Here is a 111,377-nt window from a genome sequence, read left to right as displayed (position 1 = left end):
CAGCGTTGGCCGGTGTGCTGATGGGTGTTTCGGTGCTGGCCAGTGCGGCGACGCCGGCGCCGAAGGATGCTGAAGTGTTCATCGTTTCTCCCGAGGACGGCGCCACCGTCTCGCAGGAATTCAAGGTCAAGTTCGGCGTCAAGAACATCGCGCTGGCCCCGGCGGGTGACGTCACCAAAAACACTGGCCACCATCATTTGCTGATCGACGTCGATGATTTGCCGGCCGAAGGCGCGCCGATCCCGACTGACGCCCACCACATGCATTTCGGCAAGGCGCAGACCGAAGCCACGATCAAACTGGCCCCGGGCAAGCACACCTTGCAACTGATCCTCGGCGACAGCGGCCACATGCCGTTCGCCCCGTCGATCGTTTCCGAAAAAATCACGGTAAACGTGAAATAAAAAAAGGGAGCCCTGTGGGGCTCCCTTTTTCTTGCGCTACGAACGCTGTGCTTAGAACAGCACGCGACTACGGATAGTGCCGTTGACGTGTTGCAGCTTCTCTTGCGCCAGCTCCGAGTATTCGGCGTCTACGTCGATCACCACGTAGCCGACCTTCTCGTTGGTCTGCAGGAACTGACCTGAGATGTTGATGCCGTTTTCGGCGAAGACCTTGTTGATCTCGCTCATCACACCCGGGATGTTCTCGTGGATGTGCAGCAGGCGGTGTTTGCCAGGGTGAGCCGGCAGTGCCACTTCCGGGAAGTTGACTGACGACACCGACGTACCGTTGTCGCTGTACTTGACCAGTTTTTCCGCCACTTCCAGACCGATGTTGGCTTGCGCTTCGGCGGTCGAGCCACCGATGTGCGGGGTCAGGATCACGTTGTCGAGGCCACGCAGCGGGCTTTCGAACTCTTCGTCGTTAGAGCGTGGTTCGACCGGGAACACGTCGATGGCTGCGCCGATCAGGTGCTTGTCCTTGATCGCAGCTGCCAGGTGATCCAGCTCGACCACGGTGCCGCGCGCGGCGTTGATCAGGATGCCGCCCTTCTTGATTGCACGGATCTCCTTCTCGCCGATCATCCACTGAGTGGCGGCGGTTTCCGGAACGTGCAGGGTGACGATGTCGGACATGCCCAGCAGCTCGTGCAGGTTGTTGACCTGCGTGGCGTTGCCCAGCGGCAGCTTGGTCACGGTGTCATAGAAGAACACCTGCATCCCCAGGCCTTCGGCCAGAACCGACAACTGCGTGCCGATCGAGCCGTAGCCGACGATGCCCAGCTTCTTGCCACGGATCTCGAAGGAGTTGGCTGCGGACTTGATCCAGCCGCCACGGTGGCAGGAAGCGTTTTTCTCCGGGATGCCGCGCAGCAGCAGGATCGCTTCGGCCAATACCAGCTCGGCGACCGAGCGGGTGTTGGAGTACGGCGCGTTGAACACGGCGATGCCGCGCTCGCGGGCTGCGCCCAGGTCAACCTGGTTGGTGCCGATGCAGAAACAGCCGACCGCGACCAGCTTCTTGGCGTGATCGAAGATCTCTTCGGTCAGTTGCGTGCGCGAGCGAATGCCGATGAAGTGAGCGTCAGCGATCTTTTCCTTGAGCTGGGCATCCGGCAGAGAACTGGTGTGGTACTCGATGCTGGTGTAGCCCGCCGCCTTGAGGACGTCGACAGCCGATTGGTGGACGCCTTCGAGAAGAAGGAACTTGATCTTGCTCTTATCGAGAGAAGTCTTGCTCATCTGCGTAAACCTGTATCCCGGAGAAAAATGGCAGGGAGGGAGCAGCCTGGAGCTGACCCGCACGGCAACAAAGCCGTCACCGCGGATCTGGCCTTGGGCACTGTCCTGCGGGGTCGGTATGCTAGCATAGCCACCCCGCTAAACACTCATTCCTGCGACGTGAAGCGTTCTCAGGATGACCATGAATTGTTCGAGAGTTCTGTCGATGACCAATCCTGCGCTGATTGATGAACTGAAGACCCTGGTCGAGCCCGGCAAGGTCCTGACCGACGCCGACTCCCTGAATGCTTACGGCAAGGATTGGACCAAGCACTTCGCTCCGGCGCCGAGCGCCATCGTGTTTCCCAAGACCATCGAGCAAGTGCAGGCCGTGGTGCATTGGGCCAACAGGCACAAGGTCGCGCTGGTACCGTCCGGCGGGCGCACCGGGTTGTCCGCCGCTGCGGTGGCGGCCAATGGCGAAGTGGTCGTCTCGTTCGATTACATGAACCAGATTCTCGACATCAACCTCACCGACCGTACCGCCGTGTGCCAGCCAGGCGTGGTCACCGAGCATTTGCAGAACGTCGCTGAAGAAAACGGCCTGTACTATCCGGTCGACTTTGCCTCGGCGGGTTCCAGCCAGATTGGCGGCAACATCGGCACCAATGCCGGCGGGATCAAAGTGATTCGCTACGGCATGACCCGTAACTGGGTCGCCGGCATGAAAGTCGTCACCGGCAAGGGCGACGTGCTCGAGCTAAACAAGGACCTGATCAAGAACGCCACCGGTTACGACCTGCGGCAGCTGTTTATCGGCGCCGAAGGCACCCTCGGTTTCGTCGTCGAAGCGACCATGCGCCTGGATCGCGCACCGAAAAACCTCACTGCCATGGTCCTCGGCACCGCCGATTTCGATTCGATCATGCCGGTGTTGCACGCCTTCCAGGGCAAGCTCGACCTGACCGCCTTCGAATTCTTCTCCGACAAGGCCCTGGCCAAAGTCATGGGCCGCGGCGATGTGCCGGCGCCGTTCGACACCGACTGCCCGTTCTACGCCCTGCTGGAATTCGAAGCGACCACCGAAGAAGTGGCCAACAGCGCGCTGGAGACCTTCGAACACTGCGTAGAACAGGGCTGGGTGCTCGACGGCGTGATGAGCCAGAGCGAAACCCAGTTGCACAATCTGTGGAAGCTGCGCGAGTACATTTCCGAAACCATTTCCCACTGGACGCCGTACAAGAACGACATCTCGGTTACCGTCTCGAAAGTGCCGGCGTTCCTGCGCGAAATCGACGCGATCGTCGGCGAGCACTACCCGGATTTCGAGATTGTCTGGTTCGGCCACATCGGCGACGGCAATCTGCACCTGAACATCCTCAAGCCGGAAAATCTGAGCAAGGACGAGTTCTTCGCCAAGTGCGCCACCGTCAACAAGTGGGTGTTCGAAACCGTCGAGAAGTACAACGGCTCGATCTCGGCCGAACATGGCGTGGGCATGACCAAGCGTGATTACCTGACCTACAGCCGCTCGCCGGCCGAGATCGAGTACATGAAAGCGGTCAAGGCAGTGTTCGACCCGAACGGCATCATGAACCCGGGCAAGATTTTCCCGGTTTGATCAGCAATCTCTGATGAATCAATGAAGGCAGGAGTCGGTAAATGAGCTATCAGCACCAGTATGTCGACGGCACGCGCATCCACTTCCCGATCGGGAAAGTCGTGTGCATTGGCCGCAATTACGCCGAACACGCGAAGGAGCTGGACAACCCGGTGCCGACCGAGCCGCTGCTGTTCATCAAGCCGGGCAGTTGCGTGGTACCGCTGGAAGACGGCTTCAGCATCCCAACCGAGCGCGGTTCGGTGCATTACGAGGCGGAAATCGCGGTGCTGATCGGCAAGCCGCTGTCGACCAGACCAAGCCGCGAAGAAGTGCTCGATGCGATCTCCGGCTTCGCCCCGGCGCTGGACCTGACCCTGCGTGACAAGCAGGCCGAGCTCAAAGCCAAGGGCCTGCCGTGGGAAATCGCCAAGTCGTTCGACGGCGCGGCAGTGATCGCCCCGTTCGTGGTCGGCAGCACTTTCGCTGACCTGACCGACATCGGCATCCGCTTGACCATCAACGGGCAAGTGCGCCAGGACGGCAACAGCAGCGCAATGCTCAACCCGATCGTGCCGATGATCCAGCACATGGCCGGCTGCTTCTCGCTGCAGGCCGGTGACGTGATCCTGACCGGCACGCCGGTGGGTGTCGGCCCGCTGAACGTCGGCGATGAGATCGTCCTCGAGCTGCCAGGGGCGAGCAGCTTCAACAGCAGCGTGCGCTAAGTTCTTCACCGCAACACCCTCCCTGTGGGAGCGGGCTTGCTCGTGAAAGCGTAGTGTCAGTCGGCAACGATGTCGCTGACCCACCGCATTCGCGAGCAAGCTCGCTCCCACAGGGGCTTTGTGATCGCTCGGAAATCGGGCAATCCCGCCATTTCCTGTTTTTTTCACATCCTGTCTGGATAATTCCCGCGATTCTGGCGTCTCAGCCGGCCTCTTTGTGCTATTACCCTTGGCCTGAACTCACGGAACGCATCCCTCGATGGCATCTCGAACTCAGCAGAAATCCTCCTCCCGTTCGCGCTTTGTCCTGCGCTGGTATGCCTGGCTGTTGCTGGCCATCGCTGCGGCTTATGGACTGGCCTTCGCCATGCATTGGGATGATCGCGGCGTGCTGTGGGTGCTGGAGCGCTTCGAGAGCAAGGCCGAGCGCAAGGAGAGCGTATGGCTGCCGGATTATCAGGTGGTGATCGACGCCAAACCGTTGCCGGGCATGGAGAAGGACGAAGCCTCGGACCTGGCCTACAACCGGCAGACCAAGACCCTGTTTGCAGTCATGGGCAAGAATGCCTTCCTCGTCGAGCTGACGCTGCAGGGCGACGTGTTGCGCAAGATGCCGCTGGTGGGCTGGAGCAATCCCGAAGGCCTGACCGTCATGGAAAACGGGTTGTTGGCGATTGTTGATGAACGTGAGCATACGTTGTCGATCGTCAAAGTCGATGCCGCGACTCGTGAGCTGAACATCGCCGACTTCCCGAAATACGACCTCGGGCCCTCGAAGGATCAGAACAAGGCCTTCGAGGCCATCACGTGGGATCCGCACAATCAGCAGCTGGTGCTGGGTGAAGAGCGCCCGCCGGCCCTGTTCACCTGGAAAAGCGACGGCGGCCAGACCCTTCTGGGCGACAAGCAGAAGCTGGCCAGCAATCAGTTGGACCTGCGCAACCTGTCGGCGCTGGCCGTCGATCCGCGCACTGGCCATCTGCTGGTGCTGTCGGCCGATTCGCATCTGTTGCTGGAGCTGGACGAGGCCGGCAAGCAAGTCAGCTTCATGACGCTGCTGGGGAATTTCAATGGTCTGAAAGACACCATTCCCCGCGCCGAGGGTATGACCATGGATGAGGACGGCACGCTGTACATGGTCAGCGAACCGAACCTGTTCTACCGCTTCGAAAAACATCAGTAAGTTTTCCTACAGCTATTGCGGAATCGTGCAGTTGTCGTGGGCGGCAAGTGGCCATTAAGCTTCAGTTCAGACGGGCGTGATATTTCATCGGCCTGTCTTGAATCCGAGCCTGCCTGAATGCGTCGACTTGCCCGTCCCAAACCGTTGATTCTCCTGCTGTTGATGATTGTCCTGGTCGCGTTGATCGCGATCGGTCAATACCTGCGCCTGTTCGAGCGCGCCTGGTTCAACCTGCACACGCTGTGGCAGCCGCTGAGCAGCGAGGCGATCGGCCTCGACCAATATCGGGTGACGATCGAGGCGCGGCCGATCGAGGGGCTCGACGATGATGTCTCGGCGCTGACCTACGATCCGGTGCGCAAAAGCCTGTTCACCGTGACCAACAAGAATTCCGAACTGATCGAACTGTCGCTGGAAGGCAAGGTCCTGCGACGCATCGCGCTGGTCGGTTTCGGCGACCCGGAAGCCGTCGAATACATCAGCGCCGACACCTACGTGATCACCGATGAGCGCCAGCAACGCCTGATCAAAATCCACCTCGAGGCAGACACCACTTTTCTCGATGCCGAGGATGCCGAGCAAATGACCCTCGGCGTGCACATGTCCAGCAACAAGGGTTTCGAAGGGTTGGCTTACGATTCGGTGGGCAAACGGCTGTTTGTAGCGAAGGAGCGCGACCCGATGCTGATCTATGAAGTTCACGGTTTTCCGCACTTCAAACCGGACAAGACCTACGCCGTACACGTGATCAACAACCCCAAGCGCGATGCCGGGATGTTTGTGCGTGATCTTTCGAGTCTGCAATACGACGAGCGCAGCGGGCACTTGCTGGCGCTGTCGGATGAATCGCGGCTGATCATTGAGCTGGATGTCGACGGCCGCCCGTTGAGCACCATGTCGATCAGCGGCGGACGCCAGGGTTTGCAGAAAACCGTGCCGCAGGCCGAGGGGATTGCGATGGATGATGACGGCACGCTGTATCTGGTGAGCGAGCCGAATCTGTTTTACGTCTTCAAAAAGCCCACACCAAACTAACTGACATCACAAAACACTGTGGGAGCGGGCTTGCTCGCGAAAGCGGTCGATCAGTCACCCTAAGTGTTGACTGATCCGGCGCATTCGCGAGCAAGCCCGCTCCCACAGGTTCGATATCTGTCCGCAAAAAATCGGGCAGTCTGTTACTCAGCCTTCAGGGTTTTCACGCCTTCACTGGTGCCCAGAAGCAACAGATCCGCCGGGCGCGCGGCGAACAGGCCGTTGGTGACCACGCCGACGACGGCGTTGATCTGCGCTTCCAGCTCCACCGGGTTGGTGATCTGCAGGTTGAACACGTCGAGGATGATGTTGCCGTTGTCGGTCAGCACGCCTTCGCGGTACACCGGGTCGCCGCCGAGTTTCACCAGTTGGCGCGCCACGTGGCTGCGGGCCATCGGGATCACTTCCACCGGCAGCGGAAACTCGCCGAGCACCGGCACCAGTTTGCTGGCGTCGGCGATGCAGATGAAGGTCTTGGCCACGGCGGCGACAATCTTCTCGCGGGTCAGGGCCGCACCGCCGCCCTTGATCAGGTTCAGGTGCGCGTCGCTTTCATCGGCGCCGTCAACGTAGAACTCCAGGTCGCTGACCGTGTTCAGCTCGTACACCGGAATGCCGTGGCCCTTGAGGCGCGCGGCGGTGGCTTCGGAGCTGGCGACCGCGCCATCGAACGCGCCCTTGTGCTGGGCCAGGGCGTCGATGAAGCAGTTGGCGGTGGAGCCGGTGCCGACGCCGACGATGCTCTTGTCGTCGAGTTTCGGCAGGATGAAGTCGACGGCGGCCTGGGCCACGGCCTGTTTGAGTTGATCCTGGGTCATGCGGGCTCCGAAAGCGGGCAAGGGTTGGGCAGAAAGGCCGGCATTATAGCCGCAAGCGCGGCTAAAACCTCTGGATTCGTGTGGTCGCATCGGCAAAAGCCGGGTTAGACTCCCGGGTCCCGCCCAACCGCTCAGTGATGCTTTCCGATGCTTGAACAGTACGTCAAAAAGATCCTCACCTCGCGCGTTTATGACGTTGCCGTAGAAACCCCGCTGCACAACGCCCGTCAGCTCTCCGAGCGGCTGGGCAATGACATCTGGCTCAAGCGCGAAGACTTGCAACCAGTGTTCTCCTTCAAGATTCGCGGGGCCTACAACAAGCTGACGCAACTGAGCGACGAAGAGCGCGCCCGTGGCGTGGTCACCGCCTCGGCGGGCAACCATGCGCAGGGCCTGGCGCTGGCGGCGAAAGTGCTGGGTGTCAAAGCCACCATCGTCATGCCCAAGACCACCCCGGAAATCAAGGTCGAAGGCGTGCGTTCGCGCGGCGGTAAAGTCGTGCTGCACGGTGACTCGTTCCCGGAAGCGCTGGCCTACTCGCTGAAACTGGTCGATGAGAAAGGCTACGTCTACATTCATCCCTACGACGACCCGCACACCATCGCCGGGCAAGGCACCGTGGCGATGGAAATCCTGCGTCAGCACCCACAGCCACTGGACGCGATTTTCGTCCCGGTCGGTGGCGGCGGCCTGATCGCCGGGATCGCCGCGTACGTGAAATACCTGCGCCCGGACATCAAGGTCATCGGTGTCGAGCCAGACGATTCCAATTGCCTGCAAGCGGCAATGGCGGCGGGCGAGCGTGTCGTTCTGCCGACCGTAGGCATCTTTGCCGACGGCGTGGCGGTGGCGCAGATTGGCCAGTACACCTTTGAAATCTGCAAGGATCATGTCGATGAAGTGATCACCGTCAGCACCGATGAGATTTGTGCGGCGATCAAGGATATCTACGACGATACCCGCTCGATCACCGAACCTGCCGGCGCCCTGGGCGTGGCCGGGATCAAGAAATACGTTGAGCAGCGCGGTGTCAGCGGCCAGACTTTCGTCGCCATCGACTCCGGCGCCAACGTCAATTTCGACCGCTTGCGCCATGTCGCCGAACGCGCCGAGCTTGGCGAAGGTCGCGAAGCGATCATCGCCGTGACCATCCCCGAGCAGGCCGGCAGCTTCAAGGCCTTCTGCGAAGCCATCGGCAAGCGCCAGATCACCGAATTCAATTACCGCTACAACACCGGCAGCGAAGCGCACATTTTCGTTGGCGTGCAGACCCACCCGGACAACGACCCGCGCAGCGCACTGCTGGCGAGCCTGACCGAGCAAGGTTTTCCGGTGGTCGACCTGACCGACAACGAACTGGCCAAGTTGCACATTCGCCACATGGTCGGCGGCCGCGCCGCGCAAGTGGTCGATGAAGTGGTGCTGCGTTTCGAATTTCCGGAACGGCCGGGCGCGCTGTTCAACTTCCTCAGCAAGCTGGGGGGGCGCTGGAACATCTCGATGTTCCACTATCGTAACCATGGCGCGGCGGACGGCCGTGTAGTCGCCGGCCTGCAAGTGCCCCACGACGAGCGCCACCTGGTGCCGGCTGCGCTGGCGCAAATCGGCTACCCGTACTGGGATGAAAGCGACAACCCGGCCTATCAGCTGTTTCTCGGCTGAGCGACTACGCTGATGTGCATGGAATTACGAATGGGAACGACATGGAAACCCTGACCACCCTGAAAGTCCTTCACGTCGCGGCGACCGTGGTCATCCTCGCGAGCGGGCTGGGGCTCGCCGCCCTGACCTGGCGTAACCGCAGCGAAGGGCCTGCCAGTACGATGCGGCGGCCCTGGCTGTTCATCTGGTGTCTGATGCTGATCGGCATACTCAGCATGCCGTTCACCGGCTGGTGGCTGGTGCACCTGATCGGCTGGCCATTGGGGCAATTGTGGATTCTGGGCTCCAGCGTGATCTATGCCGTGGCCACGTTCAGTGCAGTCTGGCTGCTGGTTCGGCTGGATCGGCTATGGACTACCGGAGTGGGTAGCCGCACATTCAGTCTGGCACTGGCGATAGTCAGCGGTGTTGGATTTCTGGCCATTGCGGCGTTGATGGGGGCCAAGCCTGTTTAGGGCTTGAGACCGGGTCGCCCCTATCGCTGGCAGGTCCCACAAGGATTTTCAGTGAACACAGATTGTGTGACCACCCGAAAAACCTGTGGGAGCTGGCTTGCCAGCGATGGCCATTTCAGCCGCGAAGACTGATCACCGGCCAACCACGCTTCTCGGCCTCGGCGCGCAGATTCGGGTCCGGATCAACCGCCACCGGATTCGCCACCTGCTCCAGCAACGGCAAATCATTCATCGAATCGCTATAGAAATAGCTGCCCTCAAGCGAATACCCGGTCTCTTCCAGCCAGCGATTCAGGCGCGTCACCTTGCCTTCACGGAAACACGGAATGTCGGTGCTGCGCCCGCTGTAGCGGCCATCGACCATTTCGCACTCGGTGGCGATCAGGGTTTCCACGCCCAGGCGCACGGCGATCGGCGCGGTGACGAAGCGGTTGGTGGCGGTGATGATCACCAGTTTGTCGCCGGCGTCGCGGTGTTTTTTCAGAAGCTCAAGTGCCTTGGGCAGCATGATCGGCTCGATGCAGTCGCGCATGTAATCGCTGTGCCAGGCGTCGAGCACGGCCATTTCGGTGCGGCCGAGGATCTCCAGGCAGAAATTCAGGTAGGCAGCGTTGTCCAGCTTGCCGGCCAGGTAATCCTGATAGAACTCGTCGTTGCGCGCCTTGTAGGCGATCGGGTCGAGGAAGCCGCGCTCGCACAGATAGTCGCCCCAAGCGTGATCGCTGTCGCCGCCCAGAAGGGTGTTGTCCAAATCGAATAGAGCCAGGCGCATTGCAGTTACCCGCTGAAAAGTCAGTAAAAAGGCGACAAGAATACGGTCTTTTCACAAGAGTGCACATAAGGTAGGAACCTTCGTTGCCGCCTGCTCAAGCTTTGTGGAACAATGCGGCGACATGCGTTTGCGAGGTTGTTGCCGTGATCGACCCCGATGGTTTCCGCCCCAATGTCGGGATCATTCTGACGAATGACGCCGGCCAGGTGCTATGGGCTCGCCGTATCAATCAGGACGCCTGGCAGTTTCCGCAAGGGGGAATCAACCCCGAGGAGACGCCGGAAGACGCCTTGTACCGCGAGCTGAACGAAGAAGTTGGCCTGGAACGTGAAGATGTTGAAATACTGGCCTGTACCCGAGGCTGGTTGCGCTATCGTTTGCCGCAACGCCTGGTGCGTACCCACAGCCAACCGCTGTGCATCGGCCAGAAACAGAAATGGTTTCTCCTGCGCCTGATCTCCAACGAGCAGAGGGTGCGGATGGATTTGACCGGTAAACCGGAGTTCGATGGCTGGCGCTGGGTCAGTTATTGGTATCCGTTGGGCCAGGTGGTGACATTCAAGCGCGAGGTGTATCGACGCGCTCTCAAAGAGCTTGCCCCGCGCCTTTTAGCGCGCGACTGACGACGGAGTTCGACCCCGAGCCATGCTCAATACGCTGCGCAAGATCGTCCAGGAAGTTAACTCCGCCAAGGATCTCAAGGCGGCGTTGGGGATTATTGTGTTGCGCGTCAAAGAGGCCATGGGCAGCCAGGTCTGCTCGGTCTACCTGCTTGATCCGGAAACCAATCGCTTCGTCCTGATGGCCACCGAGGGCTTGAACAAGCGCTCGATCGGCAAGGTCAGCATGGCCCCCAACGAGGGTCTGGTCGGTCTGGTCGGCACGCGTGAAGAACCCCTGAACCTGGAAAACGCTTCGGTTCACCCTCGTTACCGCTACTTCGCTGAAACCGGTGAAGAGCGTTACGCCTCGTTCCTCGGTGCACCGATCATTCACCACCGCCGCGTCGTCGGCGTGTTGGTCATTCAGCAAAAAGAACGTCGTCAGTTTGACGAAGGCGAAGAAGCCTTCCTCGTGACCATGAGCGCGCAGCTCGCCGGCGTTATCGCCCACGCCGAGGCCACCGGCTCGATCCGTGGCCTGGGCCGGCAGGGCAAGGGCATTCAGGAAGCCAAATTCGTCGGCGTGCCGGGTTCGCCCGGTGCTGCCGTCGGTACCGCCGTGGTCATGCTGCCACCGGCGGATCTGGACGTGGTGCCGGACAAGACCATCACTGACATCGACGCTGAACTGGCGCTGTTCAAGACCGCCATCGAAGGCGTGCGCGCCGACATGCGCGCGTTGTCCGCCAAACTGGCGACCCAACTGCGCCCGGAAGAGCGCGCGTTGTTCGACGTTTACTTGATGATGCTCGACGATGCCTCGCTGGGCAGCGAAATCACCACCGTGATCAAGACCGGCCAGTGGGCTCAGGGCGCGCTGCGCCAGGTGGTCACTGAGCACGTGAACCGTTTCGAACTGATGGACGATGCCTACCTGCGCGAGCGCGCCTCGGACGTCAAAGACCTTGGCCGCCGTCTGCTCGCCTATCTGCAGGAAGAGCGCCAGCAGAATCTGGTCTACCCGGAAAAAACCATTCTGGTCAGCGAAGAGCTGACGCCGGCGATGCTCGGCGAGGTGCCGGAAGGCACGCTGGTCGGTCTGGTTTCGGTGCTCGGTTCGGGTAACTCCCACGTCGCGATTCTCGCCCGGGCCATGGGCATTCCGACCGTGATGGGTCTGGTCGACCTGCCGTACGCCAAGGTCGACGGTATCGAAATGATCGTCGACGGCACCCGCGGCGAGGTCTACACCAACCCGAGCGAAGTGCTGCGCAAGCAGTTCGCTGAAGTCGTCGAAGAAGAGAAGCAACTGGCGCTGGGCCTCGATACCCTGCGCGACCTGCCGTGCGTGACCCTTGATGGCCACCGCATGCCGCTGTGGGTCAACACCGGTCTGCTCGCCGATGTGGCGCGGGCGCAGAAGCGTGGCGCCGAAGGGGTCGGCCTGTACCGCACCGAAGTGCCGTTCATGATCAACCAGCGCTTCCCGAGCGAGAAGGAACAACTGGCGATCTACCGCGAACAGCTCGCCGCGTTCCACCCGCAACCGGTGACCATGCGCAGCCTCGACATCGGCGGTGACAAGTCGCTGTCGTACTTCCCGATCAAGGAAGACAACCCGTTCCTCGGCTGGCGCGGTATTCGCGTCACCCTCGACCACCCGGAAATCTTCCTGGTGCAGACCCGTGCGATGCTCAAGGCCAGCGAAGGCCTGAACAACCTGCGGATTCTGCTGCCGATGATCTCCGGCACCCACGAACTCGAAGAAGCCCTGCACCTGATCCACCGCGCCTGGGGCGAGGTGCGCGACGAAGGCACCGACGTGCCGATGCCGCCGATCGGCGTGATGATTGAAATCCCGGCCGCGGTGTACCAGACCAAAGAGCTGGCGCGGATGGTCGACTTCCTCTCGGTCGGCTCCAACGACCTGACTCAGTATCTGCTGGCGGTAGACCGCAACAACCCGCGTGTGGCCGATCTCTACGACTATCTGCACCCGGCGGTGCTGCAAGCCCTGCAAACCGTGGTCACCGATGCGCACGCCGAAGGCAAACCGGTGAGCATCTGCGGCGAAATGGCCGGTGATCCGGCGGCGGCAGTGCTGTTGATGGCGATGGGTTTCGACAGCCTGTCGATGAACGCCACCAACCTGCCGAAGGTGAAGTGGATGCTGCGCCAGGTGAACCTGAGCAAGGCGCAGGAGATGCTGGCGGAACTGATGAAGATCGATAACCCGCAAGTTATCCACAGCTCGCTGCAACTGGCGCTGAAGAATCTTGGCCTGGCGAAGATGAATTCCCCGGTCGTCACCAAGGCTTTCTAGAACCTTGAGGGCCTCTTCGTCGGAACGCCGCCCGGAGCAAGCCCGCTCCCACATTTGACCGAGTTCTACAACGCGGTCGAATGTGGGAGGCGGGCTTGCTCGCGAATACGTCAGTTCAAACGCCGCTAAAGGGTAACTTCCACCTCGCCCAAATGCCCGCCATACGGCCCAAAGCTGCGCTCTACCATTCGCCGCGTCCCGTCTGCCTGCACGATCAACGCTGTACTCGCCCGCGTGCCATAACTCTGGCTGGCAATGAACACACTCGACAACAACGCTTCCGTTGCCAGGCCCACCCCGGTATCCGGCAACTCGGCCTCGGGTGCGGTCTGCGCATCGCTCAGCAAGGCCAGCAACCGCTCAGGCTGCGGATCATCCAGTACCGCATTCAACGCAGCCTTGGCCTTGAGCAGTTTCGGCCACGGCGTATCAAGCCCCGCGTTGGATAATCCATAGATCCCCGGTTGCAGCATCACCGCCTCCGACGCTCTCGCATTGAAATGCCACAACTCATGGGCATTGCCCAGCAGAAGATTGAACCCGGCATATTCCGCTGCACGGCCCACCACATCGCTCAAATAATCATCAATCGACAGATTACCCGTGAGAAAACGCGCCACCAGTTCGCCACGGGATTTGGTTGCGGGCAGCTGCTGCGGATCGCGGATATTGGTCAGCGCAGCGAAGCGCGCGTTGGCGCCGATCCCCAGCCAGGTGCCGCCGGCTTCAAGATCGCGCCCGGCATGCACATGCGGCGCCTCGGGCCATGGCGCCAATGGCAGGCTGGGGCGGGCGTAGAACTCGTCGCGGTTGGCCGCGACGATCAGCGGCTGGGCATGGCCCGGGCGCCAGGCGAAAACGATCAGGCACATAAGGTGGTCCTTGTGTGTTTTTTGCCCACTCTACGCATCCGGCGTCCGTGCATCCATCGCCAGTGGAGCAGAAGGCTGCGCATCCGTTAACATGCCGCTCCTGTTTTGCCGACGCGTGCTGGAGACGGTCATGGAATTTCTGCTCTACCTGGCGCTCGGCGCCTGTGCGGGCGTGCTCGCCGGGCTGTTTGGCGTTGGCGGCGGGATCATCATCGTCCCGGTGCTGGTGTTCAGTTTCACCCTGCAAGGTTTCGATCAGTCGATCCTCACGCATCTGGCGGTGGGGACGTCGCTGGCGACGATCATATTCACCTCGGTCAACGCCGTGCGTGAACATCACCGTCGCGGCGCAGTGCGCTGGGCGATTTTTCGCTGGATGACCTTGGGTATTCTGCTCGGCGCCGGTTTCGGCGCGCTGACGGCAGAGGCGATCTCCGGGCCGAACCTGCAAAAAATCATCGGCGTATTTGCTCTGGTGATTGCCGTGCAACTGGCGCTGGATGTCAAACCCAAGGCCAGTCGAACGGTACCGGGCAAGCTCGGTCTGACTGCCGCTGGCACGGTGATTGGCTGGGCCTCGGCGATCTTCGGCATTGGTGGCGGCTCGCTGACCGTGCCGTTTCTGACCTGGCGCAGCGTGCCAATGCAGCAGGCTGTGGCGACGTCGTCGGCGTGTGGTCTGCCGATCGCTTTGGCCAGTGCGGCAAGTTTCATGATTCTGGGGTGGCACGATCCGTTGTTGCCACCGCATAGTCTCGGTTTTGTGTATTTGCCGGCGTTGTTGGGCATTGCCCTGACCAGCATGGTTTTCGCCCGTCTCGGCGCGCGTCTGGCGCACAGGTTGTCGCCGCGTTTGCTGAAACGGCTGTTCGCCGCTTTGCTGTTCAGCGTCGGGTTGAGCTTCCTGCTGTAAAAATCCTGGCTTAATCCTGTGGTGGCAGTGTCGCCCGGGAATTCTGGTTTCACTCTTACGAGGAGTCGCAATGCTGCCTTACCCGCAGATCGACCCGGTGGCCCTGGCCATCGGTCCGCTGAAAATCCACTGGTACGGTCTGATGTACCTGATCGGCATCGGCGGCGCGTGGCTGTTGGCGTCGCGCCGGCTCAATCGTTTCGACCCGACCTGGACCAAGGAGAAACTCTCCGACCTGGTGTTCTGGCTATCGATGGGCGTGATCGTCGGCGGCCGTCTGGGTTACGTGCTGTTCTACGACCTGAGCGCTTATCTGGCCAACCCGACGCTGATTTTCGAAGTGTGGAAGGGCGGCATGTCGTTCCATGGCGGCTTCATCGGCGTGATGCTCGCGGCCCTGTGGTTCGGCAAGCGCAATGGCAAGTCGTTCTTCCAGTTGATGGACTTTGTCGCGCCGATGGTGCCGATCGGCCTGGGCGCCGGGCGCATCGGCAACTTCATCAACGCCGAGCTGTGGGGCAAGGCCACCGACGTGCCATGGGCCATGGTGTTCCCGCCTTTCAGCGATCCGGCGCAGTTGCCGCGCCACCCGTCGCAGCTGTATCAGTTCGCCCTCGAAGGCGTGGCACTGTTCCTGATCCTGTGGATCTTCTCGCGCAAACCGCGGCCAACCATGGCAGTGTCGGGCATGTTCGCGCTGTTCTACGGCATCTTCCGTTTCATCGTCGAGTTCGTCCGCGTGCCTGATGCCCAGTTGGGTTATCTGGCGTGGAACTGGCTGACCATGGGCCAGGTGCTCTGCGTGCCGATGATCGTCGGCGGGCTGTTCCTGATCTGGCTGGCCTATCGTCGCGCCCCGGCAGCGCCGCTCGCACCGACGGCATAAACTACGAACCCCGGCGCGCAACGCCGGGGCTCAAAGGACACAGGTAACTCATGAAGCAATATCTCGAACTGGTCTCGCACGTCATTCAGAACGGCACCAAGCAGGCCAACCGCACCGGCATCAACACCATCAGTTTCCCGGGGGCGATGCTGCGTTTCGATCTGCAGGAAGGCTTCCCGGCGATCACCACGCGCAAAATGGCCTTCAAATCGGCCATCGGCGAGATGTGCGGCTTTCTGCGTGGCGTGAACAACGCCGCTGAATTCCGCGCGCTGGGCTGCAAGGTCTGGGACCAGAACGCCAACGAAAACGCGCAGTGGCTGGCCAACCCGTTCCGTCAGGGCGACGACGACCTCGGCGAAATCTACGGCGTGCAGTGGCGTAAATGGCCGGCGTACAAGCAGATCCCGCTGAGCAATACGGCCGCCATCGAACAAACCCTGAGCAATGGCTACAAGCAGATCGCTCAGGGCGAAGAAGACGGCCAGGCCTACGTCGTGCTGTACAAGGCGATCGATCAGGTGCGCCAGTGCGTCGACACGATCATCAAGGATCCGGGCAGCCGCCGCATTCTGTTCCACGGCTGGAACTGCGCCCAACTCGATGAAATGGCCCTGCCGCCGTGCCACCTGCTGTATCAGTTCCACCCGAATGTCGAGACCAAAGAAATCTCCCTGACTCTCTACATCCGCTCCAACGATCTGGGCCTTTTATACCCCCTCGAAGAACCTGCACATTACGCAATGGCTGCGTAGTAAGGCTTTACCTTCCAAGCTCATTATTGTGCCCCAGTACGAAATGCACATTGTGTATAGTACGGGCCGCTTTGAAGAGAGAGGAAGCCGTGAAGGTCATCGCAGTTAGGGGCACCCCCCTAGATTTCAGAGAGTCCCCAACCAGGCGGGACGACCCATCCGAAGAATCCCCAATTCAGGAAGCCGTGAACGTCACAGGGACAGCCGTCTTTGATGATGATGAGCGCCTAATGCCTTTGATTTCGGGTTATCTGTCCCACGCGCTCCGGAAAGCCTATATATCCCAGCAGACGGCCATCACCTATGGTCGCAACCTTGGGTACACCTGCGAGTACCTGATGAATCGCCGTGAGTTTCGTGACTGCGAGCGTGACTCAGCGTTCTTGGAAATCCGCACCCACGTGATCGAGGAGTACTTCGCTCACCTGCGCGAGGAAGAGGAGCTTTCTAAGAAGACGGTGCGCAACCGGGATTCATCCTTGATGGCGTTTTTCAATGATTCTCTGTGCCGGGGAGTGGACGACTCGCCCGCGCCTCGTACCGCGCCTAACCCCTACACTGCCGGGTACCTATCTCCCCGTCCTAATAAGAACCTGGTGGTGGCCTGTTCCCTGAATGATCTCAGAGAGCTCATCCTGGGTACGCAGAGTGAGCGAGAGCGCTGCTTGCTCCAGTTCATGTACGACGCAGGCGTGCGCCGCTCTGAAGTCCCGCGAGTGACCCTCAAGGCCATCGATGATGCCCTTCGATTCCAGGACACGTTGTTCATCTCGCCTGGTGTCGCAGAACCGGTGAACGCGGACTACTGCCCGCTGGACATTGATGGAAGCAAAGGCCCTGCGGACTCCTTCAAGCCCCGCCAGACATTGGTCAGCCGCGCCACGCTCCTGCGTATCAAGAAGTACCATGCTTCGCCGCTGTACAAAATGACTAAGCGTCAATTCAAGGGGGCTGAGAACACCCCTGCTTTCCTGAATGCGGAGGGGGGTGAGTACACCCCTCGCTCTATCTCCAAGCTCTTGGAGCGCACATCCGAGCGAGCGCTGAACCTGCTGAAAATCGACAGGATGATCTCTCCCCACAAGTTGAGGCACGGTAACGCCTATGCCCTGTTGAGGACGCCAGACATTGGTAGTGATTACCTTGACCGGCTAGTGACCGTGCAAAAGACGCTGGGTCACTCGCGCCTCAGCACTTCGGAAACCTATACCCAGATCCCCTACGACCTCTACCAGAAGCTCGTACGCCCCGGAACTGGAACCAAGACGAAAGCAGGCGAGATGGCTGAGCTATCCCAACAGACGCGCCTGAGAATTGATGCGGGAGATATGAAATGAGTCGGCTGACTAGCGCTCAGGTAGACGCTGTCATTGAGTCATTTGTGGCACGCGTCACTGATGATCGTGAGTCTTTGCTGGAGGTCTGTCTCAGTGTGGGGGAAGTTTTGGCGGTGGCCCCTTATTACGTAGCCGAACAAACCAGTTTAAATCTAAGGACTATCTCAAAGCGTGTCTCAAGCTTTGAACCGATTCTTGATGCGATGCGTGCTGAGGAAATCATCGTCGCTGGTCATTCATCTACCGCCTGCGATTGGCGTCGCCGGCTGCTCAACTGGTATGAAGGAATGCCCACAGAACAGAAACTTGCCATTCCTACCTTTGGCAATGGAATCAAGGAACGCGGTTTTTTTAGCGAGATCCCTGCGTTGGCCAGCCTCAGTGCGGCCAGGACAAAATTTGAACTGGTGCGGATCACGTATGAAGAGATCCTCAATGACCTTCGTGAGCTTGGTGTTCTCAAGTCAAACTACCAAACCGTCGAGCAGCGTATTGCCTCAAAAGTGGCAGTCGAAAAGACTGAATCATTGCGAGACACCTTCCAGGCCTTGCGCTCCGTCCGCATCCATCGCCTATCCGACCTCACAAGCTCGGAAGCGGAGCGTCCGTTCCAGCACCTGCTGCACCTCTTCAGCGCTTCATCAATGAAGAGCAGTAGCGCGTCAGGGCAGTCGAATTTCATTGAGGCTTTCAGATATTACCGAACGTATCTCAAGGAGGCCAATTACACAGGCTTGGAGGATATTCGGGAGCTCGTAACTCCCTACAGCCTTCCAAAGTTCAGGGTATATCTCCAAGACAAGATTCTTGAGCGTTCGCTGTCGACCGGCTACAGCAATTCGATGATGAGCGCTGCTCGGAAAATGATGGCGCGCGCAGTCCAAATCGAGGGCCTGGGGCTGACCAGTTTCGTCGGTGCTGCGGGATTCGATGCTGAACGTGAAACTGACCAGTACAAGCCCTATCCCCAGGCTGTGCGCACCCGAATTTCTCAGGTCATTGAGCAAGCGATTGAGGAAAACAATCGCTTGGCCCAGCCTTACGTTCCAAGCTATGAAGGGGAAGACCCATTAAACTCTGACGGTAGGGTGCGCCGAGGTTTTAATACGCTCGAAAACGCTCGTTGGATTTTTGAAAACAAACTCGACTGTAAACCTTTGGGTTTCGAATCTGTACGTCGAAATGACCCATATCAACGAGCGTTTATGTCGATTGTTTCGACTTCGTCAATTTCAATATTTGACATTTATAAAAACTGGGGTGTGCATTATCAGGTTAATAGTCGAGCTATTACACCTTACATAGCTCGGCTTGCCCAAGTTACCGGCATGAACACTGACTCGCTGCTGGGATTGGAGCTAGATGACTTCATGGAGCGCCATGATTTAACCGATCGCCCTTGCTTGCTGTACTGGAAAGAGCGTTCTGAAGGCGCGAAGGTGCTTCATCTCGATATTTTTCATGCGGAGATCTCTTGGCTGACCACCTCTCAAGGCCGTGCGGTCAAGCAGATCTTTGACGATGTGAAGTTTCTGACCCGTGAGATTCGCTTGGATGCTCCCGTCGAAGTCCAGAACAAGCTCTTCATCTACCGGTCGAGTGCTTCCAGGATGTATGGCGTGGTGAAGTCTTTTGAAAGTTCTGGCGAAAACATGTTGCACAACACTTTACAGAAGCTCTCTGAGGAGCATGGTCTGCTTGATGAAGACGGCAATCCTCTCAAGCTCTCACCATCACGTTTCCGACCAAGCTTCGTGAGTGAACTGATCGAGCGCGGCGTCTCCCCACGCGAGATTCAAGTGCTCCTGGGCCATAAAAGCCTCAGTACCACCATGGCCTATCTGGATCAGATGGACTTCAACCCCATGGCGCGGCGGATGCTGAATAAGGTTCTTCACCAAATGCAGCAAGACACGTTGGAGGAGGCTTCGAAGCTCATCCCGACCAAGACTATCGAGTCCGCGCCAGAAGCGATGCCGCTGCGGTCTGGCCTGGCAACCTGCATGAACGTCTTTGACCCACCGGCTTTCATTAAAGCGTTGGCAAGCTATGACCCCAGCAAGCCATGTACGCTGTTCAACAAGTGCCTTTCGTGCAGCAACAGCATCATCACGGTCTCGCACCTGCCGGAGCTCTTCGCCATGCGGCGCGACTACCAAAGGATGATTGAGGTCAACCGGGTGCTCGATACGCCCTACGGAGCCGTCATCCTGGACAACCTTGATGTGCTCAACAACCTTCTAGATTCTGAGACATCGGACTTTTCCGCAGAAGAGCTGACCAACGCTGAGCGCCTCTCTGAAAACCTGCAGGTCAGTATTTTGACCGAGGGAGTAACGCTGTGAACTACGCTCTGATCCCTGAACTCGCGGCGTACAAACAGTGGCGTATAGCTGCTCACACCCTGCTGCTTGAGTTGCGCAGAAACATCGCCGATCCGATTCCTGTGTCGCTGGAAGCACTCTCTTGGTACCAGGCGCTGATGGCGTTGCCTGTCAGCAAGACATCGGTCTTGGGCGACGCCGTCTGGGACTTCAATGACGATCATCCGAACGCCGCCAGGAACGTCAAAGGAGCCAAGCTACGGCTCAATTTTGAATCGTACCCATTGCTCAATCAGTCGGCAGTCTTGGAGGTCAAGGTGGCCCTGTATTGCTGGCTGAAGATGCCGGCGGCAATGCGCTCGTTTGCCTCGCCAAGGAACATCAAGGCCAACACCGCCATTTCATGCATGAAGGCTGGATTGAGCTTCCTGGATACGATGTCAGGGCAAGCGCGTCAGTTGATGACGGATGAGTTCTTTGAGGTTGGACACCATGGTCTGACGTACTTCGACGCGGGCATGTATCGGGAGGCAGCGCTCATTCATCCCTACGCCTTTGGCCCTGATCTCAAGAAGTTCTTTACCTTGGTCAGGTCGCCATTTTTCGAGGAGCAGATTTTCGAAGAGCCACTGCCTTACGTTCAGCTGGAGTCGCTGGCCTGGGCCAAGGTAATCAAGCACGTCCCTGAATCCGAGCGCACATACCGTATTCTGCCGAACGATGTGTTCGAGAAGGCTTCTCGCGAGGCGTCGTTCGCAGTCGTCGATTTCCTTAGCACTCTAGGGGAGCCTGTAGCTGACTTGGTAGCCCTGACCCGCCAAAACGCCAGCGGTTACTCGCTGGCCAACGCTCAAGAGCTGTCGCGTTACAATTTCGAGTTGTACGTAGCGCTGAGGCTACGGAGAACAGGCTACGACTCCGGTGCGATGGCGGATGCACTGTCCGCAGCTTTTGGCTGCGTTTCACCTACATTCCAATCTGGCTCTGGTCGGCATGATTTTAAGGCGATCGAAACATTACTCAAACTCACAGATTCAAGGCTGGACGATGATTTCCGCAGGTACATCAATTTCGTCTCGTACAGTGCCTGCTATCTCGTGGCGCAGTACACCGGCATGCGGCCCTCAGAGCTCTCTGAGATCCTGGTCGAGTCGTGCTTGGAGCAAGAGAGCGAATTTTGGCTCCTTATCAGCAATGTGATCAAACACCGCCAAGGCTTGGCCAAACTGTTCGACGACAAGTGGGTCGCGATTCCTATCGTTCGTGATGCTATTCGTGCTGCTTGTTTCATCGCTAAGGTGAAGCAGAACCCTTACTTGTTCTCCAATGTGGATACCGTCGCTCAGGGAGCCGAAGCTAGGTCAATGACCTCTCTTGGTATCTCTCACCAGTTCAAAGCTTTTTTTGAGGAGATTTTGACGGACGAGGAGTTTGAAGCTCTGGAGTTCTCGCCATACACGTTGCGGCACACGCTGGCATACCAGATGGCTAGGGCTGAGCTTGGACTCCCGTTCATCTCACATCAGCTGAAGCATTTCGGTGACCTCATCGGTGGGGCGGGTCAGAACAAGGCCTTCAGTGCGGTGACGCTTGGGTATGGTGCGATCGCCGAAATCTTATCCAAGGGTGGGCGCTCCTCGGGCAAGACCCCGACGCAACTGGCAGGCGAGGAGTACATCCAGAGCTACTGCGATCCTGACGGAAACTACGCTGGCCCCAATGCTGAGAGCCATAAGGCGAGGATGAAGAAGGTGTTCAGCGGGTACATGGCGGCTGGCTACACCAAAGAGCAAATTATCGCCCAGATGGCCAAGAAGCGCATGGCGATCATCAATGTGGGACAAGGCTTCTGCTACGGCGGTCAGCGGGAGGTATTCGATGAGTCTCTTCCCTGCATCGGATCGCTGCGTTGCAATCCGAACCGGTGCAAAAACGCCGTGGTCACCAAGGCTCATGCCCCTAAATGGCGGGAGATCTATGTGCAAAACAGCTTGGCCTTGAGCTCTCCAAATTCTGCAGGTGCGGAGGAAGAGTTGAGGGCGGCGATGGAAGAGGCCAAGGGTGTTTTGGAGCATCTGGGTGAGGAGGTTGAGGTATGACAGGCCAGGCGTTTGATGCCAAAAATAAGCTCGATTACGACCGGAACACTGAGCTGCTGGCTCAGGGGCTTATGCAGATTGCCTCTGATCCGAATTTGAAGCCGACGATGGCGGAGCTGAGCCGCATCACAGGCATTCATCGCAACACTATTCGGCAGCGTGACTTCCCGGCGCAGCGGCTTGAGGCGATCAAGGACAACCGCCGCATTGCAGTGCTCGCTCAGAGGGTCAAGGCTGAGAAGAAACAGGATCCCAAGACGATTCTGATGCAACGCCTTGAAAAGAGTCGATTGGAAGTGCTTTATTGGTTCAATAGGTATCAGGATTCTGAGAACTCTTGTGCCACGCTCGACAAGAGATTGGACACTGTCCGCGAGTCCAGGGACTACTACGTCCAGCTCGCAGATGGGCTGCGTCAGAAGATCAAAGAGCAAGATACTGAAATTTTGAAATTGCGTGACGCACTGGATTTGGTCAGCGCGAACCTTGAGGAACCGAAATGAAGATGTACCACGATTTGCTGGCCGACGTGCTAGAGAATGGCGTCGAGAAAGGCGATCGCACCGGCACCGGCACGCTGAGTGTCTTTGGTCGCCAATTCCGCCATAACCTGGAGGATGGCTTCCCGCTCCTCACCACCAAGAAGTTGCATTTCAAGAGCATCATCAACGAGATGATCTGGTTCCTGAATGGTGACACGAATACCAAATGGCTGAAGGAGCATGGTGTCAGCATCTGGGATGAGTGGGCAACCGAAGACGGTGACCTCGGCCCGATCTACGGCAAGCAGTGGACGGCCTGGCCTACCCAGGACGGCAAGACCATCAATCAGATCGACTACGTCGTCAACACGCTCAAGACGAACCCGAACAGCCGTCGCATCCTCTTCCACGGGTGGAACGTCGAGTACCTTCCCGATGAGTCGGTGAGCCCACAAGAGAATGCTCGGAACGGGAAAATGGCATTGCCACCATGCCATTTGCTCTATCAATTCTATGTGGCCAACAATAAGTTGTCGGCGCATCTATATATTCGGTCGTCAGATCTACTGCTTGGCAATCCCTACAACTTGGCTGGGGTTAGTTTTTTAACTCATATGCTCGCACAGCAGTGCGATTTGGGAGTTGGCGAAGTTGTAGTTACCATGGGTGATGCGCATATTTACTTGAATCATATCGAGCAAGTTAAGCTGCAGCTGACTCGTGATCCGCGTCCTTTACCTAATTTGCAGTTCAAGCGTAAGCCAGACAGCATCTACGATTACAAGTTTGAAGACTTTGAGATTGTGGGCTATGACCCACATCCTCACATCCCCGCTCCTGTATCGATCTAACTGAGTGGATGCCTGGCTAGCCAATTTTGGTTGGCCAGGATGGGGATGTTGAATGCCAAGTCTAGGCCTCGCTTCATCGCTTTAGGCTTAAGGTTATGCAGGACGCAATCAGGCAACCGCCAAGGAGTTCACATGTACCTCACGATCATGAAGCCCCAAGCGCTTCAGCAAATCGCTGTCTTAGCCCGTGGATTATGGATCGTTGAGGGCCCTGAAGGCTTCGTGCTGGTAATCAAGGCCGGGAAAGAGCTGATCCTGGCCGCTCAGCAAAGGCGTGAATTGAAGCTTTACCTCGCGCCATACAAGGCAGACGAAACGACGGGGCTTACGCTTCTCACAGCCTGCTTTGATGACCCACAATGTCCGCTATTGATCAAAACCCCACTCATCCCTGGTGACCCTCTCACAGAAGCACTGCAGAGCTTCCCTGACAAATTCAGCGTGTGCTTTTTCGACGAGCACAACCGCGAGCTGTTCAGTTGTAAGGCCCAGGCGAAGCTTGGTCAGCTCCGCAAGGAGGTCGGTACACTCAGCCCCATTGGAGCAGATCACTGGCCCAAGATGTATGAGCAGGCGGACAGCTGGTTCAGCCTCACGACCTATGAGGCCGACGCTCGTGCCACAACGGTGTTCCTACAGGATGATCTGTTCCCCTCGGACTATTTGATCACCGACCTGACCCGCCAGGACTTTCGAGGCTCTAAAGGCTTCTCCAATACACAGTTGGAGCGCATTGAACCGGGCACGTTTCAGGAGTTGGACATCATCTATCTGCTCCAGCGCGCATACACCTCCGAGCGGATCATCCATGGCCCCTTGAAGGTCTCCGATGGCGAGGAGCTGGCTGACGTAGTGGTGATGGGCGATGAAGTGACTTTGCTGCTGCAGGCGAAGGACAGTCCCAATACGCCAGCAATGATGAACACAACGCTTGAGAGAAAGCGAAAGAAGGCCATAAGTCAGTTGAAGAACGGCCTGCAGCAACTACGTGGCGCCATCTCAACGATCAGGCGAGAAGGCAATCCAGCCTTAGCGCTTGTGGACGGCACGCCCTTGGACATTGATCTTGCTGCACGCCCCCTGGTGGGAGTTGTCGTGGTCAGAGAGCTTTTTATCGACAACTACGATGAATACAGCGCCATGATTTTGAAATTCATGGATGAGGTCGGAATTCGTGTCCTAGCCTTCGATTACAACGAGTTCGAGGTCATGACCCGCCACTGCCCTTCGGAAGATGCACTGCTGTCAGCGTTCTTGCAGATTTCCAAATGCGCTGAGGAAAGGCGTATCTATCCCCGGCTGCGCTTCACGGATCTGCCGCCGCGCTAAATCGAATTGGAAAAGTGGAGAGCTTCTCTGCTCTCACCCCACAACTCCCTTTCTAGCCAGGCAGTTCTTTGAGCCAGTAACGCCTGACAGTCGCTTCAGGCAACCCCAGCGCTCGACCCACCTCCGCCTTCGACATGCCACTGGCCTTGAGCTCTAGTACTGCCCGGATTCGATCTGGGCTGCTGGGTTTGCCTCGCGTGCGCTTCACCAGCCCTTCACCAGCGTCCCAATGCCTCTTCAGGCCCTGCAAGCCTCCCTGGGCTACGAAGCCTTCCAAGTCCTTTGAAGCCTTCGCCATGACATCGATAGGTGATGACCCATCCTGGAGGGCCTGACATAGCGCGACGAGAGCCACGAGGTCGAAATCCAGGGTGCGCGCGATCTTGCTCAGCTTGACCAAAGAGACCTGCGTTTTCCCTTGCTCCAATCGTGACAGATTGGCTTGGGAACTGATCTCGGCAAGCTCCTCCTGAGCTGATCCTCTCAGGTCGCGCAGAGCTCGGACTATTGCTGCTATCTCGTTCTGCATGCTGAGCGCTCAAAACGAAGAATAGGGCCACAGCGCCATTCGTCGATAAATATCGAAAGCTAGCAATAATGGCGATCATCGTTTATCGTGGGCCTACTGATGGCAGCTTCGCCGCGTCCGAGCGACCGGGCCAGGGAATGATCAATTTATTAGAAAGTCGACGTCAGCAGGCTTGGGATGAAGCTTCATATACTGTCTGATCTGCATTGTGAGTTCGCCGATTTCGTCCCCCCTGTGGTGGACTGTGACGTGGTCGTATTAGCCGGTGACATCCACGTGAAGTCCAGGGGGGCTAGATGGGCCAGCCTGACCTTCAGCACGCCTGTCATATATGCCATGGGCAATCATGAGCACTACAGCGGGAATATAGATCGAACCCACAGCAAGCTGCTTGACGCTGCTGAGGCGCACGTCCACGTCTTGGAAAATCAGGTTTTAGAACACCGTGACGTGCAGTTTCTCTGCGCTACGGGTTGGACGAGCCTGGCCGCGACCGGAGACCCAGTAGCTGCTTCTTGGTGCGCTCGTAACTCACTGAATGACTTTCGCGCAATCCGTGTCGGTGAACAGTATCGGCGTTTGCGCCCTGATGATCTGATCGCGAGAAATCGAGAGACGAAGGAGTGGTTGGAGGGCCAGCTGTCGGTGCCATTCAACGGTAAGCGTGTAGTTGTGACTCACCATCCGCCCCTTATGAAGTTCGTGAGCGACCAAGGAGCCGATCCTCACTTGCGAGCAGCGTATGGCAACAATTGGGATGGCCTGATGGATTTTAAGATCGATCTATGGATCTTTGGCCATACCCACGAAGCCGTGGATGAGGTGGTTAATGGCGTCCGGTTTGTGAGTAATCCTCGTGGTTACCCCTCTGAACAAACTGGATTTCGGCCAGACCTAGTTATCAGTGTATGAGGACTGATAAGGCTGCTGGTGTTTAGCTTTGTTCAGCAAGTGAGTAGGTTTCAAATTCGAACGTGATGGAGAGTCCATGAGTTGTCTGAATTTCCAGGACTGGACGGCTGAGGGCGGGATACGACTGCCCAGTCTGGTGTCATCTAAGTTGGCGATTGCGCAGGCTCATGATTGGGGCGCGCTAGTGGACGCGTACCTGGTAGATGCCGCTGAAGTTGGCAATCGTTTCGTTGCGTATGTGTATGGAGATCTTTCGGGGCAACTGGTCGATGGGATGACAATTGTCACGCCCCCTAGTGAGGTAATAGCGGAGGTCGAAGGCATGGCGTTATTGCGGACAGTGTCAGGCAACGATCATTACGTCATGGTCAGCCGATTGTCTGCCGCCGCTTGAGTGCCCCCGCGTCGTCGAGGCCGCTGTCTGAGCCTGCTTCATTCGGCCTCACCGTCATCTAATCCATTAATAGTTAATGTGTGTTTAAGGGAAGAAGCATGTCCAAGTTAAAGAAACTGACATTGACTGTTAAGAACTATGATGCTCAAGCGAGCGGTGATCTAGACGCTCTCTACCGACGTGTTAGATATGAAGACGAGCACGGCGCCACGCTCTATTTCAAAGAGGTTGTGATGCTGAAGTACCTTGCGAAGCATGGTGCTTTGGCGACTGATGTTCCGCGAACTTGGTACTATAAGCATGCCTCAAAGAAATCGATAATTGTTGTCGCTTTTGAGAAGGCTGGTGGGAAAGTTGAGTGCGACTTGGATGATCTGCGGCTTATTGCAAGGTCGACTTTGATAAAGGGTGTAGTTATTTCGCTAGCAGCGGTTCCAGCTGGAATTATTGCTGCAACGGCCACCTTTGGAGTTGGGCTTGTCATTATCCCTATGTTTTTGTGGTATGGGTACAGGAACGTCTTCAAGCTTCCGAAAATGCTTGGTCGAAAAACGCTGGTGGATGATTTTTCAAAATTTGGCGTTACTCTTCGATAGCTTAGTTTTTTGGTTGTTGAACTTGATTCTCGTTAGAGTTGCTGTCTTGCGGACGGTGACCAGCGAAGGAAACTCAGATGAAGACCAATGCCGTTATCTTTGACGCCTTCGGAACGCTGGTCGAGATTCAGCAGCCGACACGTCCGTTTCGACAGTTGCTTCGAGAGGGGCGACGCCAAGGCCGCTTGCCTCGCGCTGATGACATTCGAGCGATCATGACCCGTTGCCTTTCCCTAAGCGAGGCTGCGCTGTACTTTGGTATCAAAATCTCGCCCTCCCAGCTTGCATTTCTCGACCAATGCCTGGAGGAGGAACTGGCAAGCATTCGGCCTTATCCAGACGCGGTTGAGGCCGTTGGGCTACTGCAAGCTGCAGGGCTGAGATTGGCTGTGTGTTCAAACCTGGCCATGCCTTACGGCCCCGTAGTGGAAAGGATTTTCCCGCACCTTGGGGCCTATGGTTTCAGCTATCGCATTGGTGTTATGAAACCGCAAGCGACCATCTACCAGCACACCTGCGATCTACTTGATGTTCGGCCAGGAAATGAGCTCAGTAGTCAGAGGCGGATTGTCATGATTGGCGACTCAGAAAGGTGTGATCGGGATGGGCCTGGCCAGGTTGGTATCAAGGGTTATCTGTTGCGCAGGAATGGAGGCGGGGCTTCCAATCTTTCCCATTTTGCACAATCAGTGCTGAGTGATAGGTAGCTGGGAGCAGATCTTCAATTCGATGGAAGCGTTGCGTCTGAGCTAAAGGGCCGCGCCACGAGGTGGCCCTGTCGGGATGCCCCCTGCACAGAGTACGAGCGGCGACCAGACCAGTATCACCAGAGGGTGAAGCATGAATGAGCTTAGGATTGTCGGGCGATGCGTTCGCTCCCCGATCGGCTGCTGGAGTGCTAGGCATCGCTGTTTTGAAATGCGTTACGAGCAGGTCTTCTCAATCGCACTTGAAGTGTTTGGAAGCCGAAAGAAGGCGGAGCGATGGCTCGTAAGATCTGTAGTAGGTGTAGGCCGTCAGGCACCCTGCAGGGTGCTGTGCACACCTATGGGACTCACAATTATCCATGACGAGATTATACGGCTTGACCACGGCATACGAGCCTAATGCCATCTAGCCTGTCGTTGCGTTCTATCGAGTGAGGGCCGCCGCACCAGAGACTGTGCGATTCGTGGTCTTGTGTGCTGAGCTTCACTGCCAAATTTTTCCGATCTGGCTTTTCAGACTATCGGGTGGGCAGACTATAAGCCATTGACGAATGGTAACGCCTTGCACATGTAGCAAGCCGAGCCAGGGCAAAGCCCCCTGAACTGCTCCGTCTGTGAGATCAGATGCGTAATTGCATGGACTTGACCACCTGTTGCACTCGACTTGACCCGTTGTTTGCATCGAATTTGACCGGCGCACGGGTACGCCTTGACGGGCAGAAGTCGGCCAAAAGCGTACGTAGCTAATAGGCCACTGCTTTCGGTCAGTGTGCGGTCATGAAAGCAAGTAGCTGGTCGCAGGCACTCCGGTTAAGACCATCAGCGTCCTTCGATTAACTCGCCGAACAACTCCCTAACCTTCACCTTGGCATCTGCCAGCGCGGCTCGGCCTTCATCGGTAATCTCATACATGCGTCGCTCGCGGCGCCCAGTGCGTTCATGGTGCGAGCACAGATAACCCTTCTTCTCCAAACCGTGCAGCATCGGATACAGCGTGCCCGCGCTGAGCTTGTAACCGTGGTGGCTCAGCTCCTCGATGACGGCCAGCCCGAAGATGGGAGCCTCGGCAGCGTGGTGCAGGATATGCAGGCGGATCAACCCGCCGTAGAGGTCTTTGTCGGTCACTCGATGTATCTCACAGTGCAATGCTCAACAGCCCGCCCAGGACACCGCTGCCCAGCACGACCAGCCACGGCGGCAGCTTCCAGAACATCAACGCCACCAGTGCCACGAGGGCCAGGCCAAAGTCTTGCGGGCCATGAATCGCACTCGTCCATACCGGCTGGTAGAGAGCAGCAAGCAGCAGGCCGACCACGGCCGCATTGATGCCCAGCAGTGCGGCCTGCGTACGCAGGTTACGGCGCAGGTGCTCCCAGAATGGCAAGGCCCCCACCACCAGCAGGAAAGACGGCGCAAAGATCGCCAGCAGGCAAATCAGCCCGCCAAGCCAGCCAGTTGGTGCTTGGTTCATCGAGGCACCGAGAAATGCTGCAAAGGTGAATAGAGGCCCCGGCACGGCCTGCGCCGCACCATAGCCCGCGAGGAATGCTTCGTTGTCGACCCAGCCTGTTGGTACGACCTCAGCTTGCAACAGCGGCAGCACCACATGCCCGCCACCGAATACCAGCGAGCCGGCGCGGTAGAAGGCATCCATCATCGCCAGTGTCTGGCTCGGGAACACAGCTGTCAGCAACGGCAGCCCAAGCAGCAGGGCAAAGAACAGGGCCAGCCAGAACAAGCCAACGCGACGCCGCACGCTGATCGGTAGTGGATCATGGGCCTCGCCCTGCTGTGGTTTGAATAGCAGCAGGCCGACGATGGCTGCAAGGATGATGACACTCACTTGCCCCCAGGCAGAGGGTACGAGCAGCACGAAGCAGGTCGCCGCTGCCATGATGGAAATACGCGGCGCATCGGGACAAAGATTGCGCGCCATGCCCCAGACAGCCTGGGCGACCACCGCCACGGCCACCACCTTCAGACCGTGCAGCACGCCAGCAGGCATGGCATCACCATAACCGGCGATGCCGAGTGCGAAGAGGATCAAGGCGATTGCGGAGGGCAAGGTGAATCCCATCCACGCGGCTAGTGCCCCGGCGTAGCCGGATCGAGACAACCCGAGCGCAATCCCGACCTGGCTACTGGCTGGCCCCGGTAAGAACTGGCAAAGGGCGACAAGATCCGCATAGCTGCGCTCGCTCAACCATTGTCGACGCACCACGAACTCATCGCGGAAATAGCCCAGGTGTGCGATTGGGCCGCCGAAGGAGGTGAGCCCCAAGCGGAGGAAGATCAAAAAAACAGCCCAAGGGCTACGGTCAGTCTTGGTGATTTCAGTCATGGTCAATACCTGATCTCTGACAAGGCTGGATGAAATTATCGATATACGATAGCGTAAATCGATAATTGAGGTCGACCATCATGGAACTCGTTCTGATCGGCTTACGCCGTGCTTCAAGTGGTCAGATCCAATGCAATTGGCTGGTCAAGTCCGATGCAAACAGGTGGTCAAGTGCAATGCAAACGATTGGTCAAGTGAGGTGCAATTCCCAATCAGAGGCGGCTCAGAGTCTCGCTGGTTAGTGCGTATCCCTGCTGTTCAAAAAAGCCTGATGCAATTGTTGTCAGCAAATGAAATCGAGCGATTCCCTGCTTCGCAGCTATTGCTTCAACGACTCGAAGCATTTCACCTCCAACCCCTGTCGATCTGTATGCCGGCTCCACGACCAGGGAACGCAGCAATCCATCTGCCCCATGCGTTTCAAACCCTCCCCACCCAACAGTCTCACCATCCCGCGTGAATTCGAAAAAGGTTCGGTTCGGAAGATCCACATCGTCTGATGGAAGGTCAGCAGACTCCAAGGCGTCGCGAAAGCGCTGCCATTGCCCTCCGGCTATTTGCATTGTCTGGATCATCATCTCCGTCTCCACACTGTCATTCCCTATGCCTTGCTTTGCATGACCGCTATGGCTCAAGCCTGAGCAGCGGTCATCATATTCGCTTTACCGAATATCTGCCAAAGCGTATATTCGATTTTCCATATGCATCGAGTCCAGTCATGACCCCTGCTATCAAAGTTCTTTTCGTGTGCGTTGCCAACTCAGTCCGCTCCCAGCTTGCAGAGGCGTTACTGCGGCACACCGACCCGCGCTTCGAGGCCTTCAGCGCAGGATCCCAACCGTCTGAGATTGATCCGCGCACGATTCAGGCATTGGAGGCAGTTGGAGTCGATACAGCGGGCCTGCGAAGCAAGTCCATCAGCGAGTTTCAAGCTGATCGATTCGATTACGTCATCACTCTTTGCGATAAGTCCGCCAGCGAGTGCCTATCAATGCCCTGTGCAGGTGAAGTCATTGCCTGGGATTTTTCTGACCCAGTAACGAGCGATGATCCCGGCGCATTTCGCCACACGCTCCACGACATCCATGAGCGCATCAAGCTCTTCGTTTTGGTCAAGACCAAACACCTGGAGGATCTATGACAGAACCCATGAACCCCACCACGTTATTCAAGTGCTTGGCGGATGACACCCGAGCCAAAATTTCCCTGCTTGTCGTGAGCGAAGGCGAGCTGTGTGTCTGCGAGCTGACGGCGGCACTCGACCTGAGCCAGCCGAAGATTTCTCGTCATTTGGCCCTGCTGCGCTCTGCTGGTTTGTTGATGGATCGTCGGCAAGGTCAGTGGGTGTACTACCGCCTGAACCCCGACTTGCCTGCGTGGGTAACTGCGGTTTTGAAAGAAGTCGTAGACGCCAATCAGCATTGGCTGGAAACCGAGGCTAAACGCCTGTGCGGTATGAACGACCGCCCTATCAATCAGGGCGTGTGCAGCTGATTCACGCCCCAACCGGATTACTGAAATGCTGATTGCCGTATTGATCTTTATCGCCACTATCGTGCTCGTCATCTGGCAACCCAAGGGGCTCGGGGTAGGTTGGAGCGCGACGTTGGGTGCCATCGTGGCGCTGCTGGCAGGCGTCGTTACCCTGGCTGACATACCAGAGGTTTGGCGCATTGTCTGGAATGCCACCGGGACGTTTATCGCAGTCATCATCATTAGCCTGCTGCTTGATGAAGCAGGCTTTTTCAAGTGGGCTGCGTTGCATGTAGCGCGGTGGGGTGCTGGAAGCACTCGTAAGTTGTTTGCGTTCATCGTCTTGCTGGGCGCAGCTGTGTCGGCACTGTTCGCCAATGACGGAGCAGCGTTAATCCTCACACCCATTGTGATCGCGATGTTGCTGGCGTTGCGTTTTTCTCCTGCTGCTACGTTGGCATTCGTCATGGCAGCCGGTTTTATCGCCGATACGGCGAGCTTACCGCTGGTGGTTTCCAACCTGGTCAACATCGTTTCTGCCGACTACTTCGATATCGGCTTCAACGAATATGCTTCGATCATGGTGCCGGTAAACATCGTCAGCGTGGCAGCGACATTAGCCATGCTGCTGTGGTTTTTCCGCAAAGATTTACCAAAGACCTATGACCTCGACCAACTGGACAACCCGGACGAGGCAATTCACGACCGCGCCACTTTCGTAGCCGGCTGGTGGGTGCTGGCACTACTCCTGATCGGATTCTTTGTCATTGAGCCGCTGGGTGTGCCAATCAGCGCCATTGCTACGGTCTGCGCATTCGTCCTCTATGTCATCGCGGCTCGTGGTCATGCCATCAACACAAGCAAGGTGCTCAAAGAGGCTCCATGGCAAGTGGTGATTTTTTCCCTGGGTATGTATCTGGTCGTTTATGGCCTTAAGAACGCGGGCCTGACTGATCACATCGCCCAGATTCTGAAAGTATTCGCCGGTTATGGCGTCTGGGGGGCATCCCTGGGTACTGGGATGCTAACGGCATTGCTGTCGTCGATCATGAACAACATGCCCACGGTTCTGGTGGGTGCCTTATCCATTCATGCCGCCGAAGTAGATGGCGTCGTTCAGCAAGCGATGGTGTACGCCAACATCATTGGCTGCGACCTAGGCCCGAAGATCACCCCAATTGGCAGTTTGGCCACGCTGTTGTGGCTGCATGTGCTGGCCAAGAAGGACATCAAGATCAGTTGGGGTTACTACTTCAAGACTGGGATCGTGCTGACCTTGCCTATCCTCGTCGCCACCTTGTCTGCCCTGGCCTTGCGCCTCAGTTTCTGAATCAAGGAATCTTCTGATGAAAGTCTTGTTCATGTGCACCCACAACAGCTGCCGCAGCATCCTGTCCGAGGCGCTGTTCAATCACCTGGCGCCTGAAGGCGTAGAAGCGGTCAGCTCGGGGAGCTTTCCCAGTGGCCGGGTGAATCAAAGGGCACTGCAGACGCTTGAGGCGGCGGGTATCTCTACGGCGGGCTTAAGCAGCAAGGCTTCTGATGCTTTTGAAGGCTCGCCTCCAGACATCGTGATCACTGTCTGTGACCGGGCTGCAGGTGAGGCATGCCCAATCTTCTTTGGGCCAGCTTTGAAGGCGCATTGGGGGCTGGCTGACCCGTCTGAGGCTAGCGGGTCGGAAGCCGAGATCACCGCTGCGTTTGAAGCCACACTCGTGAAAATTCACGAGCGCGTGAGCGCATTTCTTGCGCTTCCACTGATGACCATAAGCGCTGAACAGTTGAAAGCTGAACTGAGTCGCATCGGTTCACTTTAGAGATCAACCGAGGCGGTGCCCAACCTGGCGTCGCCGTAGGAGTTTATATGCAAGACACATTGCCGAACGTCCACGCCGACCTGATCGACATTCCTTCGTTGGAGCAACTGGCACCTCGTACGCCTTCGCTTCATAAGCCTCGAATTCTGCTTTTGTACGGATCGACGCGAGAGCGCTCTTTCAGCCGGCTGGTGACTCAGGAAGCAGCGCGCTTGTTGGAAGAGTTTGGCGCCGAAACCAAGATCTTTGACCCGTCAGGTCTCCCGCTGCCGGATGACGCTCCCGATACACATCCCAAGGTCGCTGAGCTGCGCGAGCTGATGCAATGGTCTGAGGGACAGGTGTGGTGCTCCCCTGAGCGTCACGGCTCCATGAGTGCGGTATTCAAAGCCCAAATTGACTGGGTTCCGCTGGCGATGGGCGCTGTACGACCTACCCAAGGCAAAACCCTTGCTGTGATGCAGGTCTGTGGTGGTTCTCAATCCTTCAACGTGGTTAACCAACTACGGGTACTTGGCCGATGGATGCGGATGTTTACCATCCCTAACCAGTCTTCCGTGGCCAAGGCGTTCACCGAGTTCGATGAAGCAGGCCGTATGAAGCCGTCCTCGTACTACGACCGACTGGTGGACGTGATGGAGGAGTTGATGAAATTCACCCTGCTGTTGCGGGATCGCCAGGATTATCTGGTTGATCGGTACTCCGAGCGTAAAGAGTCCGCCGAAGACCTGTCCAAGCGCGTCAACCAGCGCTCCATCTAACGTCAGCACGAGGAAGCGATATGAGCCAGATCACGATCTACCACAACCCCGAATGCGGCACCTCTCGCAACACCTTGGAATTGATCCGCAATAGCGGGGAAGAACCGACAGTTACGGGCACTCACGCATCAGGCAATTTCTGGTAGGCAGCACGACCACGACGATGCTGCGAACATCCACTTTTCCCGTATTGCTGCTTCGCTGAGCCAGTGCCACTGGCCATAGTATTTCCAGAACTGCGGAAATGCCGTGGCCACCCTGGGCGATGACTAACTGATCTTGCCGTAACGAGAGCACATGCAACTCATAACTGAAATTGTTCACCCCGAGCTCACATCAAAGCAGGGCAGAGTATTCCGTCGACATGCAGCACGCGGCATCGTGATGCGGCATGAGCAGATCCTGTTGCTGTTTACCGAGCGCTATAACGACTTCAGCTTTCCTGGCGGCGGCCTTGACGGTGACGAGGACATTGTCACAGGCTTGAAGCGTGAGCTTGAGGAAGAGACTGGCGCCCGTGAAATACAGGTGCTCCAGCACTACGGTTACATTGAGGAGTACCGGCCCTACTGGAAGCCACAGTACGATCTGATGCACATGACCTCGCATTTTTATCAATGCGAAGTAGCGCCCCAGCTAGAGCCCGTGAGAATGGAAAGCCACGAAATCGCGAATGGTATGCGGCCTGTCTGGATCAACCTGCATGAGGCCATAACGCATAATGAAGCCGTGATGCAGCGTCAGGAGTCATCGATGGGGCAGTCAATTCAGCGCGAAACGTTCATGCTGAAAAAAGTTGTGTCCGAGTTGATGCCGCCAATCAGCCTTTGATGGGCTATCTCAGCAGCTTGTGGCGTAAAGCACGATGACCTCACTTCGCGAGACGATGTTCCAGCCACAGGATTTCTGTCAGGGAGAAACTCCGTGGCCGGCTCGCTTACGCTTATTTAGAGACCGTGGCGGCGACAATGGCGGGCCCAGCGCTGCGTCGCAAAATCAGGACTCCACCGATTGCAGCTAAGGTCGAACCGATCAACACACCGACTTTTACTTCGTCGATCAGGTGAGCTGATCCAGCAAACGCCAGGTTTCCGATGAACAGGCTCATGGTGAAGCCGATGCCACACAAGAGCGCAACGCCGTAAAGCTGTGCCCAATTGCTGCCTTCCGGCAGTTTGGCCAAGCCCATACGAATGGCCAGAGCAGCTAATAGGAAAATGCCAACTTGCTTGCCCACCAACAGACCGAGCGCTACACCCAGCGGAACCGGATCGACTAGGTTTTCCATCGAAATACCGGCCAATGAAACACCCGCATTGGCGAAGCCAAAAATCGGCACCACAGCGAACGCTACCCACATATGCAGCTTTTCTTCTAGGAACAGCAGTGGAGACCGGGCTTCTTCTTCAGGCTTACCCATTGGAACACACAGCGCTACAGCGACACCTGCAAGGGTGGCGTGCACTCCCGATTGCAGCACGAAGAACCACAGCACACCACCTACCAGCAGATACGGGAACAATCGTCTGACGCCCAATCGATTCATTGCGATCAGAATGGCCAGGGTTGCGAGCGATGCCAGCAACATCGGCATGGAAAGACCAGAGGTGTAGAAAAAGGCAATGATGACTACAGCACCCAGGTCGTCAATGATCGCCAAGGCGGCGAGGAAGACCTTCAGCGACGTAGGGACTCGCTTCCCCAGCAACGACAAGACGCCCAAGGCGAATGCGATGTCGGTAGCGGCTGGGATAGCCCACCCCTTCAAAGTCTCAGAATTACCCCAGTTGATTGCGATGTAGATCAGCGCAGGCACAACCATGCCACCTAAAGCACCAAACCCCGGCAGGGCGCGCTGGCCCCAAGTGGAAAGCCCACCTGCCAGAACCTCTCTTTTGATCTCTAGGCCGACCATCAGGAAGAAGATGGCCATGAGGCCATCATTGACCCAATGCTCCACAGACATGCCCAACCAGACACTGTGCAAGGCGGCAAAATAACCTTGCGAGAGAGGCGAGTTCGCCACGATTAGGGCCGCGAGTGCTGCGCCCATCAGTACAAGACCGCCAGCGGATTCCGACGATAGGAAGCGAGCCAGAATCGCGGCTGCTCTAGGGGTTTCTGCGGGAGCTCTACTATGAGTCATCAGTGTCCTTGCGCTTTGATCCAAAGCGATTATTTTAACATCCGAGGTTTACCAGCACGGCAGGGCACATAGCCTGTAACGATTTACACCGAGCCTTAATCAGCCGTCAGTGTGTTCCCCGGCACGGGCTCGCTCATGAAACGCAGGAGCGCGCTCCAAGCACATAGCCTCACTAGGCGAGCGAGCATCGATCCTTCTTTACAGGCGTGTGGCTCCTCGGATATTTGATGATTGAAGCAACTGAGGCCCAGCATAAATGCACGCACCTCAGCGCGATCCTACGACAGTGGCATTTGAATCTGGAGTAAGCCTATTTGGGGATATACGCCGCTACCGACTTGCGAATCTCTTCCCGCGCCTCATCCGCGCTCCCCCAACGCCCCATCTTCACCCACTTACCCGGCTCCAATGCTTTGTAGTTTTCGAAGAAGTGCTGGATCTGTGCGAGGAGTAACGCAGGTAGGTCTGAGCACTCTTTCACGTCGGTGTACAATGAGCTAAGTTTCTCGTGAGGCACTGCGATCACCTTGGCATCCGCTCCGGCTTCGTCAGTCATGTACATCACACCAACCGGGCGACTACGGATGACAACACCAGGTGAGACGGGATAAGGGCAAACCACCAGGACGTCCAGCGGATCACCATCGTCGCTCAGCGTGTTCGGGATAAACCCGTAGTTGGCCGGATAGAACATCGGTGTGCTGAGGAAGCGGTCGACAAAGATCTGCCCACTTGGCTTGTCCACCTCGTACTTGATCGGCGAGTGGTTTGCAGGAATCTCTATAACGGTGAAGAAGTCATCGGGGATGGCGTTGCCAGCTGGGATGTCCGCGTAGCTCATGTTCATAGCTCCGAAGTTGTGGAGGGTGTTGAGCTGGAGGGCATTTTTCCAAGGGTGCCCATCTCGACTGGCGTCTTCGTGAAAAACACCGATATTTCCTCAGAGTCCAATCGTTTGAACAATCGTTCTGCCTCATCTTCCGTGATGGCCAAGCGAATCTCCGTGGGTTGATCCGCCAGCTCAAAAAAGTGCGATGAATGCAGTTTTCCTGTGTGCCCAAACCCTTCGATTCCGGTGCAGAGCGTGGCGCCTCGCAACCCCATTTCTTTAGCCACGTCGACGATCCATTCGCCTAGCATCTTTCCCTGATAACGACGGTTTTGTTGGGTGAAGAAAACGACCATATAGCCTTTCATTTCTATCTCCTCAGCGAGTACCAATCATTTGGTAGGACAGAAGCCCCGCAGCGGTCATCGCTAACGAGCCTGCAACGTGCAACGAAATTGAGCCAAGCGCCCAGACCAGTCTTCCTTCCTGAATCAAGGCAACCGTTTCGGCTGAAAATGTAGAGAAGGTGGTAAGCCCACCACAGAAACCCGTGATGATCAGGAGACGCCACTCTGGACTGAGGGTAGGAGAAGCGGCCAAGAAGGCGATGGCCAGGCCGATGATGTAGCCCCCAACCATGTTCGCGACCACAGTACCTGGGGGAATCGTAGGAAACAGAGCATTCAGTTTCATGCCCAATATCCAGCGCAACCAGGCTCCAAGTGAAGCGCCAACGGCGATGACCATTAAAGACTTCAGCATGGCGAGCCCACCTCATCAGACCTGAGTGGACTAACTGGCAAGCGGCTCGCGCCGAAAGAAAAAGGAAACTCGGAGGATAAGATCATAGCCTGTCCTAAAATGGAGGACAGGGAGACGCACCTACGCACCCTGTCCAGGGTTCACGTAGGCATCATCAGCACGAAGGCGGTTAAAGGAGGAATGCCATCTCCTGATCTGATCCTATAGCATCAGCGCCAATGGTATCAATAGGCATCAAGAGCAGCTGCATGCAAGCGATCTGAAGGCCCTTTTGGCTAGGCAAGATGTTTGATTGTTGGCGCTGATTGAAAACTGACCCATCCTGCCGATTGAAAATTGACCCAGGGAGGATTGCTGATTTTTGTCCCAGCAATTGTGGATAGGAAGGTGAGTTGGCCGGACGGTTACAAATGATCGACATGGCCAATGTATCTGCTACTGGACGCGGTTGTAGGCGATCAAAATTCGCATTTGGTGAATCGAAACTCATAAATGTTAGCGTTTTCGCCTGCTTTAAAGCATTTTTTATAGGTTTTCGAGGATTTTTGAGTGAAAACTCAGATTGACAAATAGGCAATTTATTTACCGTTCGTCGGCAATGTCCATTTTATTTTCACCCCCCCCCTCTTGAAAATTTTTAAGCGAGACGGAGCTCTTATATTTGAGAGCAAGATAAAAGCGGCAGTGGCCCAGGCACCGCTTTTCTCACAGGATCCCACCGGCTTTAGGTCTGATATTTACGGCTTCTAGATCACACGGTTTGAGGGTCTGGTGTGAAGCTGAGGTTGGAATGGGTGGGCCGGGGGCCAAGGAGAAATCGCTTTCTTTTGCAGCCGCAGGCTGCTGCTGACGCTTTGACGTCAAACCAATAGGGCTTTTTTGCTGGGATCAGTTCGTCTGAAATTCCACCCGTCTCGTACAACAGGCGTCTGCAAACGTCCGCCCCCGTCATATTTCTAACGAAATGCATTTGCTGACCCTATACGCACGTTGAAAATTCTGGCCTGTAAACCAAATTTTTACACTGTAAACTCCTGTGATTAACACGTTAAAAAATTGGTTTACAGGGTGCACCTGAATTCTGGCCGCGCTTGGGTGCTATGTTGCCAATTTATGGATAATGCTAGCCCGACATCGGATCCTATGACCCCACTGTCTGATGGTCAGCTCTGGTCTCTTGCCTGCGAAGCCTATGGGGATGATCTCCCTGTAATCCTTCGATCGCTTTTAAGCGCCTACGAGCGTCGTCCTGGGCTGAATAATCCTATCCGTGTTCACAGGTCGGTCATCGGCGTTGATGGCTTTACAGCGCTTCGAGAGGCCCTTGTTACACAGCGCTCCAATAGTTTCCATCAGATCCAAGGTTGCTTGGAGATCCGCGAACCTCTGGCTTGGCATCTTGTACGCCATCTGCAGCAGAAGCTGATCATCGATGGGCATGCCCCTGCTTCAATCCGCGACCAGCGTTTTGCGGCAGACCTGAGGCTTTGATCTTGTCCAGTTGAGATACCTAGTCGTCCATTGGGTCGAGACGATCTTGCTCCTCTTCAGTTGTGTCGGCCTCTCTGCCCGACTTTGGTCGCAGCTGTGCGGACATCCACTCGCCCGCTTCGCTGAGTTCTTGCATCATCTCCGCGAATCGTCTCCGCGAACTCCATGGGTGTCGGGGGCGCTTTCTTGTACTGCAAATGACCTTCGATAGCTCAAGCAGTGGCGCACATTGCCATGGGTTAAGCTTCCACTGATCTCAAAACGGAATCGAGCTCGTGACTAGAAATCCAGTTGAACGGGCCCTCATGGCACGAGGGGTAGACAGTGGGTTGGCCAGGAGGCTGAGGGAGGAGAAATGGACACTCGCGAAGCTTCAATTGCAGTCTTGGCGATTCGCAGCGCTCATGAAAAGTTGAAGACGAGGATGTATGAGATTGGCCTCTATCAAAGCGGCCTGATAGGTCATGAGGTTGAAGACGAGGAGTTTGACGATTCCGAACCTGATTACGATGACGATGAATGACGATAGCAGAAACGATGACTCACTTTCAGGCGAGCCCATGTGTCGATGCGCTGTCCTATTCTGACCGCGAAATGTCAGGCATTATCGAGCGAAATCGAGGTGGCGATATGCCATTTTGGCTCGCTCGGCTGGAGGCTCAACATGAAGGCTTCATTCTCAAAGCGTCACGGTTTCTCCCAGGTCGATGAGGCCGAAATCGCTGTCCGGGAGGATGCACCGCAAGCGCTGCAGGAGTACCTGATTCAGCTGAGCTACGAATGTGGCCTCAAGCCTTCAGGGCTGCGCGAAATCATCTGCCAGACCTTAAAAGTTTTGCCTGACAAGCAGAACTGGAGCGAGACGCCCAACATCCATGAGGAGAACGTCCAGCGCCTTGAGCAATGCAAATGGTTCAAGGTGTATGACGTCATCGAGCGGCTTGATGACTACTTCTGCAACCGTAATTACGACGGGGACGTGCACGAGCACTTCACGACTGAGCTGAACGAGTTCTTCATCGAGCACGGCATAGGCTGGAAGCTGATCGATGGCCGCATCGAAATGCGTGGCTCTGAATCCTTCGAACAGGTTTTGAACTCGGCGAAAGAAACTGAGCATCAACACGGGCACATCACGGCCAGCAAAGAGTTGCACCAGGCGATTGCTGACCTCTCACGCCGGCCATCCCCAGACCCGACTGGAGCAATTCAGCACGCCATGGCCTCGCTGGAGTGCGTCGCTCGACAGGTCACTGGGGATCAACAGGCAACCTTGGGCAGGATCATGAACGATTGTCGAACGCTGATTCCAGCACATTGGATCAGGCGGTTATCAAAACTTGGGCGTACGCGTCGGAGTTCGGACGGCACATCCAGGAAGGGCGCGAACCGTCCTTCGAGGACGCTGAACTCGTTGTTGGCCTGTGCGCCTCGGTCAGCAGCTACCTGATCAAGAAATCGAAGTGACGGAAATCGGTGTTCGGCCCTCGGGCGGGGACTCGCGAGTATGTCGTGCGGATGTTGGATGACGGTGGCCGCGATTTTTGCCGTCGCAGCAAGACCAGCATCGGTTGCAAAGGCCGTGGTCAGGGCCCCAGGCGTTTCACTTGATCGAAGCCGGAGCGCGCTAGCCGCCAAGCTGGCCCGGCATTATGATGGCTGGCTTTGCCGTCATCATTTGTTCACTTGTTCGGGGTAGACCTTTGGGACTTGTCGTCACGCAGAACCTGGTCACGGTTGACCACGCCGTCAGAGAGCATTTGATCACCACTGTGGATGGCAACCCTAAAACGGACATCCGGGAGTGCGGGCTAAAGGTCACGTCCTTGTTCACACGGATCAAGTCCTCCGCTAAGCGGAGCCGGGATCGGAAGGCCAGTGTGATCGGCGATAACTGCCCGCTCCTGTACGCCCTTAAAGGCAAAGACGGCCTTAAGACCAATATCACCTCCATCAAACGCCTGGCACAGAGCGGTAGCGAGATCCTGGCGGTGATTGCCGCACAAACGCAAGCCGACACGGTGGTGTATATGCCGTCAAGCTACAGTTTGAGCCGCATCGTGGCGTCGCGATGCGCCTCCGTGCTCAACGCTGAATTGGCCCATGATGTCTTCGTAAAGTCGACCAAGCTGGAAGCCTTTGACATGATCCGAAGAGCAGAGGACAACGGCGAAATCACTGGCGATGAACGCAAAGGCCTCCAGTTCAGGCTAAAAAAAGCTGATGGCTTTCCCCTGAAGGTGATCCCGGTGGAGTATCGTCACCTGTTCACGCCTCTCCAGCGCAACCCAGCTTTTCGTGGTAACGTTACTGGACGCGTTGTGTTGGTTGACGACCTGCTGGCCACAGGGCGAACGCTCACGGTGGCCAAAGAGATCGTCCAGGCGATGAATGGCGTCACTTCGGTGGAAGCCGTGTGCCTGTTCAGCGACGTGTGATGCTTTACAAGGGATAGCCCCTTCGCTACTATTGATTACGAGTGTGCATGAGCCTCCCCGCTCGTTAAATCCAGATGAGGCCCGCGTAGCACCTCCCAGGGTCAGTCCGTAAAGGGCAAATAATGGGATGGTTAGGCAGCGGCTAACCCCTCAACCTTCTAGGTTGTTGAAGCGTCATAGGGCTCCGGCCCTACCTCTTTCAAAGCCGAGCTTATGCTCGGCTTTTTCTTTGGCGCTAGATATGTATCTTCAGACCCGCATCACACCCACGATGTGCATTTGCTAGCAGCCCGCTCGCGGCCAATCGCCCCCAGCCTTTTCGCTTTCAAGCGTTCGCTCCAAAAATGCTCGGCGGTGCTTGCGCTCTCAATGGCCTGGCATGGTGGCTATCCGGCTATGCCTGTATGATTCCCAGCTAACAACCGAGCCGAACGGACGAGTCAATGAAAATGGACAAAATGAGCCGGGATATCAGATCCATCCCGCTCGATCTCATCAAGCTTGACCAGGAAAATGTTCGGTTCGGCAACGACGTCGCGCAAAACCAGCGCGAGGCGATTGATCTCCTCATGGCTGACCCTGACGATGCCAGGAAGCTGTTAAAGCTTGCTCAGCACATCGCGGAAAATGGGTTCGATCCAACTGAGCTTCAATTAGTCACGCCAGACGGTGTTGGGAGCTTTATCGTTCTCGAAGGCAACCGGCGTCTTACCGCTGTGAAACTGTTGCAAAAGCCAGATTTGTGTCCCGTTGAAAAGCTCTTCAAGGGCTTCATGACAGCACACAACCAGCTCGGATTCGACTTGCCTCAGGAGCTTCAGTGCAGTGTCGTGAGCTCACGTGCTGAAGGCGATATGTGGATCGAGTTGAAACACACTGGTCAGAATAATGGTGTGGGCCGTGTTGGCTGGGACAGTGACATCCGAGACGAGCGGCGTGCGAGACAAACGGGTGTTGAATCGATTGGCCGGCAAGTAAGAAATTTGGTCAAAGATAACCCCCAGGTGTTCAGCCCGAAATCAATCGCGGACGTCTACCTAATTCCGGTCACCACTTTAACTCGTTTGTTTTCCTCCGCGCCGGCGCAGAAAACCTTCCAGCTCCGGGTTGAAAACAAAGAGCTTACGCCGCTCCTTCCTCTGGAATTCATTGCGCCTTCGGTCGAGTTCGCTCTCGATATGTTCGTGAGCGAGGGGTACAACGTTAACGATATCCGTAGCGATGATAATCGCATGAGGTTCGTGACCCATATACCGCCAGAACTCTTGCCTCAAAAGCTCTTCAGTGGAAGCTTGAGGCCGCCTTCTGCAGGGGCCCCGCAGTCTCCAAACGCGCCACTCGCTCCTATAGATCCAGAGGCGGGTTTGTCTACAGGCCTTCCTCAGTCTCCTGTACCACCAGTCGGCGGCGCAGCGGCGCCAAATCCTGCGGGGGGAGTTTCAGGGGCACCCGCGTCTCCAGCTCAACCAGCGGTTCCAGTGAAACCAGGCATTCGCGCAAAGCCACTGTCGCGCGCCCGGAAGTTTCTTGTGCCTTGGTCGCTTGATATCCCAAACAACCGGATCAATGCCATTTACCGTGACCTCCGAAAGACTTTGGTGGTCGACGATTGCCCTAACGCTGTGGCGGTGACGTTTCGAGTGTTCCTGGAGGTGAGCTGTGATGACTTTATCCTCCGGCAGACACAGCTCAACGACCCTGTGTTGAGGATCGACACCCAAAGGCCTGTCAAGGATGGGATGGGTGGTGATAAGCTCTCGATGAAGATTCAGTCTATTGCTAAGCACCTCGAATCGAGCGGTGGCCTAGCGACTCCCGCTTCCAAAGCTATTTTCAAACGCGCTACATCGTTTGACTCCGTAGGCTCTGTTGACCATTTCAACCTCTTCGTCCACAGCTCAGCTAGCGCTCCGGTGCCGTCCGAGCTCAAAGACATTGCAGATGAATACAGGCCTCTGCTTGAAGCGATCTGGAACTGAGCGCGATGAGACTTCAGATGTCGGCGCTGGCCTTGCGCCATAAGCCAACCCGGTAGGTAATGTTTAGATGGGCGTATCAAAAATTTTTTCCACCCCTTTGCGTTACCCAGGAGGTAAGGGAAAATTTTGCCATTTCATCAAGCAGGTATTCGAGTCGAACGACCTGCTTGATGGGCACTATGCCGAGCCCTATGCAGGTGGAGCGGGCGTAGCTCTAGAGCTGCTTTTCCACGAGTACGCGTCAACGATTCATATCAATGACTTCGATCCCGCTGTTTACGCGTTTTGGGATGCTGCCGTCAATCATACGGAAGAACTCTGTAAGATAATCGCCGATACTGATGTAAATATGGAGAACTGGCATCGATATAAGAAAGTCATGATAAACCCTAACGAGTTCTCTAGCCTGGAATTAGCCATGGCTACTTTTTTCCTTAATCGAACCAATCGTTCGGGAATACTGAAGGCTGGTGTCATTGGCGGTAAGGATCAAGCGGGGAAGTGGAAGCTGGACGTTAGGTTTAACAAAGCTGATTTGATCCGACGTATAGACCTGATTGGCAGGTTTAAGAATAGAATTAAAGTTTACAACAAGGACGCTAATCTTTTTTTGGAAGAGGTTCTACCAAACCTCCCCTTGAAATCACTGATCTACCTTGATCCGCCTTACTATGTGAAAGGTTCGGGCCTGTACAGAAACTTTTATAATCACCAAGATCACGTTCAAATCGCTGGTGCGCTCAGCGCTGTAAAACATCCATGGATTGTTTCATACGACAACGTACCTGAGATTAAGGAAATATACTCCGCTTATCGGCAGGATGAATATTTTCTAAGCTACACCGCTCAGCATAAGAAGAAGGGTTCTGAGGTTATGATTTATGGCCCGTCTATTGTTCCGCCTGCAAATGCGTTTGCTCGTGATGTAGGCTGAACGGGTACCTGTCTTAGAAGGTCTGGTGTGGGCAGGTTCTGTACCCGCCCATGCAGCCGTCGTTTTAGGCTTAGAATGCTTCGGGTACTCCCAGGCTCGTATTTATCTTGTTGATCGACTCAATAAAGCTAGACCTGAATTCTTCTCGCCCTTCAAGGTACTCGCAGTAGTAAGTCACATACTGATTAAATTTAGCACCTTGCTTGCTTGCCCAGGCTTTGCATTTCTTAATGTCTGTAAGTTTTTCGTCAAGCACTGTGGCGGGTTTGAGCGTGATACCAGAAGCTTTGAATGAGTCTAGATAAACAGTTCGTTCTGTCTTGAATTTTATGAAAAATTTGTCGGAGTTCTTAAGGTTCATTATAAAAGCGATAATCCTTCGCTCCAGGGCGACATTGTTTGGGTCGGGCAGGGTTAAGTATAGATCAGGCTGTTTGATTTTCTTTAAAGCAGAATCTGTGATGTCGGCGTCGAACACGACAATACAGTCTTTCAGCAGGAGCGGAAACTTAGCGCATACTGAAGCAAGGGCTGTAAAAGAAGTGCCGGGATTGTCAGATGAAGGATCCAGTGAGCAGTGGAACTCTACGGCACGTAAGACTTCTTGAGTGCGGATAATTTTTTTTATGAAATGAACTGCGACCTTGTCTTCACAGAAGACCTTGATCTTTCTCGCGGCAGCTGCTTCTATAGGGTCTTCAAATGTGAGCTCTTTGTATGCGACGCTGAACGGTGGGTTATGCAGGATTGGATAGTTGCCGTCATCAGCGCTTGAGCTGCTCACAAAGTTGACGACAACATTCTCATTTTTTTGATCTTTCAGGTGCGTCAGATAAACATGGGAAATCAAGTGTAAGGAGTGCGTGGTGATGACTACTTGGATCTTATTTCGCTTTGCCCATTTATAGAGATATTCGAACAGCCGCAGCTGCGCCACAGGGTGCAGAGTGCTTTCGAACTCATCGATGCAGAGTACGCCATTTCCTTCTTTGCTCTTTAAGTCGTGGAGCGACCGCTCAAATCCGATCAGTCTATTGTAGATAGAGCCAAGGTTATCCTCGCCTGAGGATATAGCTGACCAGTCATATTTAATGCTGCTGGTAGTTGGCCCGAAGGTGGTTTTTGTCGTCTTATTGTTCGCCGTGGCGACGATAGGAGTAAAGTCTTCATATTCAGTGCTCGGAAACACTGTTTCATAAAAGTCCTTTAGTCCAGCCGCCTCTGTCGCTGAGAGAGTCACTTTTCGGGAGGAGGACTCCTTTGCATCGGTATCGGCGAGTGGATAAAGCCGCTGCAGGTTAAGGAAGCTGGTATTGTAGTTAAACGTCCCGTCTCCTTTTGCAGAGCCCGATACCACCACACGATGTCGGTTCGTATCTTGGGCGACGTAATAAAAGTTAACTGGCTCCCGCATGATGGATTCGTCCTCTAATTTTAGGACTATATCGTAGCGATATTTTTCATTGTCATACTTGGGGGAAAGTTTGAAAACTTCGCTCAAGGTTGTTTTCAATGGTCGATCAAAAACGTCTTTGGCTTGACTGTCAAATAGTTGTGCGACCAGGCCCATCATAGAAGTTTTCATTGTTCCATTTCTTCCGGCGAGCAATGTCATGACACTTCCAAGCTGAAGTGATTGCTCTTTTATTGAACGGAAATGCTGAATGGATATGCCTAGTATGGAACTAATTTTTGTTTGTTTGTTGTCTAGAAGCTTCAGCGTTTTTTTGCTGTTCCCTGCCGGCAAGATATCCATAGGTGACCGCTATTTTTTTGGAAGAAAGATGTGTGTAATGTACCAAGGTTCACACATGGCGCGCCATCGTTGCGCCACTATATTGTTGCGTGATTCTGTCGATGGCTCAGACAGTATGGTGGTCAGCCGAACAAATACGTGCCTGCCTTGCGCACAAGGTGAGTTTCTGGTTGGGAGCTTATGATTGGGATTGGCGCCACGGCTCCAGAGGATGTCAGGACGCTCGGGTAGCCCCTGGAAACGTCCATGCTAGCTGGCCGGTTATTCGGTTCTTTACTCATAGTGAAGCTCACCAAACAGTCCGATCATAAGGTCACCATCCAGGATCTCGAAAGGGAGGGTGACGTACTGGTCAGGATGCCGAGGCAGCGCCTTTCCATCGTGCGGCGCGTTCTTCGTGTGACCTTGAACCTTCTCCCCGTTCTCCTTGATATAGGGAAGCACGACAATCCTGCCATGGTTTTTCGATAGGATTGTTCCTTCGTGCCACAAGCTGTTTCCTTCATCGCTGCTGGACTCGCCACCCGTGTTTTTCACCACCCACCGTGGTACCCCATCGTCCTCATACCAGAACACGAAGCCACCGCAGACCAACACCCTCTGGCCGCGCATCCTTGCCTCGGCGAGCATTTGTTTGACGCTCGCTAACTGCAGCAACTGGTTGGCTCGGGGGAGTAAGAGTGCGCGTATCTGCGCTTTGGTTCTTCCCCAGTGGTCAGCTCCCGAAAGACCAAACCCTTTGGCTGTCACTTCGCGCAGGCAAATCTGCGAGCGTTTGGGAGACAAGGCTCCGATCTGTTCCCATGTCTGGTCATCAACACGGCGAAGGCACATGTTGAATCTCGGTATGGCAACTATTTCCAGGTAAGGCGCACGCTCAAGTTCTTCGTGGAGCGGTTGCCGCAAGCTCTCCATCGTATTGTGCAATTTCAGCTCTTGCGCGGAGAGCCGGGGCAGATGGGCGTTCCGCTTGATCGACTCGCGCTCCATGAGCTCCTCTTCTCCCTGAATGCGGCGCGCCGCCGTCAGTGCTTTCTCGACTTTCAAGGTGGTTGAGCTCTGAAGCAGAGGATCTGGTACCGCCTGAGCCACCAGTTCACTGGTGCGGCTGTTGAATTCGTCTGCAGCTTCCATGGCCTCCTCGTAGGAGGTGAAAACAGCCGCCCTCGCATGGCCACTGCCGTTATCGTAGAAGTAGCGTTTCCAGGACAGCTGGGAGTCGGGGAAGAGCTTGAGTGCCCGCAGCTGCCACGTCCATCCGATCCCGAATTGTCGGAATGGAAGCACGGCCAGGGTGGGCATTGAGTGGTATGGCATCTGATCTAGGCGCATCAATTCTCCCTGCTGTTTGCGTCATAGCGGCTGCGGAAGCGCTGGAGTTGTTCCTAGGGCGATTGATTCCCCCGACACCATGGATAGCACATTGCCAGGATGAGTCAATTTCTTGGCTACAGGCCTCGTATTTCGGGGGCTTCAGGAAAAGGGGGCTGCGGGCGGGACTTTAAAAAAACTGATGGTTTATCCAGTGTCGGGGGTTGCACAGGTAATGTGCAAACGCTATAATGCACATATACCAAGTTGCTTGGAAGGCATTACAAGTCAGCGTAATGTGCAGTAAAGGTGGGGGGTGAATGAGATGGGCACGCCGTTCAACCTCACCGAAGGCGCCGCGCTGCTGAGCCTGATCGGTCGCCTGACCGGCTACACGCCGCGCTGGTTCACCTATTTCATCGGCGATGCGCACGTCTACGAGAACCACCTGGACATGCTCAACGAACAGCTCAAGCGCGAGCCGTTTGCCATGCCGAAACTGAAGATCTCCGATCGCGTGCCGGAGTTTGCCAAGACTGGCGTGTACCAGCCGGAATGGCTGGAACTGGTTGAACCGAGCGATTTCTCGCTGGAAGGCTACGAGCACCATCCACCGATGACCGCGCCGATGGCGGTCTGATAGTCCATACGCAAAACTCTGTGGGAGCGGGCTTGCTCGCGAAAGCGGTGTATCAGTTAACGATGATGTCGACTGACACGCAGCTTTCGCGAGCAAGCCCGCTCCCACATTGAATGCCGTGCCAGTTTAATGGCCGTGGCTACGGCCCACATGGGAATGCTCAACCTCGGTCGCCACAACCCCGCCACTCACTTCCAGGCGCTGCAAAATCCCGCATTGATCCGCCTCCGGCCCTTCGCCACAGCGTTGGCGCAGGTCGAGCAGTTGTGTCTGCAGCGCCATCAACCCATCAATCCGCGCCTTCACATGCTGGATGTGTTCGTCGATCAGCGCGTTGACGCTCTCGCACTGATCCTGCGGGCTGTCGCGCAGGGCGAGCAGGCTGCGTATTTCTTCGAGGGTCATGTCGAGGGTGCGGCAGTTGCGGATGAAAGTCAGCCGCTCGGCGTGGGTCTGGGTGTAGACGCGGTAGTTGCCGTCGCTGCGGGCCGGTTCCGGCAGCAGGTTTTCGCGCTCGTAGTAGCGGATGGTTTCCACGGCGCAGTCGGTGAGTTTCGCCAGTTCGCCGATCTTCATGACGGCCATCTCCAAAAGGGTGCTTGACCCTATAGTGGCTACAGGGTCTTTACTTGGCAACAGGCACCTTCATGGACGCGACCAATGAGCGATTCCCTGCACACCCACAAGCCCGGCGACGGCCACGATCACAGTCATAAATTGCAGCCGGTGCATAAACACTCCCACGGCGGCGATGCCTGCTGCTCGTCGAAAGCCGCAGCGCCGGCATTGGTGCAACTGAGTGACAAGACCAGCGCCGACGCGCGCCTGAGCAGCTTCCGCATCGAGGCAATGGACTGCCCGACCGAGCAGACGCTGATCCAGAACAAGCTCGGCAAACTGGCCGGCGTGCAGCAGCTGGAATTCAATCTGATCAATCGTGTGCTTGGCGTGACCCATAATCTGCCGGGCACCGAGCCGATCACCGAGGCGATCAAATCCCTCGGCATGCACGCCGAGCCGCTCGAGGCGGGCGTCGATGCGCCGGCTCCGGCTGCGGTGAAAAAACACTGGTGGCCACTGGCGCTGTCCGGCCTGACCGCGCTGGGCGCCGAAGTCATCCACTTCACCAGCGCCGCACCCGACTGGGTGGTGGCGATTGTTGCGCTGGTGTCGATCCTCAGCGGCGGCCTCGGCACCTACAAAAAGGGCTGGATTGCCCTGAAGAACTTCAACCTCAACATAAACGCACTGATGAGCATCGCCGTGACCGGCGCGATCCTCATCGGCCAGTGGCCGGAAGCGGCGATGGTGATGTTCCTCTTCACCGTTGCTGAACTGATCGAAGCACGCTCGCTGGACCGCGCGCGCAATGCGATCAGTGGCTTGATGCAAATGACTCCCGAGCAAGCCACGGTTTTGCAGGCCGACGGCAACTGGCGCGAACAAGAGGTCAAAAGCGTCGAACTGGGCGCCCGCGTGCGGGTGAAACCCGGCGAACGCATCGCCCTGGACGGCGCGGTGGTCAGCGGCAGCTCGACCATTGATCAGGCACCGATCACCGGTGAAAGCCTGCCGGTGGAAAAAACTGTCGGCGATAAAGTCTTCGCTGGCACCATCAATCAGGCCGGCTCGCTGGAATACACGGTCACCGCTGCGGCGAACAACTCGACGCTGGCGCGAATCATTCACGCCGTTGAACAGGCCCAGGGCGCGCGGGCACCCACGCAGCGCTTCGTTGATCAATTCTCGAAAATCTACACCCCGGCGGTGTTCGTCTTCGCCTTGGCCGTGGCGATCATCCCGCCGTTGTTCATGGGCGCGGCGTGGTTCGACTGGATCTACCGCGCGCTGGTGTTGCTGGTGGTTGCCTGCCCGTGCGCACTGGTGATTTCCACCCCGGTGACCATCGTCAGTGGCCTCGCGGCAGCCGCGCGCAAGGGCATTCTGGTCAAGGGCGGCGTGTACCTGGAAGGCGGCTTCAAGCTCGATTATCTGGCGCTGGACAAGACTGGCACGATCACCCACGGCAAACCGGTGCAGACCGATTACCTGTCACTCGACCCGACGGCCGATGCCAGTGCGCCGGCCATCGCTGCCGCGCTGGCCGGGCGCTCCGATCATCCAGTGTCGCTAGCGATTGCCAACGCCGCTGTGGATAAAAACTTCGCCGCGCCGACTGTGGATAACTTCGCCGCGTTGGGCGGGCGGGGCGTCAAAGGCGATATCAACGGCCAGACTTATCACTTGGGCAACCATCGTCTGGTTGAAGAATTGGGCCTTTGCTCGCCGCAACTGGAAGAGAAGCTGTTCGCGCTGGAACAACAGGGCAAATCCGTGGTGCTGCTGCTCGACAACTCAGGCCCGCTGGCGCTGTTCGCCGTGGCCGACACGGTCAAGGAAACCAGCCGCGAAGCGATTCGTCAGCTGCATGAACTCGGGGTGAAAACCCTGATGCTGACCGGCGACAACGTCCACACCGCGCAAGCGATTGCCGCCCAGGTCGGCATCGACGAGGCGCGCGGCGATTTGCTGCCGACCGACAAGCTGCAAGCCATTGAAGATTTGTACAAGCAGGGCCACCGGGTCGGCATGGTCGGCGATGGCATCAACGACGCCCCGGCACTGGCTCGCGCCGAGATCGGTTTCGCCATGGCCGCGGCTGGCACCGACACCGCGATCGAAACCGCCGATGTCGCCCTGATGGACGACGATCTGCGCAAGATTCCTGCGTTCATCAGCCTGTCGCGCAACACCGCGAGCATCCTCAAACAGAACATCGCACTGGCGCTGGTGATCAAGGCGATCTTTCTTGCGGTAACCTTTGCCGGGCTTGCCACCATGTGGATGGCGGTGTTTGCCGATATGGGCGTGAGCCTGCTGGTGGTGTTCAACGGTTTGCGCCTGTTGCGCAAATAACAAAGAGGGATGGTTGTGCTGAGTGCCGAGCTGAAAGCGTTTTACATGGTCGCCCGCCTGGGCAGCATCACGCTGGCGGCGAAAAAACTCGGCCTCAGCCAACCGACCGTGACCACGCAAATCCGCAATCTGGAAAGCCAGTATTCGGTGGAGCTGTTCTACCGCGGCGGCCGGCGTCTGAGTGTCAGCGACGAAGGCGCGCGGCTGCTGCCGATGGTCAAGACGCTGTTGCAGCAGGAGGCCGACATAGAGTTCTTTCTGCGCAACAGCGGCCAGGTGCAAGGCACGTTACGCATCGCCGCGACGGCGCCGTATTACATCCTCGATCTGGTGAAGACCTTTCGCGAACGCTTGCCGCAGGTGGAAGTGTCGGTGGAGATCGGCAACTCGCAGCAAGTCCTCGAAGCGCTGGAGGATTACCGGGTGGACATCGCCGCGTCATCGCAGCTGCTGGATGACGCGCGGCTGATTCGCCGCGTGCTGGGCACCGATCCGCTGGTGCTGGCGGTGCATCGCAACCACCCGTTGGCGACGCAGACGCATGTGGCGTTGACCGCGCTGGCCGGGCATACCTTGTTGATGCGTGAGTCCGGCTCGACCACGCGGAGGCTGACCGAAGAGTTGCTGGCCAGCGCCGGGGTCAGTTTCGGGCCGTTGCTGGAGATCGGCAGCCGCGAGTCGATCCGCGAGGCGGTGCTGCGCAACATCGGCATCAGCATCATCGCTCGCCAGGAAGTGCCGCACGATCCGCAGCTGCGCGTGCTGAGCATCGAGAATGCGCCGCAGATTCCCGAGTATCTGTATTGCCTGAAAGAGCGCAAAGGCGCGCGGTTGCCGGCGGCATTTCTTGGCCTGGCGCAGGAAATGTCCCCCGCATAATGATCGTTCCCACGCTCCGCATGGGAATGCAGCCCGGGACGCTCTGCGTCCCAAAAGCCGAACGCAGAGCGTCCGTTGAGGCATTCCCACGCGGAGCGTGGGAACGATCGGCGGTGAACCCAAATCCCCGAATGTCACTATCAGCCGTTTTTGCCTCGCTGCCATATGACCGACGCATTACAACCCTAGGATTGGCCTCATCCGTTTGATGAGGTCTGTCCATGAACCCTGCCATCGCAACTGTCCTGACCCACCCCGGTGCGCCGATGAAAGTGCGGAGCGTACAGAAGCGCTTCGGCGCGTTCACCGCGCTGGATAACGTCTCGCTCGATGTCGCCGCCGGTGAACTGGTCTGTCTGCTCGGCCCGTCGGGCTGTGGCAAGACCACGCTGCTACGCTGCATCGCCGGGCTGGAGAAGCAGGACAGCGGCGAGTTGTATCTGGGCGAGCGCGACGTCTCGCACCTTGCCCCGCAGGCCCGCGATTACGGGATTCTGTTCCAGTCCTACGCGCTGTTCCCCAATCTGACCGTTGAAGCGAACATTGCCTACGGCCTCGCCGGTAGTGGTCGCGATGAAGTGCGTCGCCGGGTCGGTCAAATGCTCGAACTGGTCGGCCTGACCGGCAGCGAGAAAAAGTACCCCGGCCAATTGTCCGGCGGCCAACAGCAGCGTGTAGCGCTGGCCCGCGCGCTGGCGCCGGCACCGTCGCTGTTGTTGCTTGATGAACCGATGTCAGCCCTGGACGCCCGCGTTCGTGAGCATCTGTGCACCGAGCTGCGCCAACTGCAGCGCAACCTTGGCATCACCACGCTGATGGTCACGCACAACCAGGACGAAGCCATGCTGATGGCCGACCGCATCGCCGTGATGAACAACGGCCGCGTCGAGCAATACGCCACCCCGCAGGAAATCTACAACCGCCCGGCCACGCCGTTTGTGGCTGAGTTCGTCGGCCAGGGCAACTGGCTGCCGTTCCAGCGCAGCGGCGACAGTCACGCCCAGGTCGGCGGGATGAATATGCGTCTGGCCGATGGCAGCGTGCAGAGCGCCTCGGGTCGACTGTTCTGCCGCCCGGAAGCGATCAACGTCAACCCGCCGGTGCACGAAGAAAACCTGTTCCCGGCCAAGGTCCGCGAGATCACCTTTCTCGGCAACCGCTGCCGCATGAGCTTCGAACTCGATCAATTGCCGGGCCATGCACTGCTCGCCGAACTCGCCCCGGAAGCGATGCCGCGCCTCGGTGCCCAGCAGATCATGGTCGCCTTGCCGCCGCGCAGCCTGCAGGTGTTTGCCTGATGAGCGCCGGGATTGCCTTGCCCTTGCCGACCAAGCAGGTACGGCAGACGTCCCGTGCCGAGGTGGGCGACCGGGTCTTCGTGGTCGGCGGCAAAATCCTTTTGCTGCTGTTGCTCGGTGTCGCGGTACTGCTGCCATTGCTGGCGATCTTCTGGCGCGGTTTCAGCAATGACGCCGGGCAGGGCGGCGGATGGCTCGCGGCGAAAGAACTAGTGACCAGCGCGAATTTCCACTGGCTGCTCGGCAACAGCCTGAAAGTTTCCCTCAGCGTCGCGGCCATCGTCGTACCGCTGGCCTACCTGTTTGCCTACGCGTTGCAGCGCACGCTGATTCCTGCGAAGGGCATCTGGCGTGGCATCTCGTTGCTGCCGCTGATGGCGCCGTCGATGCTGCCGGGCATTGCGCTGGTCTATCTGTTCGGCAACCAGGGCATGCTGCGTGGGTTGCTCTCGGACAATATCTACGGATTCTGGGGCATCGTGCTCGGCGAGGTGATTTACACCTTTCCGCATGCGCTGATGATTTTGCTCTCGGCGTTGTCGCTGGCCGATGCGCGGCTGTTCGATGCCGCATCGAGCATGGGCGCCAGCCCGGCCAAGGCGTTTCGCAGCATCACCTGGCCGGCGACCCGCCAAGCGGTGTTCGCCGCGTTCTGCCTGGTGTTCACCCTGACCATCACCGATTTCGGTGTGCCGGTGGTGGTCGGTGGCGATTACCAAGTGCTGGCGCTGGAAGCCTATAAGGCCGTGGTCGGCCAGCAGCAATTTGGTCGCGGCGCGTTGATCGGCATGGTGCTGTTGCTGCCGGCGCTGTTCAGTTTCGCGGTCGACGCTTGGCTGCGTCGGCGTCACGGCGACTCCATGAGCGGGCGCGCGCAAGTGTTCAAACCGCTGCCGTCGACAATGCGCGATGGCTGCTATCTGGCGATTGTGCTGTTGATCAGCGCGGCGTTGATTCTGGTGTTCGGCATGGCGGTGTTTTCGTCGCTGGTGAAGTTCTGGCCATACAACCTGTCGCTGTCGCTCAACCACTATCAGTTCAACGAGACCGCCGGCGGTGGCTGGCTCGCCTACAGCAACAGTCTGAAAATGGCGTTGGGCACCGCGCTGATCGGCAGCGTGCTGATCTTCACCGGCGCTTATCTGATGGAGAAGACCCGCACCCAGCGCGGCTTGAACCTGACGTTGCGCATGCTCAGTTTCATTCCGATGGCGGTGCCGGGACTGGTGCTTGGCCTGGGTTACGTTTTCTTCTTCAACCTCACCGGCAATCCGCTGCACGTGCTCTACGGGACGATGACGCTGCTGATCGTCTGCACCATCGCGCACTATCTGACCACCGCACAAATGACCGCCACCACCGCACTGCGCCAGCTCGACGCCGAGTTCGAAGCGGCGGCGCTGTCGCTGAAGGCGCCGCTGTACCGGCATTACCTGCGCGTCACCGTGCCGATCTGCCTGCCGGCGCTGCTGGACATCGTGCGATACCTGTTCGTCTCGGCGATGACCACGGTTTCCGCTGCGATCTTCCTCTACAGCCCCGACACCATCCTCGCGGCGGTGGCGGTGCTGAACATGGACGACGCCGGCAACGTCGGCGGTGCGGCGGCGATGTCGACCCTGATTCTGTTCACCTCGGCCGGCGTGTCGCTGCTGCTGGCATGGGCTTCACGCGGTTTGCTGCGCCGCTCCCAGGCCTGGCGGCAAACCGCGCCCGGTCACTGATTGCAAACCCGATCAACTCATCTACAGGAAAACGCTCATGTTCAAGCCTATGGCCCTGGCCGCTGCTGTGCTCGCGACTTTCAGCCTGAATGCCTTCGCGGCAAAAACCGAGTTGACGGTGTACACCGCCCTCGAAGCCGAACAACTGAAGTCCTACAAGGAGGCCTTTGAAAAGGCCAACCCGGACGTCGAGATCAAATGGGTGCGCGATTCCACCGGGATCATCACCGCCAAACTGCTCGCCGAAAAGGCTCGTCCGCAGGCTGACGCGGTGTGGGGACTGGCGGCGTCGAGCCTGGCGATCCTCGATCAGCAAGGCATGCTGCAAAGCTATGCGCCGAAGGATCTGGACAAGATCGGCGCGAATTACCGTGACGCCGCCAACCCGCCAGCGTGGGTCGGCATGGACGTGTGGGCCGCGACGATTTGCTTCAACACCGTCGAGGCCGAGAAACAGGGTTTGACCAAGCCAGTAAGCTGGCAGGACCTGACCAAGCCTGAATACAAAGGCAAGATCGTCATGCCTAACCCGGCGTCGTCCGGCACCGGTTTCCTCGACGTCAGCGCCTGGTTGCAGACTTTTGGCGAGAAGCAGGGTTGGGCCTATATGGACGGCCTGCACCAGAACATCGGCCAGTACGTTCACTCCGGCTCCAAGCCGTGCAAACTGGCTGCGGCCGGCGAATTCCCGATCGGCATTTCCTTTGAGTATCCGGCCGTTCAGTTGAAGCGCCAAGGCGCGCCGCTGGACATCATCCTGCCGAAAGAAGGCCTGGGCTGGGAGATCGAAGCGACGGCAGTGATCAAGGGCACGCCGCACGAAGAGGCAGCGCAGAAACTCGCTGATTTCTCCGCCAGCGCCGAGGCGATGGACCTGTACAAAGAGAACTTCGCCGTGCTCGCCCAGCCGGGGATCGCCAAACCGCAGACCGAACTGCCCGCCGATTACGAGCAGCGTCTGATCAAGAACGACTTTGCCTGGGCCTCGAAGAATCGCGACGAGATCCTGGCTGAATGGCGCAAGCGCTATGACGGCAAGTCCGAGAAAGTGGCTGCCAAGTAAGATTTCTATCGACTGACGAGGCCCCTTCGCGAGCAAGCCCGCTCCCACATTGGACCGTGTTCACAGCACAATTCCCTATGGGACTGGCGAACTCTCGCATTGGATCTTTAGTGAACACACATGTTGTGGGCACCAAAATCACCTGTGGGAGCGGGCTTGCTCGCGAAAGCGGTCTTTCATGCAGGACATTCCCATATGACACAACCCAAAGACCTGCTCATCGTCGGCGCCGGCATCCTCGGCCTGTCCCACGCCTACGCCGCCGCCAAACGCGGGCTGAAAGTCGCGGTATTCGAACGCACCGCCACCCCTCTCGGCGCTTCGGTGCGCAATTTCGGCCAGGCGCTGGTCACCGGCCAGCCGCCCGGCACCATGCTCGAACTGGCCAAGGCCAGCCGCGAGATCTGGGGCGACTGGGCGCAGCTCGCCGGTCTGCAGATCAAGCGCAATGGTTCTTACCTGTTCGCCCGCAGCGAAGCCGAAGAAGATTTGCTGGAAGCGTTCTGCGCCGCTCGTGCGCTGGAACACGGCTACAACGTTGAGCTGCTGCGCGGCGCTGCACTGCGCGATCTGTATGGCGGTCAATTCAGCCATCACCGCGCCGCGCTGCATGGCAGGGATGATCAACAGTTATATTCACGCGAAGCGATTCCGGCGCTGATCGACTACCTGCGCCGCGATCTCGGTGTCGAGTTTCATTTTTCCACGCTGGTGCGCGACGTTGAGCCGGGGCGACTGCGCAGCACTGTCGGTGACTTCACTGCAAAGCAGATCATCGTCTGCTCCGGTCACGATTATCAGACCCTGCTGGCCGAGCCGATTGCTGCGCTCAATCCGCAGGTGTGTCGTTTGCAAATGCTCCGCGCCAGACCAAGCATCGAGTTGCACCTGCAACACGCCGTGCTCACCGGTCTGAGCTGCGTGCACTACGGCGCCTTTGCCGATTTGCCGGAAGCCGCAGCGCTACAGGCGCAGATCATCCGCGAGCATCCACACCTGCACGCCAACGGCATTCATCTGCTGATCAGCCCGACACCGTATGGCGAACTGATCATCGGCGACTCGCACCATTACGGCCGCGATGCATCACCGTTCAACGCCGAGCAGATTGACGACTGGATGCTGCAACTGGCCGAGCAGACGTTGGGCTGCACGCTCCAAGTGGTCGAACGCTGGCAGGGCGTCTATGGTGCCCGTGGACCGGGGCCGTTTTCATTCCTGCGCCCGGCACCGGGGTTGAGCGTGGCGCTGATGCACACCGGCGTCGGTATGAGCGTCGGCCCGGCGATGGCCGAGCGCAACATTGCGCAGTTGCTGGAGGAGGCATGAATCCGGAGCAAGTGGTGGCGCGGGTGTTCGGCTTGTACGAACGCTTCGGCGCCAGTGATTACATCGGCGAACCGGTGTCGCAGCTCGAGCACATGTCGCAAGCGGCCGAGCTGGCCATGGCCGAGGGCTGTGACGATGAAGTGGTGCTGGCGGCGTTTTTCCATGACATCGGCCATTTGTGTGCCGAGGGCGCGGACAACATGGGCGGTTACGGCGTGGTCAGCCATGAACGGCTCGGTGCGGCTTATCTGCGTGAGGCCGGTTTCAGCGAGCGGCTGGCGCGGCTGGTCGAATATCACGTTCAGGCCAAGCGCTATCTGACGTTGCGTGAGCCGGGGTATTACGCGCGGTTGAGTGAGGCGAGTCGGCGCACGCTGGAATATCAGGGTGGGGTGATGAGTGAGGCTGAGGCGGATATGTTTGAGCGGGATCCGTTGTGTGCTGTCAGCCTGCGGATGCGCCAGTGGGATGAGTTGGCCAAGGAAATGGCGGTGCCGGTGATTGATTTGGTGATGCTGAAAGAGAAAGCGGCGCGGCTGCTGGCGGCGTAAACCCTTGGAACCGAGGTGCTGCATTCGCGAGCAAGCCCGCTCCCACATTTGACCGGGTACCCCTGAACGAATGCGATCAAACTGTGGGAGCGGGCTTGCTCGCGAAGAGGCCGGAACAGCCGCTACAACGCCTTGACCAACGCCTCAACCTGCTCCTGCCTTTGCGCCTGATTCAGCTTCGGATGGGGATTGAGCGACGACCACTGCGGATGCGCCCGGGCCTTGTTCAACACTTCCGGCAACTTGCCTTCGCGCCAGGTTTTATCCACCGGCGTTGCAACCTGAACCGCGTCCATCGCCGCATGCCCGCGCTGATCCAGCGCCAACACCAGTTGCCGCTGCCGCAACGCCAACAGCCGCAACACGCCATCATCCACGGTTAATTCCCGTTGGCCTTTGATCTTGCCGAGCAGGCGACTGCCGTAACTGCGCGCGGTTTGCAGGGCGCCGCCGGCGATCGCCCCGGCCAGCGCTGCTGCGCCGAGGGTAATGCCGCCGACCAGCAAATCCACGCCAGCCCCGGCCGCCGCACCGGCAGCAACGCCGCCGCCGACCCGTACGCCGAGCTGTTTCAGTGTTTCCGGGTTGAACAGGTCATCGCCCCAACGCCCGTCGAGCAACGGCAAATCATTGGCCGCCGCGTCCTGCGGGCGAAACGCGTAGAGCTTGAGCAACGCCTCAACGCACTTCTGCTCGCGCTGGCGTACGGCTTTGCGCAATTCACTGATCGCTTGCTGCTCCTGCTCGGCTTCGCTGACAACGCTGCGCCGGCACGCGGCGCAATCGATCAGCAATTCGGCAATCAAGCGCGCGGCACTTTGCTGACGGGCGATGCGCTGCGCCTGTTGATCGGCGATCAATCGCTCCAGTTGCGGCCGGGCATTTTCCAGCAGCAGTGCGAGGCTTTCGTACAAGCGCCGCTCGCCATCCTCGGGCGGCGCTACGCTGTCGAAACGCACCAGGGCGTGCAGCCCGAGCCGCGCCAGGGCTTCACGCCAGTCGGGTTCGCGATGGTTGGCGCTGCTCACGAAATTCAGCACTGGCAGCAGCGGTTTGCCACAACTGGCGAGCACTTGCAGCTCGTCGCGGTACTTGGCCAGCACCGGCTCGCGGGCATCGATCACATACAGACCGGCGTCGGAGGCGAGCAGCTGTCGCAGCACCTTGGCTTCCTGTTCGAAACGCTGGCGCGCCTCGCTGCCGTCGAGAAACCGCGCCAGCCGCGCCGGGCCGTCGAGGCGTTCGCCGGGGCGTTCCAGACGTTCGAGAAAATCGAGCAGGGCGATCGCATCTTCCAGCCCCGGCGTGTCGTACAGATCGAGCAACGGCTCGCCATCCACCGACAACCGCGCGCCTTCGACATGCCGTGTGGTACTCGGCCGATGCGAGACTTCGCCGAAGCCGACGTCACGGGTCAGCGTGCGCAGCAGCGAGGTCTTGCCGACGTTGGTGTGGCCAACCACCGCCAGTTTCAGCGGCGCCTTGCGTGCATCAGTCATGTCCGCTCTCCAGCCAGTTCATCGGCGCGCAATTGGCGAACGGCAATTCCAGTTGTTGCAGCGCCGCGTGCCAGTCGCCCAGACGTTGGCCATCCAGCGCTTCGCCGGGCGGCGCTTGCAGCAGCCAGACCCGAGTGGCGCCGGCGTTGCGCGCCAGCTCAGCGATCAGCGCGAGGCTGCCGCGATCCGGCGAACGCCGCGGATCACAAGCAATCGCAAGGCGCGCCGGCGGGAAGCGACTGAGTTGTTCGAGCAGTTTGTGCCGCGATTCGCGGCTGTCGAGGATGCCGGCGTTGCTGACGCTTTTTGGCAACGGGGGCGGCCACGGGCGTTGTTCGTCAAGTTCGATGGCGACCAGCAACGCGCCTTCGCTGGCGAGTTCGCCGACGTTGCTCTCGACACGATGCAGTTGCGCAGGCGCAGGGTCGTTGACGCCGAGGCGTTCGCTGGTTGGCATCAACCGTTCGCGCAGTTGCGCGTAGCCGGGCAGATTCAGGTCCAGGCGCAGCGCGGCTTTGCCGCTGTTCCAGCGCCACAGGCAGAACAGCGCGAGCAGCAGGCGCGGCAGCACGCCGTAGACCACCAGCACGCCGACCAGCCAGGTCGCCCAGGCCTGTCGTGCGCTTTCAATATCCAGTGCGCTGTCGCCGCTGGCGCGGATCATTTCCTCAGTCGGCACGTTGAAGCCAAGCAGCGACGGCAGATAGCCGAGGGCCTGGGTGACGTGGATGAAAGTGTCGGCGCCGAGGATCGTGGTTTCCCAAACGAAGCCGTAGCGCCGCGTGGCCATCAGCGTCAGCAGCAGGATCAACGCGCTGAGCATCGCCAGCAGCCACAGGCCATTGACCAACGCGCCGAGTGCCCAGCGGTTGAGCTTCTTGCGTTGCAGCAGCAACAGCAGGGCCGGCGCCAGTTGCGCGGCTTTGGCATCGCGGGCGAGTTTTTCGCTGAGCCACAGCCACAAACGCCCAAGCGTGGCGCCGTGTTCGCCAGCGAAAATCAAACCCAGCGCCCAGCTCAGCAGCAAAATCAGATTGATCCCCAGCAGACTGCCCAGCGCCCAGAACACATTCACCGGCGTCTGCCCGAGGGCGGCGAAAGCCAGGCCGGCGCCGCTCAGCACCGCGAAGATCATCAACAACACCAGCGCCAGGCGCGCGCCTTGCAGCCAGTGCTTGAGCGCGGCGGTCAGCCCGTCACGCTCGGCCAGCCATGACGCCCGGCGCGCAATACGGCTCGGCAGATCGCCGCCAGCGGCGCGGGCCAGACGATTGGCTTCCAGATCATCCAGCGGCCCCGCGTGTTCTTCGCGCAGGCGGATGGTTTCGGTGAGCCAGAGGTTTTGCAATGGAGTCAGTTCAGTCACGCGGCGTCCCGTCGCTAAATCGAGCGCTGAGCATAACCGCTGTGGCGCTTATCGGGGTAAGCGCGGCTCTGGTATCCTCGCCGGCATGACTAAATCACTTCCCCTCAGCCTGATCGCAGCCCTCGGTGAAAACCGCGTGATCGGCGTCGACAACAGCATGCCCTGGCACCTGCCGGGGGACTTCAAATACTTCAAGGCGACCACGCTCGGCAAGCCGATCATCATGGGCCGCAAGACCTGGGATTCGCTGGGTCGGCCGTTGCCGGGGCGTCTGAATATCGTGGTCAGCCGTCAGCCCGATTTAGTGCTGGAGGGCGCCGAGGTGTATGCATCGCTGGAAGCTGCCGTGATTCGCGCCGAGGAATGGGCGAAGGCGCAGGGCGTTGATGAATTGATGCTGATTGGCGGCGCGCAGTTGTATGCGCAGGGACTGGCGCAAGCTGATCGTCTGTACCTGACCCGCGTGGCGCTGAGCCCTGAGGGCGATGCGTGGTTTCCGGAGTTTGATGTGCACCAGTGGAAACTGGTGTCGAATGTTGAAAATCCGGCGGTTGAAGATAAACCCGCGTACAACTTCGAAGTCTGGGAAAAAGCCTAAAAGATCGCAGCCTTCGGCAGCTCCTACAGGATGTACGCATCTCTCCTGTAGGAGCTGCCGAAGGCTGCGTTCTTTTGATCTTGCTTTACATCACGCCTGAGCCAACTCGGCATGCTCATCAGCATCCAGCAATGCTTTATCAGTCTGCTGCATCACCTGACTGGTAATCGCGCCGGCGGTGATCGAGCCACTCACGTTCAGCGCGGTACGCCCCATATCAATCAACGGCTCGACCGAAATCAGCAACGCCACCAATGACACCGGCAAACCCATCGCCGGCAGCACGATCAGTGCCGCGAACGTCGCGCCACCGCCGACCCCGGCCACACCGGCCGAACTCAACGTGACAATCGCCACCAGCGTCGCGATCCACAGCGGATCCAGCGGATTGATACCCACCGTCGGCGCCACCATCACCGCCAGCATTGCCGGGTACAGGCCGGCGCATCCGTTCTGGCCAATGGTTGCGCCGAACGACGCAGCGAAACTGGCGACCGACGACGGAATCCCCAGACGCCGGGTCTGCGCCTCGATGCTCAGCGGAATGGTCGCCGCGCTGGAGCGGCTGGTGAAGGCAAACGTCAACACCGGCCAGATCTTGCGGAAGAAGCGCAGCGGGTTGATCCCGGCGGCCGACACCAGCACACCGTGCACCACGAACATCAGTCCCAGGCCGAGGTACGAGACCACGACGAAACTGCCGAGCTTGATGATGTCCTGCAGGTTGGAGCCAGCGACCACTTTGGTCATCAGCGCCAGCACACCGTAGGGGGTCAGCTTCATTACCAGGCGCACCAGACGCATCACCCAGGCCTGCAGGGTGTCGATGGCGTTGATCACTTTCTGACCTTTTTCCACGTCATCCTTGAGCAGTTGCAGCGCGGCGACCCCAAGGAACGCGGCGAAAATCACTACGCTGATGATTGAGGTCGGTTTGGCCCGCGCCAGGTCGGCGAACGGGTTCTGCGGGATGAATGACAGCAGCAACTGCGGCACATTCAGGTCGGCGACCTTGCCGGCGTAGTCGTTCTGAATGGTTTGCAGGCGCGCCATTTCCTGAGTGCCGGCAACCAGACCTTCGGCGGTGAGGCCGAATAGGTTGGTCAGGCCGATGCCGACCAGCGCCGCGATGGCGGTGGTGAACAGCAGCGTGCCGATGGTCAGGAAACTGATCTTGCTCAGCGACGAGGCGTTGTGCAGACGCGCCACGGCGCTGAGGATCGAGGCGAACACCAGCGGGATCACGATCATTTGCAGCAACTGCACGTAACCGTTGCCGACCAGATCGAACCAGCTGATCGAGGCTTTCAGTACCGGGTTGCCGGCACCGTAAATCGTGTGCAGCGCAACGCCGAACGCCACGCCGAGGACCAGTGCAAGCAGGACTTTTTTCGCCAGGCTCCAGGTCGTGTGTCGGGTTTGCGCAAGACCCAAAAGCAGGGCGAGGAACACCAGCAGGTTGAGAATCAGCGGTAGATTCATGGGAACTCCAGAAAAGACTGTGTCAACAGCCATCCGGGGCTGCTGCGAACCGGCAAGCCTAACAGCTTGATTTGCAATGATTTAATACCGAAATGGCTGGGCGTCCGTCGTTTTTGGAATAAGCCGTGTCGCTGTCGGCAATGCATCTGGCGCGCAGGGAACGTATGCAGTCGCTGACAGGCGAGGGTTGTCACACTTATTTGTTAGCGTCGAACTCTTTGCATCGGGGGAGTAGCGCTATGAGAATTGCACGCACGTTGTTGGCTGTGGCATTGGCGGCGGGCCTCGCCGGTCAGGTGTTTGCCACGGAGCTCAAGCATTGGCCGGCGGATCAGGCCAAGGCACTGAACGCGATGATCGCCGCCAACGCCAACAAGGGTCATTACGCGGTGTTCGACATGGACAACACCAGTTACCGCTACGACCTCGAAGAGTCCTTGCTGCCGTTCATGGAAAACAAGGGCCTGATCACCCGCGACACGCTTGATCCCTCGCTGAAGCTGATGCCGTTCAAGGACACTACCGAACACAAGGAGAGCCTGTTCAGTTATTACTACCGGCTCTGCGAAGTCGACGACATGGTTTGTTACCCGTGGGTGGCGCAGGTGTTTTCCGGCTTCACCCTCAAGGAGCTCAAGGGCTACGTCGACGAACTGATGGCTTCGGGCAAACCGGTGCCGGCGACGTATTACGAAGGTGATGTGGTGAAGAAGCTCGACGTCAATCCGCCGAAAATCTTCACTGGCCAGCAGGAGCTGTACAACAAACTGATGGAGAACGGCATCGAGGTCTATGTGATGACCGCCGCTTCAGAGGAACTGGTGCGCATGGTCGCGGCGGATCCCAAGTACGGCTACAACGTCAAACCGCAAAACGTGATTGGCGTTTCACTGCTGCTCAAGGATCGGAAAACCGGTGAACTGACCACCGCGCGCAAGCAGATCACCACCGGCAAATATGACGAGAAGGCCAACCTCGGCCTCGAATTGACGCCGTACCTCTGGACTCCGGCAACGTGGATGGCTGGCAAGCACGCGGCGATCCTCACCTATATCGATGAATGGAAAAAACCGGTACTGGTCGGTGGCGACACCCCCACCAGCGACGGTTACATGCTGTTCCATGATGTCGACGTGGCCAAGGGCGGCATCCACTTGTGGATTAACCGCAAGGACAAGTACATGACGCAAATCAACGGCATGATGGCCAAGCACGCCGCGGCGCAGGCCAAGGAAGGGCTGCCGGTGACGGCGGATAAAAACTGGGTGATCGTCAAGCCAGAGGATATTCAGTAACCCACACCGTATTCCTGTAGGGACGTGAGCCAGATTTGATCGTTCCCACGCTCCGCGTGGGAATGCAGCCCGTGACGCTCCGCGTCACTGGACGCGGAGCGTCCCTTGAGGCATTCCCACGCAGGAGCGTGGGAACGATCAGTGTCAGACGGCTAAAAAAATGCCCCGCACGTTGGCGGGGCATTTTTGTTTCTGCGCCTGGACGCTTACAGCCCGTCGAGCATCGCTTTGTTACGCACCGCACCCTTGTCCGCACTGGTCGCCAGCAGGGCGTAGGCCTTGAGCGCAGTGGTCACTTTGCGTGGACGCACCTCAACCGGTTTCCAGCCTTTCTTGTCCTGCTCGGCGCGGCGTGCCGCCAGTTCTTCATCGCTGACCAACAGGTTGATCGAGCGGTTCGGAATGTCGATCAGCACTTTGTCGCCGTCCTGCACCAGACCGATCGCTCCGCCAGCCGCAGCCTCCGGCGAAGCGTGGCCGATCGACAGACCGGAAGTACCGCCGGAGAAGCGGCCGTCAGTCAGCAGTGCGCAGGCTTTGCCCAGGCCTTTGGATTTCAGGTACGAAGTCGGGTAGAGCATTTCCTGCATGCCCGGGCCGCCTTTCGGGCCTTCGTAGCGAATGATGACGATGTCACCTTCCTTCACTTCGTCGGCGAGGATGCCGCGCACGGCGCTGTCCTGGCTTTCGAAGATTTTCGCGTTGCCTTCGAAGACATGGATCGACTCATCGACACCGGCGGTTTTCACCACGCAACCATCCTGCGCAATGTTGCCGTACAGCACGGCGAGGCCACCTTCTTTCGAATAGGCATGTTCGAAGCTGCGGATGCAGCCGTTTTCACGGTCGTCGTCCAGGGTTTCCCAACGGGTCGACTGGCTGAACGCAGTCTGGGTCGGGATGCCTGCCGGGCCTGCCTTGAAGAAGTGATGCACGGCTTCATCGTCAGTCTGGGTGATGTCCCACTTGGCGATGGCTTCTTCCATGCTGCGGCTGTGCACGGTCGGCAGGTCGGTATGCAGCAGGCCGCCACGGGCCAGCGAACCGAGAATGCTGAAAATGCCGCCGGCGCGGTGCACGTCTTCCATGTGGTATTTCTGGATATTCGGCGCCACTTTGCACAGCTGCGGCACGCTGCGCGAGAGACGGTCGATGTCGCGCAGGTCGAAATCGATCTCGGCTTCCTGAGCCGCTGCGAGCAAGTGCAGGATGGTGTTGGTCGAACCGCCCATGGCGATGTCGAGCATCATTGCGTTCTCGAATGCCTTGAAGTTGGCGATGTTGCGCGGCAGCACGGAATCGTCGTTCTCGCCGTAGTAACGCTTGCACAGCTCGACGATGGTGCGCCCGGCCTGCAGGAACAGTTGTTCGCGGTCGCTGTGGGTGGCCAGAGTGGAACCGTTGCCCGGCAAGGCCAGACCCAATGCTTCTGTCAGGCAGTTCATCGAGTTGGCGGTGAACATGCCGGAGCACGAACCGCAGGTCGGACAGGCGCTGCGCTCGTACTCGGCGACCTTCTCGTCAGAAGCGCTGGAGTCGGCGGCGATCACCATGGCGTCGACGAGGTCGAGACCGTGGGAGGCGAGTTTGGTCTTGCCGGCTTCCATCGGGCCGCCGGAAACGAAGATCACCGGAATGTTCAGGCGCAGCGCGGCCATCAGCATGCCCGGGGTGATCTTGTCGCAGTTGGAAATGCAGACGATGGCGTCGGCGCAGTGGGCGTTGACCATGTACTCGACGGAGTCGGCGATGATCTCGCGGCTCGGCAGCGAATACAGCATGCCATCGTGGCCCATGGCGATGCCGTCATCGACTGCAATGGTGTTGAATTCCTTGGCCACGCCACCGGCACGTTCGATCTCGCGGGCGACCAGTTGACCCAGGTCCTTCAGGTGCACATGCCCCGGGACGAACTGGGTAAACGAGTTGGCAATGGCAATGATCGGCTTCTTGAAGTCGTCATCTTTCATGCCGGTGGCGCGCCACAATGCGCGGGCGCCGGCCATGTTGCGACCGTGGGTGGATGTTTTCGAGCGGTAATCTGGCATGGAGCACTCCGGGCGGCTAATCACGTACTAAAGGGGAGTGAGCTTCTGTTGACCTCTGAAACACCCGAAAAATGGCCGTGTGTCCTGAAGCTGCCGATGACGTTGCGGGATCGCCGCTGGTCTCAGCCTGAGCTCATAAACCCGCCGGGGATGAATGGCGATGAATGAGGCGATTCTACACCGCTGGCGTCTTGAGGGAATGGCGTAAAACATTGTTCCCGTGCCGAAGAGGCTTGCGTAATGACGACTGGCAAGGTCAATGGTCGCCTCCCGGCACTACCGGATTGCTGTGCAGTTTGCTGGCGCGCCGGCCAATCGCGCTGTTGAGCAACAGGGATATGCCGCTGAGCACCACAAAACCGTAACCCAGCGTCGCTTGCAGGTTGGCCGGGCCGAGGCTGATCAGGGCACTGACCAGCCCGCCACAGATAAAGATGATGGTACTTCCAGCTGATGCCGATGCTCCGGCATTTTCGGCAAACAGGCTCATGGCGCGGGAGGTGGCCGGTGGCCGAGAAATGGTGGTACCCGCGGTGCAGATCAGCATTGGAACCAGCACCGTCGCAGCTGACAGCTCATGATTAGTGGCCAGATAGAGCATCACCAGACCCGAGAGCAGGATCAGACTCAGCCCGGTGAAAATCTGCTGTTGCGCATCGATAAGCCGGTTCAGCACGCTGGCGAGCAGGCCGCCGAGGACATAAGCGCCGCCATAGATCAGCAGAATCAAAGCGAAATCGTAAGGCGCCATCTGCAACTGCTCCATGAAGATCAGCGGCGATGTGACGATGAAGGAGAAGTGGCAGGCGAAAGCGAATGCGGAAATCAGCCAATAGCCGACAAACGGGAAACTACTCAGCACCAGTCTGTAGGACTGAATGAAGCTCAGGTGTGGACCGTTCTGAACAGGCCGGCTGTTGTCGAGCAGTCGCCAGGTTTTGACCAGAACCACCGCTGCAAGGGCGATAAACACCCAAAAACTGCCGCGCCAACCAAGGGTTGCCTGCAGAAACGTGCCCGCCAGCGGTGATACCGAAATGAAGATGCCTGTCGCTGTGACCATCAGGATCCGCAGCCGATCACGTTCGTGGTCTTCGAACAGATCCTGCACCAGCGCCTGAGACAGCACGAAGCCCCCGCACCCCATCGCCTGCATCAGCCGGAAAACCAGGAACAGTATGTAGTCGTTGCTCAGCGCGCAGCCGAGGGCGCCGAGCAGCGACACGCTCACGCCTCCCAGCAGCAGACCCTTGCGCCCGATCATGTCGGACAACGGGCCGATCAACAGTTGGGCAAACGCGATGCCTAAGGCGAACAGGCTGATCGATAGTGCGATGTCGCTCGGCGAACGACCAAAATGTGCCGCCAACGCCGGGAAGGAGGGCAGCAGTACGTCCAGCGGGAATACGCCGAGCAGGATCATTGCCAATAACAGGCTGACGGCACCGCGCTGTCGTTGATGGGTTACGACACGGCTGTGGTCATTCATCGAGCAGTCCCGCCTTGGCGAAAAGGGTCAGGTTATGGGGCAGCGCAAAAAAACCCGCCTTGTGCAGGGCCTCCAGGGTGGATTTGGAGCCGGCGCGGGCACGCTCACGGCTGGCCTGCACCGTTGCCATGGCGCCGACAATCTCTTTCATGTCGGTTTCGGCAATACCGGCCGAGCGCAAGCTTTGTTGCAGCCAGCTTTCATCGACTTCGAAGAAAATCGGGATGATCTCCACAAGGATCCTGGCGGCGAACAAACGCTGGCGACTGTTCATCGCAATCCAGAAGTAATGGAAGGCTTCAGCAAAGTAATGGCTGTGCCGGGCTTCGTCGGCAAGATGGTCACGCAGCATGTCGTTCACGCTGGACACCAGCGTGTTGCGGCACACATCGAGCAACTCACGGGCAATGATGGTTTCCGAGACGAAGCCGAGCAGAAACCAGGCCAGCGCACGGTTCTTTTCCGGTGCGCGCGCGATCAGAGCGTTCATGCGGGTGATCCGCTTCGGAATGACGGGTCGCCGGGTGATGCAGTAGTGCGCGGCGATCTGCTCAGCAATCTGGTTGGAAAACAGTGCGTGATATCCCTCATCGGTGTACAGCTGGAGCGCAGCGTGCTTCATAGGCAGCGGTATATAGATGGGCAGCTCGCGATGCACGATGACTTCCACGGCGCGGTTGACGATGCGGTGCTCAAGCAGGGTGGTGTAATCGAGGAAATACACCAGATGATTGGCAGTGAGGCGGTGCAAGGTCTCGCTACCCTTGGCCTGGATGGCCGGGTGCGCCAGATAAGGCAAAAAGGCTGGCGGGAACCAGTAGCGGGTCTGCAGTTGCTTTTCGACATCGCTCGGCAATCGATAATCATGGGTGCTACTGCGTACGGACGCGCGGCTTTCCCAGTCGGGAAGAGTGAATTTGAGCGACCATGACACCGGGGCTTCGCTCTGATCCGGCAGCGTAGAAATCAAGACGACACCCCCCACAGCAGTTCCCGCATTTCCTGGCACATGGCCTGGCCGTCGCTTTCGCCGCAACCGACGAAAAACAACGGTTGCTCGGCGCTGCCTTTGAGGCCGAGCAGGTTTTCGACCTGCGCATCGGCAAAAGCGCCGGTCAGCCAGGTATTGAGCCCCAGCGTCGTTGCAACCAGCTGGAAGGTTTGCGAAAGGTGGCCCGCCTCGATGAATGCCATGCGGTAGGCGCGCGAGTGTTCGTACTTCCACCAGAGACGATCGAACCTGGCGGTGATGAATACGCCCAACGGCAGATTGTTGATGAAGTGCTGGCCCCCGAGCATTTGCCCCAGGGCCGGTTCGGGCAAAGGATTAACCTGGCTCAAGGCGTGCTCGCCCGGATGATAGGCGTAAATTCCCGGTTCAAGCCCGACAACGTTCTGCGCCAGAACAAAACCTTCACAGGCGTTCAGCCCCCCGCCTGATGGACTGCTCCGGCGGGCCTCAAGCCCGGGTGCGACAGGATCGTCCTCGGCATTCTTGCGCGCAGGGAGATAGCCGAGAGTGAAATACAGCAGCGTGGCAATCTCTTCCAGTGTCACCGCCGCCCCGGTATAGGCGCGGCAGGTTTTGCGCTTCAGCAATGCCTGAGTCAGGCTGTCACCATTCATTGCGCCGGGTGCAGGCAAGGTGATGAGTGCCTCCACTGGGTGCTGCTTTCTGGCTGTCGCTGGTTCTGGTTTCGCCAACACTTCGCTGCAATGCGCCAGATATTGTCTTGACCACTCGTGAATGTTCTGCGGTGCATGTTCGCAGGGGATGTTCTGCGTGCCGATATGATAAATCTTCGATAATTCATCCCAGCCCCAGTTCGGACTGTCTATTTTTGAAACTGTTAGAATGCCCGCGGCCAGAAGTTGTGTGTCTATTATGTTGTTCGGGTCAAACAAGTTCGGGTTGTAGATAAGAGTGGCGAGGCGATGGGAATAATCAAGATCAAGCTCATGTTGAGTATGATTCTTGTAGTTCCAGACAACTTGTCCGGGCGGGCGCGGCAATATGAACAGGAAAGGATTGATATGCATTGATTCAGATCACTCAGGGAAAGTCTTGAGGACACCGGAGTGCCGGCACTCCCCGGCGTCCAGACTTACTTAGCGGGCGTTGGCTGCAACGAGGAAGGCCAGGTTGGCGATTTTATTTGTTTCCAGATAAACCGTTTTCATGATGTGAACTCCTTGTTCATTGAAAGTTGAGGTCGCTTCGTGGCGACAACTTCATAATAGTTTGTAATCGGATATTGGCAAGCGGATATTAAGTAGGAATATTCCAGTAATTTTGTCGGAGCGATCTATTGCGGTGGGCTAACTGTGTAGGTTTAATTTCGCTAATTAATAGGCGCGACGAAACTTCCTGCAAGGCAGTGAGAAAATAGTTGTAGGAAGAGGGCAAAACACTCACGTCGAGTGTGAATCAGCGCAGAGGGCGGGGCAAAAAAAACGGGGAGCTCGGCGGCTCCCCGTGTGCAATTGCGATCAGCTGTTGGGCAATAGCCGGCAGGTGATGCTCTTGATGTAGCGCGTTTCGGCGATGGCTGGATGCACCGGGTGATCCGGGCCCTGACCGCCACGCTCGAGCATCTGGATGTTGCGGTCCAGATGACGGGCGCTGGTCAACAGGATGTTCTGCAGATCATCTTCCGGCAGATGCATCGAGCATGAAGCGCTGACCAGAATGCCGTCCTTGGTGAGCAGGCGCATGGCTTGCTCATTCAGACGACGATAGGCGCCTTCGCCGTTCTTCATGTCTTTTTTACGCTTGATGAAGGCTGGCGGATCGGCAACGATCACGTCGAAACGCTCTTCGCTGGCCTTCAGTTCCTTCAGCGCTTCAAAGACATCGCCTTCGATGCAGGTCATCTTGTCGGCAAAGCCGTTCAGCGCAGCGTTGCGCTCGACGCCGTCGAGGGCGAATGCGGACGCGTCGACGCAGAACACTTCGCTGGCGCCGAATGCAGCGGCCTGCACACCCCAGCCACCGATGTAGCTATAGAGGTCGAGTACGCGTTTGCCTTTGGCGTACGGTGCCAGGCGTGCGCGGTTCATGCGGTGGTCGTAAAACCAGCCGGTTTTCTGGCCTTGAATGACCGGCGCTTCGAACTTGACGCCGTTCTCCTCCAGCGCGACCCATTCCGGCACCAGACCGAACACGGTTTCGACATAACGGTTGAGGCCTTCGGCGTCCCGGGCGGCGGAGTCATTCTTGAAAAGAATGCCGCTTGGCTTGAGCACCTGAGTCAGCGCGGCAATCACGTCGTCTTTATGCGCTTCCATGATCGCCGAGGCGATCTGCACCACGAGGATGTCGCCGAAACGATCGACCACCAAGCCCGGCAGCAGGTCGGAATCGCCGTAGACCAGGCGGTAGAACGGCTTGTCGAACAGACGCTCGCGTAGCGACAGCGCGACATTCAGGCGATGTACCAGCAGCGACTTGTCCAGGGCCAGTTTGATATCGCGCGACAGCAGGCGCGCGCAAATCAGGTTGTTCGGGCTCATGGCGACGATGCCCAACGGCTTGCCGCCGGCGGCTTCCAGCACCGCCTGATCACCGGCCTTGAAGCCGTGCAGAGGCGTGGCGGCCACGTCGATTTCGTTGCTGTAGACCCACAAGTGGCCGTTGCGCAGGCGACGGTCGGCGTTGGCTTTGAGGCGCAGGCTAGGCAGGGACATGACGTCGCTCCGGAAAAAAGAGCGGGAGTATAGCGTGTTGAGGTTTGCGCTGGGCTGAGGATGCGATGAAACGCTGACGATGCCTTCGCGAGCAAGCTCGCTCCCACAGATGAACACAAAATCCGGTGTGGGAGCGATGCCGAAGATTACGCAGCCAGTGCGTCAATCAGGGCCTGACTGAACGCCGGCACATCATCCGGCTGGCGGCTGCTGATCAGGTTGCCGTCCTTGACCACTTCCTGATCGACCCAGTTCGCGCCGGCATTGACCAGATCGTCCTTGACCGTTTTGTAGCTGGTCATGGTCTTGCCATTGACCAGTCCCGCCGAGATCAGCAGCCAGCTGCCATGGCAGATCACGGCAATCGGCTTGCCGGCCGAGGCTGCGGTCTTGACCAGATGCTGAGCGTCCTGGTCGATACGGATGGTGTCGGAATTCTGCACGCCACCGGGCAGGAGCACGGCATCGTATTGATCGACGCTCACAGCCTGGAAGGTGTTGGCGACCGGGAAGTCGTCCGCCGGTTTGTCATGGTTCCAGCCTTTGACCGTGCCGGTCTCGGCCGACAGGATATCGACCTGCACGCCGGCCTGCTCCAGGGCATCCTTGGGACCGGTCATTTCGACCTGTTCGAAACCATCGGTAACCAAAATAGCGACGCGTTTGCCATTGAGGGAAGTTGCCATCGGTAAGCTCCTGAGTCTGTGGAGATTTTGCCTTCGCAGCGAACCGTCGAGGTCCGATGCGCCCTACAGAGTCCGAAGCCTGTGCGCGGATGAAAGTTCCGGCGATGTGCCCATCGGTGTGTCCCCCTGCCGTTTCAGCGGTTAGAATCGCCGCCTGCCCCGGAGTGTGTACTTATGTCCCAAGAGCTGACCACCGAACAGATTCAACAATCGCTGCAAGGCATCAGTGTGCCGGCGCAACCGCAGATCATGGTGGATCTGCAAATGGAGCAGTACATGCCCGACCCGGATCTGGAGGTGATCGCCAGGCTGATCTCCCAGGACCCCGGTCTGTCCGGCGCGCTGCTGAAAATCGTCAACTCGCCGTATTACGGTCTGAGCAACAAGATCACCTCGATCCAGCGTGCGGTGAACCTGTTGGGCAGCCGCTCGATCATCAACCTGATCAACGCGCAGTCGATCAAGGGCGAGATGAACGACGACACCATCGTCACCCTCAACCGTTTCTGGGACACCGCGCAGGATGTGGCGATGACCTGCCTGACCCTGGCCAAGCGCATCGGCACCCAGGCCGGCGACGAAGCCTATGCCTTGGGCCTGTTCCATGACTGCGGCGTGCCATTGATGCTGCAGCGTTTCCCCGATTACATGACCGTGCTGGAGGAGGCCTACGCCAGCGCCAGCCCGGAATGCCGCGTGGTCGATACAGAGAACCGTGTGTTCAACACCAACCACGCCGTGGTCGGTTACTACACGGCCAAGTCCTGGCGCCTGCCGGAGCATGTCAGCGCCGCCATCGCCAATCACCACAACGCGCTGGCGATTTTCAGCGACGAATCGTCGAAAAACAGCCAGCTGAAAAACTTGCTGGCGATTCTGAAAATGGCCGAGCACATCTGCGCCTCTTACCGGGTGCTGGGCAACCAGAACGAAGATTTCGAATGGAATGCGGTCGGCCCGCTGGTGCTCGATTACGTCGGTCTGTCTGACTACGATTTCGAAACACTCAAACAAACGATTCGCGACCTCGGCGCGCATTGATCCGAGGACACCATGCCTGAACTGCCGGAAGTCGAAACCACCCGTCGCGGGATCGCCCCGCACCTGGAAGGCCAGCGGGTCAGCCGGGTCATCGTCCGCGACCGGCGTCTGCGCTGGCCGATCCCGGAAGACCTGGATGTACGCCTTTCCGGGCAGCGAATCGTGCTGGTCGAGCGGCGCGCCAAATACCTGTTGATCAACGCCGAGATCGGCACGCTGATCAGCCATTTGGGCATGTCCGGCAATCTGCGTCTGGTCGAGGCCGGGTTGCCGGCATTGAAGCACGAGCACGTCGACATCGAACTGGAATCGGGACTGGCCCTTCGCTACACCGATCCGCGGCGCTTCGGCGCGATGCTGTGGAGCAACGACCCGCTCAATCACGAGCTGCTGATTCGCCTCGGGCCGGAGCCGCTGACTGATCTGTTCGATGGTGAAAGGTTGTACAAGCTGTCACGCGGACGTTCGATGGCGGTCAAACCTTTCATCATGGACAACGCGGTGGTGGTCGGGGTCGGCAATATTTATGCGACCGAAGCGCTGTTCGCTGCGGGCATTGATCCGCGCCGCGAGGCGGGTGGTATCTCCCGTGGGCGTTATCTGAAACTGGCGATCGAGATCAAACGAATCCTCGCCGCCGCCATCGAGCGTGGCGGTACCACGTTGCGCGATTTCATTGGCGGTGATGGTCAGCCGGGCTATTTCCAGCAGGAGCTGTTTGTCTACGGCCGCGGCGGTCAGCACTGCAAGGTCTGCGGCACCGGCCTGCGCGAAGTGAAGCTGGGCCAGCGCGCCAGCGTGTTCTGCCCGCGCTGCCAGAGCTGAAAAAATCCTTGGGTCTATAGTGAGAAGTCTCACTGTGCAGCCCGAAGGATCGTGCCATGAAAGTCCTGCAAGTCTTCTCCGTCACGCTGCTGCTGTGTTCCAGCCTGCTCGTTCAGGCCTCGGAAAACGGCAGCGGTGACCCGCGTTACACCATTCAGAATCCCCCGGCCTACGCCATGCTCGGTGATTTGCTGATTGCCCGGCCTTTGCTGGTGGTGGCCACGGTAATCGGTGCGGGAGCATTTGTGGTGTCGTTGCCGTTTACCGCGTTGGGCGGCGGTGTCGGCGATGCCGGGCAGGCGCTGGTGGTTGACCCGGCGAAAGCGGCGTTCATGCGGTGTCTGGGGTGTACGGGGGAGGGGTTCGAGCAGCGCGAGTGAAGGACAGGATCAAAAGATCGTCCGAAGGCTCGGGCCGCGATCGGACGATCTTTTTAGCGATTCAGGCCTTGCCGGTGATCTTGCGGTACTTCTCCATCAACTGTTCTTCAGTCTCCGGATGGGCTTCGTCCAGTGGAATGCAATCCACCGGGCAGACCTGCTGGCACTGCGGTTCGTCATAGTGGCCGACGCACTGGGTGCACAGGTTCGGGTCGATCACGTAGATCTCTTCGCCTTGGGAGATGGCGGCGTTCGGGCACTCGGGTTCGCAGACGTCGCAGTTGATGCAATCGTCGGTAATGATCAGGGACATGCTAACTCCAGCCGGGGCGGCAGGCCCGGGCGCTATAAATCAATGCGCGCAATTGTGCCGCATTGGCGAGCGCTGTGCACGCGGGGGCGATCAAGGGCACGAGATTGCAATCTTTAAAAGCAAAGATCGCAGCCCGAGCCTTCGGCAGCTCCTACTTTTTAAAGCGTAGGGTCAGCGCGTCGGCCACGGCCGGGTGGACGAACTTGCTGATGTCGCCGCCCAGCGCGGCAATTTCCCGGACCAGCGTCGAGGAAATGAACGAATAACGCTCGGACGGCGTGAGAAACAGGCTCTCCACATCCGGCGCCAGTTGGCGGTTCATGTTGGCGAGCTGGAATTCATATTCGAAGTCTGACACCGCTCGCAAACCACGCAGGAACACGTTGGCGTTCTGCTCTTTGGCGAAGTGCGCAAGCAGCGTCGAAAAACCGACCACTTCTACGTTCGGCAGGTGTTTAGTGACCTCGCGAGCCAGTTCGACCCGTTGTTCCAGCGGGAACAGCGGGTTCTTTTTCGGGCTGGCGGCGACCGCAATGATCACGTGATCGAACAGGCGCGAGGCGCGTTCGACCAGATCGCCATGGCCCTTGGTAATAGGGTCGAAGGTACCTGGGTACAACACTCGGTTCATCGCGTCGTCCTGGCGGGAGTCCGTTGGGGAGTCGGATGGTATCGCAGCCTTCCCGGTCGGCCAAGTCGCCTGTTGGGTAAGAAAGCACTATAGACGATAGGAATATTCTGCTTTTTCATGGATTTTTCAGTCGGTCAGCCAAGGCTGTCGCCAGTTGCGCGGTCAGACCATACACCGACAGCTGCGGGTTGGCGCCAATGCTGGTGGGGAACAGCGAGCCGTCGTGAATCGACAGATTCCTGAGCTGATGATGGCGACCGAGGCTGTCGGCGACCGCGCTTTTCGGATCTTCACCCATTGCGCAACCGCCCATGACGTGGGCACTGCCGAGTCGCGTGCGGTACAGCTCCAGGCTCAATCCATCGATCATTGAGCGCGCCTCGGCGAGTGTCTTCACATAACGACCATCGGCATGCATCGGCATGACCGCTTGCGCACCGCCAGCGAACTGAATGTCCGCCATGACATGAAAGGCCCGACGCAACCCGTCCCAGGCGTATGGCGAGACTTGATAGTCGAGCACCGGCGAGCCGTCGCCGCGCAACTCCACCGAGCCACCGCTGCTGTCCGGATGGAAGCCGTCGCGCAGCAGCGCCAGCATTGCGTGGGTGTGCGGCAGATCAGCCATGTGTTGCGCGTTCTCCCCACCAGAACCACCGAGCAGCGTCGCCGCCAGCGCCGGGTGCAGCGGTGGCACTTCGAGTTTGAACGCCATCGGCCCGGTAGTGCCGTCCTTCCACTGGAAATGATCGGAATAGATTGACTGCGGCGCGCCGTAGAACGGATTAACCACGTCGGCGAAGCGCGCGGCGGACATGTTCACCGGGTGCAGAAAAGTACGCTTGCCTGCCCGCTCATGCGGATCCGGCGCGTCAGAGCGCAGCAACAGCGCCGGGCTGTTGATACCACCGCCGGCCAGCACGTAATGCCGAGCCTTGACGGTGATGCTGCGCCCGGTCGGCTCGACGCAGCGTTCGTCCATCGCCACGCAATGCAGACCGGTAACCTTGTCGCCGCTGATGAGCAGTTTCTGCACCCGCGCCAGATACAGCAGCTCGCCGCCCTTTTCCAGCGTCGCCGGGATGGTCGTGACCATCATCGATTGCTTGGCGTTGCTCGGGCAGCCCATGCCGCAATAGCCGAGGTTCCAGCAGCCGCGCACGTTGCGTGGAATCACATGCCAGCTGTAGCCGAGTTGCTCGCAGCCTTTGCGGATCACGTCGTTGTTGGCGTTGGGCGGCACCGTCCACGGCGCGACGCCCAGGCGCTGCTCCATTTTTTCGAACCACGGCGCCATCTCTGCCGGGCTATGGCCTGTGACGTTGTGCTCGCTGGCCCAGTGTTCGAGGGTCGGCTCGGGCGTGCGGAAACTCGAGGTCCAGTTGATCAGCGTCGTGCCACCGACCGCGCGCCCCTGCAGGATCGTGATCGCGCCGTCCTTGCTCATGCGCCCGATGCCTTCCTGATACAGGCTGCTGTAGGCCTCGTCTTCGAGCAGTTTGAAATCCGAGCTGGTTTTCAACGGGCCTTCTTCGATCAGCAGGACTTTGTAGCCGGCCGCGCTGAGAATCTCTGCCGTCGTACCACCACCGGCGCCGCTGCCGATGATGGCGACGTCGGCTTCCAGAGTGAGGTCGCCGCTCAGTTGCGCGCCGTTGTAGGTTTTCCAGCCTCGGGCAAGGCCTTCGCGGAAGGGATCGGGTACGGGCATCGGTCAGGTTCTCTGGTTTTTATTGTTCTTGAGGGACTTTTCGCGAGCTCGCTCGCGAAGGCCACGCCGCCGATCTCAGACGGTCGGCGGCCCGGGATAACCGCAATGCGCCCAGGATTCAGCGCGGGTGTACCAAGCCATCATCACCATTTGCTGCAACGAGCTATGGCCCATGCGCAGCAGGTTCAGAGCACTGTTCTCCCAGCGTTCGAGGAATTGCCGCATCGCTTCGGCACTGGCGTTTTCCCAACTGCCCCAGATCCCCGTAAGCGGCCCGCGGGTCACGGCCATGCCCAGCACGTCGAACAGTTGTCGGGTGAGCTTGAGCATTTCCGGCGACAGGTGATCGAGGCTGTAGTCCAGCGACTTCAAAGTGCCGTCGACCGCTGCGGACATTTTTTCTGCGGCGACGGCGCCGTCGAGCATCAGCGGGATCAGCGCGCGCAGGAACAGCAGGTCGCCGTCGCGCAAACTGACAAAGCCGTTGGCGCTGACGCTCGACGAGCAGCCAGTCAGGCTGGCGCCAAGGCCGGCAGTGGCCAGAAATGCGGTGGCGCCGAGGCTGAATTTCAGCAGGCCACGGCGCGACAGGGTGGGGGTTTCGGTCAGGCTTGGGTGCATTGTTGTTATTACCCGGCGTCGACGAACGTTTAGCGAATGAACAGCTTCTGAATCAGTTTCTGAATTGATGTGCCGTAAGGCGGGTAGATCAGCCGCGCCGCATTGAAACGCTGTTTGATCAGTACGCCCTTGGCCTTGCTGAACGTCAGGAAACCTTCGTGGCCGTGGTAATGGCCCATCCCCGAGGGACCGATGCCACCGAAGGGCATATCGTCCTGGGCAACGTGCAGCAAGGTGTCGTTCAGGCATACGCCGCCGGAATGGGTCTCGTGCAATACGCGATGCTGTTCGCGTTTGTCGTAGCCAAAGTAGTAAAGAGCCAGAGGACGAGGCCGCTGGTTGATGTAAGCCAATGCCTGCTCCAGATCGCGATAAGGCACGATCGGCAGCAGCGGGCCGAAGATTTCGTCCTGCATCACGGTCATCTCATCGCTGACATTGAGCAGCACGCTGTGCGGCATGCGGCGCCCCTGGCCTTGCTCGAACAACGGGATCAGCAGCGCGCCTTTGCTGGTCGCGTCGCTGACGTAACCGTTGAGCCGGGCCAACTGGCGCTCGTTGATGATTGCCGTGTAGTCGGCGTTGTCGGTCAGGGTCGGGTAGAAGCCTTTCACAGCCTGACGATAGGCCTCGACGAAAGCGCCGACGCGGTCTTCCGGCACCAGCACATAGTCGGGCGCGACGCAGGTCTGCCCGGCGTTGAGGGTTTTGCCGAAGGCGATGCGTTCGGCGGCGTCCTTGAGCGGTACGTCTCTGGAGACGATGGCCGGCGACTTGCCGCCCAGTTCCAGCGTCACTGGCGTGAGGTTTTCCGCCGCAGCGCGCATGACATGTTTGCCTACGCTGGTGGAGCCGGTGAACAGCAGGTGATCGAAAGGCAGGCGCGAGAAGGCTACGCCGACATCCGCCTCGCCAAGCACCACGCAAACCAGATCTTCGGGGAAGATCCGTGCGAGCAATTGCTTGAGCAGCAGCCCGGTGGCCGGGGTCGATTCGCTGAGCTTGAGCATCACCCGATTGCCCGCCGCCAGGGCGCCGACCATCGGGCCTATGGCCAGATACAGCGGGTAGTTCCACGGCACGATCACCCCGACCACGCCCAGCGGCTGATAGACCACCTTCGCCGAAGCCGGCTGAAACGCCACGCCGACCTTGCGCCTTGAGGGCTTCATCCATTTTTTCAGGTGACGGCTGGCGTAGTGAATACCGTGCAGGCTCGGCATCAGCTCGGCGAGCAGGGTTTCGTCGGCGCTGCGGTGACTGAAATCGGTGCTGATCGCTTCGATCAATGCCTGACGCTCACTGCTGAGCAACTCGCGCAGAGCCTTGAGCCACTGTTGCCGTTGCGCAGCGGGTGGCATCGGGTGGGCGGCATACGCAGAGCGTTGCGCCTGAAACTGCCGATCAAGCGTTTCGAGCGGCTGTTGCAGGGTTTGCAGGTAGGCAACGTCGGCAGTCATCGCAGGCTCCGGATTTTATTGTAGTGAGCACTTTTTAGAGTCGATGCTCTATAAAGTCAAACGACTTCCGCGCACGTCAGTGTTTTATCCGTTTCCGGTTAGGTCGTAAGATGCGCCGTCAACGCACTCTGAATTAAAGCTCAAGCCATGGCCCCACGAATAAAAACCAGCGAGCGCATCGTTCAGAACAGCCTGGAGCTGTTCAATCAGCAGGGCGAGCGCAGCGTCAGCACCAACCACATCGCCGCGCACATGGAGATTTCTCCGGGCAACCTGTACTACCACTTCCCCAACAAGCAGGCGATCATCGCCGTGTTGTTCAGTGAGTACGAAGCCCTGGTGGACAGCTTTTTGCGTCCGCCTCAGGGCCGTCCGGCGACGGTCGAGGACAAGCGTTTCTATCTCAAGGAACTGCTCTCGGCCATGTGGCGCTACCGTTTTCTGCACCGCGACCTCGAGCATCTGCTCGACAGCGATGCGGAACTGGCCGCGCGTTATCGGCGCTTTTCCCAGCGCTGCGTGATCCAGGGTGCCGCGATCTACGAAGGTTTTGTCGCCGCCGGAATCCTGAAAATGGACCGCGTACAGATCGAATCGCTGACCCTCAACGCGTGGATCATCCTGACCTCGTGGGTACGTTTTCTGTGCACCACGCGGGAAAACTCCAACCACCTCAGCGAACAGGCCGTAAAGCGAGGCGTGTATCAGGTGCTGGTGCTGGAAGCCGGGTTTGTCACCGATCAGGCGCGCGATGAGGTCAATGCCTTGTTCGACGAGTTCTATGTGCCGCTGGCGCAGGCTCTCGAAGATGTGAAATAAACCGTTCAGCCGAATGCCACAGGAGCCCGTTATGTCGATTGCGCAGTTGATCAGCCCACAAGCACTGGACGTTCGCAAAGAGCAGCCGGGGCTGGTAATTCTCGATTGTCGTTTCGCCCTCGAAGATCCGGATTACGGCCAGCGCAGCTACGCCGAAGGGCATATTGCCGGGGCGAGTTTCGCCGATCTGGAGCGTGATCTGAGCGGTAAAGTAGAGAGGGGCGTGACCGGTCGGCATCCGTTGCCCGAGGCGGCGGAGCTGATCGAACGCCTGCAAGCCTGGGGCATCAGCAACGACAGCGATGTGGTTCTGTATGACGACGGCCCGGGTACGTATGCGGCGCGGGCATGGTGGTTGCTGGCATGGCTGGGTAAACGCGACGGTGTGTTCATTCTCGATGGCGGGCTCAAGGCCTGGCACGCGGCCGGCCTGCCGCTGAGCCTGGATCCGCCGAGCGTGACACCGGGTAACTTCAGCGGTCAGCCGGACATGCACCTGCTGCTCAGCGCCGAGCAGTTGCAGCAACGCCTCGGCCAGCCAACGCTGACTTTGCTCGACGCCCGCGCCTTGCCGCGCTTCAAGGGCGAAATGGAGCCGATCGATCCGGTCGCCGGGCATATTCCCGGCGCACAGTGTGCGGCGTTTACCGACAACCTCGGCAGTGATGGGCGCTTCTTGCCGGCGGAGCAGCTCAAGCAGCGCTTTGCCGCGAAACTGGGCGAGCGCTCTGCGTCGGAACTGGTCGCTTACTGCGGATCCGGGGTGACGGCGTGCCATAACCTGTTTGCGCTGTGCCTGGCTGGCTATCCGCTGGGCGCGCTGTATGCCGGATCGTGGAGCGAGTGGATAAACGAACCGTCGCGCGGCATTGCCACGGGCGAATAAAGTCGCTGATCCCTGTGGGAGCGGGCTTGCCCGCGAAGGCGTCGGCACATCCAACATCGCTGCCAACTGACCCACCGCCTTCGCGAGCAAGCCCGCTCCCACAATGGAATGAACTGAGCCATCCATTTTCATTCCAGCACGATCTCTGTGGGAGCGGGCTCGCCCGCGAAGGCGTCGGCACATCCAACATCGCGGCCAACTGACCCACCGCTTTCGCGCGCGAGCTCGCTCCCACAATGGAATGAACTGAGCCATCCATTTTCATTCCAGCACGATCCCTTGTGGGGGGCGGGCTCGCCCGCGAAGGCGTCGGCACATCCAACATCGCGGCCAACTGACCCACCGTTTTCGCGAGCAAGCTCGCTCCCACAATGGAATGAACTGAGCCATCCATTTTCATTCCAGCACGATCCCTGTGGGAGCGGGCTTGCCCGCGAAGGCATCGGCACATCCAGCATCACCGCCAACTGACCCACCGCTTTCGCGAGCAAGCTCGCTCCCACAATGGAATGAACTGAGCCATCCATTTTCATTCCAGCACGATCCCTTGTGGGGGCGGGCTTGCCCGCGAAGGCGTCGGCACATCCAACATCACCGCCAACTGACCCACCGCTTTCGCGCGCGAGCTCGCTCCTGCCAAGAGTTATGTTCTGCGATCTGCTGCGATCAACCACTGCGGGATACGCCGCTCCAGGTAATACCCGGGCCTGCGCATCGAGCCGTCGACGAAACCGACATGACCGCCACGCGCCTGCAGTTCAAATTGCGTGCAGGCTGACAATTCGTCGGCCTGCGGCAGGCTGTGCGGGAACACGAACGGATCGTCCGCTGCCTGAATGATCAGCGTCGGCGTGCGGATCTCACCGAGGTAGTAGCGGCTCGAGGCGCGGCGGTAGTAATCCTCGGCATCATCGAAGCCGTGCAGCGGGGCGGTAATCCGGCCATCGAAATCCCAGAACGTGCGCATGTTTTCCAGCGAACCGAGCGCCGCCAGTTTCGCCAGGCCGTCTTCGCGCCCGTCATGCTGGAACTGGCGTTGCTTGTTCTTGATGTAGGCGACCATCTCGCGCATGAAGTGCGCCTGATACACCCGCGAAAATCCCTGACCGATACGGTCCGCGCACTGGTCGAGCCTGAACGGCACCGACACTGCCACCGCGCCGAGTACGCCGCTGGCGCTGCCGGTTTCGCCAAGATGTTTGAGCAGCACGTTGCCGCCCAGTGAATATCCGACCGCGTACAGCGATGCCAACGGTCGTTTAGCGCGCAGGTGCTGGATGGCTTCGGCAAGGTCTTCGCTGGCGCCGGAATGGTAGCTGCGCGGCAACAGATTCGGCTCGCCGGAACAACCGCGCCAGTTCAGCGCGACGCTGGCCCAGCCCTGCTCGGCCAGGGCTTTTTGAATGCCCGCCACATAGGGCGAATTGGAAGAACCGGTCAAACCGTGCAGCACCAGTACCAAAGGCGCCTCGGCGCTGTGCGGGCCGTGCCAGTCGAGGTCGAGGAAGTCGCCGTCTTCGAGCCACAGGCGTTCTCGTTCGCGCTCGATGTGTACGGTGTTGCGCCACAGCGGCCCCCACAAGGTTTGCAGGTGCGGATTGCCGAGGCCGAAGGCGGGAATGAAGCGTTCTGGCGAAGGGGGCACGATGATTCTCGATGCTCGTGGCGAGGAAGCACGCTCCCTCGCCGCAGGTTGCTTGCGAGCTGGTCAGCCGGCGATGTCCGCCGTGCGCTGCCACAGCGCGTAATACACGCGACCGGATTTCTGCTCGCGGTGCAAACGCCAGTTGCCCGGCAGGCCCAGCGTCGATGGCGCTGTTTCGCTTTCAGTGTAGATCCACGAATCGGCCGCCAGCCATTGGCGCTCTTCCAGCAAAGTACAAACCGCTGGTAACAGGTTCTGGTTGAACGGCGGGTCGAGGAACACCAGATCGAACGGCGTCGCGGTCTGGGTCTCGAGGTATCGCAGCGCGTCGGCGGTTTGCACCTGGCCGTTGCTGCAACGCAAGGTGCCGAGGTGTTCTTTCAGGCTGGAAACCGCAACGTTGCTCGCATCCAGCGCCTGAGCCGTGGCCGCGCCACGAGAAAGCGCTTCGAGAAACAGCGCGCCGCTGCCAGCGAACGGGTCGAGCACTTTCGCCCCTTCGACATACGGCGCGAGCCAGTTGAACAGGGTTTCACGCACGCGGTCCGGGGTCGGGCGCAGGCCCGGTGCATCGGGAAAGCTCAGCTTGCGGCTGCGCCACTGGCCGCCAATGATGCGCAGCTGATTCACGCCGTTGTGCACGTTTTGCACAGGTTTTTTCGGTGCTCGAGTCGCCATTAATGCTCCGGAACCCCGAGCGGTTGCTCGGCAGGTTTATCAGATGGGGCCGGTAACGGCTTTTGCGGCACGGTCGGGCCAGCGGTGACGATGACCATTTTCTCCGTGCTCAGGTGTTTGTTCAGCGCATCGCGGACCTGCTCCACAGTCAGGCTCTGCGACTGACGCATGAAATCGTCCAGATAGCTCAGCGGCAGATTATAGAAGCCCATCGCGCCGAGTTGGCCAACGATGTCGGCGTTGCTGGCGGTGGACAGCGGGAAGCTGCCGGCCAGTTCGCGCTTGGCATCGTCGAGTTCTTTCTGCGTCGGCCCGGTTTTCAGGTAGTCGGTGAGCACGTCCTGCACCAGTTTCAGAGTGCCTTCGCTCATCTCGGCGCGGGTCTGCAGGTTGATCATGAACGGGCCACGAGCCTGCATCGGGCTGAACGCCGAGTACACGCCATAGGTGAGGCCACGCTTCTCGCGCACTTCGCTCATCAGGCGCGTGCCGAAACCACCGCCGCCAAGAATCTGGTTGCCCATCGACAGCGCAGCGTAATCAGGATCGTCGCGGTCGATGCCCAGTTGCGCGAGCATCAGGTTGGTCTGTTTCGACGGAAACTCGATGTGGTTGACGCTGGCCTTCGGTTCCTGCGGCGCAGCGATCTTGGCCAGCGCCGGGCCTTTCGGCAAGGCAGAGGAGACCTGATTGGCAATCGCCTCGGCTTCGGCACGCGACAAATCGCCGACCAGCGCGATCACCGCATTGCCTGCGGCGTAGGCCCTGGCGTGGAATTCACGCAACTGCGCGACGGTGATCTTCGGCACGCTTTGCGGATTGCCATCGCTGGAATGTGCGTAAGGGTGGTCGCCGTACAGACGCTTCATCAGTTCCAGGCTGGCGAGTTTGCCGGGGTTCTGTTTCTGGTATTCGAAACCGGCGAGCAACTGGTTCTTGATGCGCGCGAAGGAATCGGCAGGGAAGCTCGGTTTGCCGACCACTTCGGCGAACAGCTCAAGCGCCGGTTCGCGCTGCTCGGCAGCACTCAGGCTGCGCAGCGAGGCCAGCGCCATGTCCTTGAACGCACCGTTGCCAAAGTCCGCGCCGAGGCCTTCAAATCCTTGAGCGATGGCGCCGACGTCCTTGCCGGCGATGCCTTCGTTGAGCATGGCGTTGGTCAGCACCGCAAGGCCGGGTACGTTGCCATCCTGGCTGCTGCCAGCGGCGAAGATCAGGCGCATGTCGAACATCGGCAACTCATGGGCCTCGACGAACAGCACTTTGGCGCCTTCAGCAGTGGTCCAGGTCTGCACATCGAGCTTGCGGCTGGCCGGGGCCTTGCCGTCGAGTTCGGCCAGCGATTGCAGTTTCTGACTGGACTTGGCGTTATCCAGAGCTTCACTGGCCTGGCTGTCCGCGCTTGGCGACAGATAAACCGCTGCCGAGCCGATCACTGCGACAGCGAGCAGGCCAAGCAGCATCAGGCGTGGGGTTTTGCGCTCACTCATGAGTCGTCTCCATTGGCAGGACGTGGGCGACGCTGAGACGTTCGCGGGTGAAATACTTTTTCGCGGCGTTCTGGATGTCTTGCGGGGTCACGCTTTCCAGGTCGGCCAGTTCGGTGTCCATCAGCTTCCACGACAGGCCGACCGTCTCCAGTTGACCGATCGCGGTGGCCTGGCTGGTGATCGAGTCACGCTCGTAGACCAGGCCGGCGATGACTTGAGCGCGGACGCGTTCCAGCTCTTCGGCGGACGGCGCGGTGGTTTTCAGTTGCTCAAGCAGTTTCCACAAGCCGGCTTCGGCCTGAGCGATGGTCTTTTTCTTCTGCGTGTTTGGCGTGGCCGACAGGGTGAACAGGCTGTCGCCGCGGGTGTAGGCGTCATAGTCCGACGAGCCGCCGGAGACCAGCTCTTCGCCGCGTTCCAGTTGCGTCGGGATGCGCCCGCTGTAGCCGCCGTCGAGCAGCGCCGAGATCAGGCGCAGGGCGTTGACCGAGCGTTTGTCTTCAGCGGTAGCAATGCTCGGCACGTTGAAGCCGAGCATCAGGCTGGGCAGTTGGGTTTGTACGCGCAGGGTGATCTGGCGTTCGCCGGGCTCGGCCAGTTCCAGCGGTTTTTTCGCCGGCGGCACGGCGCGTTTGGCGACCGGGCCGAAATAGCGCTGGGCGAGGGTTTTCACTTCGTCCGGAGTGACGTCACCGACCACCACCAGCGTGGCGTTGTTCGGCGCGTACCAGGATTGGTACCAGTGGCGCAGTTCCTCGACTTTCATGCGGTCAAGGTCAGCCATCCAGCCGATGGTCGGCGTGTGGTAGCCGCTGGCCGGGTAAGCCATGGCCTTGTAGCGCTCGTAGGCCTTGGACATCGGTTTGTCATCGGTGCGCAAGCGGCGCTCTTCCTTGATGACTTCGATCTCCTTGGCGAACTCGTCGGCCGGCAGGCGCAGATTGGCCATGCGGTCGGCTTCCAGCTCAAAGGCCACGCCGAGACGATCGCGGGCCAGTACCTGGTAATAAGCAGTGAAGTCGTCGCTGGTGAACGCGTTCTCTTCGGCGCCGAGGTCACGCAGGATCAGCGAAGCTTCGCCGGGGCCGACTTTTTCACTGCCCTTGAACATCATGTGCTCGAGCGCATGGGACAGACCGGTCTGGCCCGGGGTTTCGTAGCTGGAGCCGACCTTGTACCAGATCTGCGAAACGACCACAGGCGCACGATGGTCCTCTCGCACGACGACCTTGAGGCCGTTATCGAGGGTGAATTCGTGGGTCGGTTGCGGGTCGGCCGCCAGGGCCGAAAGGGGCAGGCAGACTGCGCTGAGCAGCAGGCCAGCAGCGCGGCGGGCTAGAGCATTCATTCGATTTTCAACCTGTTGGGCTGCCCGCTTGGTCTTAGCCTAGGCGGGCGAGGAGGTGCTAGGATACTGATCCGTTTTACCGGAGACCACGCCTATGAGGTTCTGCAACCTGATAAGGCTGAATGGGTTTGCGGCACAAGGCAGCGGTTTGGCAACCAGACTCTGCGTTTTCGCCGATTTTTCGCCGGTTTAGACCATCGTAAAGACGATCCTTGAGGTGCCTTCGGTGCCTCGACAAAATGTTGCGCGTGAACAAGCTGGGTGAAACACAGTCTGTTCTGCATCGAATATTTATTTGCCGGGGCGCCCTGTTGGCGCGTCGCTACCGTGAGATAGCCGTCCTCCATGTTTGGTTCCAACGACGACAAGAAGAGCCCAGCTGCGGCTGGCGAGAAGAAAAGCCTGTTCGGATGGCTGCGGAAGAAACCGCAGGAACCCGTCGTCGAACAGCCGCCCGCGATTCCTGAGCCGGCCCCAGCGCCAGCACCTGTAATAGAAGAAGAGCCGGCGCCGATTGTGCTGCCTATCGCCGAACCGGTGTTGCAGCCGGAGGTCGCGGCCGAGCCTGAAGCGCCAGTGGCTGCGGAGTTGCCGCTGACGCCGGCCGCCGAGCCTTGGCTGACCTTGCCGGTGGCGGAAGAACCGGTGGCCTTCGTTGAAGAGGCAGCGCCGCATGTGACGCCGGCGATCCCTGAAGTGGTTGTGGAACCTGCTGTCGAGCCCGAGCCTGTGGTGGAAGCGGTCATCGAGCCGGCGCCGGTTGTTCCTGCACCAGCGGCACCGATCATTCAAGCGCCCGAGCCGGCGCCTGTTGTGGTGCCTGCGCCGGTTGTCGCTGCGCCAGTCGTGCCGGATGAGGCGGCTGCTGAGCCTCCTGTAGAAGCCCCGCGCACCGAAGAAACCAAAGCCGGTTTCTTCGCCCGTCTCAAGCAAGGCCTGTCGAAGACCAGCGCCAGCATCGGCGAGGGCATGGCCAGCCTGTTTCTGGGGCGCAAAACCATCGATGACGATTTGCTCGATGACCTTGAAACCCGTCTGCTCACCGCCGACGTCGGCGTTGAAGCCACCACCCAGATCATCCAGCGCCTGACCCAGAAAGTTGCGCGCAAGGAGTTGGCAGACGCCGACGCCCTGTACAAATCCCTGCAAGCTGAACTGGCGGCGATGCTCAAGCCGGTCGAGCAACCGCTGAAAATCGCCTCGCAGAACAAGCCGTTCGTGATTCTGGTGGTCGGCGTCAACGGCGCCGGCAAAACCACCACTATCGGCAAGCTGGCGAAGAAGCTGCAACTGGAAGGCAAGAAAGTCATGCTCGCCGCCGGTGACACCTTCCGTGCCGCAGCCGTCGAGCAATTGCAGGTGTGGGGCGAGCGCAACAAGATTCCGGTCATCGCCCAGCACACCGGTGCCGATTCGGCTTCGGTGATTTTCGACGCCGTGCAGGCCGCCAAGGCCCGTGGCATCGATGTGTTGATCGCTGACACCGCCGGTCGTCTGCACACCAAAGACAACCTGATGGAAGAGCTGAAAAAGGTGCGCCGGGTGATTGGCAAGCTCGACGCCGACGCTCCGCACGAAGTTCTGCTGGTGCTGGATGCTGGCACCGGGCAGAACGCGATCAACCAGGCCAAGCAGTTCAACCAGACCGTCGAACTGACAGGCCTGGCGCTGACCAAACTCGATGGCACCGCCAAGGGTGGGGTGATTTTCGCCCTGGCCAAGCAGTTCGGTCTGCCGATTCGCTACATCGGCGTCGGCGAAGGCATCGACGACTTGCGTACCTTTGAAGCCGAACCCTTTGTCCAGGCACTGTTTGCCGAGCGGGAGCGTTCATGATTCGTTTCGAACAGGTCGGTAAACGCTACCCGAACGGTCACGTCGGCTTGCATGAGCTGAGCTTTCGAGTCCGTCGTGGCGAATTCTTGTTTGTTACCGGTCACTCCGGTGCCGGTAAATCCACGCTGTTGCGCCTGTTGCTGGCGATGGAACGCCCGACCAGCGGTAAGCTGCTGCTCGCCGGGCAAGACCTCAGCACCATCAGCAACGCGCAGATTCCGTTTCTGCGCCGACAGATCGGCGTAGTGTTCCAGAACCACCAGTTGCTGTTCGATCGCACGGTGTTCAACAACGTCGCCTTGCCGCTGCAGATCCTCGGCCTGTCCAAGGCCGAAATTGCCAAGCGTGTCGATTCGGCGCTGGAGCGCGTGGCACTGTCGGATAAAACCGATCTGTACCCCGGCGACTTGTCCACCGGCCAGCAACAGCGCGTCGGCATCGCCCGCGCCATCGTGCATCGCCCGGCCTTGCTGCTGGCGGACGAACCGACCGGTAACCTCGACCCGCGTCTGGCGGCGGAAATCATGGGCGTGTTCGAAGACATCAACCGTCTGGGCACCAGCGTGCTGATCGCCAGTCACGACCTGGCGCTGATCGCGCGCATGCGTCACCGCATGCTGACCCTGCAGCGCGGCCGTTTGATCGGCGACGGGGAGGCCGGCGTATGAGTGCGACACGCAGTCCTAAGGTTTCCGAGCGCGTGGCCCCGAAAGCCGCCGACCCGCAACCGCAAAAGAAGAAAAAACACGACGATGACGACGGCCCGGACTTCGCCACGCTCTTCCGCGCCTGGGTCGAAAGTCATCGTGCCAGCCTGCTCGACAGCCTGCGCCGCCTCGGTAAACAGCCGATCGGCAGTTTCTTCACCTGCATGGTGATGGCCGTGGCGTTGAGCTTGCCGATGGGCCTGTCGCTGCTGCTGAACAATGTCGAACGTCTCGGCGGTTCGTGGCAGCGTGCGGCGCAGATCTCGCTGTACCTGCAACTCGACGCGACGCCGGAGCAGGGCGAGTCGTTGCGCGAGCAGATCAAAGGCATGCCCGGCGTAGCTGATGCCGAATATGTCGGCCGCGACCAGGCGCTGGAAGAGTTTCAGCAGCAGTCCGGTTTGGGCGAAGCCCTGCGTGAGCTGCCCGAAAACCCTTTGCCCGGTGTGGTGCTGGTGACACCGAACGAAGTCGACAAGGCGACACTCGAAGCATTAAGACAAAAACTTTCCGAGCTGCCCAAGGTACAACAGGCGCAACTTGATCTAGTCTGGGTCGAGCGTCTGGCCGCCATCCTCAAGCTGGGCGATCGGTTTGTCTTCGGTCTGACGGTGCTGCTGGTTTCTGCATTACTTTTGGTGATAGGCAATACCATTCGTCTTCATATTGAAAACCGCCGCACCGAGATAGAAGTGATTAAACTCGTCGGCGGCACTGACAGTTATGTGCGTCGCCCTTTCCTTTATATGGGCGCGTTGTATGGCTTCGGTGCAGGGCTGTTGTCCTGGGGTGTATTGGCGTTCGGCCTGAACTGGCTGAACGATGCGGTGGTCGGACTGGCCGGCTTGTACGGCAGTGATTTCGCCCTGGCCGGTGTGCCAGTGGCCGACGGTCTGTCGCTCTTGCTTGGCGCGGTGCTGTTGGGTTATATCGGTGCATGGATTGCAGTCGCACGTCATCTCAGGGAGCTGGCGCCGAAGTAGAATCTTTTTTGCGCGTGATTGACCTTGCGGTTTTTATGGGAACTTGTACCTGAGTTCCCGGTCAATTTTTCGCAGTGCCGAGAGGCACGAGTATGTAAGTGGGAGGTTTTTTCGTATGACCAATTCTTTGCAACCTGCATATGCGCTGGTTCCGGGTGCGAACCTGGAAGCCTACGTGCACACCGTCAACAGCATTCCATTGCTGACGCCGGAGCAGGAGCGTGAACTGGCCGAGAGTCTCTACTATGAGCAGGATTTGGGGGCGGCTCGGCAGATGGTGCTCGCCCACCTGCGTTTTGTCGTACACATTGCCCGTAGCTATTCCGGCTACGGTCTGGCTCAGGCTGACCTGATCCAGGAAGGTAACGTCGGCCTGATGAAGGCCGTCAAGCGCTTCAACCCGGAAATGGGTGTGCGTCTGGTGTCGTTCGCCGTGCACTGGATCAAGGCGGAAATTCACGAGTTCATCCTGCGCAACTGGCGCATTGTGAAAGTCGCGACCACCAAGGCCCAGCGCAAGCTGTTCTTCAACCTGCGCAGCCAGAAGAAACGTCTGGCGTGGCTGAACAACGAGGAAGTCCACCGTGTGGCGGAAAGCCTCGGCGTCGAGCCGCGGGAAGTGCGCGAGATGGAAAGTCGCCTGACCGGTCATGACATGGCCTTCGATCCGGCCGCCGAAGCCGACGACGACAGTGCTTTCCAGTCGCCGGCCAACTACCTGGAAGACCACCGGTACGACCCGGCGCGTCAACTCGAAGATGCCGACTGGAGCGATAACTCGAACACCAATCTGCACGAAGCACTGGAAGTGCTCGACGAGCGCAGCCGTGACATTCTCTACCAGCGCTGGCTGGCGGAAGAGAAAGCCACGCTGCACGACCTGGCGCAGAAGTACAACGTGTCGGCCGAGCGAATCCGTCAGCTTGAGAAGAGCGCGATGAACAAGCTCAAGTTGTCGATCGCCGCGTAACTGGCGAGCAGGCAATAAAAAACGCCCCGATCAGCGATGATCGGGGCGTTTTCATTTGGAAAATCAAAAGATCGCAGCCTTCGGCAGCGCCTACAGGTGAACCGCAATCCCATGCGGGGGCTGGCGAAGGCTGCGATCTTTGCTTTGGACTCATTCAGCCCAAGGTGCCCGCCGCGAGTCGTTCAGCCCCAGCAAGTAACTGTCTCCGCCCAGCTGACTCATCTGCTGCCGAATCCACCCGGCCCGGCGCGATACATAACCGGTCGGCCGGCTCGCGCTCCACACCCGAGGATTGGGCAGGACGGCGGCCAGATAGCTCGCCTGCTGGCGCGACAACGATTTTGCGCTCACGCCAAAGTGATGACGAGCCGCGGCTTCGGCTCCAAACACGCCGTCATCCCATTCGACGCTGTTCAGGTAAACCTCGAGAATCCGCTGTTTGGGCCAGAACACCTCGATCAACGCGGTAAACCACGCTTCCAGGCCTTTGCGCAGATAACTACGGCCCGACCACAGAAACAGGTTTTTCGACACCTGCTGGCTCAGGGTGCTGGCGCCGCGAATCGAGCCGCCCAGTTCGTTGTGAGCCAGTGCGGCCTGGATGGCGCGCAGATCGAAGCCCCAATGTTCGGGAAATTTCTGATCCTCCCCGGCAATCACCGCCACCTTCAGATCGTCGGAGATCTCGTCCCACGGCTTCCAGGTGCGCTGCAGGTCGATCGGCTCGCCGTCGACCCACGATTCAACCTTGCGCTCGACCATCAACGCCGTGCCCGGCGGTGGCACGAAGCGAAACAGCAGCACCAGCAAGACACTGCCACCGGCGAACCAGAGCAGAGCCTTAATGAGACGACGGAAAATTGAACGCAGCATAGAGATGGCTTGGCCGAACCCGTGGAGCGGGCCATTATACAGACCCTGCCGACGGCGTCTGACTGGAGTTCCCCATGCTGCGTGGCTTTTTGATGCTGGCCGCTTTTTTCGGTTTCACCGGTGTTGCGTTAGGCGCGTTCGCCGCCCACGGTCTGAAAAACCGACTGACCGCCGACTATCTGGCGATTTTTCATACAGGTGTCACCTATCAATTGGTACACGCCTTGGCACTGTTCGGTGTAGCACTGCTGGCCACGCAGGTGCAGGGCCGACTGGTCGCCTGGGCTGGCGTGTCCTTCTCGGTGGGTATCCTGTTGTTTTCCGGCAGCCTGTACCTGTTGACCATGACGGGTGTCAGCAAGCTCGGCATCATCACGCCGTTCGGTGGCCTGGCCTTTCTCGCCGGCTGGGTATGTCTCGGCCTCGCAGCGTGGCGCTTGCAGCCGACCGCTTGACGCTTGGTACTGACCTTTAGGTCATGATCGGGCTAGAATGCCAGCCCCTAAAAATGATGGCGGCGTTGTGCATGCGCATTCAATTGAACGGCGAACCCTTTGAACTGCCCGACGGCGAGACCGTTGCGGCGCTGATTACCCGCCTGGAACTGACCGGACGCCGGGTAGCAGTCGAGCTCAATCTGGACATCGTCCCGCGCAGCCAGCACGCAAATACCACGCTTAATGACGGCGACAACGTCGAAGTGGTACACGCCATCGGCGGCGGTTGATTGCCCCGGCCCGCGAGGGCACAGAATTCTGCAAGACCCTCATCCCTCAAGAGGATTTCTTATGAGCATCGTTCGTAGCGACAAGCCTTTTGTGCTGGCCGGTCGTACCTACCAGTCGCGTTTGCTGGTCGGTACCGGCAAGTACCGCGACATGCAAGAAACCCGTCAGGCCATCGAAGCCTCGGGTGCCGAGATCGTCACCTTCGCCGTGCGCCGCACCAACCTGGGCCAGATCGAAGGCGAGCCGAACCTGCTCGAAGTGCTGTCGCCGGATCGCTACACCTTCCTGCCGAACACTGCCGGTTGCTACGACGCCATCGAAGCCGTGCGCACCTGCCGCCTCGCGCGTGAGCTGCTCGACGGCCACAACCTGGTGAAGCTGGAAGTGCTGGCCGATCAGAAGACCCTGTTCCCCAACGTGATCGAAACCCTTAAGGCCGCCGAAACGCTGGTCAAGGAAGGCTTCGACGTGATGGTCTACACCAGCGATGACCCGATCATCGCCCGACAACTGGCGGAAATCGGTTGCATCGCCGTGATGCCGCTGGCCGGTCTGATCGGCTCCGGTCTGGGCATCTGCAATCCGTACAACCTGCAGATCATCCTCGAAGAAGCCAGGATCCCGGTGCTGGTGGATGCTGGCGTCGGTACCGCTTCCGACGCGACCATCGCCATGGAACTGGGGTGCGATGCGGTGTTGATGAACTCGGCCATTGCCCACGCTCAGCAGCCAGTGATGATGGCGCAAGCCATGCAACACGCCATCGTCGCTGGTCGCCTGGCGTACCTCGCCGGTCGCATGCCGAAAAAACTCTATGCCAGCGCCTCTTCGCCGCTGGATGGTCTGATCAAGTAAGAGCCATTGATGACTGAATCGAACGACACGCCTGTCCAGCCGGACGAAGGCGACGAGCGCCAACACCGCCGCATCAAGAGTTTCGTGATGCGCGCCGGGCGCATGACCGAAGGCCAGCAACGTGGCCTGGACCAGGGCGCGCCGCTGTACGTGCTGCCGCTGGCCGATGCGCCGGTCGATTACGACCAGGTGTTCGGCCGCTCGGCGCCGCGCTCGCTGGAAATCGGTTTCGGCATGGGCCATTCGCTGCTGGAAATGGCCGCGGCCGCTCCGGAACAGGATTTCATTGGCGTTGAAGTGCATCGTCCGGGTGTCGGCGCGCTGCTCAATGGTGTGCTGACCCAAGGTCTGACCAACCTGCGGGTCTATGATTGCGACGCGATCGAAGTGCTCAACCGCTGCATCGCCGACAACAGCCTCGATCGCCTGATGCTGTTTTTCCCGGATCCGTGGCACAAGAGCCGCCACCACAAGCGACGCATCGTGCAGGCCTCGTTCGCCGAACTGGTGCGCAGCAAGCTCAAGGTCGGCGGCATTCTGCACATGGCCACCGACTGGGAGCCGTACGCCGAATACATGCTGGAAGTGATGAACGTCGCCCCCGGCTACCGCAACCTTGCCGAAGACGGCAAATGCGTCCCACGCCCGGCCGAACGCCCGATCACCAAGTTCGAACGCCGCGGCGAACGACTGGGGCATGGCGTGTGGGATCTGAAGTTCGAAAAGATCGCTTAAACATCACGCACTAAACACTGTGGGAGCGGGCTTGCTCGCGAATGCGTCGTGTCAGACAACATCAATGTTGAATGATTTACCGCTTTCACGAGCAAGCCCGCTCCCACAGTTGTTTTCGGGTTTTGCTCAAGTTTGGCCGTGACCCGCCGTAAGCTTCTCGCCCCCCATTTGTTAAGGAAGACAAATCTTGAAAGCCACTGGCGTTGACTCGTGGAGACAGCAGCGATCGACGCGACATCGGCAATATCGAAGACTTCGATAAAGCGATAGCGCTGGGCTGCAAGGATTCTGTTGGCCTCAAGGCGATCCTTCAGGCGCAGAGCCGCTTATCGAAGAGCCATTGAACCAAGTCCCATTGGGGGAGCGGGCTTGCTCGCGAAGAGGGACTGTCAACCGGCGTGGATGTTGAATGTCAAACCTTCATCGCGAGCAGGCTCACTCTACAGTTGTTTTGAGTATTCGGGATTTACAGAGTTGTCAGGAAACGCACAGGTACGAGTTCCGTCAGCCACACGCCGTTTTCGGCCTGATAGAACTTGAAGCCTTCTTCCTGCATCTGCTGCGCCGCGACTGCGAGTACCACTACGCTGCCGTAGCGTTGCCCTACGGCAGTGGCAGTGGCGAGTTCTTCAGAGAGATGCACATGGTGGCGTGAACCAGGAATCAAACCTTGTTCATTAATCGATTCAAGAAAACGCTTCGCCGTACCGTGATATAGCGATTGCGGCGGGTTCTTTTCTGCCAATTGCAGCTCGACCGTTTTCGTCGAGTGGCCCTGAACAGCGCGGATGCACAAGCCGTCAGCGGAAATCGAGAAACGCTTCTTGTCGCTACTCGCCACCACAGCTTCAATCAAAACGCGATCGAGTGTACGTCCGTCACGCGCTGCGCCACTGATCAGTGAATTGATATCTGCCCAGCCTTGCGAATCCAGCGTCAGACCAATCGTCTGAGGCTCGTGGCGCAGTACGTAGCTGAGAAATTTGCTCGTTTCATCCAGCAGTTTTTTACTCATGTTCTTCCTTGAATGAGCCAAGCTGATCGTCCCCACGCGCAGCATGGGAGCGATCACAAGCGGCTGACAGGTTAGCGGCGATCAGCAACCACGCCGATCAACACCAGCACCACCAGCAACACCGGCGCCAGGCTGTAGTTGTTGAACTGGCTCAAGCCTTTGATCACCCACGGTGTGGCGTAGATCAGCGCCGCGCCGCTGCCGATCAGGCACAGCAGGGCCATCAGGGGCACGCGCAGGGCGCCGGCGATGCTGCCCAGGCGTTGCTCGACCCAGCCTTTGAAGTCAGCGCCGAACAGCACCAGCAGGCAACCGATCAGCGCCAGAGCGATTTCCGAGAGATTGCTGCGGCTCCAGCGGGAGACGGTGGCCAGCAGGTCGAGTATCAAATCCATGCGTTTTCCCTTTGAGCTGAAGTCAGTTCAGAAATTGTTGCAGCAAATCGTTGAGGAACAGCTGGCCGCGTTCGGTCGTCGCCAGGCGTGACGGTTCGACCTGCATCAGGCCGCTTTGTTCGGCCTCGCGCCGGCCTTCGGCAAGCGTGTCCAGCGACAGGCCGGTGCGTTCCGGATACAGGCGCGATTCGACGCCGGCAGTCAGGCGCAGGGCGTTCATCAGGAATTCGAACGGCATTTCCTCATTGCTCAGGTATTTCTCGCCCGCCTGAAAGCGCTTTGCCGGGTTCAGATAATCCTTGGGCAGTCGGGTTTTCCATGTGCGCACGATGCGCCCGTCCGGGTGGCTCAACTTGCCATGGGCGCCGGCGCCGATGCCGATGAAATCGCCGAAGCTCCAGTAATTGAGGTTATGCCGCGCCGGCCGTCCGGCCTGGGCATACGCCGACACTTCGTATTGCGTGTAACCGTGCTCGGCCAGCAGCGCTTGGCCGGCTTCCTGAATGTCCCACAACGTGTCGTCCTCCGGCAGCACCGGCGGCTGGTTCCAGAACACCGTGTTCGGCTCCAGCGTCAGCTGATACCAGGAAATGTGCGTCGGCTTCAGCGCGATGGCCTGACGCAGGTCGCTCAAGGCGTCGTCCAGCGACTGATCGGGCAAACCGTGCATCAGGTCGAGATTGAAGTTATCGAACCCGGCCTGCCGCGCCATGCCTGCGGCACGCACGGCTTCGTCACCGTTGTGGATGCGTCCGAGGGCTTCAAGCTTTTCCTGCTGAAAGCTCTGGATGCCGATCGACAGCCGATTGATACCCAGCTTGCGATAAGCGACAAACTTCTCTTGCTCGAAGGTGCCCGGATTCGCCTCAAGGGTGATTTCGATATCGTCAGCGAACGGGATGCGTTGCTCGACACCCTTCAACAAACGCCCGAGGGCTTCGGCGCTGAACAGGCTCGGCGTCCCGCCACCGAAGAAAATCGAAGTCAGCTCTCGGCCATACACCGCATGCAGATCCTGATCGAGATCGGCCAGCAATGCGTCGACGTACTCCTGCTCCGGCAGCACGGGGCTGGCGGTGTGCGAGTTGAAATCACAATAGGGGCATTTGCGCACACACCACGGGATGTGGATATACAGCGTCAGGGGCGGCAGGGTTGGCAGCGGTGCCCGAGGCGAGGACGCGGCGCCGCCGATGATCAGCGACGACGCGGAAGAATCAGTGGTCATTGCAAGCCCAGACGCTGGCGCAGCAGATCCATTGCACGGGCGCGGTGGCTGATCCGGTTCTTGTCGGCCGGGCTCAGTTCAGCGCTGGAGCAATCGCGCTCAGGCACCCAGAACAGCGGGTCGTAACCGAAACCGTGTTCGCCGCTGGCAGAGGTGAGGATGCGCCCGTGCCACAGGCCTTCGCAGAGAATCGGCAACGGATCGTCAGCGTGGCGCACCAGTGCCAATACGCAGACGAACTGCGCGCCGCGCTCGGCTTCTGGCACGTCCTTCAGCGCATCAAGCAATTTGGCGTTGTTCGCCGCGTCGCCCTGGCCGTCGGCGTAACGCGCCGAGTAGATGCCCGGGGCGCCGCCAAGAAAATCCACCGCCAGCCCGGAATCGTCGGCCAGTGCCGGCAGCCCGGAAATGCGTGCGGCGTTGCGAGCCTTGAGAATCGCGTTCTCGACGAACGACAGGCCGGTCTCTTCCGGCTCGACCTTGCTCCATTCGCCAATCGAGCGCAGTTGCACCGAGTCGCCGAGCATGGCCTGGAGTTCTTTGAGTTTGCCGGCGTTATGGCTGGCCAGTACGAGCTGCTTGATGTTCATCATTCGCCGGGAAAGAGTTCTTGGTTGAAATTGAGGGTGTTGATCTTGTCGCCATTCTGCACCTTGATTTCAAAGGTGCGGGTTTCCTGCTGCGGCACCGGGTACTGGGCGATGTAGTAGATCGCGCCCTGTTCGGTGACCTGGCGGAATGTCAGCGGCACGCTGTTGCTGGTCAGGTCCTTGATCGTGCCGGTGACGCTGGCGATCACCGGTTTGCCGTCCTTGACCACCGAGACGTTGATTACGCCCTGGTTCTTGCTGCGAATCAGCTCGGCAGCCTTGGCGATGTCCGGTTGCAGGAACGTCGAGTTGAAAGTGTTGTAGTGCACCGTGATGTCGCCGAAGGTTTCCTTGCGCTCACCTTTGATGACGTCCGCCGCCATGGCGCTGGCGCTCAGGCAGGCGGTGAGTAACAACAACGCTAAACGACTCATGTTCGTGCTCCTCGAAATGGCTCGGCTCAGACCGCGACTTTGTGGTCCGCCAACTGCGGGCTGCTGACGCGGTAGATACCGATTTCACCTAACAGATTAGGCCATAGCTTACTGGCCCACCCGTGGCGGTGCTGTTGATCCACGGCAAGCCGATCAATGACCTTGGCATCACGTTCGCGACACAGTTCTTCGAAATCCTCGAAGGTGCAGAAGTGAATGTTCGGCGTGTTGTACCAGGTGTACGGCAGGAATTCCGACACCGGCATGCGGCCCTTGCTCGCCAGGTACCAGCGGCAGCGCCAGTGGCCGAAGTTGGGGAAGGTAATGATGCACTGGCGACCGACACGGAGCATTTCATCAAGGATCTTGTCTGGGTAATGCACCGCTTGCAGAGCTTGAGTCATGACAACGATGTCGAAACTGTTGCTGGCAAAGTTACCCAGGCCTTTGTCCAGGTCCTGCTCGATGACGTTGATGCCCTTGGCCACGCACTCGGCGATGTTCTCGGCGTCGTTTTCCAGGCCATAACCGGTAACGTTCTTGTTGTCGCGCAGCCAGCTCAGCAGCTCGCCGTTACCGCAACCGAGGTCGAGGACGCGGCTGCCGGCGGGGATCCATTCCTGGATGATTTCCAGATCAGCTCTCATGGCTTTCTCACAACGAAATGCGGTTCATGTAATTGCCGAACGCCTGCAAATAACGCGGGATCGGAATCAGGAAGGCGTCGTGGCCCTGCGGCGCGTCGATCTCCAGATAACTGACGTCCTTGCGCGCGGCCATCAGCGCATCCACCAGCTCCCGCGAGCGCGCCGGGGAGAAGCGCCAGTCGGTGGTGAATGACATCACACAGAACTTGGCTGTGGCATTTTCGAAGGTTTTCGCCAGATCATCGTCGAAGTTCGCCGCCGGATCGAAGTAATCCAGTGCTTTGGTCATTAACAGATAGGTGTTGGCATCGAAGCGTCCGGAGAACTCTTCGCCCTGGTAACGCAGGTAACTTTCGACTTGGAACTCGACACTGTGGAAGTCGTAGTTGAGCTTTTCGCTCTTCAGGCCACGGCCGAATTTCTCACCCATGGAGTCGTCGGAAAGATAGGTGATGTGCCCGACCATGCGCGCCAGCATCAGCCCGCGCTTTGGGATCACGCCCGCTTCCTGGAACGAACCGCCGTGGAATTCCGGATCGGTGAGGATCGCCTGGCGCGCGACTTCGTTGAAGGCGATGTTCTGCGCCGACAATTTAGGTGCCGAGGCGATCGCCAGGCAGTGCCGCACCCGATCCGGGTAGGTGATGGTCCATTGCAGGGCCTGCATGCCGCCGAGGCTGCCGCCAATTACCGCAGCCCACTGGCCGATACCGAGCATGTCAGCAAGGCGCGCCTGGCTGTGCACCCAGTCTTCAACGGTAAGCACCGGGAAGTCGGCGCCGAACGGCTTGCCGGTTTCCGGGTTGGTGCTGCTCGGGCCGGTGGAGCCATTGCAGCCGCCGAGGTTGTTCAGGCTGACCACGAAGAACTTGTTGGTGTCGATCGGCTTGCCGGGCCCGATGCAGCTGTCCCACCAACCGGGCTTGCGGTCGTCGACGCTGTGATAACCGGCAGCGTGGTGGTGACCGGACAGCGCGTGGCAGATCAGCACGGCGTTGCTCGCCTGGGCGTTCAGCGTGCCGTAGGTTTCGTAGATCAGGTCATAAGCGGCCAGCGAACGGCCACAGGCCAGCGCCAGCGGATCGCTGAAGTGCGCGGTTTGTGGTGTCACCAGACCAACAGAATCGGGGGGAAAGGCAGTTGGCATCGACCCTGCTCTCGTTGAAATGAGGCGTAAGTCTAAAGACCGGTGGGGTTAGCGGCAAGCAACGATAGGGCCCGGTGTGTTCACTCTTGAACGTGGCGGCCATTCGCAAGCAGGCTCGCTCCCACAGAGAAATGCAATCCCCTGTGGGAGCGGGCCTGCTCGCGAAAAAGGCGACTCGGTCAGTCAGACCGAACGCGCAGGCTTACATCAGCAAACGCAGAATCTCCGGCATCATCGTCATCGCCGCCAGATTGTTGATCACCAGCATGTCGATCAATTTCAGTGCGAGGAAGGCGAAGATCGGCGACAGGTCCAGACCGCCCAGATTCGGCAGGAAGCGGCGGAACGGGGCCAGTGCCGGCTCGCAGATCTGGTTGACCAGCTCAGCGCCCGGATTGTGGCTGCCCGGTGCGACCCACGAGAGGATCACGCTGATGATCAGGGCGAAGAAGAAGATCTTCAGGAACAGCGCGGTCACGCCAATCAGCGACCAGATCAACAGTTGCAGCGGGTTACCGGTGGTGCCGTAGGTCAGCAGCAGGGTCAGCGCCATCAGCAGCAGCTGCACCAGGATTGCCAGTACCAGCGACGACATATCGAGGCCGAACAGGCTCGGGATGATCCGGCGCAGCGGTTTGAGCAGTGGTTGGGTAGCCTTGACCACGAACTGGCACAGCGGGTTGTAGAAGTTCGCCCGCACCAGTTGCAGGACGAAGCGCAGCAGCACGATCAGCAGGTACAGGCTGCCGAGGGTTTGCAGCACGTAAACCGCTGCGGTGTTCAATCCGATCATGAAAGGCTCCTTATTTGCCCAGTTGTTCGGCCATTTCGGCCGAGCGGTGCGCGGCGGCGCCGAGTGCGGTTTCAACCAGCGCTTCGAAGCCGCCAGCCTGGAATGATTTGATCGCAGCTTCCGTGGTGCCGTTTGGCGAGGTCACGCGGCGGCGCAGTTCGGCTGCATCGACATCGCTAGACACCGCCATGTGCGCGGCGCCCAGAGCAGTCTGCACGGTCAGTTGCTCAGCGATCTCTTTTGGCAGGCCAAGTTTGACGCCGGCGGCGGTCATCGCTTCGATCAGCAGGAAGAAGTACGCCGGGCCGGAGCCGGACACTGCGGTGACTGCGTCCAGTTGCTGCTCCTCGTCCAGCCACAGGGCGATGCCGACGGCGGACAGCAGCTCTTCGGCTTGCTGGCGCTGCTCGGCGGTGACTTCGCTGGTCGCGTACAAACCGCTGACGCCTTGGCGCAGCAGCGCCGGGGTGTTGGGCATGCAGCGCACGATCGGCTGCTCGCCCAGCCAGGCGGTCATGCTCGCGCAGGTGATGCCGGCGGCGATCGACACCACCAGTTGATTGGGCTTGAGGCTCGGGCGAATTGCCTCGCACACGGCTTTCATCGCCTGTGGCTTGACCGCCAGCACGATGACATCGACGCCTTCGATGGCCTGGGCGTTGTCAGCAAAGGTCTCGATGCCGTGTTCAGCGCTGACCCTGGCGCGGGTGTCTTCGCCCGGATCGCTGGCGCGGATCTGCGCCGCTTCCAGACCCTTGGCGCGCAGGCCGCCAATCAGACTGGCCGCCATGTTGCCCGCACCGATAAACGCAATACGTGTGTTGCTCATGTGTGGTCCTTATCTGGAAACGTTCAAGACTGGGAATAATCTCTGGCGCCGAACAGTGCGGTACCGATCCGCACCCAGGTCGCGCCCTGGGCAATCGCCGACTCGAGGTCGTGACTCATGCCCATCGAAAGTGTGTCGAGCGGCAGGTCGAGGCTGGCCTGTAACTGCTGAACGGTGGCGAATGCAGCATCCTGCTCGGCGCGACCATCGGTCGGCTCGGGAATCGCCATCAGCCCACGCAGTTTCAGCCGCGGCAAGGCGCTGATGGCCGCGGCCAGTGCTGGCAGGTCGGCCGGGGTGCAGCCGGATTTGCTCGCTTCGCCGCTGACGTTGACCTGAATGCAGATGTTCAGTGGCCCAAGCGTAGTCGGGCGTTGTTCGGACAGGCGTTGGGCAATCTTCAGGCGATCCACGGAGTGCACCCAGTCGAAATGCTCGGCGATCGCGCGAGTCTTGTTCGATTGAATGGGGCCGATGAAGTGCCAGATCAAGGGCAGGTCGGCCAACTCCAACTGTTTGCCCAAGGCTTCCTGCAAGTAGTTTTCGCCGAAGTCGCGCAGGCCCGCCGCATAGGCTTCCCGCAGGGCCTGGGCGGGTTTGGTCTTGCTCACGGCGAGCAAATGGATGCTGTTTTCGTCGCGGTGCGCAGCTTTCGCCGCTGCCTGGATGCGCGAACTAACCTGAAGGATGTTGTCTGCTATGGTGGACATCAAGAGGCGCCGGCGGTCTGTAGGTTCGCGGCATTCTACTGGAATTGAGGGACGCTATGGATATCACTGAACTGCTGGCCTTCAGCGCCAAACAGGGCGCTTCCGACCTGCACCTGTCGGCCGGCCTGCCACCGATGATCCGTGTCGATGGCGACGTGCGACGGATCAATCTGCCGGCGCTGGATCACAAGCAAGTGCACGATCTGATTTACGACATCATGAACGACACCCAGCGCATCGAATTCGAGAAAAATCTGGAAACGGATTTTTCCTTCGATGTGCCCGGCGTGGCGCGGTTTCGGGTCAACGCGTTCAACCAGAACCGTGGCGCCGGCGCGGTATTTCGCACCATTCCGTCGAAGGTGCTGAGCATGGAAGACCTCGCCATGGGCGATGTTTTCCGCAAGATCACCGACGCGCCGCGCGGGCTGGTGTTGGTCACCGGGCCCACCGGCTCCGGCAAATCGACCACGCTGGCGGCGATGATCGATTACCTCAACACCCATCGCCATCACCACATCCTCACCATTGAAGATCCCATCGAGTTTGTTCACGAATCGCGCAAATGCCTGATCAATCAGCGCGAAGTCCATCGCGATACCCGCAGTTTCGCCACCGCGCTGCGTTCGGCGCTGCGTGAAGATCCGGACGTGATTCTGGTTGGCGAGATGCGTGATCTGGAAACCATCCGCCTGGCGCTGACCGCCGCCGAGACCGGGCATCTGGTGTTCGGCACGCTGCACACGACCTCGGCGGCGAAGACCATCGACCGCGTGGTCGACGTGTTTCCCGGCGATGAGAAGTCTATGGTGCGCTCGATGTTGTCGGAGTCGCTGCTGGCGGTGGTCTCGCAGACGCTGATCAAGAAGATCGGCGGTGGGCGGGTGGCGGCGCACGAGATCATGCTGGGGACGTCGGCGATTCGTAACCTGATCCGCGAGGACAAGGTGGCGCAGATGTATTCGGCGATTCAGACCGGCGGGTCGTTGGGAATGCAGACACTCGATATGTGCCTGAAGGATCTGGTGACCAAAGGCTTGATCAGCCGCGAGCATGCGCGAGAGAAAGCGCGCACACCGGATAATTTTTAACCGCCAGAAGCAAAAGATCGCAGCCTTCGGCAGCTCCTACAATTGGAATGCATTCCCCTGTAGGAGCTGCCGAAGGCTGCGATCTTTTGGTCCTTTAGCGCTGGACTACACGCAGTTGCTGTTGTTCTTTCGGCAGTACGCGCTTGGCCACGACGTAATGCTTTTGCCAGTACGGCTTGTTCAGCGTGTCGATGCTGACCGATTTGCCCCGGCGCGGGGCGTGGATGAAGCGGTCGTTGCCCAGGTAGATGGCAACGTGATTGACCCGACGGCTCTTGATGTTGAAGAAAATCAGGTCGCCCGGCTTCAGATCCTTGCGCTCGACTTTCTCGCCGTGGCCGCTGGCCATGGCGTTGGAGGTGCGTGGCAGGTCGAACGTGGCATCGTTGAACGCATATTTCACCAGACCGCTGCAATCGAAGCCTTTACTTGGGCTGCTGCCGCCCCAACGATAAGGTGTACCGAGGACGTTTACCGCACGGCTGAGCACATTGCTGCTTTCCTTGCTCGCCATCGGTGGCACCAGCTTGCTGTGGCTCTTGCTGCTCAGCGTGGTGGTCTTGCTCTTGCTGCTTTTGCTCGAAGGAGCCGAAGCATGGGATTTAGGGGTGAAGCCGTTGACGTTGGGAAGACGTTGCTCACGATTGGTGGCGTGGGCGGCCAGTGGCATTAATAGGCAAATAGTCAGCCATGTCTTGAAAAATGGTCGCATTAGGCGTGGCTCATAAGTGATAGCGCGCAACTTTATAACAGCTTTTTTTGCCGTTCCGGGGCCGTTCATCGATTCAATCGGCTGGTTGCGGAACCAAAAACGCTCAAAAAGTACGCAATTGTCCGACAGAAGTCAGGTTCTACAAGGGTTTCGCGCTAGCAACGGTAACATTTGCCATACGTCGGCTACCTGTAAAAAAGTCACAAAGAAATGAAGAATATTTATCTATCGAGTGCAATGAGGTCTTAATGAACAGCTATCAGCTCCCCCGCGTAAAGGAAAAAGACACTCACAGCAAAGTCATCGGCTACCTGCTGTGGATTTTCGGATTCACGGGCGCGCACCGCTTTTATTACGGTAAGCCGGTGACCGGGACGATCTGGTTCTTCACCTTCGGTTTGCTGGGGATTGGCTGGCTGATCGACGTGTTTCTGATCCCGGCGATGGACCGCGAGGCCGACCTGCGTTTTGCCGCCGGGCCGATCGAGTACAACGTCGCGTGGATCCTGCTGACCTTCCTCGGTGTGTTCGGCGTGCACCGGATGTATCAGGGCAAATGGATCAGCGGCCTGCTGTATCTGCTGACCGGCGGGTTGTTCTTTATTGGCGTGCTGTATGACTTCTGGACGCTGAACGATCAGGTGTCGGTGCGTAACGCGCACAATCGCGGCGCTTTCCAGTAAGTCATTGCCAGATCAAAAGATCGCAGCCTGCGGCAGCACCCACAAGTTGGAATGCATTCCATTGTAGGAGCTGCCGCAGGCTGCGATCTTTTGCTTATCAGGCTTGGTGGCTGATCCGCCCATCCACCAGCGTATAGCGAACTACACCCGGCAGGCTGTGGCCAATGAACGGGCAGTTTTCGCCTTTCGACAGCCACCGCTCGCCGGCCACCGTCGACGCTTGCGGGTCGAACAGCACGATATCCGCCGCACCGCCTACCGCCAGTTTGCCCGCCGGCAGACGCAACGCTTCGGCCGGCCCCGCGCTCAGGCGCGCCAGCAGTGTCGGCAGGTCGAGCAGCCCATCCTCGACCAGCGTCATCGCCAGCGGCAGCAGCAACTCAACACTGCTGATGCCCGGCTCAGTCGCGCCAAACGGCGCCAGTTTGGCGTCGCGCTCGTGGGGTTGGTGATGGCTGGAGATCGCCGAAACCACGCCGGACTTCACTGCGTCACGCAGGCCATCGCGGTCGGCACGGGTGCGTAGCGGCGGTTGCACGTGGTAGAGGCTGTTGAAGTCGATCAGCGCTTCGTCAGTCAGGATCAGCTGATACAGCGCGACATCGGCAGTGACTTTCAGACCTCGGGCCTGCGCCTGGGCAATCAGCGCCACACCGCGCGCACTGGTCAACTGACTGAAATGCGCGCGCACGCCGGTCTGCTCGACCAGCAGCAGATCGCGAGCGAGCGCCACGGTTTCGGCAGTTTCCGGGATGCCCGGCAGACCCAGGAAACTGGCGACCGCGCCTTCGTGGGCCAGACCGCCCTCGGCCAGATCGTGATCCTGCGAGTTGAAAATCACCGTCAGGTCAAAAGTCGCCGCGTATTCCAGCGCCCGGCACAGGGTGCGGCTGTTGCGGAAGCTTTCCAGACCGTTGCCGAACGCCACGCATCCGGCGTCGCGCAAGGCCACCAGTTCGGCCAGTTGCTCACCGTCCAGACCTTTGCTCAGCGCGCCGATCGGGAACACCTTGGTATTGCCGGCCTCGCGGGCGCGGTCGAGGATCAGTTCAGCCACCGCCGAGGTGTCCAGCACCGGTTTGGTCTTCGGCGGGCAGCACAGGCTGGTTACGCCACCGGCAGCGGCGGCGCGGGTCTCGCTGACGATCGAGCCTTTGCGGCTGTAGCCCGGCTCGCGCAGGGCGACGTTGAGGTCGACCAGGCCAGGCGCGGCGACGAGGCCTTGGGCATCAATGGTTTCTACGGCGTTGAAACCGGCCGGTGCAGCGCCGAGGGCGACGATCTTGCAGGCTTCAACGTGAATATCGGTGACTTGATCCAGCCCGCTGGCAGGATCGATGACGCGTGCGCCGAGGATGCTGAGCTTCACTGGGCGTTCTCCTGCTCGAATTGACGTTGCGCGGTCTGCCCGCTCATGGCCATGGACAGCACGGCCATGCGAATGGCGATGCCGTAGGTGACCTGATTGAGGATTACCGAGTGCGGGCCGTCGGCCACCGCCGACTCGATCTCCACACCACGGTTGATCGGTCCCGGGTGCATGACGATGCAATCGGGTTTGGCCCCGGCCAGACGCGCAGTGGTCAGGCCGAACAAGCGATAGAACTCGCCTTCGCTCGGCAGCAGGCCGCCGGTCATGCGTTCGCGTTGCAGGCGCAGCATGATCACCACGTCGACGTCTTTCAGGCCTTCGGCCATGTCGGTGTAGACCTTGACGCCGTATTGCTCGATGCCGATCGGCAGCAGGGTTTTCGGCGCGATCACGCGGATGTCCGGGCAGCCGAGGGTCTTCAGCGCGAGCATGTTCGAGCGCGCCACCCGTGAATGCAGGATGTCGCCAACGATCGCCACCGAGAGGTTTTCGAAACCGCCCTTGTGCCGACGGATCGTGAGCATGTCGAGCATGCCCTGGGTCGGGTGCGCATGCCGGCCGTCGCCGCCGTTGATGATTGCCACCTGTGGGCAGACATGTTCGGCAATGAAGTGCGCCGCGCCCGAGTCACCGTGGCGCACGACGAACATGTCGGCGGCCATCGCTTCGAGGTTGCGCAGGGTGTCGAGCAGGGTTTCACCTTTGCTGGCCGACGAGGTTGACACGTTCAGGGTAATCACATCCGCCGACAACCGCTGGGCCGCCAGTTCGAAGGTGGTGCGGGTGCGCGTAGAGTTTTCGAAGAACACGTTGCACACGGTCTTGCCGCGCAGCAGCGGGACTTTCTTCACCGCCCGGGCGCCGACTTCGAGGAACGAGTCGGCAGTGTCGAGGATTTCCGTCAGCAACTCGCGGCGCAAGCCGTCGAGCGAGAGGAAGTGGCGCAGCTGGCCCTGATCATTGAGCTGCAGCGGGCGCTTGGTATCTGGAGGCGTCATCGCGAGGGGGACTCTCAATAGGGCGGATTAAAGGGTGACGTCTTGCAGTTCGAGGGTCAGCGGCTCGGGGCCAGACAACTTGACCCGCTGGTTGCCGGCCAGGCTCAGAGTGGCGCCGACCACGTTTGGACGGATCGGCAGCTCGCCGGCGTCCAGGTCCAGCAGGCAGACCAGCGTCACGCTGGCCGGGCGGCCGTAATCGAACAGTTCGTTCATCGCGGCGCGAATGGTCCGACCGCTCATCAGCACGTCGTCGATCAGCACCAGATGCTGGCCTTCGATCTCGAAGGGCAGGGCGGACGGACGCACTTGCGGGTGCAGGCCGTTCTGGCTGAAGTCGTCGCGGTAGAAGGACACATCCAGCGTGCCCAGTGGCGCATCGCTGGCCAGTTCCTTGAGCAGCGCCTGCGCGACCCAGATGCCGCCGGTGCGGATACCGATGTAACGCGGTTCGATGATGTCACGCTGGGCAAGGTGCGCCTTGAGGCGGGTCGCCATCTGGCTGATCAGATCGGCGGGATTGGGCAGGCTCATGGTTGCTCCTTCGTGATTCCGCGCTGCGTCCTGCCGGACGAAGCTCGGTTTATAACCAAAAGAAAAGCGCCGAAGCGCTTGTCAGGATTCAAACAATGCAGTGTTTTCATCGAGCCAGCCCTGCAGCAGCAGGGCGGCGGCGATGGCGTCCACCGGGTTGTCGCGGTAACTGCCTTTCTGCCCGCCACGCACCAGTCGCTCGCCCTTGGCTTCGAAGGTGGTCAGGCGCTCGTCGTGGGTATAGAAGGGCAGGTTGTAGCGGCCGTTGAGGCGGCGGGCGAACTTCTCGGCGCGTACGCACATGTCGCTGGGCGTGCCGTCCATGTTCAGCGGCAGGCCAACCACCACGGCGTCGGGTTTCCATTCTTTTATCAGCGCTTCGACCTGATCCCAGTTCGGCACGCCGTTCTGCGCTTTAAGGGTGCACAGCTCGCGGGCCTGGCCAGTGATGACCTGGCCGACAGCGACGCCGATCTGTTTGGTGCCGTAGTCGAAGCCGAGAATCAGGCGCAGGGCCATCAGGCGTGACCTGCCTGGCTGGTGAGCAGATTAAGGTCGATGCCCAAGTGCCGTGCCGCCGCTTCGAGGCGCAATTCACTGCGGGTGTTGAACAGGATGTCGGCATCGAACGGGCACGTCAGCCAGGCGTTGTCGGCCAGCTCGGCTTCCAGTTGCCCGGCCTCCCAGCCGGCGTAACCGAGGGTGATCAGGCTTTGCGCGGGGCCGATGCCGTCAGCGATGGCGAACAGTACGTCCTGCGAGGTCGACAGGGCCAGCTCACCGTCGAGCTGCGCGGTGGCCTGGAAGGTCTGGCCCGCCGGGTGCAGGACGAAACCACGATCGGTCTGCACCGGCCCGCCGATGAAGATCGGCACATCCTGACAGCGCGCCGGTGGCTCGATGTCCGGGCGCAGCTGTTCGAGGATGTCGGCCAGGTTCAACTCTTGCGGCCTGTTGACCACCAGCCCCATCGCGCCATTGGCCGTGTGCTCGACGATGTAGGTCAAGGTGTGGGCAAAGTTCGGGTCGGCCATGTGTGGCATGGCGATCAGGAAGTGATGCTTGAGGTAGCTGGGGCTTACGTTTTTCATGAGCGCTAGTGTGGCGTCGCAAGGGCGAACTGACAAGCTGAGGCTTTAAAAGATCGCAGCCTTAGGCAGCTCCTACAGGGTGTACGCAGGCCCACTGTAGGAGCTGCCGAAGGCTGCGATCTTTTGATTTTGCTCTTAATTGCTGGACAGTTTGTCGCCCCGGGCAAATTTCCAGGTGCGGATGATTTCCAGTCGGTCGATATCCGACAGATCGCCGGTAAACGGTGCAAACGGCGCAGCGAGGCGAACGATGCGCTGCGCCGCCTGATCGAGCAGTGGCTGGCCGGAGGACTCCAGCACCAGCACTTCATACAGCGAGCCGTCGCGATTGATCGAGACCATCAGGCGCAAATTGCCGTAGATCTGCTTGCGCCGCGCTTCTTCGGGGTAATTGAGGTTGCCGATGCGCTCGACTTTCTTGCGCCAGTCGTCCTTGTACCAGGCGCCCTTGTCGCGCATGGTCGAGGCGGCGCTCAAGCGGTGGATGCGCGGGCGTTTGGCGTACAGCTGTTGTTCCTTGGCCAGCTCCGCTTCGAGGCTGGCGATGTCGCTGGACAGCTGCGAGCTGTCGAACGCCGGCGCGTCGATGGTCGGTTTGACCTCGGTTTTGCTTTCTTCTTTTTTGGTCGGCGCTTTTTTTGGTTTCGGCGCAACGGTGGTCACCGCTGCCTTTGGTGCGGCTTCCTGCACCTCTGGCTTGGCCGCGGGCGGCGGGGTGACTTTCTTGACCTGATTGTCCTGGAATGGCGCGACTTCGGTGGTTTTGGGCAGGGCTTTCTTGTCCAGCGTGCCGCTGCCTTCCTGGTTTTCCTGGGCGAGAAAATCAGCCTTTTCCGGCTTCTTCTCGGCTTTGAAAGTCGCCAGGGTGATTTCCAGGGTTTTGCTGATCTGCTGCGGCTCGACCATGGTGAAGCCGACGCCCAGCAGCAGCGCCAAATGAATCAGCGCCGCCAGAAACAGAGTAAAACCGAGGCGATCGGCCGGGCGCACGCCGCGATGGGCGAGTTCAGTGGGCAGATCGGACGGGAGGGTCATGACAAGAAAACCAACATCGCGTTTTTCAGAGGCTGCGCATGATAACGCAATGTTGGTTTCGCGCCTTGGGCTTCACGCTTCAAGCGACAGACTGCATGTGACGTGCATCAAGCTTGTGGCTTTTTGCCGGCCGCTTGCAGCTTTTTATCGATCGCATCCATCAGCATCCCGCCAATATCAGTGCCGAACGCATTGTCGATTTCGCGAATGCAGGTCGGGCTGGTGACGTTGATTTCGGTCAGGTGCTCGCCGATCACGTCGAGGCCGACGAACAGCAGGCCTTTTTCGCGCAGGGTCGGGCCGACCTGGGCAGCGATCCAGCGATCCTTCTCGGTCAGCGGCCGCGCTTCGCCACGGCCACCAGCGGCGAGGTTGCCACGGGTTTCGCCCAGCGCCGGGATCCGCGCCAGGCAGTAATCCACTGGCTCGCCATCGATCATCAGGATGCGCTTGTCGCCATCGACGATCGCCGGCAGGTAGCCCTGAATCATGATCTGCTGCTTGCCATGCAGGGTCAGGGTTTCGAGGATCACCGAGAGGTTCGGGTGGCCGGCGGTGTGGCGGAAGATCGACGAGCCGCCCATGCCGTCCAGCGGTTTGAGGATCACGTCGCCGTGATGGTCGGCGAACTGGCGCAATACGTCCGGGCGGCGGCTGACGATGGTCGGTGGCGTGCACTGCGGGAACAGCGTGGCGAACAGCTTTTCGTTGCAGTCGCGCAGGCTCTGTGGCTTGTTTACCACCAGCACGCCGGCGGCTTCGGCCTGTTCCAGCAGGTAAGTGGAATAGACGAACTCCATGTCGAACGGCGGATCCTTGCGCATCAGGATCACGTCCAGGTCGCTCAGCAGTTTGTCCTGCTCGGCGTCCAGTTCGAACCATTTGTCCGGATTGGCGAAGACTTTCAGCGGCGCCATGCGCGCGCGCGCCTGACCTTCGGCCTGATACAAATCCTTCTGTTCCATATAGAACAGTTCCCAGCCACGCTTCTGCGCGGCCAGCAGCATGGCCAGCGAGCTGTCCTTTTTATAGGAGATGCTGGCGATAGGGTCCATGACAATCCCGACGCGAACGCTCATTGGGTTTTCCTCGAAATTTGGCTACCGGATCGGTATTGAAAAAGTGCCGCCAGAGTGGCGCCGGGCGGGTTTCGGGTCAAGGAAAAACCCGTCGATAGATTGCATCTGGAGACTGTGCTAAAAAGGCTGGCAGATCGCGCCGACCCTTGGCTATCAAGGGTTTCAGGCCATTATTCACGGCAAAACGGACAATTTGATTCGCAAAGGCGACGGTAGAACCCTCTTATGGAACAGCAGTCCAGCGCCTTGAAGGTCATGGTGATCGACGACTCGAAAACGATTCGCCGCACCGCCGAAACATTGTTGAAGAACGTCGGTTGCGAAGTGATCACCGCCATCGACGGTTTCGATGCGCTGGCGAAGATTGCCGACCACCATCCCGGGATCATCTTTGTCGACATCATGATGCCGCGTCTCGATGGTTATCAGACCTGCGCTTTAATCAAGAACAACAGCGCCTTCAAGGCCACGCCGGTGATCATGTTGTCCTCGCGCGACGGGCTGTTCGACAAGGCCAAGGGGCGGATTGTCGGTTCTGATCAATTTCTGACCAAGCCGTTCAGTAAAGAAGAACTGCTCAACGCGATCCAGGCCCATGTTCCGGGCTTTGCCGCCGTTTTGCCGCAGTAAGACACGCACAGTGACGCTCGGCCAGCGGGCCGGCAGTCGACCAGAAAAATGGGGAAGACCATGGCACGTATCCTGATCGTCGATGATTCGCCGACTGAAATGTACAAACTCACCGGCATGCTCGAAAAGCACGGCCATGAAGTGCTCAAGGCCGAGAACGGCGCCGACGGCGTGGCCCTGGCCCGTCAGGAAAAACCCGATGCCGTGCTGATGGACATCGTCATGCCCGGCCTCAACGGTTTTCAGGCGACTCGGCAGCTGACCAAGGATGCCGACACCGCGCACATCCCGGTAATCATCATCACCACCAAGGATCAGGAAACCGACAAGGTCTGGGGCACCCGTCAGGGCGCCAGGGATTACCTGACCAAACCGGTCGACGAAGACACCCTGATCAAGACCCTGAACAACGT

At 59.0% G+C, this 111,377-nt stretch carries 111 protein-coding genes, 4 pseudogenes and 1 riboswitch (2 of these 116 only partly in view); of the genes and pseudogenes, 63 read left to right on the top strand and 52 right to left on the bottom strand.

Annotated elements, in window-relative coordinates; genetic code table 11:
* On the top strand, positions 1-404 hold the 3' portion of the coding sequence (locus tag CXF97_RS23150) for a DUF4399 domain-containing protein (protein ID WP_101161433.1). 22 nt of this gene lie to the left of the window's left edge; the window shows 404 of its 426 coding nt (coding positions 23-426); its start codon lies off the left edge, out of view; its stop codon occupies positions 402-404.
* Between the two features lie 51 nt (positions 405-455).
* Here CXF97_RS23150 and serA read toward each other — a convergent pair whose 3' ends face one another.
* Positions 456-1,685, bottom strand: coding sequence for a phosphoglycerate dehydrogenase (gene serA / locus CXF97_RS23145; RefSeq protein WP_090287262.1), 1,230 nt, complete (start codon positions 1,683-1,685; stop codon positions 456-458).
* A 205-nt stretch (positions 1,686-1,890) separates the two neighbouring features.
* Between serA and CXF97_RS23135 the strand changes: the two genes are divergently transcribed.
* The 4 genes from CXF97_RS23135 to CXF97_RS23120 all read left to right on the top strand — a co-directional run bounded on the left by CXF97_RS23135 (position 1,891) and on the right by CXF97_RS23120 (position 6,210).
* Entirely contained in the window at positions 1,891-3,285 is a 1,395-nt protein-coding gene (locus CXF97_RS23135; RefSeq protein ID WP_101161431.1) for an FAD-binding oxidoreductase, read from the top strand.
* A gap of 41 nt (positions 3,286-3,326) precedes the next feature.
* Complete coding sequence (locus CXF97_RS23130) at positions 3,327-3,992, top strand: fumarylacetoacetate hydrolase family protein (RefSeq protein ID WP_101161429.1); 666 nt, start codon at positions 3,327-3,329, stop codon at positions 3,990-3,992.
* A 259-nt stretch (positions 3,993-4,251) separates the two neighbouring features.
* Positions 4,252-5,175, top strand: a complete 924-nt coding sequence (locus tag CXF97_RS23125) for an SdiA-regulated domain-containing protein (protein ID WP_101161427.1) — start codon at positions 4,252-4,254, stop codon at positions 5,173-5,175.
* Between the two features lie 117 nt (positions 5,176-5,292).
* Positions 5,293-6,210, top strand: coding sequence for an SdiA-regulated domain-containing protein (locus CXF97_RS23120; protein WP_101161425.1), 918 nt, complete (start codon positions 5,293-5,295; stop codon positions 6,208-6,210).
* A gap of 143 nt (positions 6,211-6,353) precedes the next feature.
* Here CXF97_RS23120 and rpiA read toward each other — a convergent pair whose 3' ends face one another.
* Positions 6,354-7,028 carry a ribose-5-phosphate isomerase RpiA gene (rpiA, locus tag CXF97_RS23115; RefSeq protein ID WP_101161423.1) on the bottom strand — a complete coding sequence of 225 codons (675 nt, stop codon included), beginning with the start codon at positions 7,026-7,028 and terminating at the stop codon, positions 6,354-6,356.
* A 147-nt stretch (positions 7,029-7,175) separates the two neighbouring features.
* On the opposite strand from rpiA, the gene ilvA reads away from it, so the two are divergent.
* Both ilvA and CXF97_RS23105 read left to right on the top strand, forming a co-directional pair.
* Positions 7,176-8,690 carry a threonine ammonia-lyase, biosynthetic gene (gene ilvA, locus CXF97_RS23110; protein ID WP_101161421.1) on the top strand — a complete coding sequence of 505 codons (1,515 nt, stop codon included), beginning with the start codon at positions 7,176-7,178 and terminating at the stop codon, positions 8,688-8,690.
* A 41-nt stretch (positions 8,691-8,731) separates the two neighbouring features.
* A complete protein-coding gene (locus tag CXF97_RS23105) occupies positions 8,732-9,145 on the top strand; it encodes a DUF2269 family protein (protein ID WP_101161420.1) in 414 nt (137 codons plus the stop codon).
* A 115-nt stretch (positions 9,146-9,260) separates the two neighbouring features.
* Here the strand turns inward: CXF97_RS23105 and CXF97_RS23100 are convergent, their stop codons facing one another.
* Entirely contained in the window at positions 9,261-9,917 is a 657-nt protein-coding gene (locus CXF97_RS23100; RefSeq protein WP_101161418.1) for an HAD family phosphatase, read from the bottom strand.
* Positions 9,918-10,060: 143 nt separating this feature from the next.
* On the opposite strand from CXF97_RS23100, the gene CXF97_RS23095 reads away from it, so the two are divergent.
* Complete coding sequence (locus tag CXF97_RS23095) at positions 10,061-10,540, top strand: RNA pyrophosphohydrolase (protein ID WP_003229203.1); 480 nt, start codon at positions 10,061-10,063, stop codon at positions 10,538-10,540.
* A gap of 22 nt (positions 10,541-10,562) precedes the next feature.
* Complete coding sequence (gene ptsP / locus CXF97_RS23090; protein WP_101161416.1) at positions 10,563-12,842, top strand: phosphoenolpyruvate--protein phosphotransferase; 2,280 nt, start codon at positions 10,563-10,565, stop codon at positions 12,840-12,842.
* Between the two features lie 125 nt (positions 12,843-12,967).
* Here the strand turns inward: ptsP and CXF97_RS23085 are convergent, their stop codons facing one another.
* On the bottom strand, positions 12,968-13,714 hold the full coding sequence (locus CXF97_RS23085; protein WP_101161414.1) for an NRDE family protein: 747 nt from the start codon (positions 13,712-13,714) through the stop codon (positions 12,968-12,970).
* Positions 13,715-13,844: 130 nt separating this feature from the next.
* On the opposite strand from CXF97_RS23085, the gene CXF97_RS23080 reads away from it, so the two are divergent.
* The 9 genes and pseudogenes from CXF97_RS23080 to CXF97_RS28535 all read left to right on the top strand — a co-directional run bounded on the left by CXF97_RS23080 (position 13,845) and on the right by CXF97_RS28535 (position 24,690).
* Positions 13,845-14,627, top strand: a complete 783-nt coding sequence (locus tag CXF97_RS23080) for a sulfite exporter TauE/SafE family protein (RefSeq protein ID WP_101161412.1) — start codon at positions 13,845-13,847, stop codon at positions 14,625-14,627.
* Between the two features lie 70 nt (positions 14,628-14,697).
* On the top strand, positions 14,698-15,513 hold the full coding sequence (lgt, locus tag CXF97_RS23075) for a prolipoprotein diacylglyceryl transferase (protein WP_101161410.1): 816 nt from the start codon (positions 14,698-14,700) through the stop codon (positions 15,511-15,513).
* Between the two features lie 50 nt (positions 15,514-15,563).
* Positions 15,564-16,232, top strand: a pseudogene (gene thyA, locus CXF97_RS23070) (thymidylate synthase); the annotation flags it as partial.
* 266 nt (positions 16,233-16,498) lie between these two features.
* On the top strand, positions 16,499-17,605 hold the full coding sequence (locus tag CXF97_RS23065) for a tyrosine-type recombinase/integrase (RefSeq protein ID WP_178081226.1): 1,107 nt from the start codon (positions 16,499-16,501) through the stop codon (positions 17,603-17,605).
* Positions 17,602-19,950: a site-specific integrase gene (locus tag CXF97_RS23060; RefSeq protein ID WP_101161406.1), complete on the top strand. Its 2,349-nt coding sequence runs from the start codon at positions 17,602-17,604 to the stop codon at positions 19,948-19,950. The genes CXF97_RS23065 and CXF97_RS23060 overlap by 4 nt, the downstream gene beginning before the upstream one ends.
* Positions 19,947-22,028, top strand: coding sequence for a tyrosine-type recombinase/integrase (locus tag CXF97_RS23055; protein WP_101161404.1), 2,082 nt, complete (start codon positions 19,947-19,949; stop codon positions 22,026-22,028). Before CXF97_RS23060 ends, CXF97_RS23055 begins: the two co-directional genes overlap by 4 nt.
* Positions 22,025-22,531, top strand: coding sequence for a hypothetical protein (locus CXF97_RS23050; protein WP_101161402.1), 507 nt, complete (start codon positions 22,025-22,027; stop codon positions 22,529-22,531). The genes CXF97_RS23055 and CXF97_RS23050 overlap by 4 nt, the downstream gene beginning before the upstream one ends.
* Positions 22,528-23,361 carry a thymidylate synthase gene (locus CXF97_RS23045; protein ID WP_101161401.1) on the top strand — a complete coding sequence of 278 codons (834 nt, stop codon included), beginning with the start codon at positions 22,528-22,530 and terminating at the stop codon, positions 23,359-23,361. The genes CXF97_RS23050 and CXF97_RS23045 overlap by 4 nt, the downstream gene beginning before the upstream one ends.
* Positions 23,362-23,493: 132 nt before the next feature.
* Positions 23,494-24,690 (top strand): hypothetical protein, encoded by a 1,197-nt coding sequence (locus tag CXF97_RS28535; protein ID WP_256589903.1) that lies wholly within the window; start codon positions 23,494-23,496, stop codon positions 24,688-24,690.
* 52 nt (positions 24,691-24,742) lie between these two features.
* On the opposite strand, the gene CXF97_RS23035 is transcribed toward CXF97_RS28535, so the two are convergent.
* Entirely contained in the window at positions 24,743-25,219 is a 477-nt protein-coding gene (locus tag CXF97_RS23035) for a helix-turn-helix domain-containing protein (RefSeq protein WP_042561611.1), read from the bottom strand.
* 177 nt (positions 25,220-25,396) lie between these two features.
* Here CXF97_RS23035 and CXF97_RS23030 point away from each other — a divergent pair, with 177 nt between their 5' ends.
* The 5 genes from CXF97_RS23030 (at position 25,397) to CXF97_RS28825 (ending at position 28,228) form a co-directional block, all read left to right on the top strand.
* Positions 25,397-26,131, top strand: coding sequence for a metallophosphoesterase (locus tag CXF97_RS23030; RefSeq protein ID WP_101161399.1), 735 nt, complete (start codon positions 25,397-25,399; stop codon positions 26,129-26,131).
* Between the two features lie 76 nt (positions 26,132-26,207).
* The gene (locus CXF97_RS23025; protein ID WP_101161397.1) at positions 26,208-26,525 is read left to right on the top strand and encodes a hypothetical protein; all 318 of its coding nucleotides are present in this window, start codon (positions 26,208-26,210) and stop codon (positions 26,523-26,525) included.
* Positions 26,526-26,623: 98 nt separating this feature from the next.
* Complete coding sequence (locus tag CXF97_RS23020) at positions 26,624-27,121, top strand: hypothetical protein (protein WP_101161395.1); 498 nt, start codon at positions 26,624-26,626, stop codon at positions 27,119-27,121.
* Between the two features lie 77 nt (positions 27,122-27,198).
* Positions 27,199-27,828: an HAD family hydrolase gene (locus CXF97_RS23015; RefSeq protein WP_101161394.1), complete on the top strand. Its 630-nt coding sequence runs from the start codon at positions 27,199-27,201 to the stop codon at positions 27,826-27,828.
* A gap of 133 nt (positions 27,829-27,961) precedes the next feature.
* Complete coding sequence (locus CXF97_RS28825; protein WP_101161392.1) at positions 27,962-28,228, top strand: antitoxin Xre/MbcA/ParS toxin-binding domain-containing protein; 267 nt, start codon at positions 27,962-27,964, stop codon at positions 28,226-28,228.
* 419 nt (positions 28,229-28,647) lie between these two features.
* On the opposite strand, the gene CXF97_RS23005 is transcribed toward CXF97_RS28825, so the two are convergent.
* From CXF97_RS23005 to CXF97_RS22995, 3 genes are all read right to left on the bottom strand, one after another.
* Entirely contained in the window at positions 28,648-28,953 is a 306-nt protein-coding gene (locus tag CXF97_RS23005; RefSeq protein WP_020192026.1) for a PadR family transcriptional regulator, read from the bottom strand.
* Between the two features lie 10 nt (positions 28,954-28,963).
* Positions 28,964-30,169 (bottom strand): chromate efflux transporter, encoded by a 1,206-nt coding sequence (gene chrA / locus CXF97_RS23000; protein WP_101161388.1) that lies wholly within the window; start codon positions 30,167-30,169, stop codon positions 28,964-28,966.
* A gap of 212 nt (positions 30,170-30,381) precedes the next feature.
* Positions 30,382-30,747, bottom strand: a complete 366-nt coding sequence (locus tag CXF97_RS22995) for a GNAT family N-acetyltransferase (protein ID WP_101161385.1) — start codon at positions 30,745-30,747, stop codon at positions 30,382-30,384.
* A gap of 140 nt (positions 30,748-30,887) precedes the next feature.
* On the opposite strand from CXF97_RS22995, the gene CXF97_RS22990 reads away from it, so the two are divergent.
* The 8 genes and pseudogenes from CXF97_RS22990 to CXF97_RS22955 all read left to right on the top strand — a co-directional run bounded on the left by CXF97_RS22990 (position 30,888) and on the right by CXF97_RS22955 (position 35,051).
* The gene (locus CXF97_RS22990) at positions 30,888-31,310 is read left to right on the top strand and encodes an arsenate reductase ArsC (protein WP_101161382.1); all 423 of its coding nucleotides are present in this window, start codon (positions 30,888-30,890) and stop codon (positions 31,308-31,310) included.
* Positions 31,307-31,663: a metalloregulator ArsR/SmtB family transcription factor gene (locus CXF97_RS22985; protein ID WP_020192022.1), complete on the top strand. Its 357-nt coding sequence runs from the start codon at positions 31,307-31,309 to the stop codon at positions 31,661-31,663. Before CXF97_RS22990 ends, CXF97_RS22985 begins: the two co-directional genes overlap by 4 nt.
* Positions 31,664-31,688: 25 nt before the next feature.
* Positions 31,689-32,972 carry an arsenic transporter gene (locus CXF97_RS22980; protein ID WP_101161380.1) on the top strand — a complete coding sequence of 428 codons (1,284 nt, stop codon included), beginning with the start codon at positions 31,689-31,691 and terminating at the stop codon, positions 32,970-32,972.
* Positions 32,973-32,988: 16 nt separating this feature from the next.
* A complete protein-coding gene (locus CXF97_RS22975; protein ID WP_101161377.1) occupies positions 32,989-33,459 on the top strand; it encodes an arsenate reductase ArsC in 471 nt (156 codons plus the stop codon).
* A gap of 47 nt (positions 33,460-33,506) precedes the next feature.
* Positions 33,507-34,220 (top strand): arsenical resistance protein ArsH, encoded by a 714-nt coding sequence (arsH, locus tag CXF97_RS22970; RefSeq protein ID WP_020192019.1) that lies wholly within the window; start codon positions 33,507-33,509, stop codon positions 34,218-34,220.
* Between the two features lie 20 nt (positions 34,221-34,240).
* Positions 34,241-34,333, top strand: a pseudogene (locus CXF97_RS22965) (arsenate reductase); the annotation flags it as partial.
* A pseudogene (locus tag CXF97_RS22960) lies at positions 34,330-34,425 on the top strand (universal stress protein); the annotation flags it as partial. The pseudogenes CXF97_RS22965 and CXF97_RS22960, both read left to right, overlap by 4 nt.
* A gap of 92 nt (positions 34,426-34,517) precedes the next feature.
* Entirely contained in the window at positions 34,518-35,051 is a 534-nt protein-coding gene (locus CXF97_RS22955) for an NUDIX hydrolase (protein ID WP_020192018.1), read from the top strand.
* 112 nt (positions 35,052-35,163) lie between these two features.
* On the opposite strand, the gene nhaA is transcribed toward CXF97_RS22955, so the two are convergent.
* The 4 genes from nhaA to crcB all read right to left on the bottom strand — a co-directional run bounded on the left by nhaA (position 35,164) and on the right by crcB (position 37,957).
* The gene (nhaA, locus tag CXF97_RS22950) at positions 35,164-36,366 is read right to left on the bottom strand and encodes a Na+/H+ antiporter NhaA (RefSeq protein WP_029615511.1); all 1,203 of its coding nucleotides are present in this window, start codon (positions 36,364-36,366) and stop codon (positions 35,164-35,166) included.
* A 310-nt stretch (positions 36,367-36,676) separates the two neighbouring features.
* The gene (ppa, locus tag CXF97_RS22945) at positions 36,677-37,207 is read right to left on the bottom strand and encodes an inorganic diphosphatase (RefSeq protein WP_101161376.1); all 531 of its coding nucleotides are present in this window, start codon (positions 37,205-37,207) and stop codon (positions 36,677-36,679) included.
* A gap of 2 nt (positions 37,208-37,209) precedes the next feature.
* Positions 37,210-37,563: a DUF190 domain-containing protein gene (locus CXF97_RS22940; RefSeq protein ID WP_020191805.1), complete on the bottom strand. Its 354-nt coding sequence runs from the start codon at positions 37,561-37,563 to the stop codon at positions 37,210-37,212.
* 10 nt (positions 37,564-37,573) lie between these two features.
* Entirely contained in the window at positions 37,574-37,957 is a 384-nt protein-coding gene (crcB, locus tag CXF97_RS22935) for a fluoride efflux transporter CrcB (protein WP_017337059.1), read from the bottom strand.
* Between the two features lie 138 nt (positions 37,958-38,095).
* Positions 38,096-38,157: riboswitch (Fluoride riboswitch) on the bottom strand.
* 1,646 nt (positions 38,158-39,803) lie between these two features.
* Between crcB and CXF97_RS28070 the strand changes: the two genes are divergently transcribed.
* From CXF97_RS28070 to CXF97_RS22910, 5 genes are all read left to right on the top strand, one after another.
* Entirely contained in the window at positions 39,804-39,971 is a 168-nt protein-coding gene (locus CXF97_RS28070; RefSeq protein WP_157830920.1) for a hypothetical protein, read from the top strand.
* Positions 39,972-40,112: 141 nt separating this feature from the next.
* Positions 40,113-40,898: an AbiJ-NTD4 domain-containing protein gene (locus CXF97_RS22925; protein WP_256589900.1), complete on the top strand. Its 786-nt coding sequence runs from the start codon at positions 40,113-40,115 to the stop codon at positions 40,896-40,898.
* Between the two features lie 205 nt (positions 40,899-41,103).
* Positions 41,104-41,886: a phosphoribosyltransferase gene (locus CXF97_RS22920; protein WP_256589899.1), complete on the top strand. Its 783-nt coding sequence runs from the start codon at positions 41,104-41,106 to the stop codon at positions 41,884-41,886.
* A 443-nt stretch (positions 41,887-42,329) separates the two neighbouring features.
* Entirely contained in the window at positions 42,330-43,865 is a 1,536-nt protein-coding gene (locus CXF97_RS22915; protein ID WP_218239552.1) for a ParB/Srx family N-terminal domain-containing protein, read from the top strand.
* A gap of 67 nt (positions 43,866-43,932) precedes the next feature.
* On the top strand, positions 43,933-44,799 hold the full coding sequence (locus CXF97_RS22910) for a DNA adenine methylase (RefSeq protein ID WP_101161370.1): 867 nt from the start codon (positions 43,933-43,935) through the stop codon (positions 44,797-44,799).
* Positions 44,800-44,869: 70 nt separating this feature from the next.
* On the opposite strand, the gene CXF97_RS22905 is transcribed toward CXF97_RS22910, so the two are convergent.
* Together CXF97_RS22905 and CXF97_RS22900 are read right to left on the bottom strand one after the other, a co-directional pair.
* Complete coding sequence (locus CXF97_RS22905; protein WP_101161367.1) at positions 44,870-46,555, bottom strand: AAA family ATPase; 1,686 nt, start codon at positions 46,553-46,555, stop codon at positions 44,870-44,872.
* A gap of 273 nt (positions 46,556-46,828) precedes the next feature.
* A complete protein-coding gene (locus tag CXF97_RS22900; RefSeq protein WP_101161365.1) occupies positions 46,829-47,887 on the bottom strand; it encodes a hypothetical protein in 1,059 nt (352 codons plus the stop codon).
* Between the two features lie 304 nt (positions 47,888-48,191).
* On the opposite strand from CXF97_RS22900, the pseudogene CXF97_RS22895 reads away from it, so the two are divergent.
* Positions 48,192-48,506 (top strand): annotated as a pseudogene (locus CXF97_RS22895) (thymidylate synthase); the annotation flags it as partial.
* A 126-nt stretch (positions 48,507-48,632) separates the two neighbouring features.
* On the opposite strand, the gene cadR reads toward CXF97_RS22895, so the two are convergent.
* A complete protein-coding gene (gene cadR / locus CXF97_RS22885; RefSeq protein ID WP_101161361.1) occupies positions 48,633-49,082 on the bottom strand; it encodes a Cd(II)/Pb(II)-responsive transcriptional regulator in 450 nt (149 codons plus the stop codon).
* Positions 49,083-49,166: 84 nt separating this feature from the next.
* Between cadR and CXF97_RS22880 the strand changes: the two genes are divergently transcribed.
* The 7 genes from CXF97_RS22880 (at position 49,167) to CXF97_RS22850 (ending at position 58,266) form a co-directional block, all read left to right on the top strand.
* On the top strand, positions 49,167-51,422 hold the full coding sequence (locus CXF97_RS22880) for a heavy metal translocating P-type ATPase (RefSeq protein WP_101161358.1): 2,256 nt from the start codon (positions 49,167-49,169) through the stop codon (positions 51,420-51,422).
* 15 nt (positions 51,423-51,437) lie between these two features.
* Positions 51,438-52,301 carry a LysR family transcriptional regulator gene (locus CXF97_RS22875; RefSeq protein ID WP_101161791.1) on the top strand — a complete coding sequence of 288 codons (864 nt, stop codon included), beginning with the start codon at positions 51,438-51,440 and terminating at the stop codon, positions 52,299-52,301.
* Positions 52,302-52,522: 221 nt separating this feature from the next.
* The gene (locus CXF97_RS22870; RefSeq protein ID WP_101161355.1) at positions 52,523-53,599 is read left to right on the top strand and encodes a putative 2-aminoethylphosphonate ABC transporter ATP-binding protein; all 1,077 of its coding nucleotides are present in this window, start codon (positions 52,523-52,525) and stop codon (positions 53,597-53,599) included.
* Positions 53,599-55,323, top strand: coding sequence for a putative 2-aminoethylphosphonate ABC transporter permease subunit (locus CXF97_RS22865; protein WP_101161352.1), 1,725 nt, complete (start codon positions 53,599-53,601; stop codon positions 55,321-55,323). Before CXF97_RS22870 ends, CXF97_RS22865 begins: the two co-directional genes overlap by 1 nt.
* Before the next feature lie 37 nt (positions 55,324-55,360).
* A complete protein-coding gene (locus tag CXF97_RS22860; RefSeq protein ID WP_101161349.1) occupies positions 55,361-56,386 on the top strand; it encodes a putative 2-aminoethylphosphonate ABC transporter substrate-binding protein in 1,026 nt (341 codons plus the stop codon).
* Between the two features lie 195 nt (positions 56,387-56,581).
* Complete coding sequence (locus tag CXF97_RS22855; RefSeq protein ID WP_101161346.1) at positions 56,582-57,715, top strand: TIGR03364 family FAD-dependent oxidoreductase; 1,134 nt, start codon at positions 56,582-56,584, stop codon at positions 57,713-57,715.
* Entirely contained in the window at positions 57,712-58,266 is a 555-nt protein-coding gene (locus CXF97_RS22850) for a phosphonate degradation HD-domain oxygenase (protein WP_101161343.1), read from the top strand. Before CXF97_RS22855 ends, CXF97_RS22850 begins: the two co-directional genes overlap by 4 nt.
* Positions 58,267-58,388: 122 nt before the next feature.
* Here CXF97_RS22850 and CXF97_RS22845 read toward each other — a convergent pair whose 3' ends face one another.
* Positions 58,389-59,765, bottom strand: coding sequence for a GTPase/DUF3482 domain-containing protein (locus CXF97_RS22845; protein WP_101161340.1), 1,377 nt, complete (start codon positions 59,763-59,765; stop codon positions 58,389-58,391).
* Positions 59,758-61,131 carry a DUF2868 domain-containing protein gene (locus CXF97_RS22840; RefSeq protein WP_101161337.1) on the bottom strand — a complete coding sequence of 458 codons (1,374 nt, stop codon included), beginning with the start codon at positions 61,129-61,131 and terminating at the stop codon, positions 59,758-59,760. Before CXF97_RS22840 ends, CXF97_RS22845 begins: the two co-directional genes overlap by 8 nt.
* An 85-nt stretch (positions 61,132-61,216) precedes the next feature.
* Between CXF97_RS22840 and CXF97_RS22835 the strand changes: the two genes are divergently transcribed.
* Complete coding sequence (locus CXF97_RS22835) at positions 61,217-61,729, top strand: dihydrofolate reductase (protein WP_101161335.1); 513 nt, start codon at positions 61,217-61,219, stop codon at positions 61,727-61,729.
* A 90-nt stretch (positions 61,730-61,819) separates the two neighbouring features.
* On the opposite strand, the gene CXF97_RS22830 is transcribed toward CXF97_RS22835, so the two are convergent.
* On the bottom strand, positions 61,820-63,211 hold the full coding sequence (locus CXF97_RS22830) for an L-cystine transporter (RefSeq protein ID WP_101161332.1): 1,392 nt from the start codon (positions 63,209-63,211) through the stop codon (positions 61,820-61,822).
* Positions 63,212-63,450: 239 nt separating this feature from the next.
* On the opposite strand from CXF97_RS22830, the gene CXF97_RS22825 reads away from it, so the two are divergent.
* Entirely contained in the window at positions 63,451-64,506 is a 1,056-nt protein-coding gene (locus tag CXF97_RS22825; RefSeq protein ID WP_101161329.1) for a phosphorylcholine phosphatase, read from the top strand.
* Positions 64,507-64,712: 206 nt separating this feature from the next.
* Here the strand turns inward: CXF97_RS22825 and ilvD are convergent, their stop codons facing one another.
* From ilvD to CXF97_RS22795, 6 genes are all read right to left on the bottom strand, one after another.
* Complete coding sequence (gene ilvD, locus CXF97_RS22820) at positions 64,713-66,554, bottom strand: dihydroxy-acid dehydratase (protein WP_101161326.1); 1,842 nt, start codon at positions 66,552-66,554, stop codon at positions 64,713-64,715.
* A 256-nt stretch (positions 66,555-66,810) separates the two neighbouring features.
* Positions 66,811-68,043, bottom strand: a complete 1,233-nt coding sequence (locus CXF97_RS22815; protein WP_101161323.1) for an MFS transporter — start codon at positions 68,041-68,043, stop codon at positions 66,811-66,813.
* Positions 68,036-69,013: a diiron oxygenase gene (locus CXF97_RS22810; RefSeq protein ID WP_101161320.1), complete on the bottom strand. Its 978-nt coding sequence runs from the start codon at positions 69,011-69,013 to the stop codon at positions 68,036-68,038. Before CXF97_RS22810 ends, CXF97_RS22815 begins: the two co-directional genes overlap by 8 nt.
* Positions 69,010-70,083, bottom strand: coding sequence for a SagB family peptide dehydrogenase (locus CXF97_RS22805; protein WP_101161317.1), 1,074 nt, complete (start codon positions 70,081-70,083; stop codon positions 69,010-69,012). The genes CXF97_RS22810 and CXF97_RS22805 overlap by 4 nt, the downstream gene beginning before the upstream one ends.
* Before the next feature lie 450 nt (positions 70,084-70,533).
* Complete coding sequence (locus CXF97_RS22800; protein ID WP_101161315.1) at positions 70,534-71,730, bottom strand: class I SAM-dependent rRNA methyltransferase; 1,197 nt, start codon at positions 71,728-71,730, stop codon at positions 70,534-70,536.
* Between the two features lie 146 nt (positions 71,731-71,876).
* Entirely contained in the window at positions 71,877-72,416 is a 540-nt protein-coding gene (locus CXF97_RS22795) for a type 1 glutamine amidotransferase domain-containing protein (protein WP_101161312.1), read from the bottom strand.
* A gap of 228 nt (positions 72,417-72,644) precedes the next feature.
* Between CXF97_RS22795 and CXF97_RS22790 the strand changes: the two genes are divergently transcribed.
* Genes CXF97_RS22790 through CXF97_RS22780 form a run of 3 tightly spaced genes read left to right on the top strand, consistent with a single transcriptional unit; the run spans position 72,645 to position 74,662 of the window.
* Positions 72,645-73,457, top strand: a complete 813-nt coding sequence (locus CXF97_RS22790) for an HDOD domain-containing protein (RefSeq protein WP_178081229.1) — start codon at positions 72,645-72,647, stop codon at positions 73,455-73,457.
* A 12-nt stretch (positions 73,458-73,469) separates the two neighbouring features.
* Entirely contained in the window at positions 73,470-74,282 is an 813-nt protein-coding gene (gene mutM, locus CXF97_RS22785; RefSeq protein ID WP_101161307.1) for a bifunctional DNA-formamidopyrimidine glycosylase/DNA-(apurinic or apyrimidinic site) lyase, read from the top strand.
* 56 nt (positions 74,283-74,338) lie between these two features.
* Positions 74,339-74,662, top strand: a complete 324-nt coding sequence (locus CXF97_RS22780; protein ID WP_101161304.1) for a multidrug transporter — start codon at positions 74,339-74,341, stop codon at positions 74,660-74,662.
* A 61-nt stretch (positions 74,663-74,723) separates the two neighbouring features.
* On the opposite strand, the gene CXF97_RS22775 is transcribed toward CXF97_RS22780, so the two are convergent.
* The 5 genes from CXF97_RS22775 to CXF97_RS22755 all read right to left on the bottom strand — a co-directional run bounded on the left by CXF97_RS22775 (position 74,724) and on the right by CXF97_RS22755 (position 79,398).
* On the bottom strand, positions 74,724-74,975 hold the full coding sequence (locus CXF97_RS22775) for a YfhL family 4Fe-4S dicluster ferredoxin (protein WP_003195146.1): 252 nt from the start codon (positions 74,973-74,975) through the stop codon (positions 74,724-74,726).
* A gap of 151 nt (positions 74,976-75,126) precedes the next feature.
* The gene (coaD, locus tag CXF97_RS22770; protein ID WP_003229157.1) at positions 75,127-75,606 is read right to left on the bottom strand and encodes a pantetheine-phosphate adenylyltransferase; all 480 of its coding nucleotides are present in this window, start codon (positions 75,604-75,606) and stop codon (positions 75,127-75,129) included.
* A 115-nt stretch (positions 75,607-75,721) separates the two neighbouring features.
* Entirely contained in the window at positions 75,722-77,317 is a 1,596-nt protein-coding gene (locus CXF97_RS22765) for a GMC family oxidoreductase (RefSeq protein ID WP_101161301.1), read from the bottom strand.
* Positions 77,318-77,392: 75 nt separating this feature from the next.
* Positions 77,393-77,938, bottom strand: coding sequence for a twin-arginine translocation pathway signal protein (locus CXF97_RS22760; protein WP_101161298.1), 546 nt, complete (start codon positions 77,936-77,938; stop codon positions 77,393-77,395).
* Between the two features lie 29 nt (positions 77,939-77,967).
* Positions 77,968-79,398 (bottom strand): coniferyl aldehyde dehydrogenase, encoded by a 1,431-nt coding sequence (locus CXF97_RS22755; protein ID WP_101161296.1) that lies wholly within the window; start codon positions 79,396-79,398, stop codon positions 77,968-77,970.
* Positions 79,399-79,545: 147 nt separating this feature from the next.
* Between CXF97_RS22755 and CXF97_RS22750 the strand changes: the two genes are divergently transcribed.
* Together CXF97_RS22750 and CXF97_RS22745 are read left to right on the top strand one after the other, a co-directional pair.
* Entirely contained in the window at positions 79,546-80,217 is a 672-nt protein-coding gene (locus CXF97_RS22750) for a TetR/AcrR family transcriptional regulator (protein WP_016772708.1), read from the top strand.
* Between the two features lie 31 nt (positions 80,218-80,248).
* Complete coding sequence (locus CXF97_RS22745) at positions 80,249-81,103, top strand: sulfurtransferase (RefSeq protein WP_101161293.1); 855 nt, start codon at positions 80,249-80,251, stop codon at positions 81,101-81,103.
* Between the two features lie 643 nt (positions 81,104-81,746).
* Here the strand turns inward: CXF97_RS22745 and CXF97_RS22735 are convergent.
* The 4 genes from CXF97_RS22735 to CXF97_RS22720 all read right to left on the bottom strand — a co-directional run bounded on the left by CXF97_RS22735 (position 81,747) and on the right by CXF97_RS22720 (position 86,264).
* Positions 81,747-82,748, bottom strand: coding sequence for a hydrolase (locus CXF97_RS22735; protein WP_101161288.1), 1,002 nt, complete (start codon positions 82,746-82,748; stop codon positions 81,747-81,749).
* Between the two features lie 63 nt (positions 82,749-82,811).
* Positions 82,812-83,426 carry a 16S rRNA (guanine(966)-N(2))-methyltransferase RsmD gene (gene rsmD / locus CXF97_RS22730; protein ID WP_101161286.1) on the bottom strand — a complete coding sequence of 205 codons (615 nt, stop codon included), beginning with the start codon at positions 83,424-83,426 and terminating at the stop codon, positions 82,812-82,814.
* Positions 83,426-84,916, bottom strand: coding sequence for a pitrilysin family protein (locus tag CXF97_RS22725; RefSeq protein ID WP_101161283.1), 1,491 nt, complete (start codon positions 84,914-84,916; stop codon positions 83,426-83,428). Before CXF97_RS22725 ends, rsmD begins: the two co-directional genes overlap by 1 nt.
* The gene (locus CXF97_RS22720) at positions 84,909-86,264 is read right to left on the bottom strand and encodes a pitrilysin family protein (protein WP_101161280.1); all 1,356 of its coding nucleotides are present in this window, start codon (positions 86,262-86,264) and stop codon (positions 84,909-84,911) included. Before CXF97_RS22720 ends, CXF97_RS22725 begins: the two co-directional genes overlap by 8 nt.
* A gap of 345 nt (positions 86,265-86,609) precedes the next feature.
* On the opposite strand from CXF97_RS22720, the gene ftsY reads away from it, so the two are divergent.
* The 4 genes from ftsY (at position 86,610) to rpoH (ending at position 90,760) form a co-directional block, all read left to right on the top strand.
* Positions 86,610-88,100 (top strand): signal recognition particle-docking protein FtsY, encoded by a 1,491-nt coding sequence (ftsY, locus tag CXF97_RS22710; protein WP_101161274.1) that lies wholly within the window; start codon positions 86,610-86,612, stop codon positions 88,098-88,100.
* Positions 88,097-88,768, top strand: coding sequence for a cell division ATP-binding protein FtsE (ftsE, locus tag CXF97_RS22705; protein ID WP_003229148.1), 672 nt, complete (start codon positions 88,097-88,099; stop codon positions 88,766-88,768). Before ftsY ends, ftsE begins: the two co-directional genes overlap by 4 nt.
* Entirely contained in the window at positions 88,765-89,790 is a 1,026-nt protein-coding gene (ftsX, locus tag CXF97_RS22700) for a permease-like cell division protein FtsX (RefSeq protein WP_101161270.1), read from the top strand. Before ftsE ends, ftsX begins: the two co-directional genes overlap by 4 nt.
* A 115-nt stretch (positions 89,791-89,905) precedes the next feature.
* Positions 89,906-90,760, top strand: a complete 855-nt coding sequence (gene rpoH / locus CXF97_RS22695) for an RNA polymerase sigma factor RpoH (RefSeq protein WP_016772717.1) — start codon at positions 89,906-89,908, stop codon at positions 90,758-90,760.
* Between the two features lie 150 nt (positions 90,761-90,910).
* Here rpoH and mtgA read toward each other — a convergent pair whose 3' ends face one another.
* Positions 90,911-91,633: a monofunctional biosynthetic peptidoglycan transglycosylase gene (gene mtgA, locus CXF97_RS22690; RefSeq protein ID WP_101161268.1), complete on the bottom strand. Its 723-nt coding sequence runs from the start codon at positions 91,631-91,633 to the stop codon at positions 90,911-90,913.
* 74 nt (positions 91,634-91,707) lie between these two features.
* Here mtgA and CXF97_RS22685 point away from each other — a divergent pair, with 74 nt between their 5' ends.
* From CXF97_RS22685 to trmB, 4 genes are all read left to right on the top strand, one after another.
* Positions 91,708-92,088: a DUF423 domain-containing protein gene (locus CXF97_RS22685; RefSeq protein WP_101161265.1), complete on the top strand. Its 381-nt coding sequence runs from the start codon at positions 91,708-91,710 to the stop codon at positions 92,086-92,088.
* A gap of 71 nt (positions 92,089-92,159) precedes the next feature.
* Positions 92,160-92,360, top strand: a complete 201-nt coding sequence (gene thiS, locus CXF97_RS22680) for a sulfur carrier protein ThiS (RefSeq protein ID WP_178081225.1) — start codon at positions 92,160-92,162, stop codon at positions 92,358-92,360.
* 61 nt (positions 92,361-92,421) lie between these two features.
* A complete protein-coding gene (locus CXF97_RS22675) occupies positions 92,422-93,216 on the top strand; it encodes a thiazole synthase (RefSeq protein ID WP_101161262.1) in 795 nt (264 codons plus the stop codon).
* Positions 93,217-93,225: 9 nt separating this feature from the next.
* The gene (gene trmB, locus CXF97_RS22670; RefSeq protein WP_024014663.1) at positions 93,226-93,951 is read left to right on the top strand and encodes a tRNA (guanosine(46)-N7)-methyltransferase TrmB; all 726 of its coding nucleotides are present in this window, start codon (positions 93,226-93,228) and stop codon (positions 93,949-93,951) included.
* 466 nt (positions 93,952-94,417) lie between these two features.
* Here the strand turns inward: trmB and CXF97_RS22655 are convergent, their stop codons facing one another.
* From CXF97_RS22655 to CXF97_RS22610, 10 genes are all read right to left on the bottom strand, one after another.
* A complete protein-coding gene (locus CXF97_RS22655; RefSeq protein WP_101161257.1) occupies positions 94,418-94,966 on the bottom strand; it encodes an RNA 2'-phosphotransferase in 549 nt (182 codons plus the stop codon).
* 71 nt (positions 94,967-95,037) lie between these two features.
* A complete protein-coding gene (locus tag CXF97_RS22650) occupies positions 95,038-95,361 on the bottom strand; it encodes a DUF3392 domain-containing protein (protein ID WP_101161254.1) in 324 nt (107 codons plus the stop codon).
* 22 nt (positions 95,362-95,383) lie between these two features.
* Positions 95,384-96,589: a radical SAM family heme chaperone HemW gene (gene hemW / locus CXF97_RS22645; RefSeq protein WP_101161252.1), complete on the bottom strand. Its 1,206-nt coding sequence runs from the start codon at positions 96,587-96,589 to the stop codon at positions 95,384-95,386.
* Positions 96,586-97,182 (bottom strand): RdgB/HAM1 family non-canonical purine NTP pyrophosphatase, encoded by a 597-nt coding sequence (gene rdgB, locus CXF97_RS22640; protein WP_101161249.1) that lies wholly within the window; start codon positions 97,180-97,182, stop codon positions 96,586-96,588. The genes hemW and rdgB overlap by 4 nt, the downstream gene beginning before the upstream one ends.
* Complete coding sequence (locus tag CXF97_RS22635) at positions 97,179-97,613, bottom strand: DUF4426 domain-containing protein (RefSeq protein WP_101161247.1); 435 nt, start codon at positions 97,611-97,613, stop codon at positions 97,179-97,181. Before CXF97_RS22635 ends, rdgB begins: the two co-directional genes overlap by 4 nt.
* 26 nt (positions 97,614-97,639) lie before the next feature.
* Positions 97,640-98,260: a methionine biosynthesis protein MetW gene (gene metW / locus CXF97_RS22630; RefSeq protein WP_101161244.1), complete on the bottom strand. Its 621-nt coding sequence runs from the start codon at positions 98,258-98,260 to the stop codon at positions 97,640-97,642.
* Between the two features lie 7 nt (positions 98,261-98,267).
* Entirely contained in the window at positions 98,268-99,407 is a 1,140-nt protein-coding gene (locus tag CXF97_RS22625; RefSeq protein ID WP_101161242.1) for a homoserine O-acetyltransferase, read from the bottom strand.
* Between the two features lie 202 nt (positions 99,408-99,609).
* Positions 99,610-100,200: a YggT family protein gene (locus CXF97_RS22620; RefSeq protein WP_039757546.1), complete on the bottom strand. Its 591-nt coding sequence runs from the start codon at positions 100,198-100,200 to the stop codon at positions 99,610-99,612.
* A 10-nt stretch (positions 100,201-100,210) separates the two neighbouring features.
* Positions 100,211-101,029 (bottom strand): pyrroline-5-carboxylate reductase, encoded by an 819-nt coding sequence (gene proC / locus CXF97_RS22615; protein ID WP_101161239.1) that lies wholly within the window; start codon positions 101,027-101,029, stop codon positions 100,211-100,213.
* Positions 101,030-101,052: 23 nt separating this feature from the next.
* Complete coding sequence (locus tag CXF97_RS22610; protein WP_101161236.1) at positions 101,053-101,739, bottom strand: YggS family pyridoxal phosphate-dependent enzyme; 687 nt, start codon at positions 101,737-101,739, stop codon at positions 101,053-101,055.
* Positions 101,740-101,795: 56 nt separating this feature from the next.
* Here CXF97_RS22610 and CXF97_RS22605 point away from each other — a divergent pair, with 56 nt between their 5' ends.
* The gene (locus CXF97_RS22605) at positions 101,796-102,830 is read left to right on the top strand and encodes a type IV pilus twitching motility protein PilT (RefSeq protein WP_016772732.1); all 1,035 of its coding nucleotides are present in this window, start codon (positions 101,796-101,798) and stop codon (positions 102,828-102,830) included.
* A 94-nt stretch (positions 102,831-102,924) separates the two neighbouring features.
* On the opposite strand, the gene CXF97_RS22600 is transcribed toward CXF97_RS22605, so the two are convergent.
* On the bottom strand, positions 102,925-103,542 hold the full coding sequence (locus CXF97_RS22600) for a C40 family peptidase (protein ID WP_101161233.1): 618 nt from the start codon (positions 103,540-103,542) through the stop codon (positions 102,925-102,927).
* Positions 103,543-103,790: 248 nt separating this feature from the next.
* Here CXF97_RS22600 and CXF97_RS22595 point away from each other — a divergent pair, with 248 nt between their 5' ends.
* On the top strand, positions 103,791-104,225 hold the full coding sequence (locus tag CXF97_RS22595; RefSeq protein ID WP_101161231.1) for a TM2 domain-containing protein: 435 nt from the start codon (positions 103,791-103,793) through the stop codon (positions 104,223-104,225).
* A 97-nt stretch (positions 104,226-104,322) separates the two neighbouring features.
* Here the strand turns inward: CXF97_RS22595 and CXF97_RS22590 are convergent, their stop codons facing one another.
* The 7 genes from CXF97_RS22590 to gshB all read right to left on the bottom strand — a co-directional run bounded on the left by CXF97_RS22590 (position 104,323) and on the right by gshB (position 110,334).
* Complete coding sequence (locus CXF97_RS22590; RefSeq protein ID WP_101161228.1) at positions 104,323-105,594, bottom strand: dihydroorotase; 1,272 nt, start codon at positions 105,592-105,594, stop codon at positions 104,323-104,325.
* Entirely contained in the window at positions 105,591-106,595 is a 1,005-nt protein-coding gene (locus CXF97_RS22585) for an aspartate carbamoyltransferase catalytic subunit (protein ID WP_101161225.1), read from the bottom strand. Before CXF97_RS22585 ends, CXF97_RS22590 begins: the two co-directional genes overlap by 4 nt.
* A 27-nt stretch (positions 106,596-106,622) precedes the next feature.
* Positions 106,623-107,129, bottom strand: a complete 507-nt coding sequence (pyrR, locus tag CXF97_RS22580) for a bifunctional pyr operon transcriptional regulator/uracil phosphoribosyltransferase PyrR (protein WP_101161223.1) — start codon at positions 107,127-107,129, stop codon at positions 106,623-106,625.
* Positions 107,130-107,210: 81 nt separating this feature from the next.
* Positions 107,211-107,648, bottom strand: a complete 438-nt coding sequence (gene ruvX / locus CXF97_RS22575; RefSeq protein WP_041476809.1) for a Holliday junction resolvase RuvX — start codon at positions 107,646-107,648, stop codon at positions 107,211-107,213.
* Positions 107,648-108,220 (bottom strand): YqgE/AlgH family protein, encoded by a 573-nt coding sequence (locus CXF97_RS22570; RefSeq protein WP_101161220.1) that lies wholly within the window; start codon positions 108,218-108,220, stop codon positions 107,648-107,650. Before CXF97_RS22570 ends, ruvX begins: the two co-directional genes overlap by 1 nt.
* A gap of 135 nt (positions 108,221-108,355) precedes the next feature.
* A complete protein-coding gene (locus CXF97_RS22565; protein ID WP_101161217.1) occupies positions 108,356-109,255 on the bottom strand; it encodes an energy transducer TonB in 900 nt (299 codons plus the stop codon).
* A gap of 107 nt (positions 109,256-109,362) precedes the next feature.
* The gene (gene gshB / locus CXF97_RS22560) at positions 109,363-110,334 is read right to left on the bottom strand and encodes a glutathione synthase (protein WP_101161214.1); all 972 of its coding nucleotides are present in this window, start codon (positions 110,332-110,334) and stop codon (positions 109,363-109,365) included.
* Positions 110,335-110,559: 225 nt separating this feature from the next.
* Here gshB and pilG point away from each other — a divergent pair, with 225 nt between their 5' ends.
* A complete protein-coding gene (gene pilG / locus CXF97_RS22555) occupies positions 110,560-110,964 on the top strand; it encodes a twitching motility response regulator PilG (protein WP_016772743.1) in 405 nt (134 codons plus the stop codon).
* 60 nt (positions 110,965-111,024) lie between these two features.
* Positions 111,025-111,377, top strand: partial view of a twitching motility response regulator PilH gene (gene pilH, locus CXF97_RS22550; RefSeq protein ID WP_101161212.1) — the 5' portion only. 13 nt of this gene lie beyond the right edge of the window; 353 of the gene's 366 nt are visible here — the first part of the coding sequence; its start codon is at positions 111,025-111,027; its stop codon lies beyond the right edge, outside the window.

The sequence above is a fragment of the Pseudomonas sp. Choline-02u-1 genome (genome assembly GCF_002836515.1).
Lineage (GTDB): Bacteria > Pseudomonadota > Gammaproteobacteria > Pseudomonadales > Pseudomonadaceae > Aquipseudomonas.
This window is presented reverse-complemented; position numbering and strand designations above follow the sequence as displayed.

Bases quoted from the DNA above. Each gene is read 5' to 3' on its own strand.
- CXF97_RS22855 (WP_101161346.1), top strand. From the start codon at position 56,582: ATGACACAACCCAAAGACCTGCTCATCGTCGGCGCCGGCATCCTCGGC.
- CXF97_RS22825 (WP_101161329.1), top strand. From the start codon at position 63,451: ATGAGAATTGCACGCACGTTGTTGGCTGTGGCATTGGCGGCGGGCCTC.
- CXF97_RS22900 (WP_101161365.1), bottom strand. From the start codon at position 47,887: ATGCGCCTAGATCAGATGCCATACCACTCAATGCCCACCCTGGCCGTG.
- CXF97_RS22815 (WP_101161323.1), bottom strand. From the start codon at position 68,043: ATGAATGACCACAGCCGTGTCGTAACCCATCAACGACAGCGCGGTGCC.
- CXF97_RS23025 (WP_101161397.1), top strand. From the start codon at position 26,208: ATGAGTTGTCTGAATTTCCAGGACTGGACGGCTGAGGGCGGGATACGA.
- ruvX (WP_041476809.1), bottom strand. From the start codon at position 107,648: ATGGCCCTGCGCCTGATTCTCGGCTTCGACTACGGCACCAAACAGATC.
- CXF97_RS22880 (WP_101161358.1), top strand. From the start codon at position 49,167: ATGAGCGATTCCCTGCACACCCACAAGCCCGGCGACGGCCACGATCAC.
- CXF97_RS23100 (WP_101161418.1), bottom strand. From the start codon at position 9,917: ATGCGCCTGGCTCTATTCGATTTGGACAACACCCTTCTGGGCGGCGAC.
- CXF97_RS22910 (WP_101161370.1), top strand. From the start codon at position 43,933: ATGGGCGTATCAAAAATTTTTTCCACCCCTTTGCGTTACCCAGGAGGT.
- ppa (WP_101161376.1), bottom strand. From the start codon at position 37,207: ATGAGCTACGCGGACATCCCAGCTGGCAACGCCATCCCCGATGACTTC.
- CXF97_RS28825 (WP_101161392.1), top strand. From the start codon at position 27,962: ATGAATGAGCTTAGGATTGTCGGGCGATGCGTTCGCTCCCCGATCGGC.
- CXF97_RS23030 (WP_101161399.1), top strand. From the start codon at position 25,397: ATGAAGCTTCATATACTGTCTGATCTGCATTGTGAGTTCGCCGATTTC.
- CXF97_RS22830 (WP_101161332.1), bottom strand. From the start codon at position 63,211: ATGAATCTACCGCTGATTCTCAACCTGCTGGTGTTCCTCGCCCTGCTT.
- CXF97_RS22605 (WP_016772732.1), top strand. From the start codon at position 101,796: ATGGATATCACTGAACTGCTGGCCTTCAGCGCCAAACAGGGCGCTTCC.
- CXF97_RS23020 (WP_101161395.1), top strand. From the start codon at position 26,624: ATGTCCAAGTTAAAGAAACTGACATTGACTGTTAAGAACTATGATGCT.
- proC (WP_101161239.1), bottom strand. From the start codon at position 101,029: ATGAGCAACACACGTATTGCGTTTATCGGTGCGGGCAACATGGCGGCC.
- metW (WP_101161244.1), bottom strand. From the start codon at position 98,260: ATGAGAGCTGATCTGGAAATCATCCAGGAATGGATCCCCGCCGGCAGC.
- CXF97_RS22865 (WP_101161352.1), top strand. From the start codon at position 53,599: ATGAGCGCCGGGATTGCCTTGCCCTTGCCGACCAAGCAGGTACGGCAG.
- CXF97_RS22675 (WP_101161262.1), top strand. From the start codon at position 92,422: ATGAGCATCGTTCGTAGCGACAAGCCTTTTGTGCTGGCCGGTCGTACC.
- rdgB (WP_101161249.1), bottom strand. From the start codon at position 97,182: ATGATGAACATCAAGCAGCTCGTACTGGCCAGCCATAACGCCGGCAAA.
- CXF97_RS22980 (WP_101161380.1), top strand. From the start codon at position 31,689: ATGCTGATTGCCGTATTGATCTTTATCGCCACTATCGTGCTCGTCATC.
- CXF97_RS22565 (WP_101161217.1), bottom strand. From the start codon at position 109,255: ATGACCCTCCCGTCCGATCTGCCCACTGAACTCGCCCATCGCGGCGTG.
- coaD (WP_003229157.1), bottom strand. From the start codon at position 75,606: ATGAACCGAGTGTTGTACCCAGGTACCTTCGACCCTATTACCAAGGGC.
- CXF97_RS22915 (WP_218239552.1), top strand. From the start codon at position 42,330: ATGAAAATGGACAAAATGAGCCGGGATATCAGATCCATCCCGCTCGAT.
- CXF97_RS22835 (WP_101161335.1), top strand. From the start codon at position 61,217: ATGACTAAATCACTTCCCCTCAGCCTGATCGCAGCCCTCGGTGAAAAC.
- CXF97_RS22860 (WP_101161349.1), top strand. From the start codon at position 55,361: ATGTTCAAGCCTATGGCCCTGGCCGCTGCTGTGCTCGCGACTTTCAGC.
- rpiA (WP_101161423.1), bottom strand. From the start codon at position 7,028: ATGACCCAGGATCAACTCAAACAGGCCGTGGCCCAGGCCGCCGTCGAC.
- CXF97_RS23130 (WP_101161429.1), top strand. From the start codon at position 3,327: ATGAGCTATCAGCACCAGTATGTCGACGGCACGCGCATCCACTTCCCG.
- CXF97_RS23080 (WP_101161412.1), top strand. From the start codon at position 13,845: ATGGAATTTCTGCTCTACCTGGCGCTCGGCGCCTGTGCGGGCGTGCTC.
- lgt (WP_101161410.1), top strand. From the start codon at position 14,698: ATGCTGCCTTACCCGCAGATCGACCCGGTGGCCCTGGCCATCGGTCCG.
- CXF97_RS22985 (WP_020192022.1), top strand. From the start codon at position 31,307: ATGACAGAACCCATGAACCCCACCACGTTATTCAAGTGCTTGGCGGAT.
- CXF97_RS22975 (WP_101161377.1), top strand. From the start codon at position 32,989: ATGAAAGTCTTGTTCATGTGCACCCACAACAGCTGCCGCAGCATCCTG.
- CXF97_RS22600 (WP_101161233.1), bottom strand. From the start codon at position 103,542: ATGCGACCATTTTTCAAGACATGGCTGACTATTTGCCTATTAATGCCA.
- chrA (WP_101161388.1), bottom strand. From the start codon at position 30,169: ATGACTGAAATCACCAAGACTGACCGTAGCCCTTGGGCTGTTTTTTTG.
- ftsX (WP_101161270.1), top strand. From the start codon at position 88,765: ATGAGTGCGACACGCAGTCCTAAGGTTTCCGAGCGCGTGGCCCCGAAA.
- CXF97_RS22955 (WP_020192018.1), top strand. From the start codon at position 34,518: ATGCAACTCATAACTGAAATTGTTCACCCCGAGCTCACATCAAAGCAG.
- thiS (WP_178081225.1), top strand. From the start codon at position 92,160: ATGCGCATTCAATTGAACGGCGAACCCTTTGAACTGCCCGACGGCGAG.
- CXF97_RS22595 (WP_101161231.1), top strand. From the start codon at position 103,791: ATGAACAGCTATCAGCTCCCCCGCGTAAAGGAAAAAGACACTCACAGC.
- CXF97_RS22625 (WP_101161242.1), bottom strand. From the start codon at position 99,407: ATGCCAACTGCCTTTCCCCCCGATTCTGTTGGTCTGGTGACACCACAA.
- CXF97_RS22635 (WP_101161247.1), bottom strand. From the start codon at position 97,613: ATGAGTCGTTTAGCGTTGTTGTTACTCACCGCCTGCCTGAGCGCCAGC.
- ptsP (WP_101161416.1), top strand. From the start codon at position 10,563: ATGCTCAATACGCTGCGCAAGATCGTCCAGGAAGTTAACTCCGCCAAG.
- crcB (WP_017337059.1), bottom strand. From the start codon at position 37,957: ATGCTGAAGTCTTTAATGGTCATCGCCGTTGGCGCTTCACTTGGAGCC.
- CXF97_RS22570 (WP_101161220.1), bottom strand. From the start codon at position 108,220: ATGAAAAACGTAAGCCCCAGCTACCTCAAGCATCACTTCCTGATCGCC.
- CXF97_RS22870 (WP_101161355.1), top strand. From the start codon at position 52,523: ATGAACCCTGCCATCGCAACTGTCCTGACCCACCCCGGTGCGCCGATG.
- cadR (WP_101161361.1), bottom strand. From the start codon at position 49,082: ATGAAGATCGGCGAACTGGCGAAACTCACCGACTGCGCCGTGGAAACC.
- arsH (WP_020192019.1), top strand. From the start codon at position 33,507: ATGCAAGACACATTGCCGAACGTCCACGCCGACCTGATCGACATTCCT.
- CXF97_RS22850 (WP_101161343.1), top strand. From the start codon at position 57,712: ATGAATCCGGAGCAAGTGGTGGCGCGGGTGTTCGGCTTGTACGAACGC.
- CXF97_RS23045 (WP_101161401.1), top strand. From the start codon at position 22,528: ATGAAGATGTACCACGATTTGCTGGCCGACGTGCTAGAGAATGGCGTC.
- CXF97_RS22765 (WP_101161301.1), bottom strand. From the start codon at position 77,317: ATGCCCGTACCCGATCCCTTCCGCGAAGGCCTTGCCCGAGGCTGGAAA.
- CXF97_RS22655 (WP_101161257.1), bottom strand. From the start codon at position 94,966: ATGAGTAAAAAACTGCTGGATGAAACGAGCAAATTTCTCAGCTACGTA.
- ftsE (WP_003229148.1), top strand. From the start codon at position 88,097: ATGATTCGTTTCGAACAGGTCGGTAAACGCTACCCGAACGGTCACGTC.
- serA (WP_090287262.1), bottom strand. From the start codon at position 1,685: ATGAGCAAGACTTCTCTCGATAAGAGCAAGATCAAGTTCCTTCTTCTC.
- CXF97_RS22650 (WP_101161254.1), bottom strand. From the start codon at position 95,361: ATGGATTTGATACTCGACCTGCTGGCCACCGTCTCCCGCTGGAGCCGC.
- CXF97_RS22610 (WP_101161236.1), bottom strand. From the start codon at position 101,739: ATGTCCACCATAGCAGACAACATCCTTCAGGTTAGTTCGCGCATCCAG.
- CXF97_RS28535 (WP_256589903.1), top strand. From the start codon at position 23,494: ATGTACCTCACGATCATGAAGCCCCAAGCGCTTCAGCAAATCGCTGTC.
- CXF97_RS22995 (WP_101161385.1), bottom strand. From the start codon at position 30,747: ATGATGATCCAGACAATGCAAATAGCCGGAGGGCAATGGCAGCGCTTT.
- CXF97_RS22725 (WP_101161283.1), bottom strand. From the start codon at position 84,916: ATGAGTGAGCGCAAAACCCCACGCCTGATGCTGCTTGGCCTGCTCGCT.
- mtgA (WP_101161268.1), bottom strand. From the start codon at position 91,633: ATGCTGCGTTCAATTTTCCGTCGTCTCATTAAGGCTCTGCTCTGGTTC.
- CXF97_RS23120 (WP_101161425.1), top strand. From the start codon at position 5,293: ATGCGTCGACTTGCCCGTCCCAAACCGTTGATTCTCCTGCTGTTGATG.
- CXF97_RS22990 (WP_101161382.1), top strand. From the start codon at position 30,888: ATGACCCCTGCTATCAAAGTTCTTTTCGTGTGCGTTGCCAACTCAGTC.
- CXF97_RS22745 (WP_101161293.1), top strand. From the start codon at position 80,249: ATGTCGATTGCGCAGTTGATCAGCCCACAAGCACTGGACGTTCGCAAA.
- CXF97_RS28070 (WP_157830920.1), top strand. From the start codon at position 39,804: ATGGACACTCGCGAAGCTTCAATTGCAGTCTTGGCGATTCGCAGCGCT.
- CXF97_RS23135 (WP_101161431.1), top strand. From the start codon at position 1,891: ATGACCAATCCTGCGCTGATTGATGAACTGAAGACCCTGGTCGAGCCC.
- ilvA (WP_101161421.1), top strand. From the start codon at position 7,176: ATGCTTGAACAGTACGTCAAAAAGATCCTCACCTCGCGCGTTTATGAC.
- CXF97_RS22760 (WP_101161298.1), bottom strand. From the start codon at position 77,938: ATGCACCCAAGCCTGACCGAAACCCCCACCCTGTCGCGCCGTGGCCTG.
- CXF97_RS22925 (WP_256589900.1), top strand. From the start codon at position 40,113: ATGAAGGCTTCATTCTCAAAGCGTCACGGTTTCTCCCAGGTCGATGAG.
- CXF97_RS22795 (WP_101161312.1), bottom strand. From the start codon at position 72,416: ATGGCAACTTCCCTCAATGGCAAACGCGTCGCTATTTTGGTTACCGAT.
- ftsY (WP_101161274.1), top strand. From the start codon at position 86,610: ATGTTTGGTTCCAACGACGACAAGAAGAGCCCAGCTGCGGCTGGCGAG.
- CXF97_RS22805 (WP_101161317.1), bottom strand. From the start codon at position 70,083: ATGCATATCAATCCTTTCCTGTTCATATTGCCGCGCCCGCCCGGACAA.
- nhaA (WP_029615511.1), bottom strand. From the start codon at position 36,366: ATGACTCATAGTAGAGCTCCCGCAGAAACCCCTAGAGCAGCCGCGATT.
- CXF97_RS22800 (WP_101161315.1), bottom strand. From the start codon at position 71,730: ATGTCCCTGCCTAGCCTGCGCCTCAAAGCCAACGCCGACCGTCGCCTG.
- CXF97_RS22720 (WP_101161280.1), bottom strand. From the start codon at position 86,264: ATGAATGCTCTAGCCCGCCGCGCTGCTGGCCTGCTGCTCAGCGCAGTC.
- pyrR (WP_101161223.1), bottom strand. From the start codon at position 107,129: ATGAGCCTGCCCAATCCCGCCGATCTGATCAGCCAGATGGCGACCCGC.
- ilvD (WP_101161326.1), bottom strand. From the start codon at position 66,554: ATGCCAGATTACCGCTCGAAAACATCCACCCACGGTCGCAACATGGCC.
- CXF97_RS23065 (WP_178081226.1), top strand. From the start codon at position 16,499: ATGCCTTTGATTTCGGGTTATCTGTCCCACGCGCTCCGGAAAGCCTAT.
- CXF97_RS23105 (WP_101161420.1), top strand. From the start codon at position 8,732: ATGGAAACCCTGACCACCCTGAAAGTCCTTCACGTCGCGGCGACCGTG.
- CXF97_RS22585 (WP_101161225.1), bottom strand. From the start codon at position 106,595: ATGACGCCTCCAGATACCAAGCGCCCGCTGCAGCTCAATGATCAGGGC.
- hemW (WP_101161252.1), bottom strand. From the start codon at position 96,589: ATGACCACTGATTCTTCCGCGTCGTCGCTGATCATCGGCGGCGCCGCG.
- gshB (WP_101161214.1), bottom strand. From the start codon at position 110,334: ATGAGCGTTCGCGTCGGGATTGTCATGGACCCTATCGCCAGCATCTCC.
- CXF97_RS23125 (WP_101161427.1), top strand. From the start codon at position 4,252: ATGGCATCTCGAACTCAGCAGAAATCCTCCTCCCGTTCGCGCTTTGTC.
- rsmD (WP_101161286.1), bottom strand. From the start codon at position 83,426: ATGGCGACTCGAGCACCGAAAAAACCTGTGCAAAACGTGCACAACGGC.
- CXF97_RS22905 (WP_101161367.1), bottom strand. From the start codon at position 46,555: ATGGATATCTTGCCGGCAGGGAACAGCAAAAAAACGCTGAAGCTTCTA.
- CXF97_RS23035 (WP_042561611.1), bottom strand. From the start codon at position 25,219: ATGCAGAACGAGATAGCAGCAATAGTCCGAGCTCTGCGCGACCTGAGA.
- CXF97_RS22755 (WP_101161296.1), bottom strand. From the start codon at position 79,398: ATGACTGCCGACGTTGCCTACCTGCAAACCCTGCAACAGCCGCTCGAA.
- CXF97_RS22750 (WP_016772708.1), top strand. From the start codon at position 79,546: ATGGCCCCACGAATAAAAACCAGCGAGCGCATCGTTCAGAACAGCCTG.
- CXF97_RS23060 (WP_101161406.1), top strand. From the start codon at position 17,602: ATGAGTCGGCTGACTAGCGCTCAGGTAGACGCTGTCATTGAGTCATTT.
- CXF97_RS22780 (WP_101161304.1), top strand. From the start codon at position 74,339: ATGAAAGTCCTGCAAGTCTTCTCCGTCACGCTGCTGCTGTGTTCCAGC.
- rpoH (WP_016772717.1), top strand. From the start codon at position 89,906: ATGACCAATTCTTTGCAACCTGCATATGCGCTGGTTCCGGGTGCGAAC.
- CXF97_RS22775 (WP_003195146.1), bottom strand. From the start codon at position 74,975: ATGTCCCTGATCATTACCGACGATTGCATCAACTGCGACGTCTGCGAA.
- CXF97_RS22685 (WP_101161265.1), top strand. From the start codon at position 91,708: ATGCTGCGTGGCTTTTTGATGCTGGCCGCTTTTTTCGGTTTCACCGGT.
- trmB (WP_024014663.1), top strand. From the start codon at position 93,226: ATGACTGAATCGAACGACACGCCTGTCCAGCCGGACGAAGGCGACGAG.
- CXF97_RS22845 (WP_101161340.1), bottom strand. From the start codon at position 59,765: ATGACTGATGCACGCAAGGCGCCGCTGAAACTGGCGGTGGTTGGCCAC.
- CXF97_RS23015 (WP_101161394.1), top strand. From the start codon at position 27,199: ATGAAGACCAATGCCGTTATCTTTGACGCCTTCGGAACGCTGGTCGAG.
- mutM (WP_101161307.1), top strand. From the start codon at position 73,470: ATGCCTGAACTGCCGGAAGTCGAAACCACCCGTCGCGGGATCGCCCCG.
- CXF97_RS22920 (WP_256589899.1), top strand. From the start codon at position 41,104: ATGGCTGGCTTTGCCGTCATCATTTGTTCACTTGTTCGGGGTAGACCT.
- CXF97_RS23050 (WP_101161402.1), top strand. From the start codon at position 22,025: ATGACAGGCCAGGCGTTTGATGCCAAAAATAAGCTCGATTACGACCGG.
- pilG (WP_016772743.1), top strand. From the start codon at position 110,560: ATGGAACAGCAGTCCAGCGCCTTGAAGGTCATGGTGATCGACGACTCG.
- CXF97_RS23085 (WP_101161414.1), bottom strand. From the start codon at position 13,714: ATGTGCCTGATCGTTTTCGCCTGGCGCCCGGGCCATGCCCAGCCGCTG.
- CXF97_RS22940 (WP_020191805.1), bottom strand. From the start codon at position 37,563: ATGAAAGGCTATATGGTCGTTTTCTTCACCCAACAAAACCGTCGTTAT.
- CXF97_RS22620 (WP_039757546.1), bottom strand. From the start codon at position 100,200: ATGATCGGATTGAACACCGCAGCGGTTTACGTGCTGCAAACCCTCGGC.